This is a genomic window from Streptomyces sp. NBC_00637, from assembly GCF_045161545.1.
Taxonomy (GTDB): Bacteria; Actinomycetota; Actinomycetes; order Streptomycetales; family Streptomycetaceae; genus Streptomyces.
The window spans coordinates 401580-515376 of record NZ_CP109046.1 but is presented as its reverse complement, the minus strand read 5'-3'; the positions used below and the strand labels follow the sequence as shown (position 1 = coordinate 515376).

Here is a 113797-nt window from a genome sequence, read left to right as displayed (position 1 = left end):
ACGACCTGCAGTGGGAACGCTCATACAGCCGCACGGCCGCCTACAGCCGGTCCAAGCTGGCGAACCTGATGTTCACCTACGAGTTGCAGCGCCGCCTGACCACCTCGGGCACCACCATCGCGGCCGCCGCCCACCCGGGCTTCGCCGACACCGAGCTGACGCGCAACTCGCCCGCGCCCATGTGCGCGATCAACAGCCTTCTCGCACCGGTCATGACACAGAAGCCTGCGATGGGTGCCCTGCCCACGCTGCGCGCCGCGACCGACCCCGACGTGATCGGCGGCCAGTACTACGGCCCTGGCGGATTCCAGCAGTACAAGGGCTACCCGAAGCCTGTCGAATCCAGCGAGCAATCCCACGACCCGGCCGCCCAGCGCCGCCTGTGGACCGTCTCGGAGGAACTGACCGGGGTCACGTTCCCCGTCTGAGCGGGCATCAGCGCCGGAGCCCATGTGACGGCGAGTTCTTCCAACGCCGTAGGCGCGCTCGGGGACCGGCGATGGACGGGCCGGGCGCCCTCCGCCATTGCATCAATGGCCCGTCACGGATCCGGCAGTCGGCCGTGGAAGGGAGAGACCTGACTCCCGCCGTCGACCTCGACGGTCTTGCGACGCGCCCGCCGGTCCTGCTCGTCTTCCACCAGGTCGGCAAGCGGACCGCGCTGACGCAGATGGAGCGGGTCGCCGAACTCACCCGCGAGCACTGGCAGGGCCAGTGGGCCGACGGCTTCCACCTCTACAACGACAAACAAGCTGACCGGCGGCCGGCGAGGTGGCCGGCTTCGGCGGCGGCGGAATCCACGGCTACCGCTCCCTCGAGGGCACGTTCCTCGGCGGCTGCCTGTTCTCCGGACGCCAGGCGGGACGGACGGCCGCGGCGGCGACGGCGACCTGACCGGCCGTCGAACGCCGTCGAATGTAGCCGGGCACGGTCCGATCGAGCGAGACATGCGCCGAGTGGCCCGACTCACATGGCCAACCAGGTCACACACCGACACGATGGTCCTCGTCACCGCCAGGCTGAAGGGGTCCCGGATGTTCCGCAAGGTGCTGGTCGCCAACCGTGGTGAGATCGCGATCCGTGCGTTTCGCGCCGGCTATGAGCTGGGCGCGCGCACGGTCGCGGTCTTCCCGTACGAGGACCGCAACTCACTCCACCGGCAGAAGGCCGACGAGGCCTACGAGATCGGCGAGCAGGGGCACCCGGTGCGCGCCTACCTCTCCGTCGAGGAGATCGTCGGCGCCGCGCGCCGGGCGGGCGCCGACGCCGTCTACCCGGGCTACGGGTTTCTCTCCGAGAACCCCGAACTCGCGCGTGCCTGCGCGGAGGCGGGCATCACGTTCGTCGGCCCCGACGCGCACATCCTCGAACTGACCGGGAACAAGGCGAGCGCGGTGGCGGCGGCCCGCGCGGCGGGCGTACCCGTACTCGGCTCGTCCGCGCCCTCCAACGACATCGACGAACTCGTCCGGGCCGCCGAGGAGATCGGCTTCCCCCTGTTCGTCAAGGCCGTCGCCGGCGGCGGCGGACGAGGCATGCGCCGCGTCGAGGACCCGGCCGTGCTGCGCGAGTCCATCGAGGCGGCCTCCCGCGAGGCCGCGTCCGCGTTCGGCGACCCGACCGTCTTCCTGGAGAAGGCAGTCGTCGACCCGCGCCACATCGAGGTGCAGATCCTCGCCGACGGCGAGGGCAACGTCATCCACCTCTTCGAACGCGACTGCTCGGTCCAGCGCCGTCACCAGAAGGTGATCGAGCTGGCCCCCGCGCCCAACCTCGACCCCGAACTGCGCGACCGGATCTGCGCCGACGCCGTCCGCTTCGCCCGGCAGATCGGCTACCGCAACGCCGGCACCGTCGAGTTCCTCCTCGACCCCGCGGGCAACCACGTCTTCATCGAGATGAACCCGCGCATCCAGGTCGAGCACACGGTGACCGAGGAGGTCACCGATGTCGACCTCGTCCAGGCCCAGCTGCGCATCGCCGCCGGCGAGACCCTGGCCGACCTCGGTCTGTCCCAGGACACGGTCTCCCTGCACGGCGCCGCCCTCCAGTGCCGGATCACCACCGAGGACCCCGCCAACGGCTTCCGCCCCGACACCGGCCGGATCAGCGCCTACCGCTCGCCCGGCGGCTCCGGCATCCGCCTGGACGGCGGCACCACCCACGCGGGCACGGAGATCAGCGCGCACTTCGACTCGATGCTGGTCAAACTGACCTGCCGGGGCCGGGACTTCGAGACCGCGATCAAGCGGGCCCGGCGCGCCGTGGCGGAGTTCCGGATCCGGGGTGTGTCCACCAACATCCCCTTCCTCCAGGCCGTCCTGGACGACCCGGACTTCCAGGGCGGACGCGTCACGACGTCGTTCATCGAACAGCGCCCGCACCTGCTCACCGCGCGCTCCTCGGCCGACCGCGGCACCAAGCTGCTGACCTACCTCGCCGACGTCACCGTCAACAAGCCGCACGGCGAGCGGCCCGAGCTGATCGACCCGGTCACCAAGCTGCCGCCGGTGCCCGACACCGAGCCGCCCGCCGGCTCCCGCCAGCGCCTGGTCCACCTCGGCCCCGAGGGCTTCGCCCGCTGGCTGCGCGAGTCCCCGACCATCGGCGTCACCGACACCACCTTCCGCGACGCCCACCAGTCCCTCCTCGCCACCCGGGTGCGCACCAAGGACCTCCTCGCCTCCGCACCCCTGGTCGCGCGCACCCTGCCGAACCTGCTCTCCCTGGAGTGCTGGGGCGGTGCCACCTACGACGTCGCCCTGCGCTTCCTCGCCGAGGACCCGTGGGAGCGGCTGGCGGCCCTGCGCGAGGCCGTCCCCAACATCTGCCTCCAGATGCTGCTGCGCGGCCGCAACACCGTCGGCTACACGCCCTACCCGACCGAGGTGACCGACGCCTTCGTCCAGGAGGCCGCCGCCACCGGCATCGACATCTTCCGCATCTTCGACGCGCTCAACGACGTCGGCCAGATGCGGCCCGCCATCGACGCCGTACGCGAGACGGGCACGGCCGTCGCCGAGGTCGCCCTCTGCTACACCTCCGACCTGTCCGACCCGAACGAGCGGCTCTACACCCTCGACTACTACCTCCGCCTGGCCGAGCAGATCGTCGACGCCGGCGCCCACGTCCTGGCCGTCAAGGACATGGCGGGCCTGCTGCGCGCCCCGGCCGCCGCGAAGCTCGTGTCGGCACTGCGCCGCGAGTTCGACCTCCCGGTCCACCTGCACACCCACGACACCGCGGGCGGCCAGCTCGCCACCTACCTGGCCGCGATCCAGGGCGGCGCGGACGCCGTCGACGGTGCCGTCGCCTCCATGGCGGGCACCACCTCGCAGCCCTCGCTGTCGGCGATCGTCGCCGCGACCGACCACTCCGAGCGGCCCACCGGCCTCGACCTCCAGGCCGTCGGCGACCTGGAGCCGTACTGGGAGGGCGTCCGCAAGATCTACGCCCCCTTCGAAGCGGGCCTGGCCTCCCCGACGGGACGCGTCTACCACCACGAGATCCCCGGCGGACAGCTCTCCAACCTGCGCACCCAGGCCGTCGCGCTCGGCCTCGGCGACCGCTTCGAGGACATCGAGGCGATGTACGCCGCCGCCGACCGCATCCTCGGCCACCTGGTGAAGGTCACCCCGTCCTCGAAGGTCGTCGGCGACCTCGCCCTGCACCTGGTCGGCGCCGGAGTGTCCCCGCAGGACTTCGAGGCGTCGCCCGACCGCTACGACATCCCCGACTCCGTCATCGGCTTCCTGCGCGGCGAACTCGGCACCCCGCCCGGCGGCTGGCCCGAGCCGTTCCGCAGCAAGGCGCTCCAGGGCCGCGCCGACGCCAAGCCCGTCCAGGAACTGACCCCCGAGGACCGCGAGGGCCTGGAGAAGACCCGCCGCACCACCCTCAACCGGCTGCTCTTCCCCGGCCCGACCCGCGACTTCGAGACCCACCGCCAGGCCTATGGCGACACCAGCGTCCTCGACAGCAAGGACTTCTTCTACGGTCTGCGGCCGAGCAAGGAGTACGCCGTCGACCTCGAGCCGGGCGTCCGGCTGCTGATCGAGCTCCAGGCCGTCGGTGAGGCCGACGAGCGCGGCCTGCGCACGGTCATGTCCTCCCTGAACGGCCAACTGCGGCCCATCCAGGTCCGGGACAAGGCGGCGGCCTCCGACGTACCGGTGACCGAGAAGGCCGACCGCGCCAACCCCGGGCATGTCGCCGCGCCGTTCGCGGGCGTGGTCACCCTCGCGGTCGCCGAGGGCGACCAGGTGGAGGCCGGCGCGACGATCGCCACCATCGAGGCGATGAAGATGGAGGCCACGATCACCGCACCGAAGGCGGGCACGGTGTCCCGGCTCGCCATCAACCGGATCCAGCAGGTGGAAGGCGGTGACCTGCTGGTCGAGGTGGGCTGAGCCGGAGCCGCCGGCGGTCACCCGCCGGCGGCGCTGCACCGGGCCACCTCACCATCGTCGTCCGCTTCCTCTTCCCTTTCGGCATCGTCTTCGGCCTCGGTTCCGCCTTCGGCTTCGTCATTCGGCGTTGCCCGTGGGGGCAGCAGGTCTGCCCTCGCGTCCGGTGACGTGGGTCCGGCCACCCGCTAACGTCCGTCCGTGAACAACTGCACTGTGTCGCAACGGCCGTTGACCCGTCGCCCGGAGCCCGCGGCGTGAGCGACGAGCCCACCGTCGAGACCCTTGCGCAGGAGGCCGTCCCCGCCTCGGAGGTCACCTCCCCGGAGACACCCGCGACGGACCCGCCGGCCCCGCACGCCCCCGCCCCCGACGCACCGGCCTCGGCAGCGCCCGTCCCGGACGCCCCCGCCCCGCGCCCCCGTCGGCGCGGCCCGGGCGCCTTCACCCTCCTGGTCCTGCCGAGCCTGGTCACCCTCACCACGGTCGCCGGGTTCCTCGCCCTGACCGGTGGTTTCCCCGACGACTGGAGCCCGGGGGAGAGTGCATCGCAGGACGCGGCCGGCGGCGTCAACGCGACCTACGGACCCTGGCTGCGCAAGTCCGCCGACGCCTGCACGGTCGTCACCCCGTCCGTCCTGGCCGCGCAGATCGACCAGCTCACCGGCTGGAGCAACGACAGCGCCACCACGTCCGGCGCGCGGGGCATCGCCGCGTTCACCACCGCCGACTGGAAGACCTGGGGCAAGGACGACGACGGCAACGGCCGCTCCTCACCGAACGATCCGGCCGACGCCATCATGGCGATCGGCCGCCAGGACTGCTCCCTGGCCCGGCAGGTCACCGGCCTCAGGACCGACGGTACGGTCAACGGGGAACTGGTCGACCTCACCCTCGCCGCCTACGCGGTCGGCACGGACGCCGTGACGAAGGCGGGCGGTGTCCCCGCCGCGGCGCAGACCTACCTCACCGAGGTCAAGGCGCTGTTCGGGAAGTACGAGGCCTTCGACCGGGAGGACACGAGCGGCGGTGGCATGCAGGCCGACGCGATCCTGGCACCGCCCGTCACCACCCTCACCATCACCTCCCCCTACGGTTCCCGCCAGCACCCCCTCACCGGCGTCACCAAACTCCACACCGGCGTGGACTTCGGCGCGCCCCAGGGCGCCCGCGTCTCCGCAGCCCGCGCGGGGACGGTCGTCTTCGCGGCGATGACCACGGCCTACGGCAACCGGATCGTCGTCGACCACGGCACGATCGAGGGCAAACGGCTCCAGACGACCTACAGCCACCTGTCCGCCATCGACGTCACCGCGGGACAGTCCGTGCAGACCGGGACCCCGCTCGGGCGGGTCGGCTCAACCGGCCTGTCCACCGGCCCCCACCTGCACTTCGAGGTGATCTACGACGGCTACTACGCCGACCCGGTGCCGTGGCTCGCGTCGACCGGCTGACCGCTCCACCCCGACGGGGAGGTCGTGCAGGCAAGGCGTCGGCGAGTTGCCGAGGGTGGGCACTCGGCTTCGGCGCTGCTTGAATGCTCCGGTGATCGAATCAGCGCTCGCCCTGGTAGTGGCCGGGCTGACGGCGTGGCTGTTTCGCCGGAAGGCGAAGCAACGTGCGGACCGTTCCGCTCGGGGAGAGGTGATCAGGGTTCCCTGCCTGCTCAGGCATCCCTCGCTCGGAAGCCGTTGGCTGCGGGGGCGGATGGTCATCGGGCCCACCACGATGGTCTGGGAGCCCCGCGCCAGGGCCGGTGCGGCCGTGTCACTTCCGGCGGGGTTGCGACAGGTCGGCGTGCGTTCACCGTCGTTGCGTGAAGCGGTGAAGATCAACGGTGGTTGCAGGATCGTCGAGTGCGCTTCCTCCGAAGGCGCCCTTCTTGTCGCCGTGATGCCGACCGAGCTGGATCACGTGCTCACAGCGCTGAGAAGAGACGAAGCCGAACAGACGGCGGGACATGGCACCGGGGCCCCGGGGGAGGCGAGCCGCCGCCCAGCGAAATGACATGTTGCGCAAGGTGCAGCCATGAGCCCTGTATGCGCCCCCGTGCGCCTGGGCAGAATCCGTTCTGCCATTGATCATGCGGGTGGGTGGACGCGGGGACACACGATGACACCGTGTCACTCACCACGAACTACCAGGGAAGGCGGGTCGGTTGTCGTGCAGTTGCGTCTTCCCTCCTCGATATCCGAAGCCCAGCGGTGTCTGGCCGAGGGAGCGGTGCCGGTAGGAGGCGCCACCCTCGTGTGGGCCGGCTGGCAGCGGGACGGCTTCCCCGAGCAGGCCGTGTCGCTGCGCAACGTGCCGGAGGCCCGCACGGTCGGACCCGAGGAACTAGGCGGGGCCGTGCTGCTGAGCAAGGTCGACGCGACGGTGCCCGAGGTCATGCACCGGGCGGCCTCCGGCGTGGGCACGGGCGCGGTCCGCCGGTCCGCCACGGTCGGCGGCAACATCGTCGGCAGCACCCTGCGCTGTCTGCTCCCCGCCGCCCTCGTCCTCGACGCCCGGGCCACCGTCCTGGAAGCCGACAGCGTCTACGAGACCGATCTGACCGAGCTGCTGGCGAAGCGTCACGTACTGCTCGCGCTGAGCTGGCGCGCCCCCCTGGTCAGCGGCTACCGCAAGCTGGAGGGCGAGGCGGGCGGTCCGCCGCCGCTCGTCGTCGCCGCCGCGGTGCACGCCGACGGCGACGGTCCTCGTGACCTGCGGGTGGCGGTACGCGACGGCTACGAGGTGCTCAGCGAGAGCACGCCGTACGACCCTGACCCCGAACAGGTCCTGCACGCCCTGGCGGGCACCGACCTGGGCGCCCTTCCCGCCACCGCCCGGGACGCGGTCCACGCCCAGATCACCGACGTACTGACCCGCGCCGCCGCAGGCTGAGGCCCGGCCCCAGGCCCCAGCCCCCGGGCGCTCCGGGTCCACGACAGGCGTTCCGGCTCAGGTCTCCCGCTCGGGCGCGTACCCGTCCGCCGTCAGTCCGAAGGCCCAGGCGACGCCCTCCCGTGCCGTGCGGGTCGCAGGCGGTACCCGCAGCCGGTAGGTGCGCCGCGTCCCGTCCAGCTCCGGGGTGGAGTCGAGGACCTCCACCATGACGACGGACTCGTCGTCCGGGAGGTCGATACGCCACAGGGTGCCCGTCTCGCCGCGGTGGACGTGACGCGCCCCGGAGTCCGCCGGATAGCGGTCGTAGCCGTAGTACTCCAGCATGACCCGGCGCAGTTCGGCGTTCTCCTCGGACCTGATCCGGTCCGGGGTGAGCGCCGGCAGCCCGGCGAGGAATCCGGCCGGGACCGCCATGCCGCGCCGGCCGTACAGGGCGAAGCCGTCGGGGTACGCCAGCGCCGGCCCTTCCCCGTGGTCGAGCCGGCCCACCTCCCCCCGGTGCAGGGCCACAGGACGCTCGCACACCACGGCCACCCGCGCGAACGGCCACCACCAGCCGGCGTGGCGACTCACCGCGGCCAGTCCCGCGAGCGGGCCCCGGTCGGTCGGGAACGCGGCGAGCCACGGCGCGTCGCGCTTCATGACGAAGACGGTACGGACCACCACTGACAACGCCCCCGAACCGAGGCCCCGCCGGTGGGGGTTGTCAGTGCCTGTTGGTAGAACTGCGGACACATCACGGACCGCGCGATCTTTTTCTCCGGGGAGCAGCCGCATGACCGTCACCGACCACCTCGAGGCGCTGTACCGGCTGCCCGCCCACACCTTCCCGGGTCCCGGCGGCAGCACGGACGACCTGCCGGACCCGGAGACCGTCGCCTGGCGCGTCACCAGCGACGTCTACGACGCCGACGAGGACTGGACGAAGGCCTTCGCCCGCTTCTGCTCCGCCGTCGACACCACCCGCGTGAGGGCCCTGATCGTCGGCGCCTGGCAGGAGGCGTACGACACGGACCCGTCCGACGTCGTCGAGGCGCTGGTGGCCGCCCGGGACCGCTTCCCCGCGCTGCGGGCGGTGTTCCTCGGCGACATGGTCGGGGAGGAGTGCGAGATCTCCTGGATCAACCAGACCGATGTCACCCCGGTCCTGGCCGCGTTCCCTGCGCTGGAGGAGCTCGGCGTGCGCGGCGGGTCCGGGCTGCGGTTCCCCGCCGTGAGCCACCGCGCGCTGCGCAGGCTCGTGATCGAGACGGGCGGACTGCCCGCCGACGTCGTGCGCGGGATCGGCGGCAGCGACCTGCCCCGGCTGGTCCACCTCGACCTGTGGCTCGGCACCCCCGAGTACGGCGGCGACAGCGAGGCCGCCGACCTGGAGCCGATCCTGTCCGGCGCCCGGCTGCCGAGCCTGCGGCACCTCGCCCTGCGCAACAGCGAGATGCAGGACGCCGTGGCCGCGGCCGTCGCGTCCGCGCCCGTGGTGGCGCGTCTGGAGGTGCTGGACCTCTCCATGGGCGTGCTGACCGACGAGGGCGCGGCCGCCCTGCTCGGCGGCCAGCCCCTCACCCACCTGAAAAAGCTCGACCTGCACTACCACTACCTGAGCGAGTCCCTCCAGGAGCGTGTCCGCCGGACCGTGGAGACCGCGGGCGTCGAGGTGGACCTCGACCGGGACGACGCCGAGGAGGACTCGGACGACGACGGCACGCCGTGGCGCTACGTCGCCGTCGGGGAGTGAGCACACCCCCCATGGGTCACCGTCCGTCCCCCCTCGACGAGTTCCGCCCGGAGCGCGCGCCCGCGCCTCGCCTGGCGGTGGTCGGCAACCCGGAGAACCGTCGGGTCGCCCTCTTCGAGGACGCGGTACGCGCGGCCGGCCTGCCGGCCCCGCGTATCGTGCCGTGGGCGGACGTACTGGGCGCCGGCGGTGCCGACTTCGACGCCGAGGAGATCGTCCGCCTGGACTCGCCCGGCGAGAACCCCGACGTCGACCGGCTGCTGCGCGGTGCCACCGATCCGACGCGGGTCGAGGGCTCGGGCCGCTGGTACACCCGCTTCACCACCGCGGTACGCAGCCTGCGCGGCGGCGTCCGCCTCGACGACCCGGACGAGCTCGCGGTGCTGTTCGACAAGCGGCTCTGCCACGGCGTCCTGGACGCGGCGGGCGTCCCGGTGCCCGCCTCACCCACCTCGGGCCCGCAGGGCGCGCCGGTACGCGGCTGGGACGACGTACGCGCGTCGATGCGCGAGCACCGGATGCCCCGGCTCTTCGTGAAGCCCGCGCACGGATCGTCCGCCTCGGGCGTCCTCGCCGTCGAGTCGGGCGGCGGCGGCCGGATCAGAGCCACCACCTCCGTGGAACTCGCCGCCGACGGAGGCCTGTACAACTCCCTCAGGGTGCGCCGCTACGAACGCGAGCAGGACATCGCGGCCATCGTCGACGCGCTCGCCCCGGACGGACTGCACGTCGAGCGCTGGCTGCCGAAGGCCGCCCAGGAGGGCCGAGTGGCCGATCTCAGGGTCGTCGTGGTGGCCGGTCGCGCCACCCACGCGGTCGTCCGCACCAGCCGCTCACCGCTGACCAACCTCCATCTCGGCGGCCGGCGGGGCGACCTGGACGCCGTCCGCGAGGCCGTCGGGGCTGCGGGCGCCCGCTGGACCGATCTGCTGGACGTGTGCGAGCGGGCCGCGGCCTGCTTCCCGCGCACCCTGTGCGTCGGTGTCGACCTGCTGCCGGCCGTCGGCTGGCGCAGGGCCGCGGTCGGCGAGGTGAACGCCTTCGGTGACCTGCTGCCCCGGCTCACCGGCCTGCCCGGCAGCGGTGCGGAGGGACTCGACACCTATGCGACCCAGGTGGCCGCCGTCCTGGGTGACATCGCCCGGTACAGAACAGGAACACCCCATGCCTGAGCCCGACATCGACGACGCGCCCGACATGAACGAGGTGGTGGGCAGCCACGATCTCCTTCTCGTCACCCTCGACACACTCCGCCACGACGTCGCGGCCGAGCTGGCGGCCGCGGGCCGCATCCCCCACCTGGCCCGCCACCTCCCCGGCGGCCGCTGGGAGGAGCGGCACGCGCCGGGCAGCTTCACCTACGCCTCCCACCAGGCGATCTTCGCGGGGTTCCTGCCGACCCCGGCCGCCCCCGGACCGCATCCGCGCCTGTTCGCGGCGAGCTTCGCGGGCAGCGAGACCACCGCGGGCGGGACCTACGTCTACGACACCCCCGACCTCGTCTCGGGCCTCGCCAAGGACGGCTACCACACGGTGTGCATCGGGGGAGTGGGCTTCTTCAACAAGCGGGGTCCACTGGGTTCGGTGCTGCCCGGCCTGTTCCACGAGTCCCACTGGGCACCGGAGTTCGGCGTCACCTCGCCTCAATCCTTCGAGAACCAGGTCGCCCACGCCGAGCGCGTCGTACGCGGGCTCCCGCACGACCAGCGGCTGTTCCTCTTCGTCAACGTGTCCGCCCTGCACCAGCCGAATTGGTTCCATCTGCCCGGCGCGACGCGTGAGGCCGGCGACAGCCGCGAGACGCACGCCGCCGCGCTGGAGTACGTGGACCGGCACATCGGGCGGCTGTTCGCCGCCGCGAGCAGCAGGCGCCGCTGCTTCGCGATCGTCTGCTCCGACCACGGCACCGCCTACGGCGACGACGGCTACACCGGCCACCGCCTCGGCCACGAGTCCGTGTGGACCGTGCCGTACGCCCACTTCTTCCTCGACCCCGCGACCCGTCCGACGGAGGCCGGCCGATGACCACCGCCGAGCCGACCACCGCCGAGCCGACCACCACCGAACCGGTCACCGCCGAGCCGACCACTGCCGAACCGGTCACCGCCGAGCGGGCGACTGCCGAACCGGCCACCGCCGAGCGGAGCAGCACCGAGTCGGCCACCGCCACCAGCCCGTACCAGCACTACGTCTACGCCTACCCGCACAAGACGGCCTACCGCGGGCTTCCCGACCGACCGTCCCTGAAGACCCTGTGGGAGGACGAGCCCAAGGACACGCTCTCCCTCTACCTGCACATCCCGTTCTGCGAGGTCCGCTGCGGTTTCTGCAACCTCTTCACCCGCATCGGCGCCCCCGACGGACTGACCGGCGCCTACCTGGACGCCCTGGAACGGCAGGCGACCGCCGTGCGGGAGGCGCTGGGGGAGACGGACGAGGTCCGCTTCGCCACGGCCGCCTTCGGCGGGGGCACCCCCACCTTCCTCACCGCCGCCGAGCTGGACCGGCTCTGCGACATCGCCGAGCACCGCATGGGCGCCGACCTCCGTGCCGTCCCGCTGTCGGTCGAGGCCTCGCCCGCCACGGCCACCGCCGACCGCCTCGCGGTCCTGGCCGACCGGGGCACCACCCGACTGAGCCTGGGCGTGCAGAGCTTCGTCGACTCCGAGGCCAGGGCCGCAGTACGCCCACAGCGCCGCGCCGAGGTCGAGGCGGCCCTCGCCCGCGTCCGCGACACCGTCGTCCCGGTCCTCAACATCGACCTCATCTACGGCATCGACGGCCAGACCGAGCGGACCTGGCGGCACTCGCTGGACGCGGCCCTGGCCTGGCGGCCCGAGGAGCTGTACCTCTACCCGCTCTACGTCCGTCCCCTGACCGGCCTCGACCGCCGCGGCGCCGGTCCGGGAGCGGCATCGGGCTCCGACCCGGCCTGGGACGAGCAGCGCCTGCGGCTGTACCGCGCGGGTCGCGACCACCTCCTCGCACACGGCTACACCCAGCAGTCCATGCGCATGTTCCGCCGCACCGACGCCCCGCCACAGGGCACGGACGACTACGCCTGCCAGACCGACGGCATGATCGGCCTCGGCTGCGGCGCCCGCTCCTACACGGCCGGCCTGCACTACTCCTTCGACTACGCCGTCGGCATGCACCGGATCCGGGGCATCATCGACGACTACGTCGCCACCGGCGCCGCCGACTTCGCCCACGCCGAGGTGGGTCACCGTATGAACCCCGAGGAGGCGCGCCGTCGCCACCTGCTCCAATCGCTTCTCCAGGCCGAGGGCCTGCGCCTGGACGACTACCGGGCCCGCTTCGGCGGCGCGCCCGCCGACGACTTCGGCCCGGAACTCGCACGCTTCGCCGACCGTGGCTGGCTGACCGACACGGACCCGACGGCCCTCAGGCTCACCCCCGAAGGCCTCGCGCACTCCGACGCCATCGGCCCCGAGCTGTTCTCCCCGGCCGTGCGGGCCGCGATGACCGCCTACGAGCGGAAGTGAACCGGCCGCCATGGACCTGACCCTGCTCTACCGCGGCCCGCTCGCCTCCTGCGACTACGACTGCCCCTACTGTCCGTTCGCCAAGCGGCGCGACAGCACGGAGCAACTGCGCGCCGACCGGGCCGCCCTCGAACGGTTCGCGCGGTGGGCCGCGGCCCGCACCGACGACCGGCTCTCGCTCCTGTTCACGCCCTGGGGAGAGGGCCTGGTCCGCTCCTGGTACCGGCGCACCCTCGCCGACCTGTCCCACCTCCCGCACATCCGCCGGGTAGCCATCCAGACCAATCTCGGCTGCCGCACCGACTGGCTCGCGGGGGCCGACCCCGACACGCTGGCCCTGTGGTGCACGTACCACCCGGGCCAGACGCCGTACGACCGCTTCCTGGCCAAGTGCCGCGAACTGGTGGAGCGGGGCATCCGGTTCAGCGTCGGCGTCGTCGGACTGCCCGAGCACCTCGACGCCGCCCGCCGGCTGCGCGCCGACCTGCCCGCGCACGTCTATCTGTGGATCAACGCCGCCGAGGGCCACACCTACGAGGACGCCGAGGCGGACCGCTGGACCGCCCTCGACCCGCTCTTCCCGTACAGCCGTCACCCGCACACCAGCGCCGGGCTCCCGTGTCGGACCGGCGACTCGGTGATCTCGGTCGACGGCGAGGGCACCGTCCGGCGCTGCCACTTCGTCCGCGCCGAACTCGGCAACCTCTACGACGGTTCGTACCGTGCCGCCCTGCGTCCCCGGCCCTGCCCGCTCGCCGTCTGCGACTGCCACATCGGCTATGTCCACCTGGAGACGCTGCCGCTGTACGACGTCTTCGCGGGCGGGGTCCTGGAGCGGATCCCGGCGACCGTCCCCGCACAGCACTCCGCCCGCATCGCGACGATCGCGATGCGGGCGGAGACCCCGGATCCACAGAACCGACCGGACCGAGAGCGGCCGGCAGGACCGGCACCACTGAAGGGACCGGCGGGTTCGACGGGATCCGGACCGACCGGGGTCACGGGGTCACGTCGGTGACCCTCCAGCGCTGGTTGGTGCCGGAGTTGGCCTGCCAGGTCGTGACGGCGGCGCCCTCGTTGGTCGCCTGGCCGCCGACCTCGAGGAGGCGTCCGGTGGCCACATTGACCAGGGTCCACGTCCCGTCGCCGGTGGTCGACATGATCCACTCGGTGGCCGGGTCACGCTCGCCGGTGTCGGGTTCGACCACCGGCACGTTGTCGCGGACGGCGAGGCGCTCGCCCTCGGCCGGGTTGGCGAAGACGTAGTGCTGGCGGGCGCCGGTCTTGCCGTACCGGGCGTCCAGCTGCCAGTTCTGCGCGGTGGTGCCGTTCGCCGTGCCGATGACCAGGTTGGTGCCGTTGGCCCCGACGGTCACCGCCTTGCCGCTCTGCACGCCGGTCAGCGTGTAGGAGTGGCCCTTGCTGAACAGACCCGCGTCCTTCGCGACGCCGGAGACACCCTTGACGGCGAACGAGGTCACGGACTGGGCGGGGACGGTGTAGGTGGCCTTGCCGTCGACGACCTTGACCGGGGCCTGCTGCTTCAGCTTGCCGTCGGCGCTGGTCACCGTCGGGGTGACGGTCGCGTTGCCCTTGACGGTGCGGAACTTCGACAGGTCGAGGGTGACCGTGCGGGCCGCGGTGGTGCTGTTGACGTGGACGACCGAGGCGCCCTTGCCGTCCTGGGTCACGGCGGCGGCGCTGGAGGTGTCGTCCACCTTGATCAGCTTGTCGCCGGGCTTGATGAAGTGCGTGAAGTTCCTGGCCGTGTCGAACTTGGTGTTGGTGTAGATCGGGCAGGACTGGAGGGTGTCGGCGCTCGTGCAGCTGAACGGGAGCTGGATGGAGCCCCAGTTGCCGCCCTTCGCGGACTCGCCGCCCGGCTTCATGTTGTCGTAGTCCTCGACCGGCTGCCAGAACACCCAGGCGGTGGGCTCCAGTTCACGCAGGTCGTTCACCATCTGCTGGGCCAGCCCCAGGCCCGGACGCATGTCCGTGAAGCTCTGCCCGTCGCCCCAGTCGCCCTCGACCTCGCTCATCCACAGCGGCTTGTCGGCGGCCTTGGCGAGATCACGCACGGTGGTGCGCTGCCCGGTGCCGTAGGTGTGGACGTTCATCTGGTCGACGAGGTCCTTGGAGTCCTGCGAGTAGGAGTTCCAGTTCGTCGCGAAGATGGACGGATTGGTCTCGTCCATCGCCGATATCTGTGCCTTGGTCTTCGCCTTCTTCAGCGCGGGCGCCAGCGCGGCGAGCACCTTCTGCTGGAGCTCGGGGCCGATGTGGGCGCCCTCCTGGCGGCCGCCGACCGGCCGGCCGTCGGCGCCCAGACGCGTGCCCCAGTAACCGGTGTTGGGCTCGTTGAACGGGTCGACGGTGTCGACCTTGATGCCCTCGGCCTTCTCCAGCCGCTTCGTCGCACCCGCCACGTAGGCGGCGAAGTCGTCGACGGAGTCGGTCTTGAGCTGGTCGGTGTTGGCGTTGAAGCCGCCGGACACGTACCCGCTCTCCGTCATGAACCACGGAGGGGAGTTGCTGAACGTCTCCCAGTGGGTGATGTCCTTCTTGATGCGGTCCACCCACCAGCGCTGGGTGGCGTCGGCGTCCTTGTTCCAGTCGGCCGGGTCGTCCGCGCTCCACCAGTCGGTGTCCTCGCGGGTGGTGCCCTCGGGCGCCTTCCACCAGCCCTCGACGGCGCCGCTGGCCCGCAGGTAGTCCGTGACGTCCGGGGCGTTGCCGCCGCCGATGTTGTACCGGGCGATGTTCAGCGCGAGGCCGTCGTCGCCGAAGAGCAGCTTGGCGAGCTTCTCGCGGATCGCCGGGGGGTAGTCCCCGGTGGCGTTGGCGAACCAGACCAGACTGGTTCCCCAGCCCTCGAACTTCTGCTGCTGGTAGGACGGATCCGGCGTCACGGTGACGGCGGCCTCGGCGTGCGCCTGCACGGGGACGCTGAGGAGCGCGGCCCCGGTGGCCAGCGCGGTGAGTGCGGCGGCCCCGAGGTTCCGTCTGCTGCGGGTACGGCGTGCCATCTGTGCTCCCAACTGCGGTGCGGTCGCTGTGGTGGGCCCCTCCTGTCGCGCGGACAGGAGGGGATGGCCCTCGGCACGGGTGCCGTGCCGAGGAGTCGTGAGGGGGTGCGTGACGTCAGTCGCCCGGCTGGCGCAGTACGGCGACCTCCCGCGGCCCGAGGACGAGGGCGCCCTCGGTGCCGTCGGAGCCGACCAGCACCTCTCCGGTCAGCCCGGTCACCGGCACCGTGTCGTCGGTGCGGTTGACCAGGAACAGGAAGCGTCCTTCGGCGCCGCGGCGGACCGTCAGCTCGACCGACCCCCGGACGTCCGCCGGGAGTTCGCTGCCGACGCCGGCCGGCTCCAGCAGCCGCGGCAGCAGCGAGGTCAGCCCGTCGACGCCGAGCCGGGTGGAGACGTAGGAGGCCGAACCGCCGCCGGCCCGGCGCCGGGTGACGGCGGGGCGTCCGGCGTGCACACCGGTGCGGTAGTGCGCCAGCACCTCGGTGTCGCCGTCGGTGAGGGTGATCCGGTCCGTCCACAGGCTGCCCGAGGTGGCGTCGTCCAGTTCCACGGACTCCCCGGCGAGCAGCGGCCCGAACTCCTCGATGCGGATGCCGAGCAGGTCGCGCAGGGCGCCAGGGTAGCCGCCGAGCCAGACGTGGTCGTTCTCGTCGACGATCCCGGAGAAGTACGTGGTGACGAGGTGGCCGCCCTGTTCCGCGTAGCGGGTGAGGTCCTTGGCCAGTTCGGCCGGCACCACGTGCAGCACGGGCGCGATCAGCACCTGGTGCCGGGAGAGGTCGGCGCGGGTGGTGACGAGGTCGGCGCGCACGCCGAGCGCGAGCAGTGCCGAGTACCAGTCGAGCGCCTCCTGCCGGTAGTCCAGCAGCGCGGTGGGGTGGGAGTCCTGCTCACTGGCCCACCACGACTCCCAGTCGTAGAGGATGCCGACGGCCGCCGGCTCCCGCTCCGAACCCGCCACCGGGGCCAGGGCCTTCAGCGTGGCGCCGAGGGCGGCCACCGCGCGGAACAGGTCGCTGTCCTCGCCGGCGTGCGGGACCATCGCCGAGTGGTACTTCTCGGCGCCGGCCGCCGACTGCCGCCACTGGAAGAAGCACACCGCGTCCGCGCCGTGCGCCACGTGCAGCAGCGAGTCGCGGGCCAGGTCGCCGGGCCGCTTCGCCACGTTCACGGGCTGCCAGTTGACGGCGCTGGTGGAGTGCTCCATCAGGAACCAGGGCTTGCCGGCCGCGATGCCGCTGGTGAGGTTCGCGGAGAAGGACAGCTCGTCGCGGTCCTGCGGGCCGGGGTGGACGTAGTGGTCGTTGGAGACGAAGTCGATCTCGCCGGCCCAGTCCGGGTAGTTCATGCCCTTGGTGTTGCCCATCACCATGAAGTTCGTGGTGACCGGGAGGTCGGGCGTGATCTCCTTGAGGATCTCGCGTTCGGCGATCAGGTGGTCCTTCAGCGCGTCCGAGGAGAACCGCTTGAAGTCCAGCTGCTGGGTCGGGTTGGGGTGCGAGGCGGCGAGCCGCGGCGGCAGGATCTGCTCCCAGTCGCTGTAGCGCTGCGACCAGAACGCGGTGCCCCAGGCGTGGTTGAGGGCGTCGAGCGAGCCGTAGCGGGCGCGCAGCCAGACCCGGAAGGCGCGGGCGGCGTCGTCCGAGTAGTCGTAGAGGTTGTGGCAGCCCAGCTCGTTGGAGACGTGCCAGGCGACGAGCGCCGGGTGGTCCCGGTAGCGGTCGGCGATCTTCCGGACCAGCCGCAGGGCGTGTTCACGGAAGACGGGGGAGGTGGGCCGCCAGTGCTGGCGGGCGCCCGGCCAGAGGGTCTCGCCGTTCGCCGTGACCGGCAGGATCTCCGGGTGGGCCGTGGTCAGCCACGGCGGCGGGGAGGCGGTGGCGGTGGCCAGGTCGACGCCGATCCCGCCCGCGTGCAGCAGGTCCATGACCTCGTCGAGCCAGCCGAAGTCCCAGGTGTCCGGGCCCGGCTGGATCCGGGCCCAGGAGAAGATCCCCACGGAGACGACGGTGACGCCGGCCTCCCGCATCAGCCGCACGTCCTCCTCCCACACGTCCCGGGGCCACTGCTCGGGGTTGTAGTCGGCGCCGTACGCCAGACGCGGAGCGGGGTCACCGTCCGCCCCGCGCAGCATGCGGGACTGGAGGGTGGAGATCATGGCGGTCCTTCCGAAGGTGATGCACGGGGGCGGCGCGGCCCGGGTGCCGCGCCGCCCGGCGTTTGGTGCTTCTCGGCTGCTCGCCGAGTGCGTGTCGAATGTCTGCCGGCTGCTTGCCGACGACTACTTCTCGACGGTGAAGCCCTGCTCCTCGCCGTACTTGACCGAGGCGTCCTGCCAGGCCTTCAGACCGTCCGCCAGCTTGGTGCCGGAGACGTAGGCCTTGCCGACGGTGTCGTTGAAGATCGAGTTGGCGTACGGCTGGAACGGGAGGTACGACCAGTCGCTCGCCACGTTCGCGGCGGACTCGGCGAAGATCTTGTTCGCTTCCTGGCCGCCGAAGTAGTCGAACTTCTTGCTCTGGAACGCGGGAGACTCGAGCTCGGCCTTGGTGGCGGGGAAGGCGCCCTCGCCGATGCGGGTGGCGACGCCGGCGCCGGAGTTGGCGTACTCCGTGAAGGCGTAGGCGAGTTCCTTGTTCTTGCCCAGCGCCGGGACGGCCAGCGAGCTGCCGCCGTTCTCCGCGCTCGCCTTGTCACCCGCGGTCCAGGCCGGCATCGCCGCCGCGCGCCACTGGCCCTTGGCGTTCGGGATGCCGGTGACGAAGTTGGCGGGCATCCAGGCACCGGTGGGCAGGGTGGCGATGGTGCCGTCGCCCAGACCCTTGTACCAGTCGTCGGTCCAGCCGTTGACCGGGGCGAGCAGCTTCTCGCTGATCAGCTGCTGCCAGACCGCCTCGTACTTCTTGGCGCCCGCGTCGTCGAAGTTGACGGCGACCTTGGTGCCGTCGACCTTGTAGGGGCGCGAACCGGCCTGCCACAGCAGGGAGGTGGTGAGGCCCGCGTCACCGAGGTCGCTGGTGATGTAGGCCTTCGGGTCGGCCTTGTGGAGCTTGCGGGCCGCGTCCAGGTACTCGTCCCAGGTGGTGGGGACGGCGATCTTGTACTTGTCGAAGACCGTCTTGTTGTAGAACAGCGCCATCGGGCCCGAGTCCATCGGCAGGCCGTAGACCTTGTCGCCGTCGCTGACCGCGTTCCACGGGCCCGGCGTGTACTTCGAGGCGAGCTTGTCGGCGCCGTAGGGCGCCAGGTCGGTCAGACCCTTGGTCAGGGAGTACTGGCCGAGCGCGAAGTACTCGATCTGGGCGACGTCCGGGACGCCCTTGCCGGCCGAGATCGCGTTGGACAGCGCGGTGTAGTGCTTGTCGCCGGAGCGCTCGCTGACCAGGTTGACCTTGACCTTCGGGTACTTCTTCTGGAAGTCGGCGGCCACGGTCTTCAGGGTGGGCTCCCAGGCCCAGACCGTGATGTCGCCGCCCTTGTCCAGGGCGGCCTGGATGTCGCCGGCGGAGACGGCCTTCGTGTCGGAGTCGTCGTCCGAGCCGCCGCAGGCGGTGACGCCCAGGGCGAGGGTGGAGACGAGGGCGATGCCGCGCAGGATGCGGCTCGTTGTTCTGCGCATGGGGCTGCTTCCACTTCTTCGTGGGTGGGACAGGTGAGGGTGGGGGTGGTGCGGGTGGTGCTCAAATGTGGGGCTGGAGGGCGCGGCCCACGTCACTCCTTGACACTTCCGGCGGCGAGGCCGGACTGCCAGTACTTCTGGAGGAACAGGAAGGCGGCGATCAGGGGAATGATCGTGAGCAGGGATCCCGTGATCACCAGGTTGAAGATCACGTCGCCGCCGATGGTCTGCGCCTGGGAGCTCCAGGCGCTCAGACCGAGCGTCAGCGGGTACCAGTTCGGGTCCTTCAGCATGATCAGCGGGAGGAAGTAGTTGTTCCAGGTGGCGACCGTGGTGAACAGCAGCACGGTCACGATCCCGGGGGCCAGCAGCGGCAGCGCGACCTGGAAGAAGGTCCGCACCTCGCTCGCCCCGTCCATCCGGGCCGCCTCCAGCAGCTCGGTCGGGATCGCCTCCGCGGCGAAGACCCACATCAGGTAGAGGCCGAACGGCGACACGAGCGACGGGATGATCACCGCCCACGGGGTGTCGGTCAGCCCCATCTTGCTGAACATCAGGAAGGTCGGCACGGCCAGCGCCGTAGCCGGCACGGCGACCGCACCGATCACCACGGCGAAGATCGCACGCTTGCCGGGGAACTGGAACTTCGCCAGCGCGTACCCGCCCAGCACGGCCAGCAGTGTCGCGCCGCCCGCACCGAGCACCACGTACAGCAGGGTGTTCAGCAGCCAGCGGCCGAAGATGCCGTCGTGGTAGGTGAAGGTGGTCCGGATGTTGTCCCACAGGGCGAAGTCGTGGGCGAACCACAGGCCGTTGGAGTCGGCCAGACCCGACTGGGTCTTGGTGGCGTTGATGACCAGCCAGATCAGCGGCACCACGGTGTAGAGGACCATCAGGGCCATCAGGACCGTCAGCAGCACATTGCGCTTCGGCTTGCCCGGGGTGTGCTTCGTGCGGGGGGTTCGCAGCCTCGGGGCGGTGTTCTTCGCGGGGGAGGCGGTGACAGAGGTGCTCATCGGATCACGCTCCCTTGCGCATGCCGCGCAGCTGGACGACGTAGGCGACGATCATCGTGATGACGCCCATGATGATGGCGACCGTCGCGGAGTAGTTGTGCTGCTGGCCGTTGAAGGACAGCGAGTACGTGTAGAAGTTCGGCGTGTAGTCCGTGGTGATGGAGTTCAGTGCCAGCGGACGCAGGATGCTCGGCTCGTTGAAGAGCTGGAAGCTGCCGATGATCGAGAAGATCGTCGCGATGACGAGCGCGCCCCGGATCGCGGGCAGCTTGATCGAGCTGATGATCCGCCACTGACCGGCGCCGTCGATCTCCGCCGCCTCGTACAGGGAGGTCGGGACGACTCGCAGCGCCGAGTAGAAGATCAGCATGTTGTAGCCGACGAACTCCCAGGTCACGATGTTACCGATGGAGGCGAGCACCCAGCCGGGGGAGAGCAGGTCGGGCAGGGTGACACCGAACGCGGAGTTGATGTCGCCCACCAGGCCGTACTTGGTGCCGTACATGAAGCCCCACATCAGGGTGGCGACGACGGCGGGCACGGCGTAGGGCAGGAAGATCGTGATGCGGAAGAAGCTCTTGCCGTAGAGCCGGCCGCTGTCCAGTGCCAGCGCCACCAGCAGGGCGATGCCGAGCATGATCGGCACCTGGATCACCAGGAAGAGCGCCACGCGGCCGACCGCCGACCAGAACGCGTCGTCCTGGAAGGCCCGCGTGTAGTTGTCCAGCCCGACGAACTGGTTGCCGCCGATCAGCTGGTCCCGGAAGAGGCTCAGGTAGATCGAGTACATGATCGGGGCCAGGAAGACCAGGGCGAACACGGCCACGAAGGGACCGATGAACCCCCACCCCGTCCAGGAGCGGCGGTCCCCTTTCGCCGGGGGAGGTGCCGGCCGCGGCTCGGCGGCCACCGGCGGTTGCAGCGTCGTCATGTCGTTCCTCGCTCGTCCAGTCCTGGAACCGGGGCGGCGTTGCGCGGAGATTTCCGAACGCCCCACCGCCACCATGATGTTTACGTAAACATCAGCCACGCAAGAGGCTCGGCAAGCTGTTATGTTTACGTAAACATCTGATGGCGGCATGTCTACACTGCCCTGATAACGATGGTCAAGGGTCCTCCGGGGAGACCGTGGCACCTGCGCCGACAGAGAGGTGGGCACACCGAGTGGACATGGCTGAAAGAACACCGGCCAGGGCGTCGGGACGTGCCCGGGCCACCGCCTCCATGGCGGACGTCGCGCGGCTCGCCGGGGTGTCCTCGCAGACCGTCTCCCGGGTCTCCAACGGTTACGCGGGCGTGAACGAGGAGACCCGGCAGCAGGTACTCGAGGCCATGAAGGAACTCGGCTACCGGCCCAACAGCGCCGCCCGCGCCCTCAAGCGCGGTGAGTTCCGCACGATCGGCGTCATCACCTTCACGCTGTCCACGACCGGCAACGTGCGCACCCTGGAGGCCATCGCGACCTCGGCGGCCGCCGAGGGCTACGCGGTGACCCTGCTCCCGGTGGCTGTCCCCACCACCGACGAGGTGCGCGGCGCGTTCTCCCGGCTGGAGGAACTGGCCGTCGACGCGGTGATCGTCATCATGGAGGTCCATCTCCTGGACGCCGCCACCGTGAAACTCCCGCCGCACGTGCAGGTCGTGGTCGTGGACTCCGACGCCGGCGACCACTACACCGTCGTGGACACCGACCAGTCGGGCGGCACCAGGACCGCCGTCCAGCATCTCCTCGATCTGGGCCACCGGACCGTGTGGCACCTCGGCGGTCCCGACGGCTCGTTCGCGGCGCAGCGCCGAGCGGACGCCTGGCGGGCCGCCCTCACCGAGGCGGGCCGCACCGCGCCGCCGCTGGTCAGGGGCGACTGGTCGGCGGAGTCCGGCTACCTGGCCGGCCTCGAACTGGCCGCCCGCGAGGACTGCACCGCCGTCTTCGCGGCCAACGACCAGATGGCCCTGGGCCTGCTGCGCGCCCTGCACGAAGGCGGCCGCCGGGTGCCCGAGGACGTCAGCGTCATCGGTTTCGACGACATCCCCGAGGCGGGCTCGTTCCTGCCCCCGCTCACCACCCTGCACCAGGACTTCGCCGAGGTCGGCCGGCTCTGCGTCCAGGCCGTGCTGCGCAAGATGCGTCCGGACGGTTCGGAACACGGAACGACGCTCGTACCGACGCGGCTGGTGCTGCGACAGAGCACGGCCCCGCCGCCCACGGAGCGGTGAGAGCGTTCTGACGAACGGACCCCGACCCCGGTCTACCACGGCCGCAGCGGGGGCCCGTCCGTCCGGGATGTCTGGTTTCACAGTGCCCGGCTTCAGGGTGTCCGGCTTCGGGGTGTCCGGCCGGGACGACCTCGGGGAGCCGCGCCGCCCGTGACTACCTCGGGTGTTCGCCCACGGCGCGTGCCGCCGTCCGCCAGGCCGCGGTGACGGCGAGCCGGGCGGCCGCCGTGCCGCGCTCCGTCTCCGCGGGCAGCCGCAGCGGCGCGCCGAGGTGGACGTGGCAGTGCGGACGCCGGACCGGCGCCGTCAACGTGCCCGCCAGCTGCTTCGCGGCCGACCCCGACGAGATCCGCCGGGCGCCCGCGTGGCCCACCGGCACCACCAGTGCGCCGGTCGCCTGTGCCAGGCGGGCGAGCCCGGTGCGGAACGGCTCGGGTGCGGTGGCCGCCGCGTCCCTGCGGCGCGGCAGGCGGCCCTCACCGTAGAGGAGCACGTGCCGGCCGCCGGCCAGTGCCTCGGCGGCGGCGTCGAGAGCCAGCGCCGCGTGCGCCGTACGGCGGTGGACCGGGATGTGACCCTCCCGGCTCAGCGCTCTGCCGAGCAGCGGTATGCGCCACAGTCCCGCGGTCGCCATCACCACCGGTTCGAGTTCCAGCCGCCGCAGCGCGGTCATGACGACGGCGGGGTCGGCCATGGAGTCGTGGTTGGCGACGAAGAGCGTCCCCGCGGGCAGGCGCAGCTTGATCTCACTGGTGACGGTGAGCCGCCCGAAGAGCGGTGTCAGGGCGGTGACGGCACGGCTGAACACGAGGGAACCTCCGGTGAGGGCGATCGGAGCCTCAGTGTGGTGCCACGCCCCGCCGACGCGCCTGAGTACGGATACTCAACGAGCGGGCCGAAACGGGGCTGTGCGGAAACCAGCGGTCGCGACGACGGCGAGGACCGGCGCGAGCAGGGCGTCGAAGACGAGGTCGCCGGGGCGGCGGTGCGACAGGGCGCACCGGCGCGGCCCCGGCCTCGCGTGTCCGGCCGGGCTGCCTCGGCGTTCGTCACCGGCGCATTCTCACCGAGCCCCCGCCGCGGGGCGTCCTCCCGGACGTCACTCTTCGGGCACCGCGTACGTCCGGCGCCTGCATCTCAGGGAGGACCCCGGCGAGGAGACCTCCCCGGTCAGACGTTGACGCCGAAGTCGGCGGCGATCCCGGCCAGCCCGGAGGCGTAACCCTGGCCCACGGCACGGAACTTCCACTCCGCGCCGTTGCGGTACAGCTCGCCGAAGACCATCGCGGTCTCGGTGGAGGCGTCCTCGCTCAGGTCGTAGCGGGCGATCTCCTGGCCGCCCGCCTGGTTGACGACGCGGATGAACGCGTTGCGGACCTGGCCGAAGCTCTGGCCGCGGTTCGCGGCGTCGTGGATGGAGACCGGGAAGACGATCTTGTCGATTCCGGCGGGCACGGCGGCGAGGTTCACCTTGACCGACTCGTCGTCGCCCTCGCCCTCACCGGTGAGGTTGTCGCCGGTGTGCTCGACCGAACCGTCCGGGCTCTTGAGGTTGTTGTAGAAGACGAAGTGCTGGTCGGACGGCACCTTGCCGGACGCGTCCAGGAGCAGGGCGGAGGCGTCGAGGTCGTAGTCGGTGCCCGTGGTCGTCCGCACGTCCCAGCCCAGGCCCACCAGGACCGCGGTGAGGCCCGGCGCCTCCTTGCTCAGGGATACGTTGCCACCCTTGGACAGGGAAACTCCCACGGTCTTCCTCCTGGTCGAGACGGGTCGGGACTGTTCGAGATGGTACGCGGTGGAACCCGAATCCTATTTACAGAACTGTGGAAATAGGGGGAATGCGCCGCTCCCGGCCGAAGGGCGTCGGGGACGGTCGTCAGTTCGCCTCTTCGCCGAACACCTTCAGGATGCGTTCGGCGGCCAGTGTGGCCGTCAACTCGCCGCTCCTGACCTGCTGTTCGAGGGCGGGCGCCAGGGACCGTACCGCCGGGGCGGCGTGCAGGCGGCCGAGGAGCTCGTCGTGGACCATCGACCAGGTCCAGTCGACCTGTTGCCCGCGCCGCTTGGCGGCGAGCCGGCCGGTGGAGTCGAGCAGGGTGCGATGCTGTTCGAGGCGGTCCCAGACGGTGTCCAGGCCGGCCGCCTCGCGGGCGCTGCAACTGAGCACCGGCGGGGTCCAGGCCGCGTCCCTGCCGTGCATGAGCCGCATGGCGCCCGCCAGTTCGCGTGCCGCGGCGCGGGCATCGTGCTCGTGCGGGCCGTCCGCCTTGTTGACGGCGATCACGTCGGCCAGTTCCAGGACGCCCTTCTTGATGCCCTGGAGCTGGTCACCGGTGCGGGCGAGGGTCAACAGCAGGAACGAGTCGACCATGTTGGCGACGGCGGTCTCCGACTGGCCGACGCCGACCGTCTCCACCAGGACCACGTCGTAACCCGCGGCCTCCATCACCACGATCGACTCGCGCGTCGCCTTGGCCACCCCGCCCAGAGTGCCCGAGGTCGGGGAGGGGCGGACGAAGGCCGCCGGGTCGACGGCGAGGCGTTCCATCCGCGTCTTGTCGCCCAGGATCGAACCGCCGGTGCGGCTGGAGGACGGGTCGACGGCGAGCACCGCGACCCGGTGGCCGAGCGCGGTGAGCATGGTGCCGAACGCGTCGATGAACGTCGACTTGCCCACGCCCGGCACCCCGCTGACGCCGATCCGCCGCGCTTTCCCGCTGTGCGGGAGCAGCTCGGTCAGCAACCCCTGGGCCAGCGCGCGGTGATCGGGCCGGGTGGACTCGACCAGCGTGATCGCACGGGCCACCAGGGCCCGCCTGCCGTCGAGTACACCCTTCACATACGTGTCGAGGTCGATGGCCATGGGGCTTACAGTTCGTGCCCGAGGCCGGCCGCCAGCCGTTCGACCAGGTCGTACGCCGCGTCCGGGATCACCGTCCCGGGCGGGAAGACGGCCGCCGCGCCCATCTCCAGCAGCAGGGGCACATCCTGCGGCGGGATCACCCCGCCGACCACGATCATGATGTCCTCGCGGCCCTCCTCGGCGAGTTGCTCCCGCAGCGCAGGCACGAGGGTGAGGTGCCCGGCGGCCAGCGACGAGACGCCGACGATGTGCACGTCCGCCTCGACGGCCTGACGGGCCACCTCGGCCGGGGTCTGGAACAGCGGGCCGACGTCCACGTCGAAGCCGAGGTCGGCGAAGGCGGTGGCGATCACCTTCTGGCCGCGGTCGTGGCCGTCCTGGCCCATCTTGGCGACCAGGATGCGCGGACGGCGGCCCTCGGCCTCCTCGAAGGCGTCCACCAGGGTGCGGGTGCGTTCCACGGACGGGGACTCTCCGGCTTCGTTGCGGTACACGCCGGAGATCGTACGGATCTGGCCGGCATGACGGCCGTACACCTTCTCCAGGGCGTCGGAGATCTCCCCGACGGTGGCCTTCGCGCGGGCGGCGACGACGGCCAGCTCCAGCAGGTTGCCCTCGCCGCCGGCCGCCCGGGTCAGGGCGTCGAGCGCGTCCTGGCAGGCCCGTTCGTCGCGCTCCGCGCGCAGCCGCCGCAGCTTGGCGATCTGCTGGGCACGCACCGAGGAGTTGTCGACCTTCAGCACGTCGATCTGCTCGTCGGTCTCGACCCGGTACTTGTTCACGCCGATCACCGGCTGGCGCCCCGAGTCGATGCGGGCCTGGGTTCGGGCCGCCGCCTCCTCGATGCGCAGCTTGGGGATGCCGGCGTCGATCGCCTTGGCCATGCCGCCCGCCGCCTCGACCTCCTCGATGTGCTGCCAGGCCCGGCGGGCGAGGTCGTACGTCAGCTTCTCGACGTACGCGCTGCCGCCCCACGGGTCGATCACCCGGGTCGTGCCGGACTCCTGCTGGATCAGCAGCTGGGTGTTGCGGGCGATGCGCGCCGAGAAGTCGGTGGGCAGCGCGAGCGCCTCGTCCAGGGCGTTGGTGTGCAGCGACTGCGTGTGGCCCTGCGTCGCCGCCATCGCCTCGACGCAGGTACGGGTCACGTTGTTGAACACGTCCTGCGCGGTCAGCGACCAGCCCGAGGTCTGCGAATGGGTGCGCAGGGACAGCGACTTGGCGTTCTGCGGGTCGAACTGCCGCACCAGCTTCGCCCAGAGCAGCCGCGCCGCCCGCAACTTGGCGACCTCCATGAAGAAGTTCATGCCGATCGCCCAGAAGAACGACAGCCGGGGCGCGAACGCGTCCACGTCCAGCCCCGCCTCCCGCCCGGCCCTGATGTACTCCACACCGTCCGCGAGCGTGTAGGCGAGTTCCAGGTCGGCCGTCGCACCCGCCTCCTGGATGTGGTAACCGGAGATCGAGATGGAGTTGTAGCGGGGCATCCGCTGCGAGGTGTAGGCGAAGATGTCGGAGATGATCCGCATCGACGGCTTCGGCGGGTAGATGTAGGTGTTGCGGACCATGAACTCCTTGAGGATGTCGTTCTGGATGGTCCCGGCCAGCTTCTCCGCCGGTACGCCCTGCTCCTCGGCGGCCACGATGTAGAGCGCGAGCACCGGCAGCACGGCGCCGTTCATCGTCATCGACACCGTCATCCGGTCCAGCGGGATGCCGTCGAAGAGCTGGCGCATGTCGAGGATCGAGTCGATGGCCACGCCCGCCATGCCGACATCCCCGGTGACCCGGGGGTGGTCGCTGTCGTAGCCGCGGTGGGTCGGCAGGTCGAACGCGACGGACAGGCCCTTCTGGCCGGCCGCCAGGTTGCGCCGGTAGAAGGCGTTGGACTCCTCGGCGGTGGAGAAACCCGCGTACTGGCGGATCGTCCAGGGCTGGTTGACGTACATCGTCGGGTACGGGCCGCGCAGGTACGGGGCGACGCCCGGGTAGGTGCCCAGGAAGTCCAGGCCCTCCAGGTCACGGCCCGTGTAGAGCGGCTTGACCGCGATGCCTTCCGGGGTCTCCCACAGCGGCTCGTCACCGCCGGTGGCCTGTTGGACGGCCGTGCGCCACGCGTCGGCGCCGCCGTCCACGGCCGGGGTCCCCAGTTCGATCCCGGAGAAGTCGGGGATTCCCATCAGGACACTCCCATGCGGTCGAGGGCGGCGGTGAGCACGGCGACGGCGTCGCAGCCCGCGAAGACGTATGTGTCGACTCCGGGGTACCGCCCCGGGCGGCCCGCGAGGAACACGTGCGAGGCACCCGCGTCCCTGAGCTCCTGGGCCAGGGTCGCCGCCCGCTCCTCGTACAGCGCGTCGCTGGAGCAGAGGACGGCCTCGGTGGCGCCGCTGTCCGCGAAGGAGCCGTCCGTGACGGGTTCGATCCCGCCGGCCCGGAACAGGTTCGCGGCGAAGCCGACGCGGGCGGTGTGCGCGGCGGCGGGGCCGAGGGCGGCCAGATACACCCGCGGGCGGGATCCGGTCGCCGCGACGTGGGCGTCGGACCGGGCGCGCAGCCTCTCGAACGACTCGTCGCGCCGTACCCGGGGCAGTCCGCCGGAGCGGGGCGCGGGTGCGGGCTCGCGCTCCACCGGACGCTCGGCGAGGTCCGGGAACTCGCTGACACCCGTGACGGGTTCGCGCCGCTTGGCCAGCTGCGCGCTGCGCACCGCCCAGGTGCTCGCCAGCTCCTCGCCGATCCGGCCCGAGCGCAGGGAGTCCGCCAGGCCGCCCGCCCGCTCGATCTCCTGGAAGAACTCCCAGCCCGCGTGGGCGAGTTCGTCGGTGAGCCGCTCCACGTACCACGAGCCGCCGGCCGGGTCGACGACCCGGGACAGGTGCGACTCCTCGATGAGGATGGTGGAGGTGTTGCGGGCGATGCGCCGCGCGAAGGCGTCCGGCAGGCCGAGCGAGTGATCGAAGGGCAGGACGGTCACCGCGTCGGCGCCGCCCACCCCGGCCGCCAGGGTGGCGACGGTCGTGCGCAGCATGTTCACCCACGGGTCGCGACGGGCCATCATCACCGGTGACGTCACGGCGTGCTGCACCTGTCCGGCGGCGCTTCCGCAGACCTCGGTGACCCGCGCCCACAGCCGGCGCGCGGCGCGCAGCTTGGCGACGGTCAGGAACTGGTCGGCGGTGGCCGCGTACCGGAACTCCAGCTGCGCGCAGGCGTGTTCCACCGGCAGGCCGGCCTCGGTCAGCTCCCGCAGGTAGGCCACCGCGGTCGCCATCGAACAGCCCAGCTCCTGCGCGGCCGAACCACCGGCCTCGTGATACGGCAACGCGTCCACGGTCAACGCCCGCAGTCCCGGATACGCCTCGGCGCAGCGGCGCGCGAGAGCGGCCACGGGTGCGAAGTCGTACGACTCGCCGGTGCGGGCCTCGTGGCCCAGCGGGTCGGCGCCGAGGTTGCCCCGCGCCGCCTCCGGGGCGATGCCCCGCTCCTCGTACAGTCGCAGCAGCTCCCGTGCGGCCGCCCCGACTTCGCTTCCGGCGTCCAGGACCACGGGTGCCAGGTCGAGATACACCCCGTCGAGCACTCGGCCGAGCGAGGCGACCGGGATGCCGCCGTCGCCGAGGAGCAGCCACAGCGAGGTGACGCCGTTCTCCAGGTCGGAGAGGACCGCGCCGCCGGTCGCGTGCTGCTGTCGCACGTCCCAGCCGCCGACGGAGTTCCCCTCCGCCCGACCGCCGCGGACGAACGGCGCGAAACCGGGCAGACCGGGATCGGGTGCGGAGTCGTGCGCGCTGTACAGGGGTTGGAGGCGAAGCCCGTCCTCCAGCGCGGTGGACAGGGCCTCCTCGGCTGCCGCGTCCGAGACGTCCCTGCCCGACTTGCGCAGCACACCCGCCACGAGGCGCTGCCACTGCTCAAGGGTCGCGTCAGGGAACTCGGCGGCCAGCGAAAACCCGTCGTCGGGCAGGACCGTCATGCTCGGATGCTAGGCCAGACGGGCCGAGCGACAGCAGGGGGCACGGCTGTGACCTTGGCCGCTCACCCCTTGTGACCTCGGCCTCTCATGGGGGGGCGAGCCGTGCGGGTGACGATCCGACGACCGGGAACACGCCCCGGGGGGCGAAGGGCGAAGAGTGCCGGAGCGGGCGTGACCACACGACCGCGCCGGCGACGAGAGGGCCCGGGTCGGCTCCTGAGGGGTGGTCACCTCGGGTGGCCCGCGGCCGACGGAGCGAGCGGCCGCGGCCAAGGCGTGCAGGTGCACGTGGGGGTCGCACAGACCGGGCGGCAGGGCACCGCCGCGCGTCGAGTTCGGCGGGTGAAGGCGGCCGCGTTCCCGGGAGGTACCAGAGGGGCCCGTCGGGATGCCCGGTCAGCGTCATGACACGGCCTGCGCGCCCGCTGCGCCGCACCGGTCCCGGACCGCTCGGTCGACACACGCCACGATTGCGCCGAGCACCCCCGGGGGTGTCATGACCTGGACATACTCGGGTGCTCTCGTCCCGGAGGCCGGGTCGTCGTCCGCGGACGCCGAGACTTCTCCCGGACCGCTGTGACTTCTCCCACCTGCTCTTGTCGGGGCGAGGAAGGGTTACCTACGTTCGGTCGCATGTCCCCCCGTGATCGCGCCCTTCCCGACGAGCCGGACGAATCCGGCGTGCCGAGCGGGCCCGCCGCAGGCCGGCCGGGTGCCCACCCCCCGGCCGACCTGACCATCGACCTGACGTCGCACGAAATGTTCCGGCGCGCCCATGTCCTGGACGCTCTCGGACCCGACTGGGACCCCGTCGCCGTGCTGCGCGACGAGGAGGCGGCGTACGAGCTGCTGTATTCCGGCCTCGACGCGGAGCAGCAGCGCGTGTACGACGAGCTGGTCGCGGCGGGTGTGCTGCCGCGTCGAGGGGGTGGCCATGCTGCCGCTTGACCCGCAGGCCGACATCGGGCGCCGGGCCTGGGTGGCCTGCCCCCGTTGCGAAGACCATCGCGGCTGCGCCACCTGTGAGCAGGGGCGCACCTGCTCCGAGCACTGGCGCTACCTGCTGTCCAACGCGGGCAGTCTGCTCCATCTCCAGTGCCGGTCGTGCACCCACATCTGGGCGCACGAGACCCATTTCGGCGCCACCCGCTCCCCGTGGGAGCGCATCACCAGCGGCCTGCGCCGACGGTGATCCCCTGCCCCGGCCGATGGGACGCGCCGGGGCGGTGAGCGTGCTCGCGCGCGACACCGTCGGCATCGCCCCCCTCGGCCTGGTGGCCGGAGGCCGCAACCGGTGATCCGTGACGGGCGACCCGTTGTCCGAGGCGCCGGGACCGGTTTCCCGGCCGACCTGCCGTCGGCGCCGGAGATTCCCCGCACGCGGACGTCGACGCCCGGGGAGTGCCGTCGCCGCTGCCGCAGGCGCGGGCCGTCGGTGGGGCCGGACGGCGGATCCGCGCCCGCGTTCGGATGATCCGACCGTCTGTCGTCGACGGACGGCGGGCGCCTTGGTCGAGGATCACGTCGGCGGCCCTTCCTGCCTGCCGCTCGTCGTCCGCCCGGAGGCAGCCGTGCACATCCTGATCCTGGCCAGCGCGTACAACAGCCTGACCCAGCGCACCCACGCCGAGCTGCGCGACCGGGGCCACCGGGTGGCGGTCGAACTCGCGCTGCCGGGCGGCTCGCTGCCGGACACCGTACGGCGGCACGCGCCGCAGCTCGTCGTGGCGCCGATGCTGAAGTCGGTGATTCCCGAGGAGGTCTGGACGGCGTACCCGTGTCTCGTCGTCCACCCGGGGCCCGTGGGCGACCGTGGACCGTCGTCCCTGGACTGGGCGATCCACGAGGACATCGAGGAGTGGGGGGTCACCGTCCTCCAGGCCGACGCCGAGATGGACGCCGGTGACGTGTGGGCCTGCGTGCCCTGTCGGCTTCCGCGGGTGTCCAAGAGCGAGCTGTACCGGGGTGAGATCGCCGACGCCGCGATCGAGGCCGTCCTGCTGGCGGTGGAGCGCTTCGCCGGAGGGACCCACGTGCCGCGCAGGCAGGTCGCGGCCCGCGCGGCCGACGCCCGCCTGCGTCCGCGCCCGTACCTCGACCAGAGCGTCCGGCGCATCGACTGGGCCGAGGATTCGACGCGGACCGTCCTGCGCAAGCTGAGGGCGGCCGACTCGCAGCCCGGTGTGCTGGACGGGCTGCTCGGCGGCGAGTGGTACCTGCACGGCGGTCACCCCGAGAGCGGGCTGCGCGGCCGTCCGGGCGAGCTGCTGGCGACCCGGGCCGGGGCGGTCTGCCGGGCCACCGGGGACGGCGCCGTGTGGATCCCGGAGCTGCGGGCCCGACGGCTTCCCGGGCGGCCGCCGACGTTCAAGCTGCCCGCCGTCACGGCCCTCGGTGACCTGCTGCCGCCCCTGCCGGAGGCGCCCGAGGCCACCTGGACGGACATCCGCTACCGCGAGGACGGCGACGTCGGCTTCCTCTCGTTCTCCTTCCCCGGCGGCGCCATGAGCACCGAGCAGTGCCGCCGGCTGCTGGACGCCTACCGGGAGGCGTGCGCGCGGCCCACGTCGGTGCTGGTGCTGGGCGGCGAGCGGGACTTCTTCTCCAACGGGATCCATCTCAACGTCATCGAGGCCGCCGAAGACCCCGCCGCCGAGTCCTGGGCGAACATCAACGCCATCGACGACCTGGTCGAGGCGGTCCTGACGACGACCGACCGGCTGGTGGTCTCGGCCGTCGCGGGCAACGCCGCGGCGGGCGGGGTGATGCTCGCCCTCGCGGCGGACGAGGTGTGGTGCCGCTCGGGTGCCGTGCTGAACCCGCACTACCGTCTGATGGGCCTGTACGGCTCGGAGTACTGGACGTACACCCTGCCCCGCAGGGTGGGACAGGCGGCGGCCGGACGCCTCATGCGGGAGGCGCTGCCGGTGAGCGCGGCGAGCGCGCTGGACCTCGGGCTCGTCGACCGGGTGGTGGACGCCGCTCCGGGAGCCTTCGCGGCGCAGGTCGGCCGTCTGGCCGCGCATCTGTCCGCCCTGCCGGCGACGGCGACCCGGATCGCCGCGAAGAAGACGGAGCTGGAGCGGCGGGAGAGCGAAATGCCGCTGGTCGCGTTCCGGGAGCGGGAGCTCGCCCGGATGCGGCGGACCTTCGACGACCCGGACGCCCCGTACCACGCGCTGCGCCGGGCGTTCGTGCGCAAGGAGCGCCCGTCGGCCACCCCGGCGCACCTCTGCGCGTCTCAAACCGGTCAGGGCCCGTCTGCCACCGAATTCACCGGAACGGCCCCCTATGACGACCCGTCGCGACCCATCGGCTGATACCAAGAACCGATGAACGTGGAAAGTCCCGCAATGGGGCTTTCATTCCTCACCTCCCCAGGAGGCGGTCCCATGACTGAGGCGACGACGAAGACGGTCGGCGCTGCGCCCGCCGACGAGACACCCACGATCCACATTCTCTGGATCAACGCGGGGCTGAGCTGCGACGGCGACTCGGTCGCGTTGACGGCGGCCATGCAGCCCAGCATCGAGGAGATCGTGCTCGGCGTGCTGCCGGGGCTGCCGAAGATCGCCGTCCACTGGCCGCTCATCGACTTCGAATGCGGTCCGATCGGCGGCGCGGACACGTTCATCGAGTGGTTCTTCAAGGGCGAGCGGGGCGAGATCGACCCGTTCGTGCTGGTCGTCGAGGGTTCCATCCCCAACGAGGCGATCAAACCCGAGGGCTACTGGTGCGGCTTCGGCGACAACCCGGAGACCGGCCAGCCGATCACCACCAGCGAGTGGATCGACCGGCTCGCCCCCAAGGCGCTCGCGGTGGTCGCCATCGGCACCTGCGCCACCTACGGCGGCATCCACGCCATGGCGGGCAACCCGACCGGCGCGATGGGCCTGCCGGACTACCTCGGCTGGGACTGGAAGTCCCACGCGGGCATCCCCATCGTGTGCGTCCCGGGCTGTCCGATCCAGCCCGACAACTTCTCCGAGACGCTCACCTACCTGCTCTACCAGGCGACCGGCGCCGCCCCGATGATCCCGCTCGACGACAAGCTGCGCCCCACCTGGCTGTTCGGGGCCACCGTCCACGAGGGCTGCGACCGCGCGGGCTACTACGAACAGGGCGAGTTCGCCCTGTCGTACGACTCGCCGAAGTGCCTGGTCAAGCTGGGCTGCTGGGGTCCGGTCGTCAAGTGCAACGTGCCCAAGCGCGGGTGGATGAACGGCATCGGCGGCTGCCCGAACGTCGGCGGCATCTGCATCGCCTGCACCATGCCCGGCTTCCCCGACAAGTTCATGCCGTTCATGGACGAGCCGCCCGGAGCCAAGATCTCCAGCACGGCCAGCGGCGCCTACGGGGCCGTGGTCCGCAAGCTGCGCTCGATCACGGCGCGGACGGTGGACCAGGAGCCCAAGTGGCGCCGGACCGGAGAGAAGATCACCACCGGTTACCGGCCCCCCTGGTGACCACCCGTCACCAGTGACTCACGAACGACCCGCTTCTGCATCGCGCACCCCCACAACCGAACCCCGCGCAACGAAGGGCACGGCAAAGACGATGGCAAGCACGAAGGCGGCCGGCGACGGCAGCGGCCTGGTGGAGATGGCCTGGGATCCGATCACCCGGATCGTGGGCAGCCTGGGCATCCACACGAAGATCGACTTCAAGCAGAAGCGGGTCGCGGAGTGCTACAGCACCTCGTCGGTCTTCCGCGGCTACAGCGTCTTCATGCGCGGCAAGGACCCCCGCGACGCCCACTTCATCACCAGCCGCATCTGCGGGATCTGCGGCGACAACCACGCCACCTGCTCGGTGTACGCGCAGAACATGGCGTACGGCGTGAAGCCCCCGCACCTCGGCGAGTGGATCATCAACCTCGGCGAGTCCGCGGAGTACATGTTCGACCACAACATCTTCCAGGAGAACCTGGTCGGGGTCGACTACTGCGAGAAGATGGTCAAGGAGACCAACCCCGGCGTCCTCGAACTCGCCGAACGCACCGAGGCCCCGCACGCGGCCGAGCACGGCTACCGCACCATCGCCGACATCATGCGCTCGCTGAACCCCCTCGAAGGCGAGTTCTACCGCGAGGCCCTCCAGGTCAGCCGCTACACGCGCGAGATGTTCTGCCTGATGGAGGGCCGCCACGTGCACCCCTCCACGCTCTACCCGGGCGGCGTCGGCACCATCGCCTCCGTGCAGCTCTTCACGGACTACCTCAGCCGGCTGATGCGCTACGTCGAGTTCATGAAGCGGGTCGTCCCCCTGCACGACGACCTGTTCGACTTCTTCTACGAGGCGCTGCCGGGCTACGAGGAGGTCGGCCGCCGCCGGGTCCTCCTCGGCTGCTGGGGCGCGCTCAACGACCCCGAGTACTGCGACTTCACCTATGCCAACATGACGGACTGGGGCCGGCGGATGTTCGTCACGCCCGGCGTCATCGTGGACGGCAAGCTCGTCACCAACGACCTCACCGAGATCAACCTCGGCATCCGCATCCTGCTGGGCAGCTCCTACTACGAGGACTGGCAGGGCCAGGAGCAGTTCGTCACCCACGACCCGCTCGGCAACCCGGTGGATCCGCGCCACCCGTGGAACCAGCACACCATCCCGGCCCCGCAGAAGCGGGACTTCGACGACAAGTACAGCTGGGTCATGTCCCCGCGCTGGTTCGACGGCAAGGACCACCTCGCCCTGGACACCGGCGGCGGCCCCATCGCCCGCCTGTGGTCGACCGCGCTCTCCGGGCTCGTCGACATCGGGTACGTCAAGGCGACCGGCCACAGCGTGGTCATCAACCTGCCGCGCACCATGACCAAGCCGGAGACCAGCTTCGAGTGGAAGATCCCGAAGTGGTCCAACGCGCTGGAGCGCAACCGCGCGCGCACCTACTTCCAGGCGTACGCCGCCGCCGTCGCCCTGCATTGCGCCGAGAAGGGCCTCGAGGAGGTCCGCGCCGGACGCACCCAGACCTGGGAGAAGTTCGAGGTCCCGGACGAGGGGCTCGGCGTCGGCTTCACCGAGGCGGTGCGCGGCGTCCTCTCCCACCACATGGTGATCCGCGACGGGAAGATCGCCAACTACCACCCGTACCCGCCGACCCCCTGGAACGCCAGCACCAGGGACACCTTCGGCACACCCGGCCCGTACGAGGACGCCGTGCAGAACACCCCCATCTTCGAGGAGAACACCCCGGAGAACTTCAAGGGCATCGACATCATGCGCGCCGTCCGCAGCTTCGACCCCTGTCTGCCCTGCGGCGTCCACATGTACGTCGGGGGCGGCAAGACGGTGAAGTCGATGCACGTGCCCACCGGCCTGAGCGGACTGGGCGGATGAGGGCGCCGACGGCGGCGCGACCCGCCGACGCGGAACAGACCGGACGCCGTGTCGAGGAGGTGCTGGACCGACTGGCCGCGAGCGGCGACCCGGCCGCCGCCGAGGCGGCCGAGGAACTCGTCCGCTCCCTGATGGACTTCTACGGCTCCGGACTGGCCCGCATCCTCCACCTGCTGACCGCCGCCCCGGGCGACCCGCTGGCGGGCCTGCTGGGCGACGAACTCGTCGCGAGCCTGCTCGTCCTGCACGACCTGCACCCCGAGGACCGCGACACCCGCATCACCCGGGCACTCGACAGCGTCCGCGAACACGCTTTGACCGTCGTGGACTTCGACGAGGAGAGCGGCGCCCTGACGCTGCGGGCCCGGGAGGCCGGCGGCTGCGGATGCGGCTCCGGCGCGGGCGCCCTGGAAGCCGCGCAGGCGGCCCTCGCCTGCTTCGCACCGGAGGTCAGGGCCGTCGACGTACAGTCCGCACCCGCGGGGCCCACGCTGCTCCAGATCGGCACCGCGCCGACGGGCGCCCGATGACGGCGTCCCCGACGACGCGCACACCCGGCCTGCGGAGGTTCCTCACCGAACGGCCCGCGCGGCCCGAACGGTGCGAACTGTGCGCCGTACCGGTCGTGGCCGACCACCGCCATCTGGTCGACACCGAGAAACGCGCCCTCGTCTGCGCCTGTGCCGCCTGCGCGCTGCTCATGGAGCAGCCGGGCGCCGCCGCGGGCCGCTTCCGCACGGTCCCGGCCCGCTACCTCACCGACCCCTCACTGCGTCTCGACGAGGGGGCCTGGGACGCGTTGCAGATCCCGGTCGGCGTCGCCTTCCTCTTCCGTAACGCGGCGCTCGACCGGCTGGTCGCCCTCTACCCGAGCCCGGCCGGAGCCACCGAGAGCGAACTCGAACCGGCCACCTGGACGGCGGTCCTCGGCGACAGCCCCCTCGCCCGGCTGCTCGAACCCGACGTGGAGGCGCTGCTGCTGCGCCGCACCGACGGCCACGTCGAGTGCCACCTCGTGCCGATCGACATCTGCTACGAACTGGTCGGCCGGATGCGCCTGTTGTGGCAGGGATTCGACGGCGGTGCCGAGGCCCGGACGGCGCTGGACGCGTTCTTCGCGGACGTCACGCGACGCGTGCGGCCCCTGGACGCGGGGGTGCGGCCATGACGGAGTTCTCCTTCGCCTGCACCGGCGTCCGCGCCGACCGCTACGCCGCCGGACCGACCCTCGTCTTCCGGCTGCGCGTCACCGCCGCCGACGGCGCCCGGGTGCACGCCCTCGCGCTGCGCTGCCAGATCCGCATCGAACCCGCCCGCCGCGGCTACGAGCCGGCCGAGGCCGACGGGCTCGCGGACCTGTTCGGTGAGCGCTCCCGCTGGGGCAGCACCCTCCAGCCGGTGCAGTTCGCGCAGATCTCGCTCATGGTCCCGAGTTTCACCGGTGAGACCGAGGCCGACCTCGTCGTCCCCTGCACCTACGACATGGACATCGCGGCGACCCGCTACCTCGACGCCCTCACCGCCGGAGAGGTCCCGCTGCTGATGCTGTTCTCCGGGACGGCGTTCAACGGCGACGCCGGTTTCCGGGTCGAGCCGGTGCCGTGGGACCGGGAGGCGGCCTTCCGCATGCCGGTCGCCACCTGGCGGGAGATGGTCGAGCAGCACTTCCCCGGGTGCGGCTGGATCCGGCTGCCCCGGGACACCATGGACGCCCTCCTCGCCTACCGCTCCCGGCGCGCGCTGCCCTCCTGGGACGCCACCCTCAAGGCCCTGCTGGACGACAGCGGCGGCGCGGACCCGCCCCGCCGCGACCCGCTGCGCGCGCTGACCGGCACCACCGGAAGGACGGATCCGTGACCGTGACCGCGTTCGCCTCGAAGACGCAGGAGCGGTTCGCCCTCGCCCGGCAGGTGGCCGACGCCGTCCTCTTCGAGGGCTATGTGCTCTACCCGTACCGCGCCTCGGCGGCCAAGAACCGGCTGCGCTGGCAGTTCGGGGTGCTGGTGCCGCCGCGCTGGGGCGCCGCGTGCGAGGAGCACGACTTCCAGCACACCGAATGCCTGATGGAACCCAAGACCGGCGCGACCCTCTCCGTCGAGGTGCGCTTCCTGCACGCCCGACGGCGCACCGTGCAGCGGGTATGCCCGGACGGCGGCTTCGAGACCGTGGCCGAACTGCGCCTCGACGACCGGGTGCTGGTGCCCTGGGACGAGGGCGGCGAGGAGCGCGTCGAGGTGGTCGCCCCGGTGGAGGAGCTCCTCGGCGACGGCGTCGCGCACCCCTTCCGCCGCCCCGCCCGGGAGGAGACCGAACCCGTCCTGGACGCGTCCGGCCGCACCGTCGGCCGGCTCCTGCGCCGCTGCGAGGAGATCAGCGGGACGGTCCGGCTGTCCGCCCGCGAGCTCGACGGCCCCTACCGGACCATGCGGCTGACCGCCGTCGTCGAGAACACCAGCGACTGGACACCGTCCGAGGCGGGCGACGCGGGCCGGGACGCCGCGCTGCCGCACTCCCTGGTGGCCACCCACCTCCTGATGGCCCTCAGCGCCGGATCGTTCCTGTCGATGACCGATCCCCCCGAGTGGGCGAAGGGCGCGGTCGCCGCCTGCCGCAACCTGCACACCTGGCCCGTACTCGCCGGCGAGGCGGGCAGCGCCGACCTCGTGCTGTCCTCGCCGATCATCCTCGAGGACCACCCGGCCATCGCTCCGGAAAGCCCGGGGGCGCTCTACGACGCCACCGAGATCGACGAGATCCTCGCGCTGCGGACGGCGGCCCTCACCGACGAGGAGAAGCGTGAGGCCCGCGGCACCGACGACCGGGCGGCCGCCGTGATCGAGCTGGCCGACTCGATGCCGGCCGAGGTCCTGGAGCGGCTGCACGGGGCGGTGCGCAGTCTGCGCCACGCCACCGGCCCGGCGACCCCCGCCGGCCCGGACGGCGGCTTCCCCGACGAGTACGGCGTGGCACAACCGGACACCCCCTGGTGGGATCCCGCGAGCGACGCGGGCTTCGACCCGGCACGCGACCACGTGCTGGTGGACGGCCGCCCGGTGGGCCAGGGCAGCCGGGTCGAACTGCGCCCGGGCCTGCGGCGCACCGACGCGCAGGACATCTTCCTGCGAGGCCGCACCGCGAAGGTGGAGGCGGTGCTCCACGACGTCGACGGCGGGGTGCACCTGGCGGTCACCGTCGAGGGTGACCCGGGCGCCGACATCCGCCGCGAGCAGGGCCGGTTCCTGTACTTCCAGCCCGACGAGGTCACCGTGGCGGAGGACGACGCATGAACCTTCCCGCACCGGCAGCTCCGCGGACACTCGTGGCGGGCATCGGCAACGTCTTCCTCACGGACGACGGCTTCGGCGTGGAGACCGCCCGTCGGCTCGCCGGACGTGACCTGCCCGGACATGTCGAGGTCGTGGACATCGGAGTGCGCGGGGTGCATCTCGCCTACCAGCTCCTGGACGGCTACGACACGCTCGTCCTGGTGGACGCCACGGCGCGCGGCGAGGCCCCCGGCACGCTGTACGTGATCGAACACGACGTCGGCGGCGGCCCGCCGTCCGGCACGCCCGCGCTGGACGGCCACCGGATGACCCCCGACACCGTCCTGGCGCTGCTGGGCACCCTGTGCGCCGGGACCGGGGGCGAGCCACCACGGCGCGTCCTGGTCGTCGGATGCGAACCGGCCTCGGTGGACGAGGGGCTGGGCCTCAGCCCGCCGGTGTCCGACGCCGTACCGGAGGCGGTGCGGCTGATCGAGGAACTGGTGCGCGACGGGGAGCCGGGAGAGTCCGCGCCGCGGGCCACGGCCGACGGGATCTCGACATGAGGAGAGACGGATGAAGAAGATCGTCATCGGTGGAGCGGCCCTGGCCGCCCTGGTCGTCGTCGGCGCCGAGGTGTTCCCCGACATCAGGCGCTACCTGCGTATCCGACGGATGTGAAACCCGGCCGCCGGGTGCCGCGCTGTTGCGTCGAACGGCGTACCCGGCGGCCGGTGACGGCGTGCCGGGCCGCCCGGTCCCGGCGTGCGCCCCTCTAATGAAGGCCGACCGGAGGCAGCCGGCGGAAGGACGGAGACCCATGCACGAGATGTCCGTCGCGCTGGCCGTCGTCGACCAGGTGGCCGAGGCCGCCGAGCGGGCCGGTGATGTCATGGCGGTGCGGTCGGTACGGCTCCAGGTCGGCGAACTGGCCGGCGTCGTACCCGACTCGCTCGCCTTCTGCTTCGAACTGGTCTGCGCCGGCACCCTGCTGGAAGGCGCCGAGCTGGTCACCGAGGCGGTACCGGGACGGGCCCGCTGCACCCCCTGCGCCCACGAGTGGGCCGTCGGCATGCCACCCCGGCTGACCTGCCCCGCGTGCGAGGGGACGACCACCGATCTGCTCGCGGGCCGGGAACTGCGGATCGCCGCCGTGCAGTGGGAGACCGGCGATCCCACGCCCACCCGCGAACCGATCTCCGAGGAGTGCTGAACCATGTGTCGTGTCGTCGACCTGCGTCAGGCCGTGCTTGCGAAGAACGACGCGAGCGCCCACACGCTGCGCACCCGTCTCGCGGCCCACGGCACCACGGTCGTCAACCTGCTGTCGAGTCCCGGCAGCGGCAAGACCGCGCTGCTGGAGAGCGAACTGCTGCGGGCCCGGGAACGGTCCGTGTCCGTCGCGGCGCTGACCGCCGATCTCGCCACCGAGAACGACGCGACCCGCCTGGCGCGGTCGGGCGCCCCGGTCAAGCAGGTACTCACCGACGGACTCTGCCACCTGGAGGCGGGCATGCTCGCCGGGCACCTGGACGGGTGGCTGCCCGACGGCATCCGCCTGCTGTTCGTGGAGAACGTCGGCAACCTGGTCTGCCCCGCCACCTACGACCTGGGGGAGACCCTGAGGGTCGTCCTCGCCTCGGTGACCGAGGGCGAGGACAAGCCGCTCAAGTACCCCACCGCCTTCGGCCTCGCCCACCTGGTCGTCGTCACCAAGATCGACCTCGCGGACGCCGTGGAGTTCGACGAGATCGCCTTCCGGGCGAACGTCCAGCAGGTCAACCCGGGCGTCGAGGTGGTCCTGACCTCGGCACGCCGGGGGAAGGGCGTGGGCGCGCTGCTCGACCGGGCACTCGCCGCCGCCGAGGGAGCGCCCCCGCACCGGCCGGTGATGGCCGGCCGGCCGGACCTCCGGCACGGTCACCCGCACCCCCACCCGCACACCCATGCCGACGAGACCGACGCCGGCGACCTGGCGCCCACCCCCTCGTGAGCGCTCCGCCTCCGCCGGCAGTCGTCGCCGGCGAACCGCCGCTGCGCCGCCGGGTCACCGTGAGGGGAGTGGTGCAGGGCGTGGGCTTCCGGCCCTACCTGTACGGCCTCGCCACCGAACTCGCCCTCGCCGGACATGTGACCAACACCGCGGAGGGCGTCGTCGTGGAGGTGGAGGGCGCCGCCTCGGCCGTGGCCCGGTTCTGCGACCGGATCGCCGCCCAGGCGCCCCCACTGGCCCGCGTCGAGTCCGTCCGGCACCGGGAGATGCCGCCCGTCGGCGACACCGCGTTCACCATCCTCACCTCCCGGACCGGCGGCCCGGCCCGCACCCTGGTCTCCCCGGACGCCGCCACCTGCGCCGACTGCCTCGCCGAGCTGGCCGACCCGGCGGACCGGCGGTACCGCCATCCGTTCGTCAACTGCACGCACTGCGGCCCGCGCTTCACGATCGTCACGGGCGTGCCCTACGACCGGGCCCACACCACCATGGCCGGCTTCCCCCTGTGCGCCGACTGCGCCCGCGAGTACGCGGACCCGGCCGACCGCCGCTTCCACGCGCAGCCGGTCGCCTGCCCGGCCTGCGGGCCGCGGCTGCGCCTGCTCGTCCCGCCGTCCGACGACCGCTCCGGAGCGGACCCGGTCACCGAGGCCCGCGTACTGCTGGCGGGCGGCGCGATCCTCGCCGTCAAGGGACTGGGCGGTTACCACCTGGCCTGCGACGCCACGAACGAGGAGGCGGTCGCCCGCCTGCGTCGGCGCAAGGCACGCGGCGACAAGCCGTTCGCCGTCATGGTCCGGAGAACGGCCGACGTCGAGCACCTCGTCCGGCTGGGCCCCGAGGAACGGAACCTGCTCGAAGACGCCGTCCGGCCGGTCGTACTGCTCCGCCGGCGCCGCACGGACCCGGCGTACGCGCCGCACGCGCCACGCCCCGCCGAGGCCGTCGCGCCCGGCAGCCCCGACCTCGGCGTGATGCTGCCGTACACGCCCCTGCACCACCTGCTGCTCGGCCTGCCCGGCGACCCGGACGGCCCCCGCATGCTCGTCATGACCAGCGGCAACGGCTCCGGTGAACCCATCGTCACCGACGACGGCGAGGCACTGGAGCGGCTCGCCCCGCTGGCCGACGCCTGGCTCACGCACGACCGGCCGATCCACGTCCCCTGCGACGACTCCGTGGTCCGCGTCTGCGACGGGGAGCCGCTCGTGATCCGCCGCTCCCGCGGCCATGCCCCGCTGCCGGTCGCCCTCCCGCTGCCCGTGCGACCCGCCCTCGCCGTCGGCGGCGACCTGAAGAACGCCTTCTGCCTGGGGGCCGGCCGGCGCGCCTGGCTGTCCGCGCACATCGGCGACATGGACGACCTCGCCACCCAACAGGCCTTCGAGGGCGCGGTGGCGCAACTGGAGTCCATCACCGGCGTACGGCCCGGCACCCTGGTGGCCGACCGGCATCCCGGCTACCGGTCCGCCCGATGGGCCGACCGCCGAGCGGCGGCGCGTCCCGTCGTACGCGTCCAGCACCATCACGCGCACGTCGCCGCCGCGATGGCCGAGCACGGGCTGGACGGCACCCGGCCGGTGATCGGCGTCGCCTTCGACGGCACGGGGCACGGTGACGACGGGGCCGTGTGGGGCGGGGAGTTCCTGCTCGCGGACTACGACGGCTTCTCCCGGTTCGGGCACCTCGCGTACGTCCCGCTGCCCGGGGGCGACGCCGCCGTGCGCAGGCCGTACCGCATGGCGCTGGCCCATCTGCGGGCGGCCGGGATCGACTGGTCCGACGACCTCCCGTGCACGGCCGCCTGCCCGCCCGACGAACTACGCCTGCTCGAACGGCAGTTGGAGCGCGGTCTGCACTGTGTCCCCACCTCCAGCATGGGACGGCTCTTCGACGCCGTGTCCTCCCTGGCCGGGGTGTGCCACCGCGCCGGATACGAGGCACAGGCCGCCGTGGAACTGGAAGGGGCGGCGCTCGGCGCGCCGGCCCACGACCGGGACGCGTACACCTTCGGCCTCCTCGACCGGAAGGGGGACGACGCGGTACGGGCCGACCCCGCGCCCGTCCTCGCCGCGATCGTCGGCGACCTGCGGGCCGGCGTCGCACCCGCGCGGGTCGCGGCCCGCTTCCACCGGGCGGTGACCGGCCTGGTGCACCGGATCTGCGCGCGGGCCCGGGAGCGGCACGGCCTGGACACGGTCGTCCTGACGGGAGGCGTGTTCGTCAACACGCTGCTCTCCTCGGCCTGTGCCACCACCCTGCGCGAGGACGGCTTCACCGTCCTGCGGCACCGGCTGGTGCCGCCGGGCGACGGCGGCCTGGCACTGGGCCAGCTGATGGTGGCCGCCCGGACCACTGCGACCGACTGAGACAAGGCGCGACCACAGCGAGGAGAGGCTCATGTGCCTGGCGGTACCCGGCAGAGTGCTGGACATCGAGGACCGGGACGGCACCCGGATGGCCACCGTCGACTTCGGCGGCGTGGTCAAGGAGGTGTGCCTGGAGTATCTGCCCGACCTCCAGGTCGGCGAGTACGCCATCGTCCACGTCGGCTTCGCCCTGCAGCGGCTGGACGAGGAGTCGGCACGGCAGACGCTCGAACTCTTCGCCGAACTCGGCATGTTGCAGGAGGAGTTCGGCGACGCCTGGGAGATGGCGGCGGCACAGGCGGGCGCGGACCCGGTGGAAGAGGTGCACACCCAGTGAAGTACATCGACGAGTTCCAGGACCCGGAGCTGGCCCGTCGGCTGCTCGACGACATCCACGCCACGGTGACCAGGCCGTGGGCGCTGATGGAGGTCTGCGGCGGACAGACGCACAGCATCATCCGGCACGGCATCGACCAACTCCTGCCGAAGGAGGTGGAGTTGATCCACGGACCCGGCTGCCCCGTGTGCGTCACCCCGCTGGAGGTCATCGACAAGGCCCTGGAGATCGCCTCCCGGCCGGAGGTGATCTTCTGCTCCTTCGGGGACATGCTGCGGGTGCCCGGCACCGGACGGGACCTGTTCCAGGTCCGCGGCGAGGGCGGCGACGTACGCGTCGTCTACTCGCCGCTCGACGCGCTGCGGATCGCCCAGCAGAACCCCGGGCGCGAGGTGGTGTTCTTCGGTATCGGCTTCGAGACGACGGCGCCTCCCAACGCCATGGCGGTCCACCAGGCCCGGAAGCTGGGCATCCCCAACTTCAGCATGCTGGTCTCCCACGTCCGGGTACCACCGGCCATCGAGGCGATCATGTCGTCGCCGAGCTGCCGCGTGCAGGGCTTCCTCGCGGCCGGACACGTGTGCAGCGTGATGGGCGTGGAGGAGTACCCGGAGCTGGCGGAGCGCTTCCGGGTCCCCATCGTCGTGACGGGTTTCGAGCCGCTGGACATCCTCGAAGGCGTACGCCGGGCCGTACGTCAGCTGGAACGCGGCGAGCACACCGTCGACAACGCCTACGCCCGTGCCGTGCGTCCGGAGGGCAACCCCGCCGCCCGGGCCATGCTGGAGGACGTCTTCGAGGTCACCGACCGGGCCTGGCGCGGTATCGGTGTGATCCCCGGCAGCGGCTGGCGGCTGTCGTCGAAGTACCGCGACCACGACGCCGAGTACCGCTTCCCGGTCGACGACATCCGGACGCAGGAGCCGGCCGAGTGCCGCAGTGGCGAGGTCCTGCAAGGGCTCCTCAAGCCGCACGAGTGCGAGGCCTTCGGCACCCTGTGCACCCCGCGCACCCCCCTGGGCGCCACGATGGTCTCCAGCGAGGGCGCCTGCGCCGCGTACTACCTCTACCGGCGACTGGACATGCCCGCCACCAAGACCCGGGAGGCGACCCCCGTTGTCTGACACCACCGATCTCCCCGCCCCCGCGCTCGACGTCGAGGGCTGGACCTGTCCGGCGCCGCTGCGCGACCGGCCCCGGGTCGTCATGGGACACGGCGGCGGGGGAGTCCTCTCCGCCGAACTGGTCCAGCAGATCTTCGCGCCCGCCTTCGGCGGCGAGGTGCTCTCCCAGCTGGGCGACTCCGCCGTCCTGTCCCTGGGCGGGGCCCGGCTGGCGTTCTCCACCGACTCCTACGTGGTGCGGCCGCTGTTCTTCCCCGGTGGCAGCATCGGCGACCTGGCGGTCAACGGCACCGTCAACGACCTCGCCATGAGCGGCGCCCGGGCCGCCTACCTCTCCTGCGGATTCATCCTGGAGGAGGGCGTCGAACTCGACGTGGTGCGGCGGGTGTCCGAGGCGTTGGGCGCGGCCGCGCGCACCGCCGGCGTGGAGGTCGCCACCGGGGACACGAAGGTGGTGGAGGCCGGACACGGCGACGGGATCTACCTCAACACCGCGGGCATCGGTCTCGTCCCCGCGGGCGTCGACCTGCGGCCGCAGCGGGTCGTTCCCGGTGACGTGGTGATCGTCAGCGGTGCCATCGGCGTCCATGGCGTGGCGGTCATGAGCGTGCGGGAGGGCCTGGAGTTCGGGGTCGAGATCAAGAGCGACTGCGCCCCGCTGGGCGGCCTGGTCGACGCCATGCTCGCCGTCACCCCGGACCTGCATGTGCTGCGCGATCCCACCCGAGGCGGCCTGGCGGCGGCGCTCAACGAGATCGCGGCGGCCTCCGGCGCGGGCGTCGTGATCCGCGAACGCGACGTCCCGGTCCCGTCGGCCGTGGCCAACGCCTGCGCCATCCTGGGCCTGGACCCCATGTACATCGCCAACGAGGGCAAGCTGGTGGCCTTCGTCCCGCGCGAGCACGCCGACGCCGTCCTCGAGGCGATGCGAGCCCATCCGCTGGGCACGGACTCCGTGATCATCGGAGAGGCGGTCGAGACGCATCCCGGCATGGTCGTGGCCAGGACCGGGCTCGGCGGAACCCGGGTCGTCGACCTGCCGATCGGCGAGCAACTGCCCCGGATCTGCTGACGCGGATCCGGGGACGGGGGAATCGGCCGACGGGCGGATCGGCCGACGGCCCTCGACCCGAACGGCCTCCGGGCTACGGGTCCTGCGGGTCCACGCCGGTCGTGGCGGACGCGTCCCTGGTGCCGCTGGGGCGCTGCGAGCGACCCTTCGGGCCGGTGTCCCGCTTGCCCTTCTCGTCCGTGTCGGCGTACTCCTCGCCGCGCCCGCTGCGACTCTCGACCGTGTCACCCGGCACGGACTTCGTCTCCTCCGCGGACCTGGTCCGGCCGGGGCCCTTCTTGCCCGCGTGCTCGGCGGCGTGGAAGGAGCGGTGGGCGCTCGGGTTGTCCTGCTGGCGGGTCTCGTCCACATCGGGCGACCAGCCGTGCTGCCCGGAGCCCTCGTGCCGGCTCGGACCCTGTCCGTGCGGTGGCTCGGACGAACGTGGTTTCTTCGTCATGGTCCGACCTGCCTGTTCCTGGTCAGTGGAGGACGCCGGTCGGGCGCCACGGTACTCACTGAATTATCCCCTCTTGCGATATTTCGAGCACGTTGGTGGCCCTGCCGTCCCGGGCGCCCGCCGTGGTCTGTACGTTCGCCCGCGGGATTCCGGGGAGCACGCGCGACGCCTAGGGTGCGGCCCATGGAATCGTTGATCGCCGCCGTCCGTGAGCGGGAAGAAGCCGCTCGTTTCCTCGCCTGGCCGGGTGACTTCGACCTGGACCGGGGCGACCATGTCGAGGAAGTGCACCTCGCCTCGGGAGCCGCGCTCGAGGGGTTCGCCGGCGACGGCGCGGGCGGCACGTACTTCTTCTGCGGTGAGGGCGGCGAGGAGCGTCCAGTCCTCTACGCCGACTCCGAGGGAGGTGCGGCTCTGGTGGCCATCGGCCTGCCCGAACTGCTGCGGCTCCTGCTGGTCGTCCCGTGGTGGCGGGACTGCCAGGCGTTCACGGACGAGGAGAGTCGCGAGCTGGAGGCCGAGTATCTGGAGGACATGCCGGACCTCGCGGCCCGGAGAGAGCGCGCCGCAGCGGCCCTCGGCCTCGGCCTCCCGGACCAGGCGGCGGTCCTGGACCGCCTGCGAGAGGTGGCCACCCGGTCGGGAGAGGACTTCGTTCTGATCTTCACGCCGGAGGGCACCCCCTACGAGCCGCTCTTCGCACCCTGAGCGCCGGCGTCTCCCGCTTCGGTGCTTCCCGGCCGGTGGAGACTGGGCCGGGCAACAGCCCACCGGCCAGGAAGCCCCGAACCGCGAGGACGATCATGGACTTCACCGTCGAGAGCGCCACCGAAGCGGTCGTGGACAGCTTCCGCGGCACCGAGGACCCCAGGCTGCGGGAGGTGCTGGAGAGTCTCACCCGTCACCTCCACGCCTTCGTGCGGGACGTCGGGCCCAGCGCGGGGGAGTGGGAGGCGGCGATCGACTTCCTCACCGCCGTCGGGCGTACGTGCGACGACACCCGGCAGGAGTTCGTCCTGCTCTCCGACGTCCTGGGTGTCTCCATGCTCGTCGAGACGCTCAACGGCGCGGACGAGGGAACCGAGAGCACCGTCCTCGGCCCGTTCCACATGACGGAGTCCCCTCGCCGGGATCTCGGCGACAGCATCGACCTCCTCGGCACCGGCCGCCCCTGCGTGGTCTCCGGCCGGGTACTGGCCACCGACGGCACGCCGTTGCCGAACGCCGAGCTCGACGTCTGGCAGTGCGACGAGGAGGGCTTCTACGACGTGCAGTAGCCCGACGTCCAGCCCCCGGGCAACGGGCGCGGGCTGTTCCGTACCGACGACGAGGGCCGCTTCTGGTTCCGCACGGTCGTCCCGTCCCCCTACCCGATCCCCACGGACGGGCCGGTGGGTGCCCTGCTGCGCGCCACCGGCAGGCACCCTTTCCGGCCCGCCCACGTCCACTTCATCGTGCGCGCCGAGGGCCATCGGCCGGTCACCACCCACACCTTCGTCGCCGACGGTCCCTACCTCGACTCCGACGCCGTCTTCGCCGTCAAACAGGGCCTGATCACGGACTTCGCGGAGTCGCACGACGAGCGGGCGGCCGAGCGTTTCGGCGTTGCCGTGCCCTTCACGCACGCCGGTTTCGACATCGTCCTGGCACCGGAAGCGCGGACGGCACGGTGATGCCGGCGTACGAGGCCGCCCGTGCGCGGGCCTCGTTCCCGAGAGTTGTGGTGTTCATGGCGCAGTCGGGGGCATCCGCAGATCAGCATCGCGGACCGCGATACGAAACGACTCCCCACGAGCCGACACCCCGAAGGGACGGACCCCTTGCTCGCCATCATCTCGGCAGTGCTGTTCTTCATCGCCTTCCTGATCAACGCGGCGGAGATCTCCACCAACGACACCTTCACCTCCACCAACCTCATGCTCCTCGGCCTGACCGTGCTCGCGCTGCACGTCGCGGGCATCGGCAGCGGCTGGTCGGTGCGCGGCCGCCGGCGCTGAGCGCCCCGGGCGGAAACCGACCCGTACTCGCGGACGACCGCCCCCACAAGGGAAGATGGAAGGCGCAAGCCTTGATCGACCGATGCGGAGGAGCGGGCACATGCAGCACGAGCGAGCGGGCACGAAGGCCGGCCCCGAGGACCTCGTCGACGTCGCCCGGCTGGTCACGGCGTACTACGCGCTGCACCCCGACCCGGCCGACCCGGGGCAGCGCGTGGCGTTCGGCACCTCGGGGCACCGGGGGTCCTCGCTGAACACGGCGTTCAACGAGGACCACATCGCCGCGACCAGCCAGGCGATCTGCGAGTACCGGACGGCCCAGGGCACCGACGGTCCCCTCTTCCTGGGCGCCGACAGCCACGCCCTGTCCGAGCCCGCCCGGGTCACCGCCCTGGAGGTGTTCGCGGCCAACGGGGTGACGGTGCTCATCGACAGCGCCGACGGCTACACGCCGACGCCCGCCGTCTCGCACGCGATCCTCAGCCACAACCGCGGCCGCACCGCCGCCCTCGCCGACGGCGTCGTCGTCACCCCTTCGCACAACCCGCCCGCCGACGGCGGCTTCAAGTACAACCCGCCGAGCGGCGGCCCCGCCGGCTCCGACGCCACCTCCTGGATCCAGGACCGGGCCAACGAGATCATCACGGCCGGCCTGAAGGACGTACGGCGCGTCCCCTACGCCCGGGCCCTCGCCGCGCCCACCACCGGCCGCTACGACTTCCTCGGCACCTATGTCGCCGACCTCCCGAGCGTCCTCGACCTGGACGCGATCCGCGCCGCCGGTGTCCGCATCGGCGCCGACCCGCTGGGCGGGGCGTCCGTCGCCTACTGGGGCCGGATCGCCGAACAGCACCGGCTCGACCTGACCGTCGTCAACCCGCTCACCGACCCGACCTGGCGTTTCATGACGCTCGACTGGGACGGCAAGATCCGCATGGACTGCTCGTCGCCGTACGCGATGGCCTCGTTGATCGACCGGCGCGACCGCTTCCAGATCGCGACCGGCAACGACGCGGACGCCGACCGGCACGGCATCGTCACGCCGGACGCCGGCCTGATGAACCCCAACCACTACCTGGCCGCCGCCATCGCCTACCTCTTCGCGCACCGCGAGCGGTGGCCGGCCGAGTCGGGGATCGGCAAGACACTCGTGTCGTCCTCGATGATCGACCGGGTCGCCGCCGACCTCGGACGCCGTCTCGTCGAGGTGCCCGTCGGCTTCAAGTGGTTCGTGGACGGGCTGGTCGACGGTTCGCTCGGCTTCGGCGGGGAGGAGTCGGCCGGCGCCTCCTTCCTGCGTCGCGACGGCTCCGTCTGGACCACCGACAAGGACGGCGTCATCCTCGCGCTGCTCGCCTCCGAGATCACGGCCGTCACCGGGAAGACCCCGTCCGAGCACTACGCCGTCCTGACGGACCGCTTCGGCTCGCCCGCCTACGCGCGCATCGACGCCCCGGCCACCCGGGAGGAGAAGGCGCTCCTCGGCAAGCTCTCGCCCGCGCAGATCACCGCGGACACCCTGGCCGGGGAGCCGGTCACCGGCGTGCTCACCGAGGCCCCGGGCAACGGCGCCTCCATCGGCGGCATCAAGGTGACCACCGCCAACGCCTGGTTCGCGGCCCGCCCTTCCGGCACCGAGGACGTCTACAAGATCTACGCCGAGTCCTTCCTCGGCCCCGACCACCTCAGCCGGGTCCAGGAGGAGGCGAAGGACGTGGTCGACGCCGCACTGGGCGGCTGAGCCGCCCGGGCGGACCGCACCCGGCGGGTTACGCGGCCGCCCTGCCCGAACCTCCCCGGAGGCAAGAGCCCACGGACGGCGACGACGCGGCCGACGGAACCCGGCGGGGCCCGTCCTGGAGGTCCTGACCCCGGACCTCCTGCGTGAGGTGTTCGGCGTACGGGGCGAGACGGAACGCCATGCCGACGGCGTCGTCCGCATCACCTGGGCCGCCGAGCCGCTGCCGCCGGCAGGGAGCCCGAGCCCGCGGAAAGGTGACGCGGGTCGAGACGGTCCCGGAGTGTGGGGTGGCCCGCCGTGGCGGGCCACCCCACAAGGACCCGAGCCGGGGAGCCCTTCGGTGTCCCCCGGTGGTCAGGCGCTCACGGGGGCGGCCGGCAATACGTGGTCGCCGACCTTGTCGGTGCTGAGGCACAGGGAGCAGACCATCGCACCGTGGGTGGCACAGGCGGCCAGGTCGGGCCGCTCGTAGGACTGGTGGCAGACGTGGCAGTCGTACGTCGTGGCGCTCGGGTTGCCCTCGTCGTCCAGCAGCGGGTCGTCGATGCCGTCGTCGGTGCGGCGCAGGTAGTACCTGCCCTTGGTGACGACGGCGATGAGCGGGGTGAGGACGAAGGCGATGACGGCCGCGGCGACGGGGGAGTACGGCTGGAGGGTGTCGCCGAGGGCGTGGAAGTACAGGGCGATGGACAGTCCGGAGGCGGCGGCGAAGGAGACCACCCCTACGGGGTTGACCGCGTGCAGCATGCCGCGACGGAACTCGGGCTGGAGCGGCGACAGTTTCAGCAGGTACTTGTTGACGCCGATGTCGGTGGCGACGGTGACGACCCAGGCGATGGCGCAGTTCGAGTAGAAGCCGAGGATGTCGTTGAGGAAGGTGAACATGTCGGCTTCCATCAGCGCCAGGGCGAAGCCGAGGTTGACCAGGACGAAGACCATGCGGCCGGGGTAGTGCCTGGTCACCCGGGTGAAGGAGTTCGTCCACGCCAGCGAGCCGGAGTACGCGTTGGTCACGTTGATCTTGATCTGGCTGATGACGACCAGGGCGACCGCGAGGGGGAGGACCATCCAGGAGGGCATCATCGCGTCGAAGGCGCTGCGGAACTGCTGGATCGGCTCGGTGGCGGCGGCCGGTCCGACCTCGGACAGGATGTACACGGCGAGGAAGACGCCGATCGCCTGCTTGAGCGCGCCGAGGACGACCCAGCCGGGCCCGGCCATGATCACGGCGGTCCACCAACCGCGCTTGTTCGCCTCGGTCTTGGGCGGCATGAAGCGCAGGTAGTCGATCTGCTCGCCGATCTGCGCGATGAGCGACAGACACACGCCGGCGCCCAGCAGCACGGAGGCGGTGTCGACGCCGCCCTCTCCGTCGGTGCCGGCGTAGGCGAGGAAACGGTCGACGGTACCCGGGTCGGTGGCGACGAGGTACACCAGCGGGCCGACCATCAGCAGCAGCCAGATCGGCGTCGTCCACACCTGGAGTCTGCTCAGTGCCTTCATGCCGTAGATCACCAGCGGGATCACCATGAGCGTGGAGACCAGATAACCCAGCCACAGCGGCAGTCCGAGGCCGAGTTCGAGACCCTGGGCCATGATCGAGCCTTCGAGGGCGAAGAAGATGAAGGTGAAGCTGGCGAAGATGACGCTGGTGAGGACCGAGCCGTAGTAGCCGAAGCCGGAGCCGCGCGTGATGAGGTCCAGGTCGATGTTGTAGCGGGCCCCGTAGTAGGCGAGGGGGAAGCCGGTGACGAAGATGACGACGGCGGCCACGGCGATGGCGACGAGCGCGTTGCCGGTGCCGTGGGCCAGGCCGATGCCGGCGCCGATGGAGAAGTCGGCCATGTAGGCGATGCCGCCGAGCGCGGTCGTCGCCACGACCATCGGGGTCCAGCGGCGGTAACTGCGGGGCGCGAAGCGGAGGGTGTAGTCCTCCAGCGTTTCCTTCACTGCCTGGTCGGAGCCCGGGGCCGACTTCGGTGGGGGGACCGGCTCGGTGGCCTCTGCCAGTCGGGACTCAGCGCTCATGCCACGCCTCCTTGCTGCGGGTCGGGGGGTGCCGAGGAGGTGTCTCACCTGGGGGGAGGGTGAGGAGAGCGTGTCCCGCGCTCGGGCACACCCTCGTGTTCATGAGGCTGGACGCTAGGCAGCGGTCGTTACTCCCGAGGACTGCGCAGATGAAGGAATTGTTTCGGAAGACCCGAAGGACGCGGTGGTGGTGCTGCGCAGGCCGGACCTGAAGACGATCCAGCTGCCCACGGTGGACCGGTCGTTGACGGTGACTGCCATCAACACCGCTGCGAACGCACATCGGTTGGACGGCAGTGGATCGGTGCGCCGTAGGGCGTCGCGTGGACAGGCCCGTGCGGTGGCGAGATCGTTCCCTCGCGTCCGGGCCGGGGCGAGGGGCGACCGAAGCTCTGGGCGCCGCGGATGTGGAAGCCATGGGCGCCGCGCGGACGTCGAAAATCTGTTCGACGCGGATCCGACGGGCCGCGCCGTGGGGCCGCTATCATCCTAAGAAAGGTAAAATGTGAGGTTTGCCCGATAGGGCGGCTCACCCGACCAGCTGCCGTCCCCGCCGGAGTGATCGATGTTCCGCAAGCGCCCCACGGACGACGGCGACGAGCTGCTGGCCAGACTCGGTTCGCTGACCGCCCAGGCGCGCGAGCGCGCGGAGCTGCAACGCTCCCGGGTGGAGCTGGCCCTCGCCCTCCAGCGCGGCATGCTGCCCAGGGACCTGCCCGCCGCGCCCGGCTTCCGACTGGCCGTGCAGTACGCGCCCGCCTGCCACGGCCTCAACGTGGGCGGCGACTGGTACGACGCCTTCGCGATGCCGGACGGGCGCATCGGCCTGTCCATCGGCGACGTCCAGGGCCACAACATAGAGGCGACGGCGTTCATGGGCCAGGTCCGGGTCGGTCTGCGCGCCCTCGCCTCCGTCACCGGCGAGCCCGGCGAGCTCCTCGCCCGGACCAACGACCTGCTCCTCTCCCTGGGCAGCGACCTCTTCGCCACCTGCACTTTCATGCGGCTCGACCCCGCCACCGGGATCCTGGAGAGCGCCAGGGCCGGCCACATCCCGTGCGTCTGGGCCACGGCGGACGGCAAGTCCGGCGTCGCCCAGGACGAGTGCGGGCCGCCCCTGGGGGTCCAGGAGGGCATGGACTACCCCGTCACCCGCTACCGGCTCACGAAGGGCGGAGTCTTCGTCCTGCTCACCGACGGGGTGGTGGAGGGGCCGACCCTGAACGTCGAGGAGGGCCTCGACCAGGTCGTACGGCTCGCCGGCATCGCCGCCGTAGCGGGCATGGCGGCGGACGCCCTCGCCGCCGCCGTGATCAAGGGGGCGGAGCTCGTGGGACACGAGGACGACGCGGCCGTGCTGGTCGTGGGACACGACGGACTGACGGCGCCCGACGTCCCCCTGGTTCAGCCATAGGGCCGGACACCGTGCGCCTCGCCTCGCCGACAGCGGCGCGCAGGTGTCTCATGGCTGCTGTGGTGGGTACCCCGGATCTGCGTCGACCAGCTGTCTTCGCCGTGCGGACGCTGGCGGTCGCCCTGGGCTACTACGCGGCCGGGCGGCTGGGACTCGTGCGCGAGCTCGTCGTCGAGGGCGCGGTCTTCACCCCCATCTGGCCGCCGACGGGTGTGGCGGTGGCCTGTCTGCTGATCCTCGGGATCCGCGCCTGGCCGGGCATCGCCCTCGGTGCCCTCTTCGTCATCATGTCCCTGACCTCGCTACGGCCTGCCGTGATCGGCAACCTGATCGGCAACACCGCCGCCCCCGTCTGCGCCTACCTCATGCTGCGCAAGGTGGGCTTCCGCAACGACCTCGCCCGATTACGGGACGGCCTCGCGCTGGTCTTCCTGGGCGCCCTCACCGCCATGCTGCTGAGCTCCACCATCGGCGTCGGGCTCCTCGTCCTCACCGACCGGCTGGCCGCCCACAGCTTCTGGCCGGTCTGGCTGGGCTGGTGGGTCGGCGACGCGATGGGCGTTCTGATCGTCACACCGGTCCTGCTGGTCCTGCACGCGATCACCCGCCCCCTGGGTCTGGCCCGCTGGAAAGAGGCCCTGGGGCTCCTCCTCATCTCCTGCGCCCTCGTCCCCCTGGCCACCCACAGCCGCGTCAGCCTGCTCTTTCTCGTCTACCCCCTGCTGATCTGGGCGGCCCTGCGCTTCCAGCTCGCGGGCAGCATGCTGTGCGCGCTCTTCACCTCGGTCATGGCCACCGTCGCCGCGACGGACGGCGTCGGGCCTTTCGAACGGCTGAGCCGCGTCGAAGTGATGATGAAGCTCCAGGCTTTCAACGGCACGATGGCGCTGACCGCCCTGCTGCTCTCCGCGGTCATCACCGAACAGCACCACACCAGACGCTCCGTGGAACTCGCCTGCCAGGAACTGGTCGAGGTCCTGGAACACCTCACCGCCGGCGACGCCCCACCCGGCCGACCCCCGAAGGACACGGGGGACCCGAAGAGCCCGAACGGCACGGAGAACACGAAGAACACGAACGGCACGGAGAACACGAACGGCTGAGAACACCTGCACCTGCACCTGCACCCGTGCCTGCGCCTGCGCCGCCGTCAGGACCCGGTCCCCGACGCGAATGTCAGTGCTTGCGCCTACGGTTCGGGGAGTGGGACTCGCCGGAACGGCCGCGGGTCCACCCTGGGGAGGGATTTGTCATGGCCACCGGGTCCAGCACCGTGTCGACGACGTATCTGGAGCTGTCGCAGGACGGCGGCGGCGCGCACAAGTTCTACGAAGTGGTGGTCGACGGCGTCGTGGTGACGGTGCGGTACGGGCGGATCGGCGCCTCCGGGCAGTTGCAGACGACCACGTTCCCCACCGCCGAGAAGGCCCGGGCCGCCGCCGCGCGGAAGGTGGGGGAGAAGGTCCGCAAGGGCTACGCCCCCGCCGTCGCCGGTCAGCGCCCCCCACGCTCGGTGACCCGCCGTCAGGTGACCTCGGCGCCGTCCACCGCACGCGCCGTGGCCCCGGTGCTGTGGAGGTTCCGCACGGGGTCCTCGGCGTTCGGCATCCACGTGGACGACGACCGCTGCTGGGTCGGCAATCAGTCCGGAGACGTCTACACCCTGGACCACGAGGGCGGCGTCCTGGCCCGCTTCAGCCTGCCGGACGGCGTGAAGTGCCTCGTCGCCGACGACTTCTGGATCTACGCGGGCTGCGACGACGGCAAGGTCTACGACCTGTCCTCGAAGCTGCCGTTCGCGGCGTACGACATCGCGGCGGACGTCGACATCTTCTGGCTGGACATCCACGAGGGCCTGCTGAACGTCTCGGACCGCGACGGCCGGCTCACCGTCATCGACCACGAGGACGAGCACCAGTGGTCCCGCCGCAGCCAGGGCGAGCACGCCTGGATGGTCCGCGCGGACGACCGGGCCGTCTACCACGGCCACCATCGGGGCGTCACCGCCTACGCACCCGACGGCGGCGGCGAACTCTGGCACACGCCCACCCGCGGCGGCGTCCTGTTCGGCTGGCAGGAGGAGGACGCCGTGTACGCGGGGACCGCCCACAAGGTGGTGCAACGGCTGTCGAAGACGACCGGCGCGGTCGAGGCCACCTACGGCTGCGACAGCGCCGTGTACTCGTGCGCCACCTCGCCCAACGGACGCTTCGTGTTCGCCGGTGACTCGTCCTCGTCCGTCTACTGCTTCGACCGGGACGGCACGCGGCTGTGGAAGCTCGGCACGGGCGGCGGTTCGGCCCTGTCCATGCAGTACCGCGACGAACGGCTGTACCTGGTCACCACGGACGGCTCGCTGGTGTGCGTGGACGCCGGCGAGACGGCCATCGCCGCGGCCCAGCAGGGCACGGTGCCGGTGGCGCGGGACGTCAAGCTCGCCGAGGCGCTGCCGACCTACGTCCCCGCCACGGCCGCGGCCACGGTGGCCACCGTCGCCCAGGCGCCCACCGGCGCGATCGTCGTCGAGTGCGTCCAGGAGGCCGGCCGGGTACGGGTGCACGTGGTGTCCGGCGGCTACGACACGTCCTGGAACGTCCAGTTCCCGCGTGAGATACGCGAGCCCGGCGCACGGTACGTGGTGGACGCGCTGCACACGGCGGCCGGCGGCTTCTACCGCGTCCGCGGCGACATCCGCCGGCTGCTCTGACCCACGCAGGTGTGATCTCAGCGGCTCCCGCCGCCCCGGACGGCCGGTGCGGCGGGAGCGCCGGTCACGGCTTGCGGGCGAGGCCGCCGTGCTCGGCGATGACGTCCGGGGCGGGGGAGGTGGATTCCGGGCGCCAGAGGGGGACCGAGACGACCCCCGGCTCCAGGAGCTCCAGGCCGTCGAAGTACGCCGTGATCTCGTCGACGGAGCGCAGGTTGTACGGGACGGCGCCGCTTTCGTTGTAGCCGTCCTGGGCCTCTTCGAAGACCGGGTCGATGCCCCGCGAACCGTCGTTGACGGAGAGGTAGCTGCCGGACGGCAGTGCCTCCATCAGGCTCTTCACGATGGAACGGGCCTGGCCGTAGTCGGCGACGTGGCCCAGGATGTTGCTGAGGATGAGCGCGGTGGGACGGCTGAGGTCCAGCGTCTCGGCGGCGCTCGCCAGGATGCGCTCCGGGTCCAGCACATTGGCGTCGACATAGGAGGTCGCGCCCTCCGGGGTGGAGTAGAGCAGGGCGCGGGCGTGGGCCAGGACCAGCGGGTCGTTGTCGACGTAGACGATCCGGGTCTCGGGGGCGAGGCGCTGGGCGACCTCGTGGGTGTTCTCGGCGGTCGGCAGGCCCGTGCCGACGTCCAGGAACTGCCGGATGCCCGCCTCGGAGACGAGGTACGTGATGTTGCGGCGCAGGAACGCGCGGCTGCTGCGGGCGATGGTGACGATGCCGGGGAACACGGCGGTGTAGGCGTCACCGGCCTGCTCGTCGACGGGGTAGTTGTCCTTCCCTCCCAGCCAGTAGTTCCAGATGCGGGCCGAGTGCGGCACCGAGGTGTCGATCTTCTGAGGTTCCGCTGATCCGGGCGTGGTCACATCGTCGGTCATGAGGGGCGTCCGTCTTTCAGCCGAGGCGTGGGCAGTTCGAGCCACAATTTACGTCCCAACGACCCCGGTACGTACACCCGTTCACATTTTCGATGGATTCGAACAACGCCTTGAGAGAATTTCCCGCGCTCATGTCCCCTTGCCGGCCGGCCCGTCCACGCCCGTCGCCCCTGCCGCCGGGGGCCGGGGGTGACGCCGCGCCGTCGATGCCGGCCGTGCCGTGCCGGTAGCGTGACCGCCGTGATGGTGGGCACCCCGCAGACCCGGTTGGTCGTACTGCGCGGCAACAGCGCCTCGGGCAAGTCGGCGGTAGCGGCCGGACTCCGCGAGAGGTTCGGCCGCGGCCTGGCCCTGGTCGGGCAGGACAACCTCCGCCGGGTGGTGCTGCGCGAGCACGACCGACCCGGCGGCGCGAACATCGGGCTGATCGACGCCGTCGCCCGCTATGCCCTGGACGCCGGCTACCACGTCGTCCTGGAAGGCATCCTGTACGCCGACCGGTACGGTCCCATGCTCGGGCGGCTGCGCGCGGAGCACCGCGGCCCGACCCACGGCTACTACCTGCACGTGCCGCTCGCCGAAACCCTGGCGCGTCACGCCACCAAGCCGATCGCGGACGAGGTCGGCGAGGCGGATCTGCGCGCCTGGTACCGAGAACTCGATCTGCTGCCCGGCGACGTCGAGACCGTGATCGGCGCCGACAGCTCGCTCCCGCAGACCGTCGACCGCATCATGCGCGACACGGGCCTGGACGGCCTTCCCGCCCGGGAGCACTGACCCCCTGGCGCCTCAGCACCCGGCCGGGGTCAGTTCGGCCAGCAGCAGGGTGCGGTCGTCGGCTCCGGCCGCGCCGGAAGGGGTGTGCAGGAGCCGACGGCACAGGGACGGCAGCGCGTCCTGCCCGTCGCCGTTCACCGGTTCGACGGCGGCCGCGTCCACGGTGCGCGCGAGGCGGGTGATCTCCTGGTCGATGTCGGCGTCCCGGGACTCGACCAGACCGTCGCTGTACAGGACCAGCAGGGCCGGATCCGGCACGCTCAGCACCGTCTCCTCGTAGCTGCCGACCCCGAGCCCGAGAGGCAGCCCCGCCCCGGTCAGCCTGACCGGGGCCGTGCGGCCGTCCGGGCCGCGCAGCAACGGGGGAGGGTGACCGGCCCCGACCAGGGTGCAGGTGCGCCGCCGGGCGTCCCACTCGGCGTATATGCAGGTCGCGAAGGAGACACCGGGAGAGTCGCCGGCGAGTTTGTCGAGCCGTCCGATGAGGTCGGCCGCGGGGATGTCGAGCGCCGCCAGAGTACGGACGGCGGTGCGCAGCTGGATCATCGCGACGGCGGACTCCGGACCGTGCCCCATGGCGTCCCCGACGATCAGACTGACCCGGTCACCCGGCCGCTTCAGCACGTCGAACCAGTCACCGCCGACGAGGTTGCCCTGCCCGGCGGGCAGACAGCCGTGCGCGGTGCGGCAACCGCCGAACTCCTGGGCCGTGCCGGGCGGCAGACTGTTGCGGATCGCCAGGGAGGTCCGTCGCTCACGCTCGTAACGGCGCCCGTTGTCGAGGGCCACGGCGGCCCGCGCGGCCAGCGCCTCCACCGCCGCCACGTCCGCCGGGCCGAACGGTGCGCTGCCCGGCCCCCGGGTGCAGGTGACGAAGCCGATCGCCAGGTCCCGCAGCCGCAACGGCACCACGAGGAAGGCCGCCACGCTCAGCAGGTCGCCGACGCGGGTCTCGCCGTCCCCGGAGGCGATGAGCCGCTCGGACGTATGCGGGTCCACCGCGTCGAGCACCTGCGCGTGCCCGTCGGCGAGCGCGCGGGCGTACGGCGTGTCCCGGGGAAAGGCGACCACCTCGCCGACCGGCAGCATGCCCTCCCAGTCCTCCCGCGCGCCCGGCCCCACGCGCAGCGCCATCCGGCGCGCCTCGATCCTGGGCGCGTCCACCCCGACGTGCGCGTTCTCCTCGACGCGCCAGCGCTCCAGCAGGTAGACGGAGGCCGCGTCGCAGAAGTCGGGGGTCAGCGCGTGCACGACATGGCTGCCGGTCATCCGCAGATCGAGTTCCGAGCCGATGACGTCGGCGGCGGGGGAGAACACCGACCGACGGGGCGAGGGCGGGGCGGCACAGACGTCGTCGGTGCGGCTGCGCGGTTCGTTCCGCAGGGTCGTGCCTTTCCAGTGGGTTCCGGCCGCGCGGCGGGGGACAGGACAGGGCCGCGCGCCGGTCGCAACTATATGATGGCGCGTCAATTCGGCGGGCCGGAAGCAAAGTTGCGGGAGCAGCGTCACACCCGGGCCCGTCGGCCGCCCGCCGGCCCGCCGGGAACGGTGGCGCTCGATGCCGGCGGAGGAGCCCGTGCCTGCGGCGGTCCGCACCGAAAGCCGGTTGAGATACCGCGCCGACTTGGGAAGGGTCTGCCGGTATGGAGTTCTTCTGCTATCACCGTGACCGGCCCGCGTCCGGCGCCCTGCGTGACGACATGCTGGAGAAGCACTGGGCCTACATGGACGGGTACGCGGACCGCATGATCGCCCGGGGTCCCACCTTCTCCGCCGGCGAGGACACGCCCACCGGCAGCGTGCACATCGTCGACCTCCCGGACGCGCCCGCCGCCCGCGCGTTCGCCTTCGACGAGCCCAACTACCAGACCGGTGTCTACCGGGACGTGCTGCTGCGCCGGTGGCGCAACCTGCTGGGACGCACCATGTGGGACTTCCCCGGCGGCCGGACCGGCGGCGACCGCTACCTGGTGCTCGGCCTCGGCCCCGGTACCCAGGACGACCTCGTCGTACCGCCCGACCGGGACGAGCTGATCGCGTACGGGCCGCTGCTGTCCGACGACGGCGTCACCCAGGTGGGTACCGCCGTGCTGCTCAGAGCCCCCGACCCGGACGCGGCGCGTACCGTCCTGGACGCGGGCCGGTATGCAGCCGTCGAAGTCCACGACTGGCAGTTCGGCGGACGGCCGTCATGAACCCGGGCTCGACCTCCGTTCGGCGCCGGTCTGCGTGACAGTGGAAGCATGAACGCAGACGACAGGAACATGCTGGCCCGGGGGCGCGTGGCGACCAGGCTTCCCGCCCAGGACCTGGACCGGGCGCGGCGCTTCTATGCCGAGCGGCTCGGCCTGGAGCCCTTCGACGAACGGCCAGGCGGCCTGCTGTACCGCTGCGGAGGAACGGACTTCGCCCTGTTCACGTCGACGGGAGCCTCGTCCGGCACGTTCACGCAGATGGGGTGGGAGGTCGACGACCTCGACGCGGTCGTGACGGAGCTGAAGCGGCGGGGCGTGGAGTTCGAGGAGGTGGACGTGCCCGGGTTCGGCACGAGGGACGGCATCGCCGAGATCGACGGGAACTACCCGAGCAAGGGCGCCCGAGGAGAGCGGGCTGCCTGGTTCCGGGACAGCGAGGGAAACCTGCTGGGCATCGGCGAGCCGGTCGTCTGAAGGGCCGCGCGCCGCGTGCGCCGCGTCCCGTGACCGGCCCGCTCGGGCCCCGCTCGGGCACGGTCATGTTCGGGCCGGGGCGGTGGTCGGCTTCGCCCGAGGAGGGCTGTTCCGCCCACCGCCCCGGGAGCGACTACTCGTCCTTGGGCGACGCCTGTTGCACCACCTCGAAGGACCAGAGGGTCGACCCCGATGCCGCGGGCTTGGGCTTTTCCCCCTCGGTGTCGGGGCCCCGGTGGGCCGCCTTCATCGGGCCTTCGAGCCAGGCCTGGAACGACTCCTCGTCACGCCACCGCGTGTAGACCAGGTAGGTGTCGGTGCCCTCGACCGGACGGAGCAGCTCGAACCACTCGAAGCCGTCCGAGTTCTCGACTGCGTGGGCTCGCGCGGCGAACCGCTTCTCGAGGGTCTCCCGCTGTTCCGCCGGGACGGTCAGTACGTTGATCTTGACTACGCTCATGCGCCCATCCTGCCCTCCCGCGAGGCCCGGGCGGCGGACGACCCCCGCCGGGACGTCCGGCCGGTTCCTCCGACCGGTCCTGCGACCGGTCCTCCGGCCCAGTCCTCGCCTGCCCTCCCGAATCTGGTCCAGACCAAACTCTTGACAGGGTTATTACTCACTTCTTAAATCACGTAGTGAACTAAGCCCCCGCCAGGGCCGGTTCGCACCCCCCACCCAATCGGCGCGGTCAGCGGCGAGTCGCACGGCCGCGCCCACGGATGTCATGACCATGTCGTGATCGTCCGTCATGTGCCATGAAGGGAGAGCCATGGCCTCTCGTCGCCTGTCCCGGCGCCTTCTGTTGTCGCTGGCCTCGCTCCTCGCGTTCGCGTCGCTGTCCACCGGACCGGCGCTGGGCGTGTCTCCATCCGAGGCGGAACCCGCCGCCCGCGCCGTCGCGGCGCCGGTCGCCGTCACGTTCTCCGAGGAGTTCGACGGGGCCGCCGGTTCCGCCGTGAACGGCTCCCGCTGGCAGATCGAGACCGGCGACAACGTCAACAACCATGAGCGGCAGTACTACACCGCGGGCAACAGCAACGCCGCTCTGGACGGCCAGGGTCATCTGGTGATCACCGCCCGCCGGGAGAACCCGGGCAACTACCAGTGCTGGTACGGCCGTTGCGAGTACACCTCGGCCCGGCTGAACACGTCCGGCCGGTTCACCACGACGTACGGCCGCGTCGAAGCCCGGATGAAGGTCCCGCGCGGGCAGGGCATGTGGCCCGCGTTCTGGATGCTGGGCAACGACATCGGCCAGGTCGGCTGGCCCGCCTCGGGCGAGATCGACGTCATGGAGAACGTGGGCTTCGAGCCGGCCACCGTCCACGGCACCCTGCACGGCCCCGGCTACTCGGGCTCCGGAGGCATCGGCGCCGGATACACGCTGCCCGGCGGACAGGCGTTCGCCGACGCCTATCGCACCTTCGCCGTCGACTGGAGCCCGAACGCGATCACCTGGTCCGTCGACGGAACCGTCTACCAGCGGCGCACGCCCGCCGACCTCGGCGGCCGGCAGTGGGTCTTCGACAAGCCGTTCTTCGTCATCCTCAATCTCGCGGTCGGCGGCTACTGGCCCGGAGACCCCGACACGAGCACGGTCTTCCCCCAGCAGCTCCTGGTCGACTACGTCCGCGTGAGCACCGACACCGCCCAGCCGGGCGGCGGCGGTCCCATCACCGGCATCGCCGGCAAGTGCGTGGACGTGGCCGGGGCCAACCCCGCCAACGGCACGGCCGTGCAGCTGTACGACTGCAACGGCACCGCCGCCCAGCAGTGGTCCGTGGGCGCCGACGGCACGATCCGCGCGCTGGGCAAGTGCCTGGACGTCGCCTCGGGCGGCACTTCGGACGGCACCCCCGTCCAGCTCTGGGACTGCAACGGCTCCGCGGCCCAGCAGTGGGCCGTTCCCGCCGCCCGGGACATCGTCAACCCGCAGGCGAACAAGTGCCTGGACGCCACGGGCGGCAGCTCGGCCAACGGCACCCGGCTGCAGATCTGGACGTGTACCGGTGCCGCGCAGCAGAAATGGACGGTGACCCGATGACCAGGCGATTCCCGCACGGCCGCGCGATGCGCGGCGCGCTGGGCGCGGCGGCCGTAGCCGCCCTGCTCACCGGCCTGAACGGCACACCGGCGAGCGGTGCCGCCGCGGCCACCGGGCAGATCACCGGCGTAGCCGGCAAGTGCGTCGACGTGGCGGGCGCCGCCACGGCCGACGGCACGGCCGTACAGCTGTGGGGCTGCAACGGCAGCGCGGCCCAGCAGTGGACGGTGAGCGGCGACGGCACGATCCGCGCGCTCGGCAAGTGTCTGGACGTGACCTCGGGCGGCACCGCGGACGGAACGCGGACCCAGCTGTGGGGCTGCAACGGCAGCGCGGCCCAGCAGTGGACCGTCACCGCCGCCGGCGACATCGTCAACCCGCAGGCGAACAAGTGCCTGGACGCGACAGGCAACAGCTCCGCCGACGGCACCCGGCTTCAGATCTGGACCTGCACCGGATCCGCCAACCAGAAGTGGACGGCGCCGGGCGGCGGGGGAGAGCCGGCGCCGGGGCCGGGAGCGATGGCCGTCGCGCCGTACCTCTACAACGGCTGGGGCAGCCCGCCGAGCCCCACCACCGTGATGAACGCGACCGGCGTCAAGTGGTTCACGCTCGCCTTCGTCCTCAGCAACGGCTACTGCAACCCGCAGTGGGACGGCAGCCGCCCGCTGACGGGGGGAGTCGACCAGCAGACCGTCACCACCGTCCGGGGAGCCGGCGGTGACGTGATCCCGTCCTTCGGCGGCTGGAGCGGCAACAAGCTGGAGAGCTCCTGCGGCAGCGCGGGCGAACTGGCCGCCGCGTACCAGAAGGTCATCAACGCCTACGACCTCAAGGCGATCGACATCGACATCGAGGCGGCGGCCTACGACAGCGCTACCGTGCAGCAGCGCACGGTCGACGCGTTGAAGACCGTCAGGGCCAACAATCCGGGCATCAAGGTGTACATGACCTTCGGCACCGGGCAGAGCGGTCCCGACACCGGCCTGATCGGCAGGGCCGCCGCCTCCGGGCTCACCGTGGACAGCTGGACGATCATGCCGTTCGACTTCGGCGGCGCGGGCCAGAACATGGGTCAGCTCACCGTCCGGGCCGCCGAGGGACTCAAGACCGCGGTGAAGAACGCGTACGGCTACTCGGACGACCAGGCCTACCGGCACACCGGCATCTCCTCGATGAACGGCGTCACCGACGACGGCGAGACGGTGACCGTCGCCGACTTCCGCACCATCCTGGCGTACGCGCAGCAGCGTCATCTGGCCCGGCTGACCTTCTGGTCGGTCAACCGTGACCGACCCTGCACCGGCGGCGGCGCCGACACCTGCTCGGGCGTCTCCCAGCAGCCCTGGGACTTCACCCGCGTCTTCGCGCAGTACGCGGGCTGAGCCGTCCGCGCATCCGGCCACCCGTTCCTGCCTTCCCCGGTCCCCACTCACGCCGCTCCGGCGGCACAGGAGAAGACGTGCTCCGCACTCCCCGACCATCCCTCGCCGGCCCCTGGATCGCGGTCTGCGTGGCCGCGGCCACGGCCGTCTCGGTCCTCACCGGCGTCCAGCCCGCCCGGGCCGCGAACCAGGCGGCCACCGCCCTCCCCACCGGCTGGTCCACGGCCGTGAACTCCGGCAGCGGCAAATGCCTCGACGCCCGGTCCGCCGCGACGGCGAACGGCACCGCCGTGCAGCAGTACGCCTGCAACAACAGCACCGCCCAGCAGTGGAGGTTCACCCCGACCGCCGACGGGTTCGTGCGGATCGACAACCGCAACGACGCCCAGCAGGTCGTGGACGTGAGCGACGTGTCCACGGCCGACAACGCGGCCGTGCACCTGTGGACGTACGGCGGCGGCGCCAACCAGCAGTGGCAGCCCGTCGACGAGGGCGGCGGCGCCTACCACTTCGTCAACCGCAACAGCGGCAAGTGCCTCGACGTCCCGTCCGCCTCGACCGCCGACAGCGTCCAGCTGGTCCAGTACACCTGCAACGGCACGGCCGCCCAGCGCTTCCAGGTCGCGCCGGTGAGCACGGCTCCCGGGGACGTCGACCTCGGCCCCAACGTCGTGGTCTTCGACCCGTCGATGCCGTCGTCCACGATCCAGAGCCGGCTGAACTCGGTCTTCCGGCAGCAGGAGACGAACCAGTTCGGCTCCCAGCGCTACGCGGTCATGTTCAAGCCCGGCACCTACAGCAACGACGTCAACGTCGGCTTCTACACCCAGGTCCTGGGCCTCGGTCAGTCGCCCGACTCCGTCACGATCAACGGGGCCGTGCATGTGGAGGCCGACTGGTTCCCGCCGCAGAACGCCACCCAGAACTTCTGGCGCGGCGCCGAGAACCTGTCGGTCAACCCGACCGGCGGCACCGACCGGTGGGCGGTCTCCCAGGCCTCCGGATACCGCCGCATGCATGTCCGCGGGAACCTGGAGCTGAGCGACGGCGGCTGGTCGAGCGGCGGGTTCATGGCCGACAGCAAGATCGACGGCCAGGTGCGGTCCGGCACCCAGCAGCAGTGGCTGACCCGTAACTCCCAACTCGGCAGCTGGACCGGCTCCAACTGGAACATGGTCTTCGTCGGCAGCCAGGGCGTGCCCGGCAACAGCTTCCCCAACCCGCCCTACACCACGGTCAACCAGACCCCCACCGTGCGGGAGAAGCCCTTCCTGTACGTGGACGGCACCGGCGCCTACAAGGTGTTCGTGCCCTCCGTGCGGACCGGCTCCTCGGCCACCACCTGGGCGAGCGGGACCGCCGCGGGCAGCTCGCTCGGCATCGACCAGTTCTTCGTCGTGAAGCCGGGCGCCACCGCCGCACAGATCAACACCGCTCTCGCCGACGGCAAGAACCTGCTGGTCACCCCGGGTGTGTACCACCTGGACCAGACCCTGCGGGTGACCCGGCCGGACACCGTCGTGCTCGGTCTCGGCCTCGCCACCTTCGTCCCGGACAACGGCGTCACCGCCATGACCGTCGCCGACGTCGACGGGGTGAAGGTGGCCGGGGTCCTCTTCGACGCCGGAACCACCAACTCGCAGACGCTCATGGAGATCGGTCCTACCGGCGCCGCCGCGGACCACACGGCGAACCCCACCTCCCTCCACGACGTCTACTTCCGGGTCGGCGGAGCCGGCGTGGGCAAGGCGACCACCAGCCTCGTCGTCAACAGCGACGACGTCATCGGCGACCACATGTGGATCTGGCGCGCCGACCACGGCAGCGGCGTGGGCTGGACCACCAACACGGCCGATACCGGCCTCGTCGTCAACGGCGACGACGTCACCATGTACGGCCTGTTCGTCGAGCACTACCAGAAGCACCAGACCCTCTGGAACGGCAACGGCGGCCGGACGTACTTCTACCAGAACGAGATGCCCTACGACCCGCCCGACCAGGCCGCCTGGATGAACGGCTCGACGCAGGGTTACGCCGCCTACAAGGTCGCGAATTCGGTCACCAGCCACCAGGCCTACGGACTCGGCAGCTACTGCTACTTCAACGTGAACCCGAGCGTCACCGCCGAGCACGCCTTCGAGGTGCCGGCCAACCCGAACGTGCGCTTCCAGAACATGGTGACGGTCTCGCTCGGCGGCACGGGAACCATCCGGCACGTCATCAACGACCGTGGTGGGCCCTCCAGTTCGGCCACCAATGTGGCCAACCTGGTGAACTACCCGTGAGGTGGCCCGCCATGGGCCGTCAGTCGCGGCGTGCGGCCCACACCGTGCGTTCGGTGCGCACGCCCAGATCGGTACGGCGCAGGACGCTGTGCGGGCCGTCGGTGTCGAGCAGCCGGTCGAGAGCGGTCAGGTCCTCGGCCGTCAGCGCCGAGGCGACGCCGCCGCGGATGCGTCGCAGACTGCTCAGGGCGTAGCGGCCCACCGCGTCGGAGGGGGACGGGCCGATGTCGACGGTGACGGTGCGTTCGCCTTCGACGCGGAAGCCGGCCTTCGTCAGTTCGGTTCCCCAGTCGGCGCCGCGGTGGGGAAGCCGCTCGGCATGGTGGTGGTCGAGTGCGGCATGGCAGCGGTCCTCCAGACCGGGAGCGTCCTGCGGGGCGCTCCCGGGCAGGAACCGGGGGAAGCCGGCCAGTTCGACGACGGCGAACAGCCCGCCCGGTGCGAGCAGGTCGTGGACCTGGCGCAGGGCGTGGTCGGGGTCGGCCATGTGGTGCAGGGAGGCCGACGCCCAGACCAGTTCCGGCGTGCCGAGTCCGGGCCACGCCGTGGCGTCGAGGTCGGCCCGCACCGTGCGCACGCGGTCGGCCGCTCCGGCGGCGGCGGCCTTCTCCCGCAGGCGGTGCAGATGGGTTTCCGAGACGTCGACAGCCGTCACCTCGGCCTCCGGGAAGCGGGCGAGCAGCGCGAGGGTGCCGGCGCCGGTCCCGCAGCCCAGGTCCACGATGCGGGTGGGGCCGGTGCGTACGGGCAGCCAGGCGGTGATCGACGCGATGTGCTCGGCGAGCACCTCCGCGTCGAGGTCGAGGATCTCCGACAGGTCGTCGTGTCCGTGCTCGTGCGTGTGCTCGTGCTCGTGTTCCTGCTCGTGGAGTCGGTGCGCGGTGTGCTGTGTCGTGTGCGGGGAGGGCTGGTTCATGCGCCCAAGCTATGCGGGCCGACGGCGGGTGGCGGTGCCGGTTGCGGACCGCGCAAGACGATGGTTCGCGGGATTGCGTGACACGCAAAAAAGGCCGTCACGGTGACGTGCGGTCAGGCTTTCCGGCGTCCTCGCCGCGCTGGTGGCCGCGGCGGGCGTCGCGGTCGAAGATGCCCAGCAGTTCGCACGGTCCGCCCTCGGCACCGATGGCGTGCGGCAGCATCGTGGGGAACTCCGCCGCCTGGTTGGTCTCGATCCGCAAGCGCCGGTCGCCCAGCAGCAGGACCGCGGTGCCGGAGAGGACGACGAGCCATTCGCGACCCGGGTGGGCACGCATCCGCGTGGGATTGCCGGGTGGCGGGTCCGTCACGCGCTGGCGTACGACGGTCACACCGGGCTCCGCCTTGAGGGGCCAGCGCATCGATCCGCGGGCCGCGTCGACCACCGGGTTGGAGACGACGTCGTCCGTCGCGGTCTCGACCAGCTGGTCGAGGGAGGTCTCCAGTGCGCGGGCCAGGGTGACGAGCTGGTCCAGGGCCAGGCGGCGCCTGCCGTTCTCGATCCGGCTGAGGGTGGACTGGCTGACGTTGGCGCGGGTGGCCAGCTCCTCCAGGGACCAGCCCTGGGCCAGCCGCAGCGCGCGGATGCGTTGGCGAACCAGACTCTCGAGTTCACCGGGTTCTTGCGTCATGGGCAACATCGTATGCGTATCACGCAAGACGGGCCGGTTCGGATCCACGCCCGCACGACGGTCGGCGGCCCTTCGGCGCGGGGCGGTGCGCAGGTGTCGTCGCGCTGTGATCCCGCCCGGTCACGCTGTCACTCCGTGTCGAAGTCGGTCCCCCGGGAGACCTTCTCCCACGCGGTGAGTTCTGCCCGCACGGAGTCCAGGTGCCCGGTCAGGAAGTCGACCGCGTCGCCGCCGAGGGCCAGGCGGAGCGGGGGGTTCTCGGCGTCCAGAGCCAGCAGGATCGCCGCCGCGGCCTTCGCCGGGTCGCCGGGCTGGCCGCCGTCGCCGCCCCGCACCAGCTTCCGCGTCGCGCCGACCTTCTCAGCGTAGGCCGGGTTCTCCTCGGAGAAGTACGCCGCGCCCTTGCCGAACAGGTTGGTGCGGAACGCGCCGGGCTCCACGATCAGCACCTTGACGCCGAACGGGGTCACCTCGTCGGCCAGGCCCTCCGAGAGCTGTTCCAGCGCCGCCTTGGTCGCGCTGTATGCCGAGAACCCGGCGAAGGACAGCTGCCCGCCGAAGCTGCTGATGTTCACGACCGATCCGCTGCCCCGCTCCCTCATCCGCGGCAACAGCGCCCGGGTGAGCCGGGCCGGGCCGAACACGTGCAGTTCGAACAGGTCGCGCAGCTCCTGGTCGGTGGTCTCCTCGAACGCCCCGACCTGGGTACGCCCGGCGTTGTTCACCACGACGTCCACCCTGCCGTAACGGGACAGGATGTCGGCGGCCACCGCGTCGATCCGCTCGCCGTCGGTGACGTCCAGACTGATCGCCTCCACGCGGTCCGGGTACGCGGCGACCAGGTCGTCGAGCGCCTCGATCCGGCGGGCCGTGCCGATCACCGTGTCTCCTGCGGCGACCGCGGCCTCCGCGACGGCCCGCCCGAAACCGCTGCTCGCGCCGGTGATCAGCCAGACCCTGGCGTTCTCGCTCATCTTCGTCTCCCTCGTCGACCGCCGGTCGGGCTCCCCGCCCGACGGCTCCCATCCTTCGCCGGGTGTCCGGGCGGCGTCCAAGAACCGTTGTGATAGCCATGGGTTATGGACATCCACGGACGCGAGCTGCGCTATTTCGTCACGGTCGCCGAGGAGCTGCACTTCACCCGCGCCGCCGAGCGGCTGTTCGTCTCCCAGCCCGCGCTCAGCAAGCAGATCCGGATGCTGGAGAGGCAACTCGGCGTGGTCCTCTTCGAGCGGGACCGGCGAACGGTGCGGTTGACCGAGGTCGGGGAGACCCTGTTGCCACACGCCCGCGAGGTGCTGGCCGCCTGGCAGGGCGCGGAGGCCGCGGTGCGCGAGGCGAAGAACGCCGAGGGGCGCACGCTGGTGATCGGCATGTCCACCAGCCCGGGCCGCGGACTGCTGCCCGCCCTGCGCACCCGCCTGCTCTCCCGGCATCCGGACGCGCAGCCTGTCCTGCGCCAGGTCAACTGGGCCGATCCCAGCGCCGGGTTGGCGGACGGATCGAGTGATGTGGCCTTCGTCTGGCTGCCGCTGCCGGACGAGGACCGTTACCGGTGTGCGGTGGTGGCCCGCGAACCCCGCCTGGTCGCGCTGCCGGAGGGACACCCCCTCGCGGCGCGGGCCGCCTGCGACCCCGAGGGCCAGGTGGACTTCGCCGACCTGCGGGAGGAGCCCTTCCTCGCCCTTCCCGCGGAGGCCGGCCCGCTGCGGGACTACTGGCTCGCCCTGGACGCCCGCGACGGCCGTCCGCCGCGGGTCGGCGGGGTGGTGGCCAGCGCCGAGGAGACCCATGAAGCGGTGTCCGGCGGACAGGGGATCGCCTTGCTGGCCGCCGGCAACGCCCCGCTGGTCGTCCGGGACAAGGTGATCGCCGTACCGGTCCGGGGGATCTCGCCGTCCCGGCTGGCGGTGGCCGCCGCCCACGACGACAGACGGCCCCTGGTCCTCGCCTACCTGGCCGCCGCGCGTGAGGTGGGAGCCGTCACCGGCTGAGACGGCGGTCGCAGACGTGACCGCCGTCGCCCGCCCCGGAGAGCCTTTCGGGGCGGGCGACGGCGGTGGTCGGTGCTACCGCCGCTACTTGGTGAGCGGCGCCAGCTTGGGGTCGTTCGCGTACGCCTCGGCCGCGTTCTCCTTGGTCACGATGACCGGCGGCAGGAGGTAGGACGGGACGACCTTGACACCGTTGTCGTACGACTTGGTGTCGTTGATGGTGGGCTTGTCGCCCTTCTGGAGCGCCTCGACCATGTTGACGGTCTCCGCGACGAGCTTGCGGGTGTCCTTGTTGATGGTCGAGTACTGCTCACCCGCCATGATCGACTTGACCGACTCGACCTCGGAGTCCTGACCGGTGACGACCGGGACCGCCTTGCCGGCGCCCTTGACCGAGGTGAGGATCGCGCGGGCGAGGGTGTCGTTGGGCGACAGGACGCCGTCGAGTGTCTTCTTGCCGCCGTAGGCCGAGGTCAGCAGGGAGTCCATGCGCTGCTGGGCGTTCTCGGCCTTCCAGCCCTGGGTCGCGGTCTGCTTGATGTCGGTCTGCCCCGAGCCGACAACGATGTCGCCCTTGTCGATCAGGGGCTTCAGCACCTGCATCGCACCGTCGAAGAACACCTTGGAGTTGTTGTCGTCCGGCGAGCCGGAGAACAGCTCGATCGTGTAGGGACCCTTCGCCTTCTTCGCCTTCATGCCGTCGATCAGGGCCTGGCCCTGGAGCTGGCCGACCTTGAAGTTGTCGAAGGCGATGTAGTAGTCGACGTCGGGGGTGTTGGTGATCAGCCGGTCGTAGGCGATGACGGTGACGCCCTCGTCCTTGGCCTGCTTCACCTGGGTGGCGAGCTGCGAGGCGTCGGTTGCGCCGATGACGATGACCTTCGCGCCCTTGGTGACCATGGAGGAGATCTGCGCCTGCTGGTCGGCGACGGTGGTCGAGGCGCCCGCGTACTGGACGTCGGCCTTGAAGCCGGAGTCCTTCAGGCCGCTGGTGTACAGGTCGCCGGCGAGCACCCAGTTCTCCGAGGTCTTGGCGGGCAGGGCGACGCCGATCAGGGAGTCCTTCGCGAAGCCCTTGGCGTCGGCGCTGTCGCTGCCGGTGGAGCCCTCGCGTTCGTTGGAGCAGGCCGTGCCCAGGGTGAGCAGGGCGGCGGCGCCGACGGCGGCGATGCTTCTGATGACGAGATTGCGCATGGTGGAGTTGGCCCTTCGTGCGTGCGGTGCTGGTTGCCGGAGTGTGGTGTGCCGTCGAGCGCGGCGCGGGAGGTGCGGGTGTCGCGGTCAGCCCGCGACCTTCGCCTTGTCGGCGTCGGATTCCGGGGCCGCCGGTGGAGCCGGTGCCGCCGGGTCGTCCCGCCGGAACGGACGCGTCAGCGCGCCGATGACCGAGAAGCGTCCCTGGCTCTTGTTGTAGACGTCGAAGGCGACGGCGAGCAGCAGGACCAGGCCCTTGATGATCTGGACCATGTCCGATCCGACGCCCTCCAGTTGGAGGCCGTTGTTGAGCAGGGCCATGACGAGACCGCCGACGATCGAGCCGCTGACGGTGCCCAGGCCGCCGGAGACCGCCGCGCCGCCGATGAACACGGCCGCGATGGCGTCCAGTTCCCAGCTCAGGCCGTCCTGCGGACCGGAGGCCGAGGACCGCGCCACGAAGATCATGCCGGCCAGCGCGGCCAGCACCGACATGTTCATCATGACGAGGAAGTTGACGCGCTTGAGCTTCACCCCGGACAGCTCGGCCGCTCGCGCGTTGCCGCCGACGGCGTAGATGTGCCGGCCGCCGATGGTGTTGCGGGTGTAGTGCGAGTACGCGAGGACCAGGACGATCAGGATGATCCCGGAGATCGGCAGGCTGGTGCCGATCCGGCCGCCGGCGAAGCGGAGCGACGCGAAGACGATGACGCCGAACATCACGGCCAGCCGGATGCCCGTGACCCACAGGGGTGCCAGGTCGGCGTTCATCTCGCGGCGGGTCTGCCGCGCCTTCCACTCGCGCCACAGCACACCCGCGCAGGCGGCCACGCCGAGCAGCAGCGTCAGGTTGTTGTACCCGGTGTCCGGCCCGACCTCGGGCAGGAAGCCCGCGCCGATCTTGCGGAAGCCCTCGGGCACCGGAACCGTGTCGGCGTTGCCGATGTACTGGTTGCCGCCGCGGAACAGCAGCATCCCGGCGAGGGTCACGATGAAGGCCGGCACCCCGATGTAGGCGACCCAGAAGCCCTGCCAGGCACCGATCGCGGCGCCGACGAGCAGGCCGAGCGCGATGCCGAGGGGCCACGGCAGGTCGTACTCCTGCATCGCCTTGGCGACGACGATGCCGGTGAACGCGGCGACGGAGCCGACCGACAGGTCGATGTGCCCGGCGACGATCACCATCAGCATCCCGATGGCCAGGATCAGGATGTAGGAGTACTGGCTGACGACCGCGATGAGGTTGCCGGACGTGAGCGTCAGGCCGTCGGTCCAGATCTGGAACAGCAGGACGATCGCCACCAGGGTGGAGATCATGCCGAACTGGCGGGCGTTGGAGGTGGTGCCTCCGAAGAGGTTCTTCTGAAGGTCGGTTATTCGGCTCATGGAGTGGGGCTCTTCTTGGTAGCGGTCATCTGCTTCATCAGGAGTTCCGGGTCTGCGTCGGCACGCGCCACATCGCCCGTGATGGTGCCCTCGAACACCGTGTAGATGCGGTCGCACAGGCCGATCAGCTCGGGCAGCTCGGAGGAGATGACGACGACCCCCTTGCCCTGGGCCACGAGCCGCTGGATGATCCCGTAGATCTCGAACTTGGCGCCCACGTCGATGCCGCGGGTCGGCTCGTCGAGGATCAGCAGGTCCGGGTCGGTGAACATCCACTTCGCCAGGACGACCTTCTGCTGGTTGCCGCCCGAGAGCTTGACGACACCCTCGTCGACGCTCGGCGTCTTGATCCGCAGGCTCCGGCGGTACTCCTCGGCGATGCGGTGCTCGCGCACCGGGTCGATCACGCGGCGCCGGGCGATCTTCGACAGCTTGGCGGCCACCATCGAGGTCTTGATGTCGTCCAGCAGGTTCAGACCGATCGACTTGCGGTCCTCGCTGACGTACGCCAGTCCGTGCCCGATGGCGTCCGACACCGTCTTCAGCCGGACCTCCTCGCCGTCCTTGAAGACCCGCCCCGACAGCCAGGTGCCGTAGGAGCGGCCGAAGAGACTCATCGCGAGTTCGGTGCGGCCCGCGCCCATGAGCCCCGCGAAGCCGACGATCTCCCCGCGGCGGACATGGAACGACGAGCCCTTGCACACCATCCGCTCGTCCGAACTGGGGTGCCGCACCGTCCAGTCGCGGACCTCGAAGAAGACCTCGCCGATGTCGGGCGTGCGGTCGGGGAAGCGGCTGTCGAGTTCACGGCCGACCATCCCCCGCACGATGCGGTCCTCGTTGACGCCGTCGGCCCGCACGTCGAGGCTCTCGATCGTGCGGCCGTCGCGCAGGATCGTGATGGTGTCGGCGACCGCCTCGATCTCGTTCAGCTTGTGCGAGATGATGATCGAGGTGATGCCCCGCTCGCGGAAGCCGCGCAGCAGGTCGAGCAGGTGCTGCGAGTCGTCCTCGTTGAGGGCCGCCGTCGGCTCGTCGAGGATCAGCAGCTTCACGTCCTTCGCGAACGCCTTGGCGATCTCGACGAGTTGCTGCTTGCCGACACCGATGTCCTTGATCAGGGTGTCGGGGTCCTCCCGCAGCCCGACGCGCTCCATCAGCTCCAGGGCGCGGCGCTGGGCCGTCTTCCAGTCGATGGCTCCGCGGCGGCGCGGTTCGTTCCCGAGGAAGAGGTTCTCGGTGATCGACATACCGGGCACCAGGGCCAGCTCCTGGTGGATGATCGCGATGCCGGCCTGCTCGCTGGCCCGGATGTCGTGGAACCGGACCTGCTCGCCGCGGTACACGATGTCGCCGGTGTAGCTGCCGTACGGGTGCACCCCGCTGAGCACCTTCATGAGGGTGGACTTGCCGGCGCCGTTCTCGCCGCAGATCGCGTGGATCTCACCTTCCCGCACGACGAGGCTGACGTCGGCGAGCGCGGTGACGCCGGGGAAGGTCTTGGTGATCGACCGCATCTCCAGCAGGGTCGGGGCGATGGGCGTCATGAGCGGTGCTCCCCACCGCCGGGGACGCGCCGACGCGTACCCGAGCCTTCGGGCCTGCGGCATTGCATGGACATCAACTTGCCTCCGATGGCACTGCCCAGTGCCTTCGTGTCCGAGATTTCGTCTGCGGGACCGGACACTAAATCCATTTGTTTTACTAAGTCAATGGGCTGTGAGGGATAGGTTGTAGGGGGAAACGAGAGAGGACCGTGCGTGCGGCAGGCAGGAACGAACCTTCCCAAGGTCGGGCGATACAACCGGGCCGTCGTCCTGGACCAGATCCAGCTCGCCGACGGCGTCAGCCGGGTCGAGATCGCCCAGCACACGGGCCTCACCCCGCAGACGGTCTCGGGCATCGTGCGGAGGCTCCTCGACGAGGGCATCGTGCGCGAGGACGGCGCGAGCCGGGTGTCCAGCGGAGGCAAGCCCCGCACCACCCTGCGGATCAACGCCGAGGCGGGCAACGCGGTCGGCCTGCACTTCGACCCCGTGGAACTCAGCTGCACCGTCGTCGATCTGCTCGGCCGGCCGCTGGTCGTCAAGAAACGCCCCACGGACCCCGGCACCGACCCGGCCCAGGTCGTCAAGGACATGGCGGAGCTGGTCGCCGACGTGCTGGCCGAGACGGGCGTCGACCGCGACAAGGTTCTCGGGCTGGGCCTCGCCACTCCGGGACCGATCGACCTCGAGGCGGGCACGATCGTCGGAGCGCCTCAACTCGCCCGCTGGACGCGGGTGCCGGTGCAGCACATGCTGAGCGAGGCGACCGGCCTGCCGGTGACCCTCGACAACGACGCCACCGCCGCCGCGGTCGGCGAGCGCTGGTCGGGCAAGGGCAAGGGCGTGGCGGACTTCGCCTACTTCTTCTTCGGCACCGGCGTCGGCGGCGGCCTCATCCTCAACCACCAGGTGTACCGGGGCGGTTCACTCAACGCGGGAGAGTTCGGACACTCCTCGGTGCTGCCCGAAGGGCCCGAGTGCTACTGCGGCAACCGGGGCTGCCTGGAGCGGCTCGTGAACCCCACGGCGATCGTCGCCGAGGTGCACCGCAGGCTCGCCGCGGGACCGCATCCGGACAGCGCGCTGGCGCGGTTGTTCGCCGAGCGTCCCGAGGCCGTCGACCACTCCGCCATCGGGGTGGCCGCGGCGGCCGGCGACCCGGTCGCGGCCGCGGTCATCGACGAGACCGCGGAGCACGTCGCCTCCGTCGCGGTCGACATCGCGAACTTCATCGACGTGGACCTGATCGTCCTCGGCGGCCACGGTATCCAGCACGTCGAGTCGCGATACGTCGAGGTCGTCGCCGCCGCGCTGGCCAGCCGGCCGTTGTCACGCCACGTCAGGGTCGTCGAGGTCGAGGCGTCCTGGCTCGGCACCGACGCGGCGGTGGTGGGCAGCGCGGCCCTCGTCCTGCACGCCACCTACTCCCCGCAGCTGTCGGCCCTGCTGGGCACGGCCGCGGCCCCGGGCGAGATCCGCTAGCCGGGCCGCGCCTTGCCCGGCCTCGGGCGAAATACCGGGCCGCGCGCCTTGCCCGGCCCCGGGTGGGAGGCGTCGGCCGGGCCCTCGGCCGCCGGGCCTGCTCGGCTCCCCGGCGGCACGCGCCGGCCGCACCCGGGCCCTCGCGCCTTGCCCGGGCCGGGTGTCGGGGGCACGCTGTTCGTATGGGTGTGCGGGACGGCCCCACGCTCATCACCTCCGTACAGCGGGCCTTCCGCTTGCTGGAGGCGGTGAGCGCACACGAGAACGGCGCGCCGGCGAAACAGCTGGCGCGGGAGACGGGGCTGCCCCTGGCCACCGCCTACCACCTGCTGCGGACCCTGGTGAACGACGGTTACCTGCGCAAACTCCAGGACGGCGGCTTCATCCTGGGGGACCGGCTCCAGACGCTGCACACGGCGGGACGCGGGCAGGCGCTGCTCAGCCGGGTCCGGCCCGCCCTCGCCGCACTGCGGGACGAGTTCGCCACCGCCGCCTACCTGACGTTCTACGAGGAGGGCGAGATCCGGGTCGCCGAGATCGTCGACGGCCCCCGGGCACCCCGCGTGGACCTGTGGGTCGGGTTCGAGGACGCGGGACACGCCACCGCGCTCGGCAAGTCGGTGCTGCGGGAACTGGACGAGGAAGCCCGCAAGGAGTACCTCTCCCGCCATCACCTGGCCGATCTCACGCCGAGGACCATCACCAGCGCGCCCGAACTGCTCCGCCAGTTGGACGCCTCACCCGTCGCCCCGGCCGTGACGGACCTGGAGGAGTACGCCCTCGGCACGGTCTGCGTCGCCGTTCCCGTCTACAGCGGCGACATCCTGGGCTCGCTCGGCGTCTCGCTGCCGGCCGACCGGCTGCCCCGGCTCGACGAGGTGCGGGCGCGGCTGCTCCCGACCGCGGGTCGCGTGACCAGGGGCCTCTCGCTCACCATGTGATCGTTCACTATCTGAAAATCTGATCCTTGTAAGCGGTGGGGCCGAGCCCGTTTCCTAGAGGAAACGGACATTTCCGAAGTGCCCCGGCGCACGCACAGGTGAGGACTGCGGACGAAGCATGAGTCATGCGCGCAACCACAGCGACGATCACTGCCGGACACGGCTGTTGACATCGTTCAGGCACCGGGTGGCAGGGCCGCTGCTGCCGGTTCTGATCCTCCTGGTCATCATGCTCGTCGGCCTCTTCGGCGACGCGGGGATGATCTGGCTGCCCCTGCTGTCCGCGGGGCCCGCGCTGGCCGCCACGACCAACGGCCCGCGCGGTGTCCTCTGTGTCGGCCTTCTCGCGGCGGTGGTCGGTGCGACCCTCGGCGCCCGGGCCGGTGCTCCCGGCCGCGAGGTGGCGGCCGTACTGGCCTCCCTGGTCGCCGTCACGCTGGCGGGCGGCCTGGCCAGCGCGCTGCGCGGGCGCCGTGAGCGAGTGCTCGCGGACGTCCGGTCGGTCGCGGAGGCGGCCCAGCACGCGCTCCTCAGGCCGGTGCCGGCGACCGTCGGTCCCTTCGAGGTCGCCGTCCGCTACAGCGCCGCGGCCGCGGAGGCCCGCATCGGCGGCGATCTCTACGCGCTGGTCCCCACCCCCTACGGCGTACGGCTGATCGTCGGTGACGTACGGGGCAAGGGGCTGCCCGCCGTGGGGACCGCCGCCCTCGTCCTCGGTGTCTTCCGGGAGGCCGCCTACGACGAACCCGATCTCCTGGCCGTCGTCGACAGGATCGAGCGGAGCCTCGCGCGCAACCTCGGCAGCGACGACTTCGTGACCGCCGTGGTCGCCGGGTACCCGCGCTCCGGCCAGCTGGAACTGGTGAACTGCGGACACGCGCCACCGCTGCTCGTGGGCGCCTCCCGGAGCGTCGCGGCGGTGGAGCCCACGCAGCCCGCCCCGCCCCTCGGACTGCGTGCCCTCACCGACCAGACCCCCAGCCTCCAGGTCCTGCCCTTCGCCGACGGGGACCAGTTGCTGCTCTACACGGACGGGGTCATCGAGGCCCGGGACCGCGACCGGGAGTTCTACCCCCTCGTCCAAGGCCTCGAGCACCACCTCAGCGACGATCCGGAGCGCACGGTCGGCGCGATACACGACGAACTGCTGGCGCACGTCGGCGGACGGCTGCACGACGACGCGGCGCTGCTCCTGCTCCGCAAGCCGTCCGTCGCCGCCGCCGCGCCCCTCGCGGTTCGCCAGCCGGCCCTCCCCGGGCAGCTGTCGGGAGGCCGGCCCGTGTGAGTGCCCCCGGCGACCACGACATGACGCATCCCGGCCCGGCGCGTCCGCGAGAAGGGGCTTCCGGCGGGCTGGTAACGGCTGTTACCGTCGGGCGTATGGCGAAGACACAGTTGGGTGCGCGCGTGGACGACGAGATCGCGGAGCTGGCCAGGGCCCGGGCCAAGGACCGCGGCCTGCCGCTCGGCGAGTACATCGCCGCCCTGGTCCGCGAGGACGCCGACGGACTGCGTCAGCGTGGCCTGGACGCGGCCCGACGTTTCCTGGACGAGCACCAGGCCGCCTTCGACGAGGCCGAGGACGCCGACCTGCGCGTCCCGGGAGCGCACGCCGCCTGATGGAACTCCACATCGACGTCCCATGGATCCTCCAGGTCGCGGAGATCGCCGGCGCGGCCGACCCCACCCCCGAGGACTACGGGGTGCCGGTGGCGGCGGTCGCCTGCCACCGTGCCGAACTGCTCGAACAGCCCGTCTACGACGGTCCTTACGCCCGGGCGGCCGCCCTGGTGCACGTCCTCGGCCGCTGCCGCTGGCTCGAGCGCTCCAACATGGCCGTCGCCGCCGCGACGGGTGTGATGTACCTGGAGGCTTCCGGGATCCCGGTCAAGCCCACCCGCGAGGACGCGGTGGCCCTGCGTGACCTGCTGCGGGACCCCGCCTGCACCGCCGGAAGGATCGCCGCGCTGCTGCGCGCCTGGCCGCGCGCCACCTGAACCACGCCTGCGCGGCTTCACCGAACGTCCACACAACTGCACACGGCTCCACAGGAACTTAAAAGTTCAAGCGCTACGCTCGTCGCCAGTTCGAGCGGCCGAGGAAGCCCCCACGGCGTGCCGCTCGCTTCCCCCATGCTCAGGAGACGCGCGTGCGCGACGGCGACATAGTGGTGATCGGCGGCGGCTACGCGGGCGTCCGGCTGGCGAAACGACTGGACACCACGGCCCGGGTCACCCTGGTCGACCGCAAGGACGTGTTCTTCCACCGCATCGCCTCACTGCGGGCCGGCGTGCGCCCGGAGTGGTCGGTCACCCCCTTCATCCCGTACGACCGCCTGCTGCGCGAGGGCCGGGTGGTCGTCGGCAAGGCGGTCCGCATCGACACCGACGAACGGCAGGTCGTCCTGGCGACGGGCGAACGGCTCCCCTACGACGTCGTCGTGATCGCCACCGGCGCGGACTACCCCGAACCGGCCCGTTTCACCGGCACCACCACCGAGGAGACGATCAAGTCCTTCGCCGGCCATCAGCGCAAGGTCGCCGCCGCCGAGCACGTCCTCGTCGTCGGCGGCGGGCCCTCCGGTGTCGAGCTCAGCGCCGAGATACGCCTGGCCCGGCCGGACGCCCGGGTCACGCTCGCCCATGCGGGGCCGGCGCTGCTCGACGCCGCCGGCAGCGCGCGGGCCGGACGCCGGGCCCTGGCCTGGCTGGAGTCCCACGACGTGGAGGTGCGCCTCGACTCGTTCATGTCCCCGGGGAACGACTTCGGCACCTATCGCGACGCCCGGGGCGACGTCATCGACGCCGACCTCTCCTTCTGGGCGACGGGCACCACGCCCAACACGCTCTGGCTGCGGCTGGGCGGCCACGGCCACTGGCTGAACGCGGCCGGTCACATCAAGGTCGACCGGCGGCTCCGGGTCGAGGGGCGCCCCGACGTGTTCGCGGTCGGCGACGTGAACGACGCCACCGAACTCAAGATCACCCCCGCCGCGCTGGCCCAGGCCGATCTCGCCGCGCACAACATCCGCGTCCACCTGAGGAGTTCCGGCAGGCACCGCAAGGAGCCCCGTCTCTACCGGCCGGTCCGGCGCACCCCGCTCATCGTGCCCTTCGGTCCCGCCGACGGACTGACGGTGCTGCCCGTGCCGGGCGGCGAGAGCGCCGTGCTGGGCAGCCGCACCTCGGTGCTGGCGAAGGCCAAGACCCTCATGACCCCGTACATGAGGCGTCAGCTCGGCTACAGCGCGGGCTGACCCCCCGCCCCGGACCCCCGCCCCGGACGGCACGGCGTCGGCCACCGCAGGGAAACCGCTTACCGGGACCGACGCGCCGTACGGAGCTGCCGATATGGCCGAAACGGCATGGCTGTTGACGGTAAGCGCTCTCAACCTCCCTGTGCGGAAAGAAAGTTCACCTACGTTGGTGCCCTGATCATCTACGTAGCCGTGCAGGAGGCTTTGCCGTGTCGGACCCCAGCTCCCAGACCACCGCGACCGCCGGAACATCCGGCCGGATCGACACGTCCAAGCCGCACTCGGCCCGGTTCTGGAACTACTTCGTCGGCGGCAAGGACAACTACGAGGTCGACCGGGAGATCGGCGACCACATCAAGGAGATCTTCCCCGGCCTCGTGGACGTGGCGGTCACCAGCCGGCACTTCCTGGGACGCGCGGTGCGGTACCTCGCCGACGAGCAGGGTGTCCGCCAGTTCCTGGACGTGGGCACCGGTCTGCCCACCGCCGACAACACGCACCAGGTGGCACAGAGCGTGGCCCCGGACGCCAGGATCGTGTACGTCGACAACGACCCCGTCGTCCTGGCCCACGCGCACGCCCTGCTGACGAGCACGCCGGAGGGCCGGACCGCCTACCTGGACGCGGACCTGTACGACCCGGAAGCCGTGCTGGAAGCGGCCGCGGGAACGCTCGACCTCTCCCGTCCGGTCGCCCTGATGATCCTCAACACGCTCGGTCATGTCGGCGACTACGGGCAGGCGCGCGACCTGGTCCGGCGGCTCATGGCGGGTCTCCCCTCGGGCAGTCATCTGGTGATCAGCGACAGCACGGCCACCAGCGAGGGCATGATCGCCGCGTCGGCGGCGTACAACGCGAGCGGCGCCGTGCCCTACCACGTGCGCGCCATCGAGGAGATCGGCGGCTTCTTCGACGGGCTGGAGCTGGTGGAACCGGGGATCGTCCAGGTGACGAAGTGGCGTGCGCACCCCGGTGATTCGGCCAACTTCACCGCCGTCGACGCGTACTGCGGCGTGGGCCGCAAGCCGTAGCACCCGGCGGGCCCCGGATCACCCCCCTCTCTCCCGGCCCGGCGCGCAGCCTCCCGGCCGGGAGAGAGGGAGCCGCCAGGCCCGATCGTCCGATCGTCCGTGCCGGGCCCCCCACCCACCCGATGTGCCGGACCGACCGCTCCGGGAGACGTGGCTGGGGCCCCGTCGGGCCTTCGGTGGACCGGATCCGTCCGGGACCGCCGCACCAGGGCGGACCGCCTCTCGATGAGGCCAACGCGCGCGTACGGCGTAACGTCGTCCTTGTGGACCTGACAGCCGCCGGTCTCGTGTCCCGTGTCGTGCGCGAGCTCGGTTCGCGAGCGGACGAGCTGGTCGCCGAGGTGGAGCGCCGCCTGCGACAGGAGCTCCCCGAGCTGTGGGACGACCCCGACATCGCGCGGATCGCGGCGGACAACGTCGCCGACCACATCGCCGCGGGACTGTTCGGGCTCGAACACGCCATCGAACCGGGCCTGATCGAACCACCGCCGGCGGACGTGGAGCGCGCACGCCGGCTGGCCCGGCACGGCACCCCGCTCGGCTCGATGCTGCGGGCCTTCCGGGTGGCGCAGACCATCGTCCTCGACCGGCTGCTCGCGGAGATGCCCCGGTTCTCCGACGACGCCGAGTTGGTCAGCGCGGCCACCCGGCACGTCATCGCGACGTCGGCCGCGTACATCGACCGCACCTCGGAACAGGGCGTCGTCGCGTTCCAGGAGGAGCGGGACCGCCGGCTGCAACGGCGGCTGTCGATGGTGAACGAGGCGGGCGCACGCATCGGCACCACCCTGGACATCGTCCGCACCACGCAGGAGCTGGCCGACCACGCCGTCGAGCGCTTCGCCGACCTCGTCACCGTCGACCTGCTCGACGCGGCTCTGCACGGCCACGAGTCCCCGAGCGAGGGCCCCCTCGTACTGCGCCGGACCGCGCGGGCCTCGGCGACCGGCGGCGATCCGGTACCGGGCGCCGCACCGCAGCAGGTCCACATCTGCCCGGACGGATCGCCCGAGGCCCGCGCCCTGGTGACCGGACAGCCCGCCAAGCACCACGGCGACCCGGTCGACTCCGATGACATCCTCGGCGTCCACTCCACCCTGGTGGTGCCGCTGCGCGCCCGAGGCGCCACGCTGGGCGTCGCCCTGTTGTCCCGGCACCGCAACCCCGACCGCTACGACGACGAGGACCTCCTCCTCGCCCAGGAGATCGCCGCCCGGGCGGCCGTGGCCGTCGACAACGCCCGCCGCTACAGCTACGCCCGCTCCACCGCCCTCACGCTCCAGCGCAGCCTGCTGCCGCGCGGCGCGCCCCGGCAGTCGGCGGTCGAGGTCGCCTACCGCTACCTTCCCGCGGGCGACCGGGTCGGCGTGGGCGGCGACTGGTACGACGTCATCCCGCTGTCCGGCGCCCGGGTCGCCCTGGTGGTGGGCGACGTGGTCGGCCACGGCATCCACGCCGCCGCCACCATGGGCCGCCTGCGAACCGCCGTACGCACCCTGGCCGACATCGACCTGCCGCCCGACGAACTCCTCACGCACCTCGACGACATCGTCCTGCGCCCGTCGGGCGAAGCCGGCGACGACGAGGACGGCGAACCCGGTGACGACACGGACGGCGAAGCCGCCGGGGACATGGGCGCCACCTGTCTGTACGCCGTCTACGACCCCGTCTCACGGCGCTGCACCCTGGCCCGCGCGGGACATGTGCCGCCGGCCCTGGTGACCCCTGACGGAAGGGCCGAGATCCTCGACCCGCCGCCCGGCCCGCCACTCGGCCTGGGCGGCCTGCCGTTCGAGGCCACGGAACTCGAACTCCCGGAAGGCAGCATCCTCGCCCTGTACACCGACGGCCTCGTCGAGTCCCGCGACCACGACGTGGACGCCGGTCTCACCAGGCTGCGCCACGCCCTCGCCGAACCGGCCGCCTCCCTGGAGGCGATCTGCGACAACGTCATCGACGCCCTGCTGCCGGCCAGACCGGACGACGACGTCGCCCTGCTCCTGGCCCGCACCCACGCCCTGGGCGACTCCCAGGTCGCCACCTGGGACCTGGCCGCGGATCCCTCCGCCGTCGCCCAGGCCCGCGCGGACGTCGCCCGGCAGCTGAGCGACTGGGGTCTCGACGAACTCGGCTTCACCGCCGAACTGGTGGTCAGCGAACTGGTCACCAACGCCATCCGCTACGGCCAGCCCCCCATCCGGCTGCGCCTCATCCACGACCGCGCCCTCCTGTGCGAGGTCTCCGACGGCAGCAGCACCACCCCTCATCTGCGCCGGGCCCGCGTCTTCGACGAAGGCGGCCGAGGCCTGCTCCTCGTCGCCCGGCTCGCCGAACACTGGGGAACCCGGCACGCCCGCCGCGGCAAGACGGTCTGGGCCGAACTGGGCGACACGGCCCAACTCCCGCCGCTCGCCTTCGCCTAGAGGGGGCGTCAGCGGCGCGGATCCGGAACGGCGAGTGACCGCGCCGACCTTCAGGCGACAACTCCTCCTGCGATAGAACCCCCTCCACCTGGGCACACGCTCGATGATCTTTGTTGACGTATCCGGGAGGACGTACCGCCATGGCCGTACCGCAGCACGTTCCGCAGCCCGAGCGTGGTCCACGGCGGTTCGAACTCCGTTCCACAGCCGTCTATTTCGTGCTACTCGCCCTCCTGCTGACCCTCCTGGGCACGGTCGCCCGCACCGCCACGGCCGCGGCGGAGCGCCGCCCGGGCTGGGCCGTCTCGCTCGTTCTCATCGGTGCCGCCGGTGTCGTCGCGGGCTGTCGCGGGCGGCGCAGAATCTCGGCGAGGAGGGTCGCACGGCGTGCCGCGAAGTCCCTGGACGTGGCCACGGAGACGGTGGTCGAGGCGCTGGAGACCGCGCCGCCGGCTGTCGCCGCCGGGCCGGCCGAGCCTCGGACGGGCTGTGCCGGCGGGGGACTCGACGTGGCACCGACCATCCCGCTCGATCAGCACCTCGACGACCTGCCGGCCGCCACCGAGGAGATCGGCTACGAGGAGATCGCCTACGAGGAGGTGGACCCCTACGAGCTGGACCCCTACGAGTTCGAGGAGGCCATAGCCGAGTTGTGCCGGCGCGACGGCTGCACCGAGGTGGAGGTCGTCGGCGGGGCCGGGGACCTGGGCGCCGACGTGGTGGCGAGGACACCGGACGGGCGCGTGCTCGTGATCCAGTGCAAGCGGTACGGCGACACCCACCGCGTCGGCTCCCAGGACATGCAGCGCTTCGGCGGAACCTGCTTCCCCGTGCACGGCGCCGAGGTCGCGGCGGTCGTCACCACGAGCGACTTCACCGCGCCCGCCGTCGAGTACGCGCGGCAATGCGGCATCGTGTGCGTGGACGGCCAGGACCTCCGGCAATGGCAGGACGCGGCGGGCCCGGGGCCGTGGGAGCCGGAGTTCGCGGCGGTCTGAACCCGGTGACCGTCGACAGGGCCCCGGGTGTACGGCGAGAGAGGCGGCGACCAGTGCGCGCAGAAGCGAACGGCGAAGCGGGCGACGAGGGAGGCGGCGCAGCGCGAGGTGCCGCGGGCGGCACCTCCGCGTTGGTGGTGCGGCACCGGCCGGCCGGCACGCCGGGTGCCGCCGTCGTCGTCCTGCACGGCGGCCGGGAACACAGCCGGGAGGCCTCGCGGGGCCGGCACCTGGCCGCCCTGCGCATGCGTCCGGTCCTGCGGGCGGCCGCGGGCGCGACGGACCGTCAGGACGTGCTGGTCGGCGAGGTGCGCTACCGCTACCGGGGCTGGAACGCGACCGCCGACCCCGTCAGCGACACCGTACGAGCCCTCGACGAACTGCGCCGGACGGTCGGCGAGGTGCCCGTGACCCTGGTGGGCCACTCGATGGGCGGCCGCGCGGCGCTCCGGGCGGCGGCCGACCCCGCGGTGCGCGGTGTCCTCGCGCTGGCGCCGTGGTGCCCACCCGGCGAACCCGTCGGCCATCTCGGCGGGAAGCGGATCGTCGTGCTGCACGGGGACCGTGACCGGGTGACCGATCCGGGGGAGTCCGCCGACTACGTCCGGCGGGCCCGGCAAGCAGCGGCGCAGGCGGGCATCGTCCTCGTCCGCCGCGGTGACCACGCGATGCTCCGGCGCTGCGCCGACTGGCACCGTGCCACCGCCGCGATCGTCGCCCAACTCCTGTGCCCGGAAACGGTCGTCGAGGGCCTCGCCGGCGAGGCCTGCGCGGCGGACGGCCCCCTGTCGTGGTGACCGCGGACGCGGCGCACGCCCGAGCGAGGGTCACGCCGAGGGCGTCCGGGGCCGGGCCGGGACACCTCTGCGCGGCCCACCAGGACCGCTTTCGGGCCCCCCTGGTCACCCGCGCCCGGCCCATCGGGGACAATACGATGACGTCACCACGGGCGGTTGGGCTGTCGAACCGTCAGGAGACGTCACAAAAGCGCCGGTTCGCTCCTCGGATCGTCGGCGGTGTCCGAAGCAAGTCCTGCAGCGTCGGCCTGCCCGACCGTCCACGAAAGCAGAGCGCCCCGGTGATCCCCGTCTTCGAAGACACCCCGATCTACCACCGTCTCATCACCGAACGCGGCGATGTGCCCGCCCAGGTGAAGGGTGAGGCCGAACGCATCAAGAGAGACCTGGACCGCGTCATGAGCGCCCCGTCCTCCTTCACCCCCGGCCTGCCCGCCCAGCGGTCGTTCTTCTCGTGAGGTCCCGCGGGTTCTGAGGCTCCGAGGACGCTCCTCCGCGGTCCCGACCCGCCCTGGGTATCGTGGGGCCGTCCGGCCTCCGCGGGGCGCCGGCCAGGGACGATCCGAGGAGATCCGTGAACGAGGGCGAAGTCGTCACCGTGCCCCGACCGTTGACGCTGCCCGACGGGCGGCCCGCGCGGGACGCCTGGACGCTCGACCCGGCGATGCGTCATCTCAACCACGGCTCGTTCGGCGCCGTCCCACGGGTGGCGCAGGAGCGGCAGAGCGCCCTGCGGGCGGAGATGGAACGTGCCCCGGTCGCGTGGTTCACGGCGCTGCCCGGCCGGATCGCCGAGGCCCGCGCGGCCGTGGCCGGCCGGCTGCGGACCGACGTGCGGGACCTGGCGCTCGTGCCGAACGCCAGCGCGGGGGCGAGTGTCGTCTACGCCGCGCTGGCCGCCCGGCCCGGCGGCGACATCGTGGTCACCGACCACGGCTACGGCGCCGTCACGATGGGCGCGGAGCGGCTGGCCCGCCGTTGGGGGACCGGCGTACGCACGGCCCGCGTCCCGCTGGCGGCGGACGCCGAGCAGGCGTACCGGGCGGTGATGGCTCAGGTGGACGACGACGTGGCCCTGATCGTCCTGGACCAGATCACCTCCGCGACGGCCCGGCTGATGCCGGTCGGACGCGTCGGGGCCGAGGCCGCGCGGCGCGGGATCACCCTGCTCGTCGACGGCGCGCACGCGCCGGGCCTGCTGGCCGCGCCCCTGGACGGCCTGTGCTGCGACGTCTGGGTCGGCAACCTCCACAAGTGGGGGTGCGCCCCGCGCGGCACGGCGGCGCTCGTCGCGCACGGCCCGCTGCGGGCGGACCTCCACCCGCTCATCGACTCCTGGGGGGCGGCCGAACCCTTCCCCGACCGCTTCGACCACCAGGGCACACTCGACGCCACCGCCTTCCTGGCCGCGCCCGCCGCGCTGGACTTCATCGACGACACCTGGGGCTGGGACACCGCCCGCCGGTACCTGGACGAACTCGCGGACCACGGCGCCCGTGTCGTGACGGAGGCCTTCGCCCGGAGCGGGGCCCCGGCCGACCCCGTCGACGTCGGCGCGCCCGTCCCGGGGATGCGGCTGGTCCGCCTGCCCGCGGGTCTGGGCACGAGCCGGGTCGCGGCGGACGCCCTGCGCGACCGCGCGACCGCCGAACTCGGGGTGGAGGCCGCGTTCACCAGCTTCGGCGGACTCGGCTACCTCCGGCTGTCCGCCCACGTCTACAACACCCCCGACGACTACGCGTACTTCGCCGAGACCTGTGTGCCCGTCGTCGGGAAGTGGGCCCGCGAGGCACGGGAGGCGTAGGACCGTCCCGGTAGCTCACCGCCCGTCGGGCGGGTCGCCCCGGTGCGCCGTCGCCGCCGCCACGTCGGCCCGGCCGCCGGCGCCCAGCGGCCCGGTGGGACGCAACGGGTCCGCGGACTCCATGCGGGGCAGCACACGACGGGAGCGGCGTACGACCAGGGCCGGCAGCACGGCCCGCGTCACCTGGACGAGGCGCAGCGCGGCCGGGACGTAGACGGCGGTGCGCCGGCGTTCCACGGCCGAGGCGAGCCGCGTCGCCACGAACTCCGGAGAGTAGACGCGGCGGGCGGGCGGCGGCATGTTGGCGCGCAGTTCGCGCAGCACCGCGTGCCGGTCGGCGTCGCGGATCATGTCGGTGTCGGTCCAGTTCAGATAGGCGACACCGACGGCCACGCCGTGGTGGGCCGTCTCGGCGCGCAGCGCGTGCGCGAAGGCCTCCACGCCGGCCTTGGACGCGCAGTAGGCGCTCATCAGGGGAGCGGCCCCCATCGAGGCCAGTGAAGCGATCTGGAGGTAGTAGCCGGCCGTCTCCGTCAGGTCCGGCAGGAAGGCGCGTGCCGTCAGGGCGCTGCCCGTGACGTTGACGTCGATCACCCGCCGCCAGGAGGCCATGTCCGCCGAGGCGAACGGGCCGCCCTCCGCGATGCCCGCGTTCGCGACGACCACCGAGGGCGGCCCCAGCCGTGCGCGGACCACCTCGGCCGCGCGCTCCAGAGCCTCGCCGTCGGTGACATCGGCCTCCACGGCCAGCGAGGGGGTGGGCAGGGACGCGGCCACGGCCCGCAGCCCCGTCTCCTCGTGGCCGATCAGCGCCAGACGCGCACCGCGCCGTGCGAGCTCCCGGGCGAGCGCCGCGCCCACCCCGCGGGCGGCTCCCGTGACGACGACGATGCGGTCTTCGAGGGGACTGTCGTGCACGGTGTGCTCCGTTCCTCGGCCTGACTGCCCTCGGCTCCCCGGCTCCTCGGCCGGACTGGTGCCGCTCAGCCGGCAGGCGGCTTCTTCGCGCCGGTACGGTCGCGGCGGGCGAGCGCCCGCTGGACGAACGTCCCGCCGGGCGGGCGGTGCCTGCGCAGTGCGGCGCGGGCGGCGTTGGCGCCCGGCGCGCCGTGGACGCCACCGCCGGGATGAGCGCCGGCGGAGGCCAGGAACAGCCCGCGCACCGGGGTCTCCGGGCGCCCGCTGCCGGGCATGGGGCGGAAGAGGAGCTGCTGGTGCAGCGCCGTCGTACCGCCGTTGATCGCGCCGCCGTGCAGATTGGCGTCGAGGGACTGGAGCGTGGGCGGGGCGAGGATGCGACGGGCGCGGATCAGGGAGCGGAAGCCGGGGGCGAACCGCTCGACCTGGCGTTCGACCCGGTCGGCCATCAGCTCCTGCTCGCTCGCGTTCCAGGCGCCGGTGATCCCCTCGTCGCCGGCGTCGCCCTCGACCGCCTGGGGCACATGCGTGTAGGCCCAGGCCGACTCGGTGCCGGCGGGGGAGCGGCCGGAATCGGAGGTCGTCATCTGGCCGAACAACGCGAACGGCCGGTCGGGAACCTGCCGCATGGCGAGCTGGGCGGCGAACCGGGTGAGCTCGTTCACGCCGTCGGCCAGATGCACGGTGCCCGCCCGGCGCGCCGCCTCCGCCTGCCAGGGCACCGGCCCGTTCAGCGCCCAGTCGACCTTGAAGGTCCCGAAGTCCCACTGGAACCGCTCCAGGTCGGCCAGCAGCTGGGACGGCAGGTGTTCCGGCTCCAGCAGCGCGCCGTACAGCGCGGGGACGGACACGTCGGCCAGCACCGCGCGGTCCGCGGCGACCTGCTCCCCGTCGGTCGTGCGCACCCCCACGGCCCGGCCGTCGCGGACGACGATCCGGCTGACCCGCTGCCCGCAGCGCAGCGCGCCGCCCCGGGCGTGCAGCCGCCGGACCAGGGCCTCGGTGAGGGCGCCGGAACCGCCGGCCGGCACGGGGAAGCCGTAGGACTGGCCGAGCATGGCCATCAGCCAGCCGAAACCGCCGCTGCCGGCGGCCTCCGGAGCGAGATCGGCGTGCAGGGCGTTTCCGGCCAGGAGCAGCCGCCCGCCTTCGCCCCCGAACTCCTCCTCGCCCAGCCGCCGCACCGGCAGGGCCAGCGTCCTGGCCAGCCGCAGGCCGCCCGCGGCGCGCAGCCGGGCCGCCAGCCGGGCCGTGGCCCGCACCGGCGGGAACGGCGTGAACAGCGCGTCGAGGATGTCCGGGCGGAGCTGTTCCCACACCCCGTGCAGGCGGCGCCAGGCGGCTCCGTCCCCGGCGTGGAAGGCGTCGAGGGAGCGGGCGGTGACGTCGAGCCGGCGGTCGAGGACCGCGCACTCGCCGCTGGTGAGGGGATGGGCCACGACACTGGGCGCATGGCTCCAGCGCATACCGTGTTCGTGCAGGCGCAGCTTCGACAGCACCGGTGAGGCGGCGGCCAGCGGGTAGAAGGAGCTGAAGAGGTCGCTGACGAACGCGGGGTCCACCGAGCGGTCGTGCCGTACGGCGCCGCCGGGCTCGGGCTGCTCCTCGAGGACCTCGACGCTCCAGCCCGCGTCCGCCAGCAGGTTCGCCGCCACCAGGCCGTTGGGCCCGGCCCCGATCACCACCGCGTCAGGCATCGGCGCCCCCCTCCGCGTGCGAGCGCGCCGCGGCGGGTGCCGTCCGGGCGCTGTGGGTACTCCGTTCGCCGTGCGCGTCGGCCTCGCACACCTTCGCCAGCCGGCCGAGCAGGGCCCGGTGGCGGATCTGGGTCACCACCTCCGCGCCGGCGTTGTGCAGCAGCCCGCCGACGCCCTGCAGCGGGTGTTCGTCCAGGATCACCAGGCAGTGGCGGCCCCACGGCCGCAGCTCGAACGCGATCCGCGCCGTGCCGAGCACACCGGCCCGCGCCTCCAGCTCCAGTACGTCCGGCTCCTCGCAGCGCCGTACGACCGTCTCGTTGGTCAGGCTGAGGGGGCCCACCCGGATCTCGTAGGCGATCTTCGCGTCCACATGGGGCCACTCGCCCGTCATCTCCTGCGTCGACGACGTGCCCACCACCCACTCCGCGTAGCGGTCACCGTCGGCGAGGACGCCCCACACCGTCCGCGGACTCGCCTTGACAAGCCGATGCCGTACCGCCACCGCGCACCTCCGTAGTCGCTGACACGAGGTTCGCCGAGTGCCCGTATCGCCGAAGACCAACCGCGGGGAGCGGGGGTGCGGCGCCGAGGAACCCACCCGTTGTCAGTGCCGTCATGAAGGATGCCCCACATGAGATCAACTTCGGCTCAGCCGGGTAGTCGGTCTCATGTCCCTGCCGAGGAAAGGTACCGATCATGCCGCCCACCGCCGTCCAGCCGCAGATCCTCGACGTACGTTCCGACGCCTATCCCTGGCAGCGTCGGAACGAGGAGGTGCCGCGCCTGGCGGGCACGGTCGGCATGGCGGCGGGCGTGCCGCGGCAGCGCGGCCCGCTCCCGATCGACCGCGAGGAGAAGGCCCGTCCGGTGACGCGCCCGGCACCCCGCCCGGCACCCCGCCCGACGGCGCGCCCGGCGCCGACCGAGGCCCGCACGGACGACCGCGGCGCGGTCCGGGACAGGTCGTCGGCCCGGCCGCCCCTTCCCGGCGCGTCGTCGGGCCGCGCCGGCGCCGACGTGCTGCGCATCGTCGCCGACCCCCGCACGCCGGTCTTCGTCACCGAGCACGCCAGCGGCCGCCGGGTGTACGGCTACTGGCGGCCGCTGGACGCGGGCACCGGCCGGGGAGGCTGCTATGTCGCGCTGTCCGCCACCGAGTGCGACGAGCTGTACGCGGCCGGCCGGATCACGGTCGGCGAGCCCGTCACGGACCCCACGAAGACGACCTACCGGGTCCGCGCCGCCCGCACCCAGGCCACCCGTACCCAGGCCGCGGTCGCCCGCCCGGCGGCCGCGCCCGTGCGGACGGCGACGGCGACCAGGGGACGCGCGGCGTGAGCCGGCGACCGGGGGCGGGGCGGGGGCGCGGCCTCTCGGTCCGACCCGCATGACGCGTCCGGCTGATCCGAACGACCCGTCCACTGGCCTGATGGGCGTCTTCGGGGGTAGCCGGACGAGCGGAGAGCAGCACACCGACACCAGGGGAGGACGAAGATGAGCGTCATCCAGCGCATCAAGGAGTTCGCCAGGAGCCCGCAGGGGCGGCGCACGATGGAGCAGGCACGGCGTGCGGCGGCCGACCCGCGCCGTCGTGCCCAGGCCCGCGGTCTGCTGGCCCGCCTGCGTACGCGACGCTGACGGTAATGACGATGGTGACGGTGGTGGTGCCCCCAGGGGAGCATCACCTTCGATCGCGCGTCAATACCTCGTCACCACAGGACTTCTGAGGGGGACTCAGGGCTCACAGCGCACCTTCAGCCCATTCCTGCTTCTTTCATTGACAGCGGAAAATAAGGGCCCTAGGTTCCGGGCCATGCCCTCGTCCTACGCCGCGCACCCCGCCGAGACGTTCCCCGCCGGAACGCCGGCCGCTTCGCAGGTCTTCACCACCGTCCTGTCCCAGGGCCCGCTCACCCGCCTCGAACTCGCCCGGCGGGCCGGTCTGTCGGCCGCGGCCGTCACGAAGGCGGTCCGGCCGCTGATCGAGTCGGGATACCTCGTGGAGGACGCCGACACCGAGGTCCGCACGGCGCTCGGGCGGCCCGCGAACCTGGTCCGCGTCGACGGGGGCCGCGCCCTGTTCCTCGGGCTGAAGCTGACCGGAGACGCGATCTTCGGCGTGCTCACGGACCTGCGCTGCCGGATCCTGCTCGCCCGCCGTGTGCCGCTGACCGACTCTGCCGCCAAGGCGGTCCTCGTGTCGACCGCGGAGCTCGTACGGGAGCTGCTGACCGAGGCGGACGGCTACGGCGTACGCGTCGTGGGGCTGGGCATCGCCGTCTCGGGTGACGTCGACCGCGGGGAGGGCGTGGTGCGCTACTCGCCGTTCCTGGAGTGGCGCGACGTACCGCTCGCCGAACTCGCCTCCACCATCACCGGTCTGCCGGTCACCGTCGACAACGACGTCCGGGCCCTCACCGTCGCCGAGCAGTGGTTCGGCGCCGGTGTGGGCCTGTCGGACTTCGCCGTGGTGACCGTCGGCGCGGGCGTCGGCTGCGGCCTGGTGGTACACGGCCGGGTGGTGGCAGGGACGCACGGGGTGGCCGGCGAGATCGGCCATGTCACCGTCGACCCGGACGGGCCGCTCTGCCACTGCGGCAACCGCGGCTGCGTCGAGGCGATCGCCGCGGACCTCGCGATCCTCACCCGGATCCGCGAACGGGGCGGCGTCGACGTCACCAGTACCACCGAGGCCGTCGACCTCGCCCGCCGGGGCGACATCCACGCCCGCGACGCGTACGCACGGGCGGGGGAGGCGATCGGCCGCGGTATCGCCACCGTGGCCAATCTGCTGGGCCCGGAGCGCGTCGTCATCTCCGGCGAGGGCCTGGCCGCCTACGACCTGTTCGCCGATCAGATCCGCAGCGCCTTCGCGGCGGCCGCCTTCGGCTCGGCCGCGCGATGCGAGCTGGAGACCCGCCCGCTGCCCTTCGAGGAGTGGGCGCGCGGCGCCGCGGCCACCGCCATCCAGTCCTTCATCACCGAACCGAACTGACCGTACGAGCAGCGTCCCCGCACGCTCCGGCACGGTTCGTCGACGGCAAGTGCCCCGGCCCGGGCCGGAGCCGGGCCGCCCGGAGCCGTTCAGCCCAGAGCCGTTCAGTCCGGAGCCGTTCCGCCGCAACCCCACCTCTGGAGGTCAGACCCATGCGGTCACCCTCGCACTCCGTCCTGCCCGCACGCGCCCTGAGAGCCGCCGTCGTGCTCGCTCTCGCCGTGGGCACCGCCACCTTCGCCCCCGCCGCCCCCGCCGCTCAGGCCGCCCCCGCCGCTCGGCCGGGGACCACGGCCCCAGCCGGGGCCACCACGCCGGGGCCGGCCGCCAAGCCGTACATGGGCTGGTCGAGTTGGAGCATGCAGTCCTCCAAGTACCCCGGCCTCAACCCCGACGGCGACTACAGCTACCTCACCGAGACCAACGTCCTGAAGCAGGCCGACGCCCTCGCCTCGAAACTGAGGAAGTACGGCTACGAGTACGTCAACATCGACGCCGGCTGGTGGCGCGACCAGGCCTGGAAACCGCAGTTCGACCGGTACGCCCGTCAGAAGGCCGACCCCGGCCGGTTCCCCCGGGGCATGAAGGCCGTCGCCGACCACGTGCACGCCAAAGGCCTGAAGGCCGGGATCTACCTTCCCGTGGGCCTGGAGAAGGAGGCGTACGCCGACGGCAGGGCGCCGATCCGGAACGCCGAGGGCTGCACCACGGCCGACATCGTCTACGACGACCTGCGCACCACCAACGGCTGGGACAGCGCCTACAAGATCGACTTCTCCGACCCCTGCGCTCAGAAGTACGTCGACTCCCAGGCGCGGATGTTCGCCGACTGGGGCTACGACTTCCTCAAGCTCGACGGTGTCGGCCCCGGCTCCTTCAAGAGCGGCGACAACTACGACAACGTTGCCGACGTGGCCGCCTGGCAGCAGGCGATCGCCGCCACCGGACGCGCCATCCACCTGGAGGTGTCCTGGTCCCTCGACATCGGCCACGCCGCCGACTGGAAGAAGTACTCCGACGGCTGGCGCATCGACACCGACGTCGAGTGCTACTGCAACACCCTGGTCTCCTGGGAGAACTCCGTCGACGACCGCTTCGACGACACCCCGGCCTGGACCCGCCACGCCGGCCCCGGAGGCTGGAACGACCTCGACTCGCTCGACGTCGGCAACGGTGCGATGGACGGCCTGACCAAGGCCGAACGGCAGACCTACGCCACCCTGTGGGCCATCGCCAAGTCGCCGCTCTACACCGGCGACGACCTCACCCGCCTGGACTCCTACGGCCTGTCCCTGCTGACCAACCGCGAGGTCATCGCCGTCGACCAGGGGGCCGCGCCGCCCGCGCACCCCGTCACCGCGTCGGACCCCCAGCAGGTGTGGGCCGCGAAGAACCCCGACGGCACCTACACCGTCGCCCTGTTCAACCTGGCCGACGTGCCCGCCTCGGTCGGCGCCGACTGGACGACGCTCGGCTTCACCGGCAAAGCGGCCGTCCGTGACCTGTGGAACCACGAGAACCTCGGCACGTACAGGAACCGGATCACCCGGGCACTGCCCGCCCACGGCTCCCGCCTGTTCACCGTCACCCCGCGCGGCACCGCGGTCGAACGCACCGGCCACGAGGCCGAGGCTCCGGCCAACACCCTTGGCGGTAACGCCTCCGTCGCCGGCTGCGCCACCTGCTCCGGCGACCACAAGGTCGGCAACCTCTACCTCGGCGGCTCACTGACCTTCACCGACGTCGTCGTCGACCGGCCCGGCACCTACCAGATCGAGGTCGCCTACCTCAGCGGCGACGCACGCGCCGCCGACGTCTCCACCAACGGCGGCGGCGCCACCCGCCACACGTTCCCCGCCACCGGCGACTGGAGCACCGTCGCCCGCGTCCATGTGCCCGTGACGCTGAAGGCCGGTGCCAACACGATCACCTTCGACAGCGGCTCGGGCTACGCGCCGGACATCGACCGGATCGACGTGCCGAAGACCTTCTGACGCCACCCGGGGGCCCGGTACCGCGACCGGGCCCCCGGACCTGCGGAGCCGCCATGCACCCCCGCCCCACGAGCCCCGGCAAAGGCTGGTCGGAGTGGGACCCGGCCGCCGAGTCCGCGCGCCAGGACGTCAACATCTTCATCCGGAGCGGCGGGGCCTTCGACGCCGGCGCCGACTTCGACCGCGTCCTGCGCAGCCCCTACGACCCCGAGCGGATCCTGCCCTTCTTCGACGGCGGCGACCATCTGCACCCCAACGACAAGGGGATGCAGGCGATGGCCGACGCCCCGGACCTCACGGCACTCGACTGCGCCTGACGGGAAGCCGTACGGAAGGAGGAGCCTCACGCCTCGCGGGGCGCGGTCCGGTCGGACGCCGGCCAGACGTACGGCAGATCGTCGGGCACGCCGGGGAACAGCGCCCCGTAGAACTCGGGATCCTTGCGCACGAGCGCCGAGCGGTGACTGCGGTGGAACGCGGGATCGCCGAGCCACGGCGGCAATTCCCCCGCCTCGGCGAGCCGTTCCTGGGTGCGGATGCCGTCCGGCTCCCCGGCGAAGCCGGTCACCAGGGAGGCGGCGCAGGTGTCCGCGCGTCCGGTCGCCGTCCACACACCGCAGACCTCCAGGCCGTAACGCACCAGCGCCTCCTCGTACCCGGTCCACATGCGCACGGCCGGGTGGTGGCGCCATCCGTAGCCGGCGACCGTCAGGCCCCGCAGCACCTGGAGCGCCTCGACGCGCTGTTTGCCCAGCCGGCGGGAGTCCAGGGCGGCGGCCGACGCGGTGAAGTCCGGGTACGGCAGAAAGGTCTGCATGGTCCAACCCCCGTAAGGCGGCAGTGTTCTTGCCACGCGGCCGGGGCGGCACGCCGATCGACGGGTGCCGCCCCGGCCGGACCACTCAGGCCGCGGTGAACCTGTCCCACGCGCGGTGTCCGCCCAGCAGGGGGACGAGCTGCTCCAGCGCGGCCGTACCGGTGTCGCCGACCACCACGCCGGGTGCGCCGGTGGGGACTCCGGCCCCTTCGAGAACGGCTTCGCCGCCCGCCCAGGCGCCGACGGCCTTGCCGTGCCGGAAGGCCTCGGACACCAGCAGGGTGACCCGCGGATCGCCCGTCAGCTGCTGCGCGGCGGCGGGGAACGCCTTGGCGTCGCGTGCGCCGTACGCGTCGCTGCCCACGCCGGGCAGACCGGCCAGCAGCACCGCGTCGAACTCGACGGACCGTGCGGTGGCGTACGTGCGCTGCACGGTCACCGCGCCCTCACCGGAGCCGAGGACGCCACCCGCCTGGGCGACGACCAGCGGGACCATGCCGGCCTCGACGACCGCCTCCCGCACGGCGCGTACACCGTCCAGGTCGCCGTCCGGGCCGACGACGATACCGATCACGCGGCCGTCCGTCGGCCAGGTACGCCCGAGCTGCGACAGGGCCGGACTGGGCTCGACGTCGGCCAGGGGCACGGTGGGCGCGGGCGCCGGCAGCCCGAGGCCCGTCGCCACCTCGCCGCACAGTTCCGGGTCGATGTTGGCCAGGACCTGCAGGGCCCGCTCCCGGATGGCCTGTTCGTAGCACTTGCCGAGTTCGAAGGTGTACGCGCCGATGATGTGCTCGCGCTCCAGCGGGGACATGCTGAGCCAGAACCGGCGGGGCTGGCTGAAGTGGTCGGCGAACGACTCGGGCGCCTCGCGAACCCTGGTGCTCTCCGGCACGCGCACCGGCGTCTCGATGAACGCCCCGGTGTCCGCCCCCGCGAGGAACGGACAGCCGCCGTCGAGCGAGTTGGGCCGGTAGGGGGCGACGCCCCGGTGCACCGCCGTCTGGTGCATGCCGTCACGCTGCATGTCGTTGACGGGCGCGTGAGGACGGTTGATGGGCAGCTGCGGGAAGTTGGGGCCGCCCAGGCGGGTGATCTGGGTGTCGAGATAGGAGAACAGCCGGCCCGCGAGCAGCGGGTCGTCCGTGATGTCGACGCCCGGTACGAGATGGCCGACGTGGAAGGCGACCTGCTCGGTCTCGGCGAAGAAGTTCGACGGGTTGCGGTCGAGGGTCAGCAGCCCGACCGGCTGCACGGGCGCGAGCTCCTCGGGCACGAGGTTCGTCGGGTCCAGCAGGTCGATGCCCTCGAACATCTGGTCCGGGGTGTCGGGGAACGTCTGGATGCCCAGTTCCCACTGCGGGTAGGCGCCCGCCTCGATGGCGTCCGCGAGGTCGCGCCGGTGGAAGTCGGGGTCGACGCCGTTGATGATCTGCGCCTCCTCCCACACCAGCGAGTGCACACCCAGCTTGGGCTTCCAGTGGAACTTCACCAGCGTCGTCGAGCCCTCGGCGTCGACCAGCCGGAACGTGTGGACGCCGAAGCCCTCCATCGTCCGGTACGAGCGCGGGATGCCCCGGTCGGACATGTTCCACAGGGTGTGGTGGGTGGCCTCGGTGTGCAGGGTGACGAAGTCCCAGAACGTGTCGTGCGCGCTCTGCGCCTGCGGGATCTCCCGGTCCGGGTGCGGTTTGCCGGCGTGGATGATGTCGGGGAACTTGATCGCGTCCTGGATGAAGAAGACGGGCATGTTGTTCCCGACCAGGTCGAAGACGCCTTCGCTGGTGTAGAACTTCGTCGCGAATCCCCGGGTGTCCCGCACGGTGTCGGACGAGCCCCGCGACCCCAGCACCGTGGAGAAGCGCACGAACACGGGCGTCTCCTCGTCCTCGGCGAGGAACGCGGCCTTGGTCACCGAGGCGGCCGTGCCGTAGCTCTGGAACGTGCCGTGCGCCGCGGCGCCCCGGGCGTGGACGACGCGCTCCGGGATGCGCTCGTGGTCGAAGTGCATGACCTTCTCGCGCAGATGGTGGTCCTGGAGCAGCACAGGCCCGCGGGGCCCGGCCTTGAGCGAGTGGTCCGTGTCGTGCAGCCGGGTGCCCTGGGCGGTCGTGAGGTAGCTGCCGGACTGCGCCATGCGGGCCTGGTCGGCGCCCGTCGGCTGCCCGGTCGGCGACACCGTGTCGGGGCCGCTCTGGTCCGGCTTGGGCGGCAGCGGGTCGCGGGGCTCCGTCGGCTCGGCGACGGACGGGGACTCGGGCGCCGGCTTGCCGGGGATGCCCTCCTCCGGCGCCCCGCCGTCTCCCTGGAGGCTGTCGGTGATCTTCTGGGCAGCCCTCTTGATGGGGTTGGTCTCACTCATGGGATGACAGTCCTCCGATGTGAACCGAAAATGTATAAAAAGGACATTTGGTGTGCCACGCTCTCACGGCCCGGAGGGCCGCGCACCAGGCGCGCACCGATGGGGTGAACGCCGTGTCGCCGGGTCCGGTCGAACCATGGGGGTTTCCGTGCAGGGCCGGACCAAACGGCTTTTCCGGCAGGTCATCCGCGTTTGGGTCGGTCACCCGCACGGAACCCACCGAACGCGAACGACGCATTCCGAGGAGGCGCGGAACCGATGGACGGTGAAGAGGTCGAGGGCCGGTTGCTCGACGGACTGACGGTGGACGACCGCAGACCGGAACAGCCGGTGCTGCTGGACGGCGAACGTCAGCCGATCACGACGTGGCGGGAGAACTATCCCTACGACCGCAAGGTGAGCCGCAAGGAGTACGAGCGCACCAAACGCGTCCTGCAGATCGAACTGCTCAAACTCCAGCGCTGGGTCAACGACACCGGCGCCCGCCTGGTCGTGATCTGCGAGGGGCGGGACGCGGCGGGCAAGGGCGGCACCATCCAGCGGTTCACCGAACGCCTCAATCCCCGCGGCGCGCGGATCGTGGCCCTGGGCAAGCCCACGGACCAGGAGAAGGGCCAGTGGTACTTCCAGCGGTACGTCAACCATCTGCCCGGGCCGGGTGAGATCGTCTTCTTCGACCGCTCCTGGTACAACCGGGCAGGCGTCGAACGGGTCATGGGCTTCTGCACGCAGCACGCGTACGAACTGTTCCTCAAGCAGTGCCCGCTCTTCGAGGAGATGCTCGTCGAGGACGGCGTCATCCTGGTGAAGTTCTGGTTCTCGGTCTCCCGGGCCGAGCAGCGGACCCGGTTCGCGATCCGCCAGGTCGACCCGGTACGCCAGTGGAAGCTCTCACCCACCGACCTCGACTCCCTCGACCGCTGGGACGAGTACACCACCGCGAAGGTGGAGATGTTCCGCGTCACCGACACCGCGCACGCCCCCTGGACGGTCGTCAAGAGCAACGACAAGCGTCGTGGCCGCCTGGAGGCCATGCGCAGTCTGCTGCACCGCGTCGACTACGCGGCCAAGGACCCCGAAGCGGTCGGCAGCCCGGACCCCCTGGTCGTCGGTGCCGCCGCCACCCTCCTGGAGCCGGGCGAGGAGGACACCGTCCTGTCGCCGACTCCGCTGACCGAGGGCCCCGGGCGGCATCCCGGGGGCGAGGTCACCTGAAGCGTGGTGCGGGTCCGTCCGCCCGTGGTGCCCGCACCGCGCTTCCGGACGAGGCCCGGCCGGCGTCGATTCAGAGGCGGCGCCGGCGTCGCGTCACCCAGGCGGCGGCGGCCAGCAGGCCCGCCGCCGTCAGGCCGGCGCCGGCGCCGATGTCCCAGCCGGACGGTCCCGCGCTCACGGCGCCGCCGACGCCACCCCGCACCCCGAGGCTGGGCACCGCCGTGGGGCTGATCGCCACCGGGGCGACGCCGGTCGGCACCGGCGCGGGAATGCTCGTGGCGGGCACGAGGGTCGGCGGCGACCGGTGAGGGAGGACCTCGCAGGCGATGCCGTCGTCGGGTCCCTGGTCCTCGTCGAGGCGGTTGGGGTCGCTGATGTTCCGGTCGAACTCCGCCTGGGCGTCCTCCTGGTAGGTGAAGTCGCGGCAGTCGAGGTCCTGGGCGTGGGCGACTCCGGACAACGGAGCGAAGGTCATGATCGTCGCGGCTATGCCGGCGACGACGGTGCGATGGGGCATGGATGTCTCCTCCCGGCCGGGGGGCCGTCGCTCCGACGCTAGGCAAGGACCGGCGCCCTCGCGCGGGGCGGGCGGCCATCCGGGTGGAGGCGCCCGATTCGCCGGTCCGCCGCAGGTGGTGTGGCCGGCGTCGGCGCGGCAAGACGTCCTCCGACCGCCGCGACCACCGCGCGACCCGCCGCCCGACCGCCGAGGGAGGGGCGAGGGGCGGTTGGGGGAGGGGCGGGGAGCGGCGAAGGCGCGAGAACAGCCGGGCTGGGCCGAAAGGAGCGGAGTGCATCGTGAGGGATCTGCTGGGAGGGTTCCGCAGCTTCATACTGCGCGGAAACGTGGTCGACCTGGCCGTGGGCATCGTGATCGGCGCGGCTTTCACCGCACTCGTCAACGGCTTCGTGAAGGCGTTCCTGACCCCGATCGTGGGCTTCGCGACCGGGGCGACGGGCGACTACAGCCGCAGGACCTTCGCCGTCGGCGGAACGGTCTTCCCGTACGGGAGCTTCGTGAACGCCGTCATCAGCTTTCTGCTGATCGCCTGCGTCCTGTACTTCCTCGTCGTCCTGCCGATCAACAAGCTGCACGAACGTTTCGCCCCGCACCAGGACGTCCAGGCGGACAAGCGGGACTGTCCCGAGTGCCTCAATCCGGTGCCCGCCCGGGCGCGCCGCTGCGGGTTCTGCACGAGCGACCTGGAGCCCCTGCCCGACACGGCCGGCGCCGGGGAGACGCGGGCACAGGCCGGATAGCCACCGTTCCACGGCGGGGATGTCTTTCCCGCCGGTCACCGGGTACCCGGTCGGCACCGAGAGGAAGGGGTGAAGGCGATGGCTGAAGCAGGACGGTACGGCGGCAACGGCGAGCGTGGCGTGCGGACCGCCGACCACGGCGAGTCGGTCGGCGAACTGGTGCAACGCGCTTCGCAACAGCTGACCGAGCTGGTGCGCGGCGAAATGCAGCTCGCACGGGCGGAAATGGTCGAGAAGGGCAAGCGCTACGGCAAGGGCGGTGGACTGTTCGGCGGGGCCGGACTCTTCGGCTTCCTCACCCTTCAGGCGCTGGTCGCCACCGCGATCGCCGCGATCGCGGTACCGCTCCCGGTGTGGGCCGCGGCCCTGATCGTCACGGCCGTGCTGGCGGTGATCACCGCCGTGCTGGCCCTGATCGGCAAGAAGCAGGTCGGCGCGGCCGCCCCACCGGTGCCCGAGCGGACCGTCGACAGCGTGAAAGCCGATGTGTCGGAGATCAAGGAGAGTGCACGACGATGACCCAGCCACCCCACGACGAGCCCACCGCGACCGACCCCGAGGAACTGCGCCGGCAGGTCGAGCAGACCCGCCACGAACTCGGCGCGACGGTCGAGGCGCTGGCCGCGAAGACGGACGTCAAGGCCCGCGCCCAGGAGAAGGCGACCGCGTTGAAGGAGCAGGCCGGCACCACGGCGGCGCATCTCAAGGAGCAGGCCGGCAGCACGGCGGCGCACCTGAAGGATCAGGCCGGCAGCACGGCGGCGCATCTGTCCGAACAGGCCAGGACGAAGGCGACCGAGGCGGCCCATCTGCTGGAGGAGAAGGTTCCCGCCCCGGTCAAGGACACGGCCGCGGCGGCCGCCGCCCAGGTCAGGGCCAAGGCCGGACAGGCCGACCAGGTGTGGCAGGACAAGGCGCCCCGACAGGTGCGCGACCACCGTGGCGCCCTTCTCGGCGCCGCCGCGGCGGTGACCCTCGCCTACCTGCTGCTGCGCCGCGGCAGGAAGTAGCCTGCGCCGGTAAGCAGCCGAAGACACGACGGGCGCCGCCGGCCCACCGGGCGGGCGGCGCCCTTCGGTGGACCGGCGAGTCGGGCAGGACGGGCGAGGTGGAGTCTTGATGGTGCTCGCCGTGGTCTTCGCCGTCCTCGGCGCCGTCAGCAACGCGGTGGGCACGGCCTTCCAGCGCAAGGCCGCCTCCACGGTGGAGCAGGGTGGCGGAGTACGGCTGCTGCTCGCCCTCGCGCGGCGGCCCGCCTGGGCGATCGGTATCGCGGGTGTGGTGGGCGCCGCCGTGTTCCAGGCCCTGGCCCTCGTCAACGGCCCCATGGCGCTGGTCCAGCCCCTGTTCATCCTCGAACTCCCCTTCGCGCTGCTGCTGGCCGTGCCCCTCATGCACCGCCGGCTGTCGGCCGAAGGCTGGTGGGCGGTCGGGGCGGTGGTGTTCGGACTCGCCGTACTGCTGGCGTCGGCGGCTCCCTCCGGCAGCCGGGAGCAGGCCTCCATGGCGCGCTGGATCCCGGTCCTGGCGCTCACCCTGGGAGCGATGGCCGTGGCGTTCCTGCTCGCGCGCTCCGCCACCTCACCGTTGTTCCGCGCCGCAGCGCTGGCCTCGGCCGCGGCGATCGGCAACGCCCTGACCGCCGCCCTGCTGAAGTCGGCCACGGGACGCCTCGCCGACGAGGGCCTGCCCGCGTTCCTCACCACCTGGCAGACCTACGGCTTCGCGCTCACCGGCGTGCTGGCCCTCCTGCTGCTGGAGAACGCCCTGCAGGCCGGCCCCCTGGTCGCGTCACAGCCCGCGCTGACCATCGGTGACGCGGCGGTGAGCCTGCTGCTGGGCGTGGCGCTGTTCGACGAGAGCATCCGCACGGGCTGGTGGCTGCTGCCCGAGGCGATCGGCGCACTCCTCATCCTGTGGGCCGTGGTGCGGCTGACCCGGGTGGTGCCCCACCTCGTCGACGTCGTGCGCTGAACCCGGCGCGACCCGGCCGATCCGGCCCGTGAGCGGTTCGATCCCGTCCGATCGGGTCTGATCGGATCCGAACGGTCCGATCGGGTTCGACGGTCGCTCATCCGGACGGCACGGACGGTGCCGCCGCCCCTGCCGTGCTGTGCTGATCCGGACAGGTCCGCAGCCCCGGGCGCGAAGGAAGTGGCGAAGATGGACGAGCTCCACGGTCCGGACGACGAGCACCGGCGTCCCCCGGGTGTCGGCGACGAGACGGTGGAGGCGCTCGGCTCCCTGTCCAAGGCATTGGAGACGGTCGAGCGCGCCCGCGGGCACCTCTACTCGTTCCACCAGCTCACCGGAACGGCGGACCTGGAACTGGACCGCGCCGTCGCGCTGCTGCGCACGGCGGGCCACGACACCTGGGCCGACCGCGTCGAGACGGAGATCCTGGGCCGCAATGTCATCCCCGGCCACTGGACCTTCCAACTCGTCGAGGCCTACGACGGGACGTACTACCGAGCGTTCAGGCAACTGGAACACGAGGCGGTGCAACAGCTCGCCCAAGGGCGCGACCACCTCTACGAGGCGGAGATGAAGGAAGGCCGCCGCACCCGCGGCCACCCCGATCACACGGCGCGGCCCGAGACCCCCGGCACCCGCGACCCCTCCGCCCCTTTCGACTGATCCGATCCCCGGACGTCCTGTGTCAGAGGCCGGCCGACGCGGAGGCCCTGGCGTGGCGGGCTTCGATGCGGGCGACGACTCGTTGCCTGGCCAGTCGGCGCGCGGCACGGAGTCTGGCCTCGGCGGCCAGGACAGGGATGTACAGCAGCCATCCCCACAGGCTGAAGGCGACCACTCCACTGGCGGTCAGGGACCGGTTCACGGCAAAGGACGCGAGGAAGGTCGCCGCGTAGGCCGCGCCGCGGTGTGCCAGCAGCAGACGCAGGGGAGCGTTGCGTCGGCCCTGGAGGAGCTCCGTCGCCGCGGCCAGTTCGGCCGCGCGCAGGTCCTCGCCGTCCGGCGTCGTGGCCGAGCCCGTCGTGGTGCCCGAACCGCCGTCGGCGGGCGCGCTCGACGCCTTGCCGACCTGCCTGCCCAGGTCGTCGATCTCCGCCTGTGTGGTCTGCGCGGCCGTGAAGGAGGCGGCCACATCGTCCCAGTAGCCCCGGCCGGCCCATCCCAGCGCGGCGTCGACCCGCTGGCGGTGGGGTGAGCCCTCGGGGGCGAGCTCGTCGACGCGGGCGCGCAGGGTGACGGCCCGCCCGGCTCTGCCGGGATAGTCGAAGGCATCGGCTCGCAGACACAGTTCGAGGTAGCACACGAGCAGCCCGAGGTCGTCCGGGTCCAGTGTCAGGCCCTGCCGGTAGGCGTCCTCCGCCTCGGCGTCGTGGTCGTCGTCGTCCTCGGCCGCATGCGCCTGGCCGAGCCACCGGTACAGCGCGACGTCCGGACCCGTCTCCCGCAGGCCCTCCTGCGCGGTGCGCCGTACGGCCGCGTAGCCCCCAGCGGCGAACAACTCCGAGCACCGCTGTGCGTACTGCTGATCCACTTCCCACCCCCGTCATCGGCAGGATGCACCTTCGGTCATCACTGTGCCCGGCGTCAATTCGAGCCTCTCACCAGGGCGGACGCCTGTTCCGTGACGTCGGCCGGTCCGGGCCGTGGCGGGGCTCGGGGCCGGTCACAGGCGCAGGACGATCAGGGCCGCGTCGTCGGTGGTGCCGGTGGTGGGGAGGAGATCGGCGAGGAGGGCGTCGGCCAGGGGCTCGGGGGCCGAGTGCCTGTGGTGGGTGAGGGAAGCGGCGAGGCGTGCCAGGCCCGCGTCGATGTCCTCGTCGCGGCGCTCGATCAGGCCGTCGGTGTACAGGACGAGGGTGGCGCCCTCGGTGAAGCCGGTGCGGGCCTCGGGGCGGGGGAGGTGTTCCGGGCGGGCGGCGAGCGGGGGGTCGGTGGCCTGGTCGAGGAAGGTGACGGTGCCGTCGTGGTGCACGAGGGCGGGCGGCGGATGGCCGGCACAGCTGTACGTGATGGTGTGGCTGTCCCAGTCGATGAAGGTCGTCACGACGCTGGTGGCCTCGGCGCCTTCCACGAAGCGGGCGTAGAGACCGAGGGCCTCCACCGCCTGGGCCGGGCCGCCCGCCACCCGGCAGGCGGCGCTCAGGGCGCTGCGCAGCTGGCCCATCGTGCAGGCGGCCGCGAGGCCGTGCCCGACGACGTCGCCGACGGCGACCGCGAGGTTGTCGCCGGGCAGGTCGACCAGGTCGTACCAGTCGCCGCACACGTTCAGCGCGCCGACCGCTGGCCGGTAGCGCACGGCCGCGGCGTGCGGCCCGGTCGGGCCGGGCGCGGGCAGCATCGCCGCCTGGAGGGCCAGGGCGACCTCCCGCTCATGGGCGTGTGCCCGGCGGAGCCGTTCGTTGACCTCCTGCAGCTCTCGGGCCCTGGTGTACAGCTCGGCCTCCAGCACCCGGGCCCGTTCCCCGCCGTTCGGGCCGCCGCGGGCGTGGATGAGCTCGGTGACCTCCTCGACCCGGTGCACGACCAGCGCCACGTGCCCGTCGGGGCCCTGGACGGGCGCGTTCACCGGGCTCCAGTAGTGCTCGCGCCATACGCCGGGCAGCTGGGGATCCTCGATGTCGTAGCGCAGCAGTGCCATCGTGTCGCGCTCACCGGTGGCCACCACCCGCAGCATCGACTCCCGGGTCTCCCGCATGCCGGCCGCGGCCGGGTCGTTCGGGTTCTCCGGGAAGACGTCGAAGATGTAGCGGCCGAGCAGCTGCTCGCGGGTGCGTCCGGCCAGCCGCAGGAAGTCGTCGTTGGCGTCGGCGTAGATCAGGTCCGGCGTGAGGAGCGCCACCATGCCGGGCAGGGCTCGGAAGACCGCCACATAGTCGATCAGTGGTTTCCGCATGTCCTGCCGCCTGTCTCGGTGCCGAGCGTCACTGTGCCGTTCCACGATAGAAGGGAGATCGCCGCGGGGCCCGGAAACCGCGTCTCCCGAGCACGACGCGTTCCCCGATCACGGACGGCGCAACCGGCGGCGGTCGGCGGCCTCCCGGTCGGTGGGCAGGTGCCGCTGACGCGGGCTTGGCCGCTCGGTCGCGTCAGTCCGTGGGGGGCGGCTGCCCGCCCGGGCCGATGCCGGCGTTGCGGACGGCGAGGAGCGCCGCGCCGATGTCGGCCACCGCGCGCGGGTCGGAGAGGGACCGTCCCGTCAGCTGCTCGATACGGCGCAGCCGGTAACGGACGGTGTTGGGGTGGACGAAGAGGCCCCGGGCCGCGTCGCCGGCCGAGCCGGCGGCGCCGAACCACTGCTCCAGGGTCTCCAGCAGGCGGGCACGCTCCGCGGCCGGGAGCTCGACCAGGGGCCGGAGGACCACTCCCACGAGATGCGCCGCCTCCGCCGGAGCGGCGGCCACCACCATGGCGAGCGGGTTGTCGTCGAACCGTGCGACGCCGTGACCGGTGCCCCGCAGCCCCGCCAGGGCCAGACGCGCGAAGCGCAGCGCCTGTGGAGTGTCCCGCAGGGAGGAGAAGCACGGGCTGACGCCGACGCGGGCCCGGGCGTGCCGCAGCAGGCGCAGGCAGGTGCTCTCCGCCGCCGACGTGGGCAGGGCGATCACGCCGATCTGGTGGTCGGGCAACAACCGCCAGGCCGAGGGCAGTCGGTCCTGCCGCAACAGGGCTTCGATGCCCGCCAGCGGCTCCTGCCCGGGAGCGCCGGCCGCCGCCGCGGCCACCGCGTAGGGGCCGTGCTCGGGCAGGCCCAGCTCGCGGGCTGCCTCCCACAGCGTGGTCCGGTCCGCGATGACGCCGGTGAACAGCGCCTCCACCAGTGCCGAGCGCCGGGCGTGCCGCTGCGAGGTCAACTCGGCGGAGGTCTCCCGGTAGGCCGCCGCCACCGCCTCCGCGTACAGGCCGAACAAGGCCCAGATCTCCGCGGACTGGGAGACCAGCTGGTCGTCGGAGACCTCGGGGTGCGTCCGCGACTCCAGCAGGATCTCCGTCCACAGCAGTTCGAAGCCGACCCGGTACGCGTGCAGGGTGTCCGCCAGCGGCACGCCCTGTTCGGCGCGCACCCGGCCGGTCTCGCGGGCCGGGCTGGGGTCAGGTGCGTCCGCGTGACCGAGGTGGCTCAGGACGAGGTCCGCGTTGGCGGTGCACGAGCGGCGCAGCGAGTCGAAGGGGATCAGCGACTCCTCGTCGTAGGCGTCGACGTCCGAGCGGATACGCTGCGCGATCCGCTCACCCAGCTCCGGAAGTCTGGAGTGAAGCGCCGCGGCCACGCCGGAGATGTCCATTCGCGCAGCCTAACGCCTGGGTTTTGTTCCCCGGGACAATCCGGGAGGGGTGGCGCTGTCCTGCCGCCCATGGTCCGTCGCCGTGCGTGGCAGCACGATGTCGCGGAGGTGAACAGCGGATTTCGACGGTGACGTTCGTGGAGGCGGGTCATGGCCAATCTGGCGCAGTTCCTGGTGGAGACGGCACAGCGGCAGCCGGGGCGCCCCGCGCTGCGTCTGGGCGAGCAGATCATCAGCTACGCGGAGCTGGACGAGCGCAGTGCCCGCGCCGCCGCGCTGCTCCGGGCCGAGGGCGTGCGGCCGGGTGACCGCGTCGCGCTGATGCTGCCCAACGTCCCCGAGTTCGTCGTCCTGTACTACGGGGTGCTCCGCGCCGGGGGGATCGTCGTACCGATGAACCCGCTGCTGAAGACGCGGGAGACGGCGTACCACCTCGACGACTCCGGGGCGGCGCTGCTGTGCGAGTGGCACCAGGCGCCGGGAGAGGGCGCCCAGGGCGCGGCCGTCGCCGGAGTACGGCACCTGGCCGTCGAACCCGCCGCCTTCGCCGCGCTGCTGGCCGGGCACGAGCCGTTGCCCGAGACGGCCGAAGCCGGCGTCGACGACGTGGCCGTGCTCCTGTACACCTCCGGTACGACCGGCCGCCCCAAGGGTGCCACGCTCACCCACGGCGGGCTGCGGCACAACACCGAGGTCAACACGGTCCACGTCCAGCGCATGACGCCCGAGGACGTGGTGGTGGGCTGTCTGCCGCTGTTCCACATCTTCGGCCAGATCTGCACGATGAGCGTGGCCGTGCGCGCCGGCGCCTCTCTGACACTCATCCCGCGCTTCGAACCTCAGGCTGTGCTGGACGCCATCGCCCGCGACCGGGCCACCGTCTTCGAGGGCGTTCCCACGATGTACGCGGCGCTGCTTCAGCACCCCTCGCAGGCGGACGTGTCGACGCTGCGGATGTGCGTGTCCGGCGGGGCCTCGCTGCCGGTGGAGGTGCTGCACGGCTTCGAGCGGCGCTTCGGCTGTGCGGTGCTGGAGGGCTTCGGCATGTCCGAGACCAGCCCGGTGGTCACGTTCAACCACCCCGACCGGCCGCGCAAGGCCGGCTCCATCGGCACCCCGATCCGTGACGTGCGGGTGCGACTGCTCGACGAGAAGGGCCAGGACGTCGAACCGGGCCAGGTGGGCGAACTGGCCGTGCGCGGCCCGAACGTGATGAAGGGTTACTGGAACCGCCCCGAGGAGACGGCCGCCGCCATCCCGGACGGCTGGCTGCGCTCCGGCGACCTCGCACGGCAGGACGAGGACGGCTACCTGTACATCGTGGACCGCAAGAAGGACATGATCATCCGCGGCGGCTACAACGTCTACCCGCGCGAGATGGAGGAGGTCCTGCACGAGCATCCGGCCGTCGCCCTGGCCGCCGTGGTGGGCGTGCCGCACACCCACCTGGGCGAGGAGATCGCGGCCGCCGTCGTCCTGCGCCCGGGCGCCCACGCGACCCCGGACGAGCTGAGGCAGTTCGTCAAGAGCCGGGTGGCGGCGTACAAGTATCCCCGCGAGGTGTGGCTCGTGGACACCCTGCCCACCGGCCCCAGCGGCAAGATCCTCAAGCGCGAGATCACCGCGCCCGTCGGCCCGGAGCGCGGCTGAAGCGGATACCTGGCGGGGGAGCGGGTCGAGGCGCCCGCGCCGGGCCGACGTTTCCATAAACAATGAAGTGCGCGGATCGGGGTACCAGGGCCCACATGGCACAGAAAACTGATCACCTCGAATCCGTGCGTGCCGTGCGGCAGCTGCGGCGCATCCGCCCCGTCTACGCGGGCGGTGCGGCCCTGTGGGCGGCGTCGGCCGCCTGGACGGGCTGGGAGGACCCCGGGAGCCGGCAGATGTGGGTGTCGGTGCTCTTCCTGGTGGTCTTCGCCGGTCTGCTGGCCGTGACCTCGCTGTGGCTGTGGCGTCAGCAGACGGCCGGCGAGGGCAGGTCCGTGCACCACGCCGCCCCCCGAAGGACGGTCGCCCACCGCCACGCCAGCGCCTGAGGGCCCGACAACTCCTCGGCCACGCAGACGGGGCCCGCCGCACACGCGCCGGGCCCCGTCTGCGTGCCGGGCCCCGATCCTGCCGGGAGGGCCCCGTCCTGCGTCGCGGCGTGGCGTGGCGTCGACGATCCTCGGCTCAACGAACCGTGCGGGCAAGGTTCTTACGGGGATCTGACGTGAGCCCTCTACACCTTCAGTACTCCTGTCACTTCGGCAACTCTGGTCACGCAAGCCCCCGGACTCGAGGAGCCCCCACGTGAGCAGGCACCACAAGCGCAGGTCGAAGCTTCAGAGGAGGCCGACCGTCTTCGGCGGCGGCACGGTGGCCATCGCCGCCTTGGTGGCCCACGGTCGACGTCGCCTCCGCTCGTCCATGTGCGGAACGCCGCCTCGGGCACGGTGGACGGTTTCCGCGTAGGCCGCGACGGAGCCCTCACCAAGGTCACGACGGTCACCGGTCTGCCCGCCTTCGCCGAATCCGGCATGGAGGGCATCGCCGCGGTGTATCGAAGCTGCCTCCGCGGCAGAACGCCCCGGGCCCGCCCACCGCGTGCCCGGGGCTTTTCGTGGAACGCCCCGCCCGCATCGCACGGGCCTCCTGCCCCTGACCTCGGATCGCACCCCTGGCGATCTCGTCCGACGCCCGGGCGCCCTCCGTCCACGACTTCGCCGTGCACGCTCGCGGCGAATTGCCGATTGCCGGGCGGGGTGTTCGGTGGTCCTATGGGGTCGCGGCGCCGCCACGGCACGACGGGCGGCACGGCATGGCCTTCGCGCGCGTGCGACTCGACCGATGGGGAGTACTCATGTCAGGACAGTTCGAAGCGACGGTGGAGGTCGATCGGGCTGTCGAGGAGGTGTTCGCCTACCTCGCCGACGGACGTAACGACCCGCAGTTCAGTCCCCGGGTGCTCAGGATCGAGCGGATCCCCGAGACCCCGACCACGGTCGGCACCGTCTTCCGCAGCACGGTCAAGGACGCCGGCATGAAGACGACCCGGGAATTCCGTATCACCACCCTGGAAGCCCCGGCGAAGATCCGGTGGACCGAGGTCTCGAAGAACACCGTGACGGTACGCGAAGGCGGTTACGACCTGGAGCCGCTGCCCGGTGGCGGAACCCGGGTCCGTATCTTCAACGTGCTCGAAGGCCACGGGCTGGGCAAGCTCCTCGTCGGCCTGGCGCTCGCCGCCGCCCGCAAGGACGCGCCCGGATTCGGCGCCCGCATCAAGGCGGCGGCCGAGGCCGCGATCGTGCCGCGCTGACGACCGAACGCCCCGCGCTGACGACCTACCGCCCCGACCGGACGCTTCGTCCGGCACCGACCGGATCAGCGGACGATACGGTGTTTGCGCCCGCCGCGGCGGAACCGCAGCGCGGCATAGCAGAGATCGGCGAGCAGGACGACGGCGCCGATGATCAGCAGATAGAACAACCCGTGGACCGCGAATCCGATGATGCCCAGGACGAGGGCCACGAGGATCAGGAACAGAAACAGGCTCATGGGGTCTCCCGGCGGCCTCGATGTGTCAACGACGGGCGAGGCGTCGCTCGCCGCCGACGCCCGGCGCGTAGTCCAGTTCGTAGTGCGCGAAGACCTTCGGCTCCTCAGGGGCGTGCAGTTCCCCGTCGAGGTCGATCGACGGGGCCTTCCTCACCGCGTTCTTGTCGTGCGCGACCTTCAGGTAACCCGGACCCACCGTCGCCCCGAGGAGCGGTACGAACACCAGACGGCGACGGGTGGGCAGACCGACCGTCACCGTGGCGAAGCACGGCATGTCGGTCCCGGTGTCCACGTAGACCGACTCCAGGACGCCGATCTTGTGCCCCTGCGGGTCGACCACGTCGTGACCGCGCCATTCACGGATATCGCTTGCCTCGAACATGAGCTACCTCCGCTGGTGCGGGTACCCGCGTTCGCGTCTCCGATGTGTTGCGCACACGCCATGCCACAGCCGTACACGCGGGAGGTCCACGGAACGTCACGGCCGGGATGGGGGAGGGGCGGGACGGAAGGCGCGAGGTGCCGCACCCGCCGTCCGACCCCACCCGCCGTCCGACCCCACCCGCCGTCCGACCGCACCCGCTGTCCCACCGCTCCGGCCGTCCGGCCGCCCCGGCCACCCCGCCGCCGTGGGTTCGCCGGCGCCTGCGTCCGCGCGCCGCGACGGGGTACCCGGGGGCGCAGGAAGATCCCGGAGCCGCCTCCGTCCGAAGGGGACATCGGAAGGGAACACCGGAAGGGGAGGAGGGTCGTGGACGTCGACCGCGAGGCGGGTGGGCGGGCGATGCTCGCCGGTCTGCTGGACGCGGGCCATCTGATGCCTCTCGACGAGTTGCCGAAGAGGGCCGGCGAGGCCGCCCTGTTCGCCGGCTTCACCGATGTGTGGATCTACGTGGCGGACCTCCAGCGCTACGCGCTGCACCTGCTGCCCGGGCCCGACGGGGCCCCGCCGGACGGCGAGAGCGAGATCCGGATCGAGGGCACCGCTCCCGGGCGGGCCTACCAGTACGGCCGGCTCACGTCCGCCGCGCCGCAGGAGGCGCCGGGAGCCGACTGGTGGGTGCCGTTGGTGGACGGCACCGAGCGGCTGGGGCTGCTGCGCGTGCGGTCCGTCGTCGACGATGTCCGCGCCCGGAAGGACGTGGACGCTCTCGCCGCGCTCGTGGCGCTCCTGATCACCGCCAAGCGGACCTCCAGCGACACGCTGGCCCGCCTGGTGCGGACCGAGCCGCTGAACATCGCGGCCGAGATGGCCTGGAACCTGATGCCGCCCAGCACGTACGCCGACGGGCGGGTCGTGATCTCCGCGTCGCTGGAACCCGCCCACCGGATCAGCGGTGACGTGTACGAGTACGCCCTCGACGGTCCGCTCGTCCATCTGAGGCTCTTCGACGCCATGGGGCACGACACGGCCGCAGGCTTGTGCGGGGCCTTGGCGCTGGGGGCCTGCCGGAACTCCCGGCGACAGGGTGCCGGGCTCGTCGCCGAGGGCGAGGCCGTGGAGGCCGCCTTGATCGACCAGTACGCGCAGCGCCGTTACGTCACCGGCATCCTGGCCACTCTCGACACCCGCACGGGCGTGCTGAGCTGGGTCAACCGCGGTCACCAACCCCCGATCATCATCCGTGGCAATCGCTGGAGCAGCCACCTGCGCTGTCCGCCGGCCCACCCCATGGGCACCGGGTTGGGGCTGGCCAGCACGGTCTGCCGCGAACAACTGCAGCCAGGTGACCGCGTCGTGCTCTGCACCGACGGCATCACCGAGGCCCGCCGCCCCGGCGAGGGCGAGTTCGGCCTCGAACGCTTCACCGACTTCCTCATCCGCCGTCACGCCGACGGTCTGCCCGTCCCCGAGACCCTGCGCCGCCTCATCCAGGCCGTCCTCGACTACCACGACGGGGAACTCCAGGACGACGCCACCGTGCTGATGTGCGAGTGGCTCGGCCCCGCCGTGGACGACACGGCACCCGCGGCGGCCCTGACCGGTCTGGCGGCCACCGCCGACCCGCCCACCGCACACACCGCCCAGCAGGGGAGCAACCGGTGATGAACTCCGCCCTGCGCGTCGATGTCACCGACACCCGCGGGCAGACGACCGCCCTCGCCGTGGCCGGTGAACTGGACCTGAACACCGCCGACGTCCTGTACGACGCCGTGGCGGAGGTCCTCGGCGGTCACCGCGCCGCCATCCTCGACCTGAGCGGTGTCACCTTCTGCGACTCCTCCGGCCTCAACACCCTCCTGCGCCTGCGCCGCCGCACCCAGGAGACCGGGGGCCGACTCGTGCTCGCCGCCCCGCCCGCGCAGATGCTGCGCCTGCTGACCATCACCGGCGCCCGCACCATCTTCACCATCCACGGCAGTCTGGCCGAGGCCTGGGAGACGCCGCCCCCGGCCGCCACCCCTCCCACGGCGTGAGCGGACCCGTCAGCCCGCCGATCCGCCCCCGTGCAAGCGAAACGCACTGTGAACAGCACGGACGCGGATCCAAGAAGGCCACGCGGACGCCTACCGGCCGTCACCTTGGGCCGACACGATCGCCCGTATGACGATCACCACGGGCGCGCCGCCCACGCAGCACACCCCCGCCGCCCTCGCGCGGGGGTTCCTGACGGGAGGCGTGGTCGGGGCCTCCCTGGCCGCACTCGTCGTCGGCGGCATCATCGAGAGCGTGCCGCTGTTCGTCACGGGGCTGGGACTGCCCGCGGTGTACGGGCTGCTCCTCTTCCTCGCCGGCAGGCCACGGCGCCTGCGGGAGGCGGCGGTCGTACCCCGTACGGCCCTCGCGAAGATCGAGAGCCTGCGAGCCGTCGGGGGCGAGTCGAGCGACGTACCGGTGCGCTTCGACCTCACCGTCGCACCGGACGAAGCGCCGGCGTACCGGGTCGAGATCAGGCAGGAGATCAACCTCGTCGATCTCCCCGACTACCGGCCGCACGGCGTCGTGGTGGTGCAGTACCCACCGGACCGGCCGGGACGGGCGAGGATCGTGAAGCGGCCGAACCCGGAGTGGGTGGACCGGGCGGCCGGGGCCCGCCTCGACTCGGCGCCGGGGCCGGCCGTGGACAGTGATCCGACCGAGGGCTGTGTCTCCGGCTTCGCCTCGCTCCTGGGCCTGCTGCTCGGCGCGGCCGTCGTGCTCGTGCTGTTCCGGGCCGAGCTGTTCGGCCAGGACGCCGTCGAGCAACCGCCGTCCGCGAAGCCGTCCGTCTCCTCCACGTCGTCCACCACGGTCGTGTCCTCGGCCTCCGGCACGGTCGCCCTCGGCCCGGACCGGTCGCTGCTCGACAAGGGCGAACTGCGCCGGGCCGTCGACTCGCTCACCCAGGGCAAGGGCACCCGCCGGGCCCTCACCGTCGTCGTGCAGGAACGCCTGCTGTCGGTCGTGTTCGCCCCCACCGGCACGGAGGCCCTCGGGTTCGACCCGCGCTCCCTGCCCTGCGAAAAGATCCCGGCCCTGGTCGAGGAGGCCACCGGCACCCTGGGTGTGGCGGCCCCACAGGCCTGGCAACTCACCGCCGAGGGACTCACCGGCTCGCTCACCCTCAGGATCACCGTGACCGGCCCCGACGGCACGGCGATCCTGGAGGCGGACGGAGCGGGCACGGTGGTGCGGCGTACCCCGGCACGCTGATCCGGTGCCCGCGCCGGACCAAGCGGGTCATCGGCGTTCCGCCGTGCCGTGTGCGGATGCGTGAACGGCCCGGCGGCGCGAGTCTGTGAGGTGGGGACGCCCGATCCACGCGTATGCCCCTGTCCGATCGCGCTGTCCGATCCCCCTGTCCCAGGAGAACGCCATGCCGAAGAAGGACGAGCCGAGCAAGGGCGACAAGGTCTCGTGGAAGAGCCACGGCCAGAACGTGACCGGGAAGGTGAAGAAGAAGATCACGGACCGCACCGAAGCGGCCGGCCGGACGGTCGACGCCTCGAAGGAGGAGCCGCAGTACGAGGTGGAGAGCGACAAGACCGGACGCTCCGCAGTGCACAAGCCCGGCGCCCTGCGCAAGAAGGGCGACCGGTCCTGATGGCGGCAGAGCGGCGCGGTGCCGACCGTGACGAGACCGTCGACGCGTTCCACGAAGCGGTCAACATGACCGCCGGTCGGCTGGAGAAGTGGCTGGACACCGACGAGTCGAAAAGCGTCGGGCAGAGC

Annotated in this window: 103 protein-coding genes and 6 pseudogenes (2 of these 109 only partly in view); 75 read left to right on the top strand and 34 right to left on the bottom strand. The window is 71.9% G+C overall.

The genetic code is table 11. The annotated features are described in order from the left end of the window. Positions 1–428: pseudogene (locus OG440_RS02225) on the top strand (oxidoreductase) (its annotated part extends 124 nt beyond the left edge of the window); the annotation flags it as partial. 113 nt (positions 429–541) lie between these two features. Here OG440_RS02225 and OG440_RS02220 read toward each other — a convergent pair. Continuing rightward, on the bottom strand, positions 542–733 hold the full coding sequence (locus OG440_RS02220; RefSeq protein ID WP_406005111.1) for a hypothetical protein: 192 nt from the start codon (positions 731–733) through the stop codon (positions 542–544). Between the two features lie 38 nt (positions 734–771). Here OG440_RS02220 and OG440_RS02215 point away from each other — a divergent pair, with 38 nt between their 5' ends. From OG440_RS02215 to OG440_RS02195, 5 genes are all read left to right on the top strand, one after another. Continuing rightward, the gene (locus tag OG440_RS02215) at positions 772–894 is read left to right on the top strand and encodes a hypothetical protein (protein ID WP_406005110.1); all 123 of its coding nucleotides are present in this window, start codon (positions 772–774) and stop codon (positions 892–894) included. A gap of 140 nt (positions 895–1034) precedes the next feature. Beyond that, complete coding sequence (locus tag OG440_RS02210; RefSeq protein WP_406011229.1) at positions 1035–4409, top strand: pyruvate carboxylase; 3375 nt, start codon at positions 1035–1037, stop codon at positions 4407–4409. Positions 4410–4663: 254 nt separating this feature from the next. After that, the gene (locus OG440_RS02205; protein WP_406005109.1) at positions 4664–5860 is read left to right on the top strand and encodes a peptidoglycan DD-metalloendopeptidase family protein; all 1197 of its coding nucleotides are present in this window, start codon (positions 4664–4666) and stop codon (positions 5858–5860) included. A 91-nt stretch (positions 5861–5951) separates the two neighbouring features. After that, positions 5952–6413 carry a hypothetical protein gene (locus OG440_RS02200; protein WP_406005108.1) on the top strand — a complete coding sequence of 154 codons (462 nt, stop codon included), beginning with the start codon at positions 5952–5954 and terminating at the stop codon, positions 6411–6413. 156 nt (positions 6414–6569) lie between these two features. Continuing rightward, on the top strand, positions 6570–7292 hold the full coding sequence (locus OG440_RS02195; RefSeq protein ID WP_406005107.1) for an FAD binding domain-containing protein: 723 nt from the start codon (positions 6570–6572) through the stop codon (positions 7290–7292). Between the two features lie 57 nt (positions 7293–7349). On the opposite strand, the pseudogene OG440_RS02190 reads toward OG440_RS02195, so the two are convergent. Continuing rightward, positions 7350–7931: pseudogene (locus OG440_RS02190) on the bottom strand (DUF6745 domain-containing protein); the annotation flags it as partial. 139 nt (positions 7932–8070) lie between these two features. Between OG440_RS02190 and OG440_RS02185 the strand changes: the two are divergent. From OG440_RS02185 to OG440_RS02165, 5 genes are read left to right on the top strand one after another with little or no spacing between them, the layout of a single operon-like run. After that, positions 8071–9030, top strand: coding sequence for an STM4015 family protein (locus tag OG440_RS02185; RefSeq protein WP_406005106.1), 960 nt, complete (start codon positions 8071–8073; stop codon positions 9028–9030). A gap of 11 nt (positions 9031–9041) precedes the next feature. After that, complete coding sequence (locus tag OG440_RS02180; RefSeq protein WP_406005105.1) at positions 9042–10202, top strand: STM4014 family protein; 1161 nt, start codon at positions 9042–9044, stop codon at positions 10200–10202. Positions 10203–10227: 25 nt separating this feature from the next. Then, positions 10228–11055: an STM4013/SEN3800 family hydrolase gene (locus OG440_RS02175; RefSeq protein WP_406011228.1), complete on the top strand. Its 828-nt coding sequence runs from the start codon at positions 10228–10230 to the stop codon at positions 11053–11055. Beyond that, complete coding sequence (locus OG440_RS02170) at positions 11052–12536, top strand: STM4012 family radical SAM protein (RefSeq protein ID WP_406005104.1); 1485 nt, start codon at positions 11052–11054, stop codon at positions 12534–12536. The genes OG440_RS02175 and OG440_RS02170 overlap by 4 nt, the downstream gene beginning before the upstream one ends. A gap of 10 nt (positions 12537–12546) precedes the next feature. Beyond that, complete coding sequence (locus OG440_RS02165; protein ID WP_406005103.1) at positions 12547–13554, top strand: STM4011 family radical SAM protein; 1008 nt, start codon at positions 12547–12549, stop codon at positions 13552–13554. Here the strand turns inward: OG440_RS02165 and OG440_RS02160 are convergent. The 5 genes from OG440_RS02160 to OG440_RS02140 all read right to left on the bottom strand — a co-directional run bounded on the left by OG440_RS02160 (position 13535) and on the right by OG440_RS02140 (position 21131). Beyond that, positions 13535–15562, bottom strand: coding sequence for a glycoside hydrolase (locus OG440_RS02160; protein ID WP_406005102.1), 2028 nt, complete (start codon positions 15560–15562; stop codon positions 13535–13537). The genes OG440_RS02165 and OG440_RS02160 overlap by 20 nt on opposite strands. Positions 15563–15677: 115 nt before the next feature. Further along, a complete protein-coding gene (locus OG440_RS02155; protein WP_406005101.1) occupies positions 15678–17723 on the bottom strand; it encodes a beta-galactosidase in 2046 nt (681 codons plus the stop codon). A gap of 123 nt (positions 17724–17846) precedes the next feature. Then, positions 17847–19184, bottom strand: coding sequence for an ABC transporter substrate-binding protein (locus OG440_RS02150; protein ID WP_406005100.1), 1338 nt, complete (start codon positions 19182–19184; stop codon positions 17847–17849). A gap of 92 nt (positions 19185–19276) precedes the next feature. Then, complete coding sequence (locus tag OG440_RS02145) at positions 19277–20200, bottom strand: carbohydrate ABC transporter permease (protein WP_406005099.1); 924 nt, start codon at positions 20198–20200, stop codon at positions 19277–19279. Between the two features lie 4 nt (positions 20201–20204). Further along, the gene (locus OG440_RS02140; protein ID WP_406005098.1) at positions 20205–21131 is read right to left on the bottom strand and encodes a carbohydrate ABC transporter permease; all 927 of its coding nucleotides are present in this window, start codon (positions 21129–21131) and stop codon (positions 20205–20207) included. Between the two features lie 293 nt (positions 21132–21424). On the opposite strand from OG440_RS02140, the gene OG440_RS02135 reads away from it, so the two are divergent. Continuing rightward, entirely contained in the window at positions 21425–22417 is a 993-nt protein-coding gene (locus OG440_RS02135; protein ID WP_406011227.1) for a LacI family DNA-binding transcriptional regulator, read from the top strand. A gap of 154 nt (positions 22418–22571) precedes the next feature. Here the strand turns inward: OG440_RS02135 and OG440_RS02130 are convergent, their stop codons facing one another. The 5 genes from OG440_RS02130 to OG440_RS02110 all read right to left on the bottom strand — a co-directional run bounded on the left by OG440_RS02130 (position 22572) and on the right by OG440_RS02110 (position 29256). Continuing rightward, positions 22572–23225: a lysophospholipid acyltransferase family protein gene (locus OG440_RS02130; protein WP_406005097.1), complete on the bottom strand. Its 654-nt coding sequence runs from the start codon at positions 23223–23225 to the stop codon at positions 22572–22574. Between the two features lie 362 nt (positions 23226–23587). After that, positions 23588–24163: a TerD family protein gene (locus OG440_RS02125; RefSeq protein WP_406005096.1), complete on the bottom strand. Its 576-nt coding sequence runs from the start codon at positions 24161–24163 to the stop codon at positions 23588–23590. A gap of 130 nt (positions 24164–24293) precedes the next feature. Next, positions 24294–25280, bottom strand: coding sequence for a methylmalonyl Co-A mutase-associated GTPase MeaB (gene meaB, locus OG440_RS02120; protein WP_406005095.1), 987 nt, complete (start codon positions 25278–25280; stop codon positions 24294–24296). A gap of 5 nt (positions 25281–25285) precedes the next feature. Beyond that, entirely contained in the window at positions 25286–27460 is a 2175-nt protein-coding gene (scpA, locus tag OG440_RS02115) for a methylmalonyl-CoA mutase (RefSeq protein WP_406005094.1), read from the bottom strand. After that, positions 27460–29256, bottom strand: a complete 1797-nt coding sequence (locus OG440_RS02110) for a methylmalonyl-CoA mutase family protein (RefSeq protein ID WP_406005093.1) — start codon at positions 29254–29256, stop codon at positions 27460–27462. Before OG440_RS02110 ends, scpA begins: the two co-directional genes overlap by 1 nt. Before the next feature lie 633 nt (positions 29257–29889). Here OG440_RS02110 and OG440_RS02105 point away from each other — a divergent pair. The 17 genes from OG440_RS02105 (at position 29890) to hypE (ending at position 45756) form a co-directional block, all read left to right on the top strand. Then, complete coding sequence (locus OG440_RS02105; protein WP_406005092.1) at positions 29890–30204, top strand: DUF6400 family protein; 315 nt, start codon at positions 29890–29892, stop codon at positions 30202–30204. Next, positions 30191–30448, top strand: coding sequence for a hypothetical protein (locus OG440_RS02100; RefSeq protein ID WP_406005091.1), 258 nt, complete (start codon positions 30191–30193; stop codon positions 30446–30448). The genes OG440_RS02105 and OG440_RS02100 overlap by 14 nt, the downstream gene beginning before the upstream one ends. A 379-nt stretch (positions 30449–30827) precedes the next feature. Continuing rightward, positions 30828–32576, top strand: a complete 1749-nt coding sequence (locus tag OG440_RS02095; protein WP_406011226.1) for an enoyl-CoA hydratase-related protein — start codon at positions 30828–30830, stop codon at positions 32574–32576. 72 nt (positions 32577–32648) lie between these two features. Beyond that, entirely contained in the window at positions 32649–33722 is a 1074-nt protein-coding gene (locus OG440_RS02090; protein ID WP_406005090.1) for a hydrogenase expression protein HypE, read from the top strand. Positions 33723–33813: 91 nt separating this feature from the next. Next, a complete protein-coding gene (locus tag OG440_RS02085; protein ID WP_406005089.1) occupies positions 33814–35595 on the top strand; it encodes a nickel-dependent hydrogenase large subunit in 1782 nt (593 codons plus the stop codon). Beyond that, positions 35592–36125, top strand: coding sequence for a hypothetical protein (locus OG440_RS02080; protein ID WP_406005088.1), 534 nt, complete (start codon positions 35592–35594; stop codon positions 36123–36125). The genes OG440_RS02085 and OG440_RS02080 overlap by 4 nt, the downstream gene beginning before the upstream one ends. Continuing rightward, complete coding sequence (locus tag OG440_RS02075; protein WP_406005087.1) at positions 36122–36763, top strand: DUF5947 family protein; 642 nt, start codon at positions 36122–36124, stop codon at positions 36761–36763. Before OG440_RS02080 ends, OG440_RS02075 begins: the two co-directional genes overlap by 4 nt. After that, positions 36760–37452 carry a DUF6084 family protein gene (locus tag OG440_RS02070; protein ID WP_406005086.1) on the top strand — a complete coding sequence of 231 codons (693 nt, stop codon included), beginning with the start codon at positions 36760–36762 and terminating at the stop codon, positions 37450–37452. The genes OG440_RS02075 and OG440_RS02070 overlap by 4 nt, the downstream gene beginning before the upstream one ends. Next, positions 37449–38882 carry a hypothetical protein gene (locus OG440_RS02065; protein WP_406005085.1) on the top strand — a complete coding sequence of 478 codons (1434 nt, stop codon included), beginning with the start codon at positions 37449–37451 and terminating at the stop codon, positions 38880–38882. The genes OG440_RS02070 and OG440_RS02065 overlap by 4 nt, the downstream gene beginning before the upstream one ends. Next, positions 38879–39427: a hydrogenase maturation protease gene (locus OG440_RS02060; protein ID WP_406005084.1), complete on the top strand. Its 549-nt coding sequence runs from the start codon at positions 38879–38881 to the stop codon at positions 39425–39427. The genes OG440_RS02065 and OG440_RS02060 overlap by 4 nt, the downstream gene beginning before the upstream one ends. A 10-nt stretch (positions 39428–39437) precedes the next feature. Then, the gene (locus OG440_RS02055) at positions 39438–39542 is read left to right on the top strand and encodes a DUF6893 family small protein (protein ID WP_406005083.1); all 105 of its coding nucleotides are present in this window, start codon (positions 39438–39440) and stop codon (positions 39540–39542) included. 139 nt (positions 39543–39681) lie between these two features. Beyond that, positions 39682–40074: a hydrogenase maturation nickel metallochaperone HypA gene (hypA, locus tag OG440_RS02050; RefSeq protein WP_406005082.1), complete on the top strand. Its 393-nt coding sequence runs from the start codon at positions 39682–39684 to the stop codon at positions 40072–40074. Between the two features lie 3 nt (positions 40075–40077). After that, a complete protein-coding gene (gene hypB, locus OG440_RS02045) occupies positions 40078–40854 on the top strand; it encodes a hydrogenase nickel incorporation protein HypB (protein WP_406005081.1) in 777 nt (258 codons plus the stop codon). Further along, complete coding sequence (gene hypF / locus OG440_RS02040) at positions 40851–43223, top strand: carbamoyltransferase HypF (protein ID WP_406005080.1); 2373 nt, start codon at positions 40851–40853, stop codon at positions 43221–43223. The genes hypB and hypF overlap by 4 nt, the downstream gene beginning before the upstream one ends. Positions 43224–43254: 31 nt before the next feature. After that, positions 43255–43560 (top strand): HypC/HybG/HupF family hydrogenase formation chaperone, encoded by a 306-nt coding sequence (locus OG440_RS02035; RefSeq protein ID WP_406005079.1) that lies wholly within the window; start codon positions 43255–43257, stop codon positions 43558–43560. Beyond that, entirely contained in the window at positions 43557–44684 is a 1128-nt protein-coding gene (gene hypD / locus OG440_RS02030; RefSeq protein ID WP_406005078.1) for a hydrogenase formation protein HypD, read from the top strand. The genes OG440_RS02035 and hypD overlap by 4 nt, the downstream gene beginning before the upstream one ends. Then, a complete protein-coding gene (gene hypE, locus OG440_RS02025) occupies positions 44677–45756 on the top strand; it encodes a hydrogenase expression/formation protein HypE (RefSeq protein WP_406005077.1) in 1080 nt (359 codons plus the stop codon). The genes hypD and hypE overlap by 8 nt, the downstream gene beginning before the upstream one ends. A 73-nt stretch (positions 45757–45829) precedes the next feature. Here hypE and OG440_RS02020 read toward each other — a convergent pair whose 3' ends face one another. Next, entirely contained in the window at positions 45830–46195 is a 366-nt protein-coding gene (locus tag OG440_RS02020; protein ID WP_406005076.1) for a hypothetical protein, read from the bottom strand. A 183-nt stretch (positions 46196–46378) separates the two neighbouring features. On the opposite strand from OG440_RS02020, the gene OG440_RS02015 reads away from it, so the two are divergent. From OG440_RS02015 to OG440_RS01995, 5 genes and pseudogenes are all read left to right on the top strand, one after another. Beyond that, positions 46379–46903, top strand: a complete 525-nt coding sequence (locus tag OG440_RS02015) for a hypothetical protein (RefSeq protein ID WP_406005075.1) — start codon at positions 46379–46381, stop codon at positions 46901–46903. A gap of 95 nt (positions 46904–46998) precedes the next feature. Further along, positions 46999–47868, top strand: a pseudogene (locus tag OG440_RS02010) (dioxygenase). A 147-nt stretch (positions 47869–48015) separates the two neighbouring features. Then, entirely contained in the window at positions 48016–48192 is a 177-nt protein-coding gene (locus tag OG440_RS02005; protein WP_020126694.1) for a hypothetical protein, read from the top strand. 100 nt (positions 48193–48292) lie between these two features. Further along, complete coding sequence (pgm, locus tag OG440_RS02000) at positions 48293–49933, top strand: phosphoglucomutase (alpha-D-glucose-1,6-bisphosphate-dependent) (protein ID WP_406005074.1); 1641 nt, start codon at positions 48293–48295, stop codon at positions 49931–49933. A gap of 103 nt (positions 49934–50036) precedes the next feature. Continuing rightward, positions 50037–50191, top strand: a pseudogene (locus OG440_RS01995) (ABC transporter ATP-binding protein); the annotation flags it as partial. Positions 50192–50287: 96 nt separating this feature from the next. On the opposite strand, the gene OG440_RS01990 reads toward OG440_RS01995, so the two are convergent. Continuing rightward, positions 50288–51961, bottom strand: coding sequence for a purine-cytosine permease family protein (locus tag OG440_RS01990; RefSeq protein WP_406005073.1), 1674 nt, complete (start codon positions 51959–51961; stop codon positions 50288–50290). 565 nt (positions 51962–52526) lie between these two features. On the opposite strand from OG440_RS01990, the gene OG440_RS01985 reads away from it, so the two are divergent. The 3 genes from OG440_RS01985 to OG440_RS01975 all read left to right on the top strand — a co-directional run bounded on the left by OG440_RS01985 (position 52527) and on the right by OG440_RS01975 (position 56082). Continuing rightward, on the top strand, positions 52527–53375 hold the full coding sequence (locus OG440_RS01985) for a PP2C family protein-serine/threonine phosphatase (RefSeq protein ID WP_406005072.1): 849 nt from the start codon (positions 52527–52529) through the stop codon (positions 53373–53375). A 50-nt stretch (positions 53376–53425) separates the two neighbouring features. After that, positions 53426–54478, top strand: coding sequence for an MASE1 domain-containing protein (locus OG440_RS01980; RefSeq protein ID WP_406005071.1), 1053 nt, complete (start codon positions 53426–53428; stop codon positions 54476–54478). 149 nt (positions 54479–54627) lie between these two features. Further along, a complete protein-coding gene (locus tag OG440_RS01975) occupies positions 54628–56082 on the top strand; it encodes a WGR domain-containing protein (protein WP_406005070.1) in 1455 nt (484 codons plus the stop codon). Positions 56083–56146: 64 nt separating this feature from the next. On the opposite strand, the gene OG440_RS01970 is transcribed toward OG440_RS01975, so the two are convergent. Then, positions 56147–56962, bottom strand: a complete 816-nt coding sequence (locus OG440_RS01970; protein ID WP_406005069.1) for an SAM-dependent methyltransferase — start codon at positions 56960–56962, stop codon at positions 56147–56149. A 243-nt stretch (positions 56963–57205) separates the two neighbouring features. Here OG440_RS01970 and OG440_RS01965 point away from each other — a divergent pair, with 243 nt between their 5' ends. Continuing rightward, positions 57206–57739, top strand: a complete 534-nt coding sequence (locus OG440_RS01965) for a kinase (RefSeq protein ID WP_406011225.1) — start codon at positions 57206–57208, stop codon at positions 57737–57739. Between the two features lie 12 nt (positions 57740–57751). On the opposite strand, the gene OG440_RS01960 is transcribed toward OG440_RS01965, so the two are convergent. Further along, the gene (locus OG440_RS01960; protein WP_406005068.1) at positions 57752–59056 is read right to left on the bottom strand and encodes a PP2C family protein-serine/threonine phosphatase; all 1305 of its coding nucleotides are present in this window, start codon (positions 59054–59056) and stop codon (positions 57752–57754) included. A 326-nt stretch (positions 59057–59382) separates the two neighbouring features. Between OG440_RS01960 and OG440_RS01955 the strand changes: the two genes are divergently transcribed. Together OG440_RS01955 and OG440_RS01950 are read left to right on the top strand one after the other, a co-directional pair. Next, a complete protein-coding gene (locus tag OG440_RS01955) occupies positions 59383–59934 on the top strand; it encodes a YciI family protein (RefSeq protein WP_406005067.1) in 552 nt (183 codons plus the stop codon). A 48-nt stretch (positions 59935–59982) separates the two neighbouring features. Continuing rightward, on the top strand, positions 59983–60408 hold the full coding sequence (locus OG440_RS01950) for a VOC family protein (protein WP_406005066.1): 426 nt from the start codon (positions 59983–59985) through the stop codon (positions 60406–60408). Positions 60409–60541: 133 nt separating this feature from the next. On the opposite strand, the gene OG440_RS01945 is transcribed toward OG440_RS01950, so the two are convergent. Next, positions 60542–60868, bottom strand: a complete 327-nt coding sequence (locus OG440_RS01945) for an antibiotic biosynthesis monooxygenase family protein (RefSeq protein ID WP_406005065.1) — start codon at positions 60866–60868, stop codon at positions 60542–60544. Between the two features lie 310 nt (positions 60869–61178). Here OG440_RS01945 and OG440_RS01940 point away from each other — a divergent pair, with 310 nt between their 5' ends. The 3 genes from OG440_RS01940 (at position 61179) to OG440_RS01930 (ending at position 66123) form a co-directional block, all read left to right on the top strand. Beyond that, a complete protein-coding gene (locus tag OG440_RS01940; RefSeq protein ID WP_406005064.1) occupies positions 61179–62453 on the top strand; it encodes a ricin-type beta-trefoil lectin domain protein in 1275 nt (424 codons plus the stop codon). After that, the gene (locus OG440_RS01935; RefSeq protein WP_406005063.1) at positions 62435–63838 is read left to right on the top strand and encodes a ricin-type beta-trefoil lectin domain protein; all 1404 of its coding nucleotides are present in this window, start codon (positions 62435–62437) and stop codon (positions 63836–63838) included. The genes OG440_RS01940 and OG440_RS01935 overlap by 19 nt, the downstream gene beginning before the upstream one ends. A gap of 77 nt (positions 63839–63915) precedes the next feature. Then, positions 63916–66123 (top strand): RICIN domain-containing protein, encoded by a 2208-nt coding sequence (locus OG440_RS01930; RefSeq protein ID WP_406005062.1) that lies wholly within the window; start codon positions 63916–63918, stop codon positions 66121–66123. 19 nt (positions 66124–66142) lie between these two features. Here the strand turns inward: OG440_RS01930 and OG440_RS01925 are convergent, their stop codons facing one another. The 3 genes from OG440_RS01925 to OG440_RS01915 form a co-directional block, all read right to left on the bottom strand. Further along, entirely contained in the window at positions 66143–67039 is an 897-nt protein-coding gene (locus tag OG440_RS01925) for a class I SAM-dependent methyltransferase (RefSeq protein WP_406005061.1), read from the bottom strand. 97 nt (positions 67040–67136) lie between these two features. Beyond that, positions 67137–67730 (bottom strand): helix-turn-helix domain-containing protein, encoded by a 594-nt coding sequence (locus tag OG440_RS01920; RefSeq protein WP_406005060.1) that lies wholly within the window; start codon positions 67728–67730, stop codon positions 67137–67139. Between the two features lie 128 nt (positions 67731–67858). Further along, positions 67859–68704 (bottom strand): oxidoreductase, encoded by an 846-nt coding sequence (locus OG440_RS01915; RefSeq protein WP_406005059.1) that lies wholly within the window; start codon positions 68702–68704, stop codon positions 67859–67861. Between the two features lie 105 nt (positions 68705–68809). Between OG440_RS01915 and OG440_RS01910 the strand changes: the two genes are divergently transcribed. Beyond that, positions 68810–69724 (top strand): LysR family transcriptional regulator, encoded by a 915-nt coding sequence (locus OG440_RS01910; RefSeq protein ID WP_406005058.1) that lies wholly within the window; start codon positions 68810–68812, stop codon positions 69722–69724. 84 nt (positions 69725–69808) lie between these two features. Here OG440_RS01910 and OG440_RS01905 read toward each other — a convergent pair whose 3' ends face one another. The 3 genes and pseudogenes from OG440_RS01905 to mmsA all read right to left on the bottom strand — a co-directional run. Next, a complete protein-coding gene (locus tag OG440_RS01905; RefSeq protein WP_406005057.1) occupies positions 69809–70918 on the bottom strand; it encodes a substrate-binding domain-containing protein in 1110 nt (369 codons plus the stop codon). An 87-nt stretch (positions 70919–71005) separates the two neighbouring features. Next, on the bottom strand, positions 71006–72304 hold the full coding sequence (gene mmsB, locus OG440_RS01900; protein WP_406005056.1) for a multiple monosaccharide ABC transporter permease: 1299 nt from the start codon (positions 72302–72304) through the stop codon (positions 71006–71008). Then, positions 72301–73782 (bottom strand): annotated as a pseudogene (mmsA, locus tag OG440_RS01895) (multiple monosaccharide ABC transporter ATP-binding protein); the annotation flags it as partial. The gene mmsB and the pseudogene mmsA, both read right to left, overlap by 4 nt. A gap of 282 nt (positions 73783–74064) precedes the next feature. Here mmsA and OG440_RS01890 point away from each other — a divergent pair. The 12 genes from OG440_RS01890 to OG440_RS01835 all read left to right on the top strand — a co-directional run bounded on the left by OG440_RS01890 (position 74065) and on the right by OG440_RS01835 (position 86583). Beyond that, a complete protein-coding gene (locus tag OG440_RS01890) occupies positions 74065–75333 on the top strand; it encodes an ROK family protein (protein ID WP_406005055.1) in 1269 nt (422 codons plus the stop codon). Positions 75334–75515: 182 nt separating this feature from the next. After that, positions 75516–76274, top strand: a complete 759-nt coding sequence (locus OG440_RS01885) for an IclR family transcriptional regulator (protein WP_406005054.1) — start codon at positions 75516–75518, stop codon at positions 76272–76274. Positions 76275–76392: 118 nt separating this feature from the next. After that, a complete protein-coding gene (locus OG440_RS01880; RefSeq protein ID WP_406005053.1) occupies positions 76393–77559 on the top strand; it encodes a PP2C family protein-serine/threonine phosphatase in 1167 nt (388 codons plus the stop codon). 95 nt (positions 77560–77654) lie between these two features. Further along, positions 77655–77894, top strand: coding sequence for a hypothetical protein (locus OG440_RS01875; RefSeq protein ID WP_406005052.1), 240 nt, complete (start codon positions 77655–77657; stop codon positions 77892–77894). After that, the gene (locus OG440_RS01870; protein WP_406005051.1) at positions 77894–78271 is read left to right on the top strand and encodes a fic family toxin-antitoxin system, toxin component; all 378 of its coding nucleotides are present in this window, start codon (positions 77894–77896) and stop codon (positions 78269–78271) included. Before OG440_RS01875 ends, OG440_RS01870 begins: the two co-directional genes overlap by 1 nt. A gap of 152 nt (positions 78272–78423) precedes the next feature. Then, entirely contained in the window at positions 78424–79530 is a 1107-nt protein-coding gene (locus OG440_RS01865; protein WP_406005050.1) for an NAD(P)/FAD-dependent oxidoreductase, read from the top strand. A gap of 209 nt (positions 79531–79739) precedes the next feature. Beyond that, positions 79740–80561, top strand: a complete 822-nt coding sequence (locus tag OG440_RS01860; protein WP_406005049.1) for an SAM-dependent methyltransferase — start codon at positions 79740–79742, stop codon at positions 80559–80561. A gap of 263 nt (positions 80562–80824) precedes the next feature. Further along, a complete protein-coding gene (locus OG440_RS01855; protein ID WP_406005048.1) occupies positions 80825–82984 on the top strand; it encodes a SpoIIE family protein phosphatase in 2160 nt (719 codons plus the stop codon). Between the two features lie 140 nt (positions 82985–83124). Beyond that, positions 83125–83982, top strand: coding sequence for a restriction endonuclease (locus OG440_RS01850; protein ID WP_406005047.1), 858 nt, complete (start codon positions 83125–83127; stop codon positions 83980–83982). Between the two features lie 131 nt (positions 83983–84113). Further along, on the top strand, positions 84114–84779 hold the full coding sequence (locus tag OG440_RS01845) for an alpha/beta hydrolase (RefSeq protein WP_406011224.1): 666 nt from the start codon (positions 84114–84116) through the stop codon (positions 84777–84779). A gap of 281 nt (positions 84780–85060) precedes the next feature. Then, positions 85061–85237: a hypothetical protein gene (locus tag OG440_RS01840; RefSeq protein ID WP_406005046.1), complete on the top strand. Its 177-nt coding sequence runs from the start codon at positions 85061–85063 to the stop codon at positions 85235–85237. Positions 85238–85353: 116 nt separating this feature from the next. Next, positions 85354–86583, top strand: coding sequence for an aminotransferase class V-fold PLP-dependent enzyme (locus OG440_RS01835; RefSeq protein WP_406005045.1), 1230 nt, complete (start codon positions 85354–85356; stop codon positions 86581–86583). A gap of 15 nt (positions 86584–86598) precedes the next feature. On the opposite strand, the gene OG440_RS01830 is transcribed toward OG440_RS01835, so the two are convergent. The 3 genes from OG440_RS01830 to OG440_RS01820 all read right to left on the bottom strand — a co-directional run bounded on the left by OG440_RS01830 (position 86599) and on the right by OG440_RS01820 (position 89703). Next, positions 86599–87501, bottom strand: coding sequence for an SDR family oxidoreductase (locus OG440_RS01830; protein ID WP_406005044.1), 903 nt, complete (start codon positions 87499–87501; stop codon positions 86599–86601). A gap of 65 nt (positions 87502–87566) precedes the next feature. Further along, a complete protein-coding gene (locus OG440_RS01825) occupies positions 87567–89198 on the bottom strand; it encodes a phytoene desaturase family protein (protein ID WP_406005043.1) in 1632 nt (543 codons plus the stop codon). After that, the gene (locus OG440_RS01820; protein WP_406005042.1) at positions 89191–89703 is read right to left on the bottom strand and encodes an SRPBCC family protein; all 513 of its coding nucleotides are present in this window, start codon (positions 89701–89703) and stop codon (positions 89191–89193) included. Before OG440_RS01820 ends, OG440_RS01825 begins: the two co-directional genes overlap by 8 nt. A 194-nt stretch (positions 89704–89897) precedes the next feature. Between OG440_RS01820 and OG440_RS01815 the strand changes: the two genes are divergently transcribed. The 5 genes and pseudogenes from OG440_RS01815 to OG440_RS01795 form a co-directional block, all read left to right on the top strand. Beyond that, positions 89898–90539, top strand: a complete 642-nt coding sequence (locus OG440_RS01815; RefSeq protein WP_406005041.1) for a hypothetical protein — start codon at positions 89898–89900, stop codon at positions 90537–90539. 156 nt (positions 90540–90695) lie between these two features. Then, positions 90696–90839 (top strand): hypothetical protein, encoded by a 144-nt coding sequence (locus OG440_RS01810; RefSeq protein ID WP_171401420.1) that lies wholly within the window; start codon positions 90696–90698, stop codon positions 90837–90839. A 175-nt stretch (positions 90840–91014) separates the two neighbouring features. Then, positions 91015–92196: an ROK family protein gene (locus tag OG440_RS01805; RefSeq protein ID WP_406005040.1), complete on the top strand. Its 1182-nt coding sequence runs from the start codon at positions 91015–91017 to the stop codon at positions 92194–92196. 152 nt (positions 92197–92348) lie between these two features. Then, complete coding sequence (locus tag OG440_RS01800; RefSeq protein WP_406005039.1) at positions 92349–94190, top strand: alpha-galactosidase D; 1842 nt, start codon at positions 92349–92351, stop codon at positions 94188–94190. 74 nt (positions 94191–94264) lie between these two features. Continuing rightward, positions 94265–94507, top strand: a pseudogene (locus OG440_RS01795) (SGNH/GDSL hydrolase family protein); the annotation flags it as partial. A 26-nt stretch (positions 94508–94533) separates the two neighbouring features. On the opposite strand, the gene OG440_RS01790 reads toward OG440_RS01795, so the two are convergent. Both OG440_RS01790 and OG440_RS01785 read right to left on the bottom strand, forming a co-directional pair. Further along, positions 94534–95007, bottom strand: a complete 474-nt coding sequence (locus OG440_RS01790; protein ID WP_406005038.1) for an MSMEG_6728 family protein — start codon at positions 95005–95007, stop codon at positions 94534–94536. Positions 95008–95092: 85 nt separating this feature from the next. Next, positions 95093–97369 (bottom strand): catalase, encoded by a 2277-nt coding sequence (locus OG440_RS01785; protein ID WP_406005037.1) that lies wholly within the window; start codon positions 97367–97369, stop codon positions 95093–95095. A 258-nt stretch (positions 97370–97627) separates the two neighbouring features. Between OG440_RS01785 and ppk2 the strand changes: the two genes are divergently transcribed. Further along, positions 97628–98584 carry a polyphosphate kinase 2 gene (gene ppk2, locus OG440_RS01780; RefSeq protein ID WP_406005036.1) on the top strand — a complete coding sequence of 319 codons (957 nt, stop codon included), beginning with the start codon at positions 97628–97630 and terminating at the stop codon, positions 98582–98584. Positions 98585–98654: 70 nt separating this feature from the next. On the opposite strand, the gene OG440_RS01775 is transcribed toward ppk2, so the two are convergent. Continuing rightward, on the bottom strand, positions 98655–99101 hold the full coding sequence (locus OG440_RS01775) for an excalibur calcium-binding protein (protein ID WP_406005035.1): 447 nt from the start codon (positions 99099–99101) through the stop codon (positions 98655–98657). A gap of 290 nt (positions 99102–99391) precedes the next feature. Between OG440_RS01775 and mscL the strand changes: the two genes are divergently transcribed. From mscL to OG440_RS01750, 5 genes are all read left to right on the top strand, one after another. Further along, the gene (mscL, locus tag OG440_RS01770) at positions 99392–99844 is read left to right on the top strand and encodes a large conductance mechanosensitive channel protein MscL (protein ID WP_406011223.1); all 453 of its coding nucleotides are present in this window, start codon (positions 99392–99394) and stop codon (positions 99842–99844) included. 69 nt (positions 99845–99913) lie between these two features. After that, positions 99914–100363 (top strand): phage holin family protein, encoded by a 450-nt coding sequence (locus OG440_RS01765; protein ID WP_406005034.1) that lies wholly within the window; start codon positions 99914–99916, stop codon positions 100361–100363. Continuing rightward, positions 100360–100854, top strand: coding sequence for a DUF3618 domain-containing protein (locus tag OG440_RS01760; RefSeq protein ID WP_406005033.1), 495 nt, complete (start codon positions 100360–100362; stop codon positions 100852–100854). The genes OG440_RS01765 and OG440_RS01760 overlap by 4 nt, the downstream gene beginning before the upstream one ends. Before the next feature lie 106 nt (positions 100855–100960). Beyond that, positions 100961–101818 (top strand): DMT family transporter, encoded by an 858-nt coding sequence (locus OG440_RS01755; protein ID WP_406005032.1) that lies wholly within the window; start codon positions 100961–100963, stop codon positions 101816–101818. A 189-nt stretch (positions 101819–102007) separates the two neighbouring features. Next, a complete protein-coding gene (locus OG440_RS01750) occupies positions 102008–102481 on the top strand; it encodes a hypothetical protein (protein WP_406005031.1) in 474 nt (157 codons plus the stop codon). A gap of 22 nt (positions 102482–102503) precedes the next feature. Here the strand turns inward: OG440_RS01750 and OG440_RS01745 are convergent, their stop codons facing one another. From OG440_RS01745 to OG440_RS01735, 3 genes are all read right to left on the bottom strand, one after another. Then, positions 102504–103349, bottom strand: a complete 846-nt coding sequence (locus OG440_RS01745; RefSeq protein ID WP_406005030.1) for a hypothetical protein — start codon at positions 103347–103349, stop codon at positions 102504–102506. Positions 103350–103481: 132 nt separating this feature from the next. Next, positions 103482–104711, bottom strand: a complete 1230-nt coding sequence (locus OG440_RS01740; protein WP_406005029.1) for a PP2C family protein-serine/threonine phosphatase — start codon at positions 104709–104711, stop codon at positions 103482–103484. Positions 104712–104904: 193 nt separating this feature from the next. After that, entirely contained in the window at positions 104905–106101 is a 1197-nt protein-coding gene (locus tag OG440_RS01735; RefSeq protein ID WP_406005028.1) for a PucR family transcriptional regulator, read from the bottom strand. 150 nt (positions 106102–106251) lie between these two features. On the opposite strand from OG440_RS01735, the gene OG440_RS01730 reads away from it, so the two are divergent. The 3 genes from OG440_RS01730 (at position 106252) to OG440_RS01720 (ending at position 109405) form a co-directional block, all read left to right on the top strand. Next, on the top strand, positions 106252–107751 hold the full coding sequence (locus tag OG440_RS01730; RefSeq protein ID WP_406005027.1) for a long-chain-fatty-acid--CoA ligase: 1500 nt from the start codon (positions 106252–106254) through the stop codon (positions 107749–107751). A 95-nt stretch (positions 107752–107846) separates the two neighbouring features. Next, positions 107847–108140 (top strand): hypothetical protein, encoded by a 294-nt coding sequence (locus OG440_RS01725; RefSeq protein WP_406005026.1) that lies wholly within the window; start codon positions 107847–107849, stop codon positions 108138–108140. Between the two features lie 806 nt (positions 108141–108946). Further along, complete coding sequence (locus OG440_RS01720; protein ID WP_406005025.1) at positions 108947–109405, top strand: SRPBCC family protein; 459 nt, start codon at positions 108947–108949, stop codon at positions 109403–109405. A gap of 65 nt (positions 109406–109470) precedes the next feature. On the opposite strand, the gene OG440_RS01715 is transcribed toward OG440_RS01720, so the two are convergent. Then, entirely contained in the window at positions 109471–109644 is a 174-nt protein-coding gene (locus tag OG440_RS01715; protein ID WP_406005024.1) for a hypothetical protein, read from the bottom strand. Positions 109645–109669: 25 nt separating this feature from the next. Further along, positions 109670–110026, bottom strand: a complete 357-nt coding sequence (locus tag OG440_RS01710; RefSeq protein ID WP_406005023.1) for a PRC-barrel domain-containing protein — start codon at positions 110024–110026, stop codon at positions 109670–109672. 402 nt (positions 110027–110428) lie between these two features. Here OG440_RS01710 and OG440_RS01705 point away from each other — a divergent pair, with 402 nt between their 5' ends. From OG440_RS01705 to OG440_RS01685, 5 genes are all read left to right on the top strand, one after another. Then, positions 110429–111691: a PP2C family protein-serine/threonine phosphatase gene (locus OG440_RS01705; RefSeq protein WP_406011222.1), complete on the top strand. Its 1263-nt coding sequence runs from the start codon at positions 110429–110431 to the stop codon at positions 111689–111691. Continuing rightward, the gene (locus tag OG440_RS01700; protein WP_406005022.1) at positions 111691–112062 is read left to right on the top strand and encodes an STAS domain-containing protein; all 372 of its coding nucleotides are present in this window, start codon (positions 111691–111693) and stop codon (positions 112060–112062) included. Before OG440_RS01705 ends, OG440_RS01700 begins: the two co-directional genes overlap by 1 nt. Before the next feature lie 127 nt (positions 112063–112189). Further along, positions 112190–113278: a hypothetical protein gene (locus OG440_RS01695; RefSeq protein WP_406005021.1), complete on the top strand. Its 1089-nt coding sequence runs from the start codon at positions 112190–112192 to the stop codon at positions 113276–113278. Between the two features lie 163 nt (positions 113279–113441). Further along, positions 113442–113669: a DUF2945 domain-containing protein gene (locus OG440_RS01690; protein WP_406005020.1), complete on the top strand. Its 228-nt coding sequence runs from the start codon at positions 113442–113444 to the stop codon at positions 113667–113669. After that, positions 113669–113797 carry the 5' end (the start) of a DUF3140 domain-containing protein gene (locus OG440_RS01685; protein WP_406005019.1) on the top strand. The gene runs 213 nt beyond the window's last position, so only the first 129 of its 342 coding nucleotides appear in the window; the start codon lies at positions 113669–113671; the stop codon falls past the right edge of the window. Before OG440_RS01690 ends, OG440_RS01685 begins: the two co-directional genes overlap by 1 nt.

Excerpts from the sequence above, each read along its gene's own strand:
- OG440_RS01705 (WP_406011222.1), top strand. The coding sequence starts at position 110,429 with ATGCTCGCCGGTCTGCTGGACGCGGGCCATCTGATGCCTCTCGACGAG.
- OG440_RS02035 (WP_406005079.1), top strand. The coding sequence starts at position 43,255 with ATGTGCCTGGCGGTACCCGGCAGAGTGCTGGACATCGAGGACCGGGAC.
- OG440_RS02090 (WP_406005090.1), top strand. The coding sequence starts at position 32,649 with ATGACTGAGGCGACGACGAAGACGGTCGGCGCTGCGCCCGCCGACGAG.
- OG440_RS01740 (WP_406005029.1), bottom strand. The coding sequence starts at position 104,711 with ATGCGGAAACCACTGATCGACTATGTGGCGGTCTTCCGAGCCCTGCCC.
- OG440_RS01950 (WP_406005066.1), top strand. The coding sequence starts at position 59,983 with ATGAACGCAGACGACAGGAACATGCTGGCCCGGGGGCGCGTGGCGACC.
- OG440_RS01810 (WP_171401420.1), top strand. The coding sequence starts at position 90,696 with ATGAGCGTCATCCAGCGCATCAAGGAGTTCGCCAGGAGCCCGCAGGGG.
- OG440_RS02185 (WP_406005106.1), top strand. The coding sequence starts at position 8,071 with ATGACCGTCACCGACCACCTCGAGGCGCTGTACCGGCTGCCCGCCCAC.
- OG440_RS01990 (WP_406005073.1), bottom strand. The coding sequence starts at position 51,961 with ATGAGCGCTGAGTCCCGACTGGCAGAGGCCACCGAGCCGGTCCCCCCA.
- OG440_RS02015 (WP_406005075.1), top strand. The coding sequence starts at position 46,379 with ATGGAATCGTTGATCGCCGCCGTCCGTGAGCGGGAAGAAGCCGCTCGT.
- OG440_RS01985 (WP_406005072.1), top strand. The coding sequence starts at position 52,527 with ATGTTCCGCAAGCGCCCCACGGACGACGGCGACGAGCTGCTGGCCAGA.
- OG440_RS01700 (WP_406005022.1), top strand. The coding sequence starts at position 111,691 with ATGAACTCCGCCCTGCGCGTCGATGTCACCGACACCCGCGGGCAGACG.
- OG440_RS01735 (WP_406005028.1), bottom strand. The coding sequence starts at position 106,101 with ATGGACATCTCCGGCGTGGCCGCGGCGCTTCACTCCAGACTTCCGGAG.
- OG440_RS01730 (WP_406005027.1), top strand. The coding sequence starts at position 106,252 with ATGGCCAATCTGGCGCAGTTCCTGGTGGAGACGGCACAGCGGCAGCCG.
- OG440_RS01955 (WP_406005067.1), top strand. The coding sequence starts at position 59,383 with ATGGAGTTCTTCTGCTATCACCGTGACCGGCCCGCGTCCGGCGCCCTG.
- OG440_RS01870 (WP_406005051.1), top strand. The coding sequence starts at position 77,894 with ATGGAACTCCACATCGACGTCCCATGGATCCTCCAGGTCGCGGAGATC.
- OG440_RS02155 (WP_406005101.1), bottom strand. The coding sequence starts at position 17,723 with ATGATCTCCACCCTCCAGTCCCGCATGCTGCGCGGGGCGGACGGTGAC.
- OG440_RS01975 (WP_406005070.1), top strand. The coding sequence starts at position 54,628 with ATGGCCACCGGGTCCAGCACCGTGTCGACGACGTATCTGGAGCTGTCG.
- OG440_RS02175 (WP_406011228.1), top strand. The coding sequence starts at position 10,228 with ATGAACGAGGTGGTGGGCAGCCACGATCTCCTTCTCGTCACCCTCGAC.
- OG440_RS02150 (WP_406005100.1), bottom strand. The coding sequence starts at position 19,184 with ATGCGCAGAACAACGAGCCGCATCCTGCGCGGCATCGCCCTCGTCTCC.
- OG440_RS01935 (WP_406005063.1), top strand. The coding sequence starts at position 62,435 with ATGGACGGTGACCCGATGACCAGGCGATTCCCGCACGGCCGCGCGATG.
- OG440_RS01980 (WP_406005071.1), top strand. The coding sequence starts at position 53,426 with ATGGCTGCTGTGGTGGGTACCCCGGATCTGCGTCGACCAGCTGTCTTC.
- OG440_RS01715 (WP_406005024.1), bottom strand. The coding sequence starts at position 109,644 with ATGAGCCTGTTTCTGTTCCTGATCCTCGTGGCCCTCGTCCTGGGCATC.
- OG440_RS01800 (WP_406005039.1), top strand. The coding sequence starts at position 92,349 with ATGCGGTCACCCTCGCACTCCGTCCTGCCCGCACGCGCCCTGAGAGCC.
- ppk2 (WP_406005036.1), top strand. The coding sequence starts at position 97,628 with ATGGACGGTGAAGAGGTCGAGGGCCGGTTGCTCGACGGACTGACGGTG.
- OG440_RS01875 (WP_406005052.1), top strand. The coding sequence starts at position 77,655 with ATGGCGAAGACACAGTTGGGTGCGCGCGTGGACGACGAGATCGCGGAG.
- OG440_RS02170 (WP_406005104.1), top strand. The coding sequence starts at position 11,052 with ATGACCACCGCCGAGCCGACCACCGCCGAGCCGACCACCACCGAACCG.
- OG440_RS01695 (WP_406005021.1), top strand. The coding sequence starts at position 112,190 with ATGACGATCACCACGGGCGCGCCGCCCACGCAGCACACCCCCGCCGCC.
- OG440_RS01915 (WP_406005059.1), bottom strand. The coding sequence starts at position 68,704 with ATGAGCGAGAACGCCAGGGTCTGGCTGATCACCGGCGCGAGCAGCGGT.
- OG440_RS01760 (WP_406005033.1), top strand. The coding sequence starts at position 100,360 with ATGACCCAGCCACCCCACGACGAGCCCACCGCGACCGACCCCGAGGAA.
- OG440_RS01750 (WP_406005031.1), top strand. The coding sequence starts at position 102,008 with ATGGACGAGCTCCACGGTCCGGACGACGAGCACCGGCGTCCCCCGGGT.
- OG440_RS02100 (WP_406005091.1), top strand. The coding sequence starts at position 30,191 with ATGCTGCCGCTTGACCCGCAGGCCGACATCGGGCGCCGGGCCTGGGTG.
- OG440_RS02135 (WP_406011227.1), top strand. The coding sequence starts at position 21,425 with ATGGCGGACGTCGCGCGGCTCGCCGGGGTGTCCTCGCAGACCGTCTCC.
- OG440_RS02055 (WP_406005083.1), top strand. The coding sequence starts at position 39,438 with ATGAAGAAGATCGTCATCGGTGGAGCGGCCCTGGCCGCCCTGGTCGTC.
- OG440_RS02060 (WP_406005084.1), top strand. The coding sequence starts at position 38,879 with ATGAACCTTCCCGCACCGGCAGCTCCGCGGACACTCGTGGCGGGCATC.
- mmsB (WP_406005056.1), bottom strand. The coding sequence starts at position 72,304 with ATGAGCCGAATAACCGACCTTCAGAAGAACCTCTTCGGAGGCACCACC.
- OG440_RS01850 (WP_406005047.1), top strand. The coding sequence starts at position 83,125 with ATGGCCGTACCGCAGCACGTTCCGCAGCCCGAGCGTGGTCCACGGCGG.
- pgm (WP_406005074.1), top strand. The coding sequence starts at position 48,293 with ATGCAGCACGAGCGAGCGGGCACGAAGGCCGGCCCCGAGGACCTCGTC.
- OG440_RS01885 (WP_406005054.1), top strand. The coding sequence starts at position 75,516 with ATGGGTGTGCGGGACGGCCCCACGCTCATCACCTCCGTACAGCGGGCC.
- OG440_RS01725 (WP_406005026.1), top strand. The coding sequence starts at position 107,847 with ATGGCACAGAAAACTGATCACCTCGAATCCGTGCGTGCCGTGCGGCAG.
- OG440_RS01825 (WP_406005043.1), bottom strand. The coding sequence starts at position 89,198 with ATGCCTGACGCGGTGGTGATCGGGGCCGGGCCCAACGGCCTGGTGGCG.
- OG440_RS02160 (WP_406005102.1), bottom strand. The coding sequence starts at position 15,562 with ATGGCACGCCGTACCCGCAGCAGACGGAACCTCGGGGCCGCCGCACTC.
- hypA (WP_406005082.1), top strand. The coding sequence starts at position 39,682 with ATGCACGAGATGTCCGTCGCGCTGGCCGTCGTCGACCAGGTGGCCGAG.
- OG440_RS01790 (WP_406005038.1), bottom strand. The coding sequence starts at position 95,007 with ATGCAGACCTTTCTGCCGTACCCGGACTTCACCGCGTCGGCCGCCGCC.
- OG440_RS02165 (WP_406005103.1), top strand. The coding sequence starts at position 12,547 with ATGGACCTGACCCTGCTCTACCGCGGCCCGCTCGCCTCCTGCGACTAC.
- hypB (WP_406005081.1), top strand. The coding sequence starts at position 40,078 with ATGTGTCGTGTCGTCGACCTGCGTCAGGCCGTGCTTGCGAAGAACGAC.
- OG440_RS01720 (WP_406005025.1), top strand. The coding sequence starts at position 108,947 with ATGTCAGGACAGTTCGAAGCGACGGTGGAGGTCGATCGGGCTGTCGAG.
- OG440_RS01910 (WP_406005058.1), top strand. The coding sequence starts at position 68,810 with ATGGACATCCACGGACGCGAGCTGCGCTATTTCGTCACGGTCGCCGAG.
- OG440_RS02140 (WP_406005098.1), bottom strand. The coding sequence starts at position 21,131 with ATGACGACGCTGCAACCGCCGGTGGCCGCCGAGCCGCGGCCGGCACCT.
- OG440_RS02085 (WP_406005089.1), top strand. The coding sequence starts at position 33,814 with ATGGCAAGCACGAAGGCGGCCGGCGACGGCAGCGGCCTGGTGGAGATG.
- OG440_RS01815 (WP_406005041.1), top strand. The coding sequence starts at position 89,898 with ATGCCGCCCACCGCCGTCCAGCCGCAGATCCTCGACGTACGTTCCGAC.
- OG440_RS01920 (WP_406005060.1), bottom strand. The coding sequence starts at position 67,730 with ATGACGCAAGAACCCGGTGAACTCGAGAGTCTGGTTCGCCAACGCATC.
- OG440_RS02080 (WP_406005088.1), top strand. The coding sequence starts at position 35,592 with ATGAGGGCGCCGACGGCGGCGCGACCCGCCGACGCGGAACAGACCGGA.
- OG440_RS02110 (WP_406005093.1), bottom strand. The coding sequence starts at position 29,256 with ATGACGGTCCTGCCCGACGACGGGTTTTCGCTGGCCGCCGAGTTCCCT.
- OG440_RS02145 (WP_406005099.1), bottom strand. The coding sequence starts at position 20,200 with ATGAGCACCTCTGTCACCGCCTCCCCCGCGAAGAACACCGCCCCGAGG.
- scpA (WP_406005094.1), bottom strand. The coding sequence starts at position 27,460 with ATGGGAATCCCCGACTTCTCCGGGATCGAACTGGGGACCCCGGCCGTG.
- meaB (WP_406005095.1), bottom strand. The coding sequence starts at position 25,280 with ATGGCCATCGACCTCGACACGTATGTGAAGGGTGTACTCGACGGCAGG.
- OG440_RS01970 (WP_406005069.1), bottom strand. The coding sequence starts at position 56,962 with ATGACCGACGATGTGACCACGCCCGGATCAGCGGAACCTCAGAAGATC.
- OG440_RS01925 (WP_406005061.1), bottom strand. The coding sequence starts at position 67,039 with ATGAACCAGCCCTCCCCGCACACGACACAGCACACCGCGCACCGACTC.
- OG440_RS02020 (WP_406005076.1), bottom strand. The coding sequence starts at position 46,195 with ATGACGAAGAAACCACGTTCGTCCGAGCCACCGCACGGACAGGGTCCG.
- OG440_RS01905 (WP_406005057.1), bottom strand. The coding sequence starts at position 70,918 with ATGCGCAATCTCGTCATCAGAAGCATCGCCGCCGTCGGCGCCGCCGCC.
- OG440_RS01690 (WP_406005020.1), top strand. The coding sequence starts at position 113,442 with ATGCCGAAGAAGGACGAGCCGAGCAAGGGCGACAAGGTCTCGTGGAAG.
- OG440_RS01965 (WP_406011225.1), top strand. The coding sequence starts at position 57,206 with ATGGTGGGCACCCCGCAGACCCGGTTGGTCGTACTGCGCGGCAACAGC.
- OG440_RS02180 (WP_406005105.1), top strand. The coding sequence starts at position 9,042 with ATGGGTCACCGTCCGTCCCCCCTCGACGAGTTCCGCCCGGAGCGCGCG.
- OG440_RS01775 (WP_406005035.1), bottom strand. The coding sequence starts at position 99,101 with ATGCCCCATCGCACCGTCGTCGCCGGCATAGCCGCGACGATCATGACC.
- OG440_RS01785 (WP_406005037.1), bottom strand. The coding sequence starts at position 97,369 with ATGAGTGAGACCAACCCCATCAAGAGGGCTGCCCAGAAGATCACCGAC.
- OG440_RS01945 (WP_406005065.1), bottom strand. The coding sequence starts at position 60,868 with ATGAGCGTAGTCAAGATCAACGTACTGACCGTCCCGGCGGAACAGCGG.
- OG440_RS02105 (WP_406005092.1), top strand. The coding sequence starts at position 29,890 with ATGTCCCCCCGTGATCGCGCCCTTCCCGACGAGCCGGACGAATCCGGC.
- OG440_RS02210 (WP_406011229.1), top strand. The coding sequence starts at position 1,035 with ATGTTCCGCAAGGTGCTGGTCGCCAACCGTGGTGAGATCGCGATCCGT.
- OG440_RS01805 (WP_406005040.1), top strand. The coding sequence starts at position 91,015 with ATGCCCTCGTCCTACGCCGCGCACCCCGCCGAGACGTTCCCCGCCGGA.
- OG440_RS01880 (WP_406005053.1), top strand. The coding sequence starts at position 76,393 with ATGAGTCATGCGCGCAACCACAGCGACGATCACTGCCGGACACGGCTG.
- OG440_RS01940 (WP_406005064.1), top strand. The coding sequence starts at position 61,179 with ATGGCCTCTCGTCGCCTGTCCCGGCGCCTTCTGTTGTCGCTGGCCTCG.
- OG440_RS02075 (WP_406005087.1), top strand. The coding sequence starts at position 36,122 with ATGACGGCGTCCCCGACGACGCGCACACCCGGCCTGCGGAGGTTCCTC.
- OG440_RS01710 (WP_406005023.1), bottom strand. The coding sequence starts at position 110,026 with ATGTTCGAGGCAAGCGATATCCGTGAATGGCGCGGTCACGACGTGGTC.
- OG440_RS02070 (WP_406005086.1), top strand. The coding sequence starts at position 36,760 with ATGACGGAGTTCTCCTTCGCCTGCACCGGCGTCCGCGCCGACCGCTAC.